94 protein-coding genes (1 of these 94 running past the window's edge) are annotated in these 115,343 nt (G+C 31.4%); 53 read left to right on the forward strand and 41 right to left on the reverse strand.

Going from position 1 to position 115,343, the window contains the following annotated elements:
* The first annotated feature begins 1,035 nt into the window (after window positions 1–1,035).
* On the forward strand, window positions 1,036–2,697 hold the full coding sequence (locus BLT88_RS10265; RefSeq protein ID WP_143741099.1) for a hypothetical protein: 1,662 nt from the start codon (window positions 1,036–1,038) through the stop codon (window positions 2,695–2,697).
* Between the two features lie 6 nt (window positions 2,698–2,703).
* Window positions 2,704–4,062, forward strand: coding sequence for a DUF5723 family protein (locus tag BLT88_RS10270; protein ID WP_157691205.1), 1,359 nt, complete (start codon window positions 2,704–2,706; stop codon window positions 4,060–4,062).
* Between the two features lie 55 nt (window positions 4,063–4,117).
* Here the strand turns inward: BLT88_RS10270 and BLT88_RS10275 are convergent, their stop codons facing one another.
* Window positions 4,118–4,837: a DUF4294 domain-containing protein gene (locus tag BLT88_RS10275; RefSeq protein ID WP_091954621.1), complete on the reverse strand. Its 720-nt coding sequence runs from the start codon at window positions 4,835–4,837 to the stop codon at window positions 4,118–4,120.
* Window positions 4,838–4,954: 117 nt separating this feature from the next.
* On the reverse strand, window positions 4,955–6,952 hold the full coding sequence (ligA, locus tag BLT88_RS10280; protein ID WP_091954622.1) for an NAD-dependent DNA ligase LigA: 1,998 nt from the start codon (window positions 6,950–6,952) through the stop codon (window positions 4,955–4,957).
* Between the two features lie 208 nt (window positions 6,953–7,160).
* On the opposite strand from ligA, the gene BLT88_RS10285 reads away from it, so the two are divergent.
* Genes BLT88_RS10285 through BLT88_RS10295 form a run of 3 tightly spaced genes read left to right on the forward strand, consistent with a single transcriptional unit; the run spans window position 7,161 to window position 9,222 of the window.
* Entirely contained in the window at window positions 7,161–8,396 is a 1,236-nt protein-coding gene (locus tag BLT88_RS10285; RefSeq protein ID WP_091954624.1) for an NAD(P)/FAD-dependent oxidoreductase, read from the forward strand.
* Between the two features lie 23 nt (window positions 8,397–8,419).
* Window positions 8,420–8,728: a TusE/DsrC/DsvC family sulfur relay protein gene (locus BLT88_RS10290; RefSeq protein WP_091954625.1), complete on the forward strand. Its 309-nt coding sequence runs from the start codon at window positions 8,420–8,422 to the stop codon at window positions 8,726–8,728.
* Between the two features lie 17 nt (window positions 8,729–8,745).
* Window positions 8,746–9,222 carry a DsrE/DsrF/DrsH-like family protein gene (locus BLT88_RS10295; protein ID WP_091954627.1) on the forward strand — a complete coding sequence of 159 codons (477 nt, stop codon included), beginning with the start codon at window positions 8,746–8,748 and terminating at the stop codon, window positions 9,220–9,222.
* Window positions 9,223–9,305: 83 nt separating this feature from the next.
* Here BLT88_RS10295 and BLT88_RS10300 read toward each other — a convergent pair whose 3' ends face one another.
* Together BLT88_RS10300 and BLT88_RS10305 are read right to left on the reverse strand one after the other, a co-directional pair.
* The gene (locus BLT88_RS10300; RefSeq protein WP_036782367.1) at window positions 9,306–10,748 is read right to left on the reverse strand and encodes a glyceraldehyde-3-phosphate dehydrogenase; all 1,443 of its coding nucleotides are present in this window, start codon (window positions 10,746–10,748) and stop codon (window positions 9,306–9,308) included.
* Between the two features lie 140 nt (window positions 10,749–10,888).
* Window positions 10,889–12,286 (reverse strand): S1C family serine protease, encoded by a 1,398-nt coding sequence (locus BLT88_RS10305; RefSeq protein WP_091954628.1) that lies wholly within the window; start codon window positions 12,284–12,286, stop codon window positions 10,889–10,891.
* A 130-nt stretch (window positions 12,287–12,416) separates the two neighbouring features.
* Between BLT88_RS10305 and dapF the strand changes: the two genes are divergently transcribed.
* From dapF to BLT88_RS10325, 4 genes are all read left to right on the forward strand, one after another.
* Complete coding sequence (gene dapF, locus BLT88_RS10310; protein ID WP_091954630.1) at window positions 12,417–13,187, forward strand: diaminopimelate epimerase; 771 nt, start codon at window positions 12,417–12,419, stop codon at window positions 13,185–13,187.
* Between the two features lie 98 nt (window positions 13,188–13,285).
* Window positions 13,286–13,807: a GNAT family N-acetyltransferase gene (locus BLT88_RS10315; protein WP_091954631.1), complete on the forward strand. Its 522-nt coding sequence runs from the start codon at window positions 13,286–13,288 to the stop codon at window positions 13,805–13,807.
* Between the two features lie 28 nt (window positions 13,808–13,835).
* A complete protein-coding gene (mltG, locus tag BLT88_RS10320) occupies window positions 13,836–14,864 on the forward strand; it encodes an endolytic transglycosylase MltG (protein WP_091954633.1) in 1,029 nt (342 codons plus the stop codon).
* A gap of 249 nt (window positions 14,865–15,113) precedes the next feature.
* Complete coding sequence (locus BLT88_RS10325; protein ID WP_231959975.1) at window positions 15,114–15,635, forward strand: peptidoglycan-binding protein LysM; 522 nt, start codon at window positions 15,114–15,116, stop codon at window positions 15,633–15,635.
* Here BLT88_RS10325 and BLT88_RS10330 read toward each other — a convergent pair whose 3' ends face one another.
* The 3 genes from BLT88_RS10330 to dnaA are packed head-to-tail and all read right to left on the reverse strand — an operon-like array spanning window position 15,636 to window position 18,247.
* Window positions 15,636–16,340, reverse strand: a complete 705-nt coding sequence (locus BLT88_RS10330) for an SAM-dependent methyltransferase (RefSeq protein ID WP_091954636.1) — start codon at window positions 16,338–16,340, stop codon at window positions 15,636–15,638.
* 11 nt (window positions 16,341–16,351) lie between these two features.
* Window positions 16,352–16,804 carry a low molecular weight protein-tyrosine-phosphatase gene (locus BLT88_RS10335; RefSeq protein WP_036782350.1) on the reverse strand — a complete coding sequence of 151 codons (453 nt, stop codon included), beginning with the start codon at window positions 16,802–16,804 and terminating at the stop codon, window positions 16,352–16,354.
* Window positions 16,805–16,819: 15 nt separating this feature from the next.
* Entirely contained in the window at window positions 16,820–18,247 is a 1,428-nt protein-coding gene (gene dnaA / locus BLT88_RS10340; protein WP_036782347.1) for a chromosomal replication initiator protein DnaA, read from the reverse strand.
* Between the two features lie 169 nt (window positions 18,248–18,416).
* On the opposite strand from dnaA, the gene BLT88_RS10345 reads away from it, so the two are divergent.
* Entirely contained in the window at window positions 18,417–18,815 is a 399-nt protein-coding gene (locus BLT88_RS10345; protein ID WP_091954637.1) for a thioesterase family protein, read from the forward strand.
* Between the two features lie 4 nt (window positions 18,816–18,819).
* On the opposite strand, the gene BLT88_RS10350 is transcribed toward BLT88_RS10345, so the two are convergent.
* The 6 genes from BLT88_RS10350 to BLT88_RS10375 form a co-directional block, all read right to left on the reverse strand.
* The gene (locus BLT88_RS10350; RefSeq protein ID WP_091954639.1) at window positions 18,820–20,622 is read right to left on the reverse strand and encodes a sulfatase-like hydrolase/transferase; all 1,803 of its coding nucleotides are present in this window, start codon (window positions 20,620–20,622) and stop codon (window positions 18,820–18,822) included.
* A gap of 67 nt (window positions 20,623–20,689) precedes the next feature.
* Window positions 20,690–21,298 (reverse strand): YigZ family protein, encoded by a 609-nt coding sequence (locus tag BLT88_RS10355; protein ID WP_036787904.1) that lies wholly within the window; start codon window positions 21,296–21,298, stop codon window positions 20,690–20,692.
* Window positions 21,298–22,161, reverse strand: coding sequence for an EamA family transporter (locus BLT88_RS10360; RefSeq protein WP_091954640.1), 864 nt, complete (start codon window positions 22,159–22,161; stop codon window positions 21,298–21,300). Before BLT88_RS10360 ends, BLT88_RS10355 begins: the two co-directional genes overlap by 1 nt.
* Window positions 22,158–22,766 carry an HAD family phosphatase gene (locus tag BLT88_RS10365; protein ID WP_091954642.1) on the reverse strand — a complete coding sequence of 203 codons (609 nt, stop codon included), beginning with the start codon at window positions 22,764–22,766 and terminating at the stop codon, window positions 22,158–22,160. The genes BLT88_RS10360 and BLT88_RS10365 overlap by 4 nt, the downstream gene beginning before the upstream one ends.
* A complete protein-coding gene (gene ribD / locus BLT88_RS10370; RefSeq protein WP_036787896.1) occupies window positions 22,759–23,808 on the reverse strand; it encodes a bifunctional diaminohydroxyphosphoribosylaminopyrimidine deaminase/5-amino-6-(5-phosphoribosylamino)uracil reductase RibD in 1,050 nt (349 codons plus the stop codon). The genes BLT88_RS10365 and ribD overlap by 8 nt, the downstream gene beginning before the upstream one ends.
* Before the next feature lie 35 nt (window positions 23,809–23,843).
* Window positions 23,844–24,308, reverse strand: coding sequence for an LEA type 2 family protein (locus BLT88_RS10375; protein WP_036787894.1), 465 nt, complete (start codon window positions 24,306–24,308; stop codon window positions 23,844–23,846).
* Between the two features lie 52 nt (window positions 24,309–24,360).
* Between BLT88_RS10375 and BLT88_RS10380 the strand changes: the two genes are divergently transcribed.
* From BLT88_RS10380 to BLT88_RS10405, 6 genes are all read left to right on the forward strand, one after another.
* On the forward strand, window positions 24,361–24,852 hold the full coding sequence (locus BLT88_RS10380) for a GNAT family N-acetyltransferase (protein WP_091954643.1): 492 nt from the start codon (window positions 24,361–24,363) through the stop codon (window positions 24,850–24,852).
* The gene (gene prmC, locus BLT88_RS10385; RefSeq protein ID WP_091955764.1) at window positions 24,849–25,715 is read left to right on the forward strand and encodes a peptide chain release factor N(5)-glutamine methyltransferase; all 867 of its coding nucleotides are present in this window, start codon (window positions 24,849–24,851) and stop codon (window positions 25,713–25,715) included. Before BLT88_RS10380 ends, prmC begins: the two co-directional genes overlap by 4 nt.
* Before the next feature lie 279 nt (window positions 25,716–25,994).
* The gene (locus BLT88_RS10390) at window positions 25,995–27,551 is read left to right on the forward strand and encodes an NAD(P)/FAD-dependent oxidoreductase (protein WP_091954645.1); all 1,557 of its coding nucleotides are present in this window, start codon (window positions 25,995–25,997) and stop codon (window positions 27,549–27,551) included.
* Window positions 27,552–27,621: 70 nt separating this feature from the next.
* Window positions 27,622–28,062, forward strand: a complete 441-nt coding sequence (locus tag BLT88_RS10395) for a RimK/LysX family protein (RefSeq protein ID WP_091954646.1) — start codon at window positions 27,622–27,624, stop codon at window positions 28,060–28,062.
* Window positions 28,059–28,934: a 30S ribosomal protein S6--L-glutamate ligase gene (gene rimK, locus BLT88_RS10400; protein WP_091954648.1), complete on the forward strand. Its 876-nt coding sequence runs from the start codon at window positions 28,059–28,061 to the stop codon at window positions 28,932–28,934. The genes BLT88_RS10395 and rimK overlap by 4 nt, the downstream gene beginning before the upstream one ends.
* Entirely contained in the window at window positions 28,924–29,874 is a 951-nt protein-coding gene (locus BLT88_RS10405) for a succinylglutamate desuccinylase/aspartoacylase family protein (RefSeq protein WP_091954649.1), read from the forward strand. Before rimK ends, BLT88_RS10405 begins: the two co-directional genes overlap by 11 nt.
* Before the next feature lie 624 nt (window positions 29,875–30,498).
* Here the strand turns inward: BLT88_RS10405 and BLT88_RS10410 are convergent.
* The gene (locus tag BLT88_RS10410; RefSeq protein ID WP_091954651.1) at window positions 30,499–32,340 is read right to left on the reverse strand and encodes a potassium channel family protein; all 1,842 of its coding nucleotides are present in this window, start codon (window positions 32,338–32,340) and stop codon (window positions 30,499–30,501) included.
* A gap of 245 nt (window positions 32,341–32,585) precedes the next feature.
* Here BLT88_RS10410 and BLT88_RS10415 point away from each other — a divergent pair, with 245 nt between their 5' ends.
* The 12 genes from BLT88_RS10415 to BLT88_RS10470 all read left to right on the forward strand — a co-directional run bounded on the left by BLT88_RS10415 (window position 32,586) and on the right by BLT88_RS10470 (window position 46,755).
* Window positions 32,586–32,852 (forward strand): DEAD/DEAH box helicase, encoded by a 267-nt coding sequence (locus BLT88_RS10415; RefSeq protein WP_036787854.1) that lies wholly within the window; start codon window positions 32,586–32,588, stop codon window positions 32,850–32,852.
* 96 nt (window positions 32,853–32,948) lie between these two features.
* Entirely contained in the window at window positions 32,949–34,154 is a 1,206-nt protein-coding gene (locus BLT88_RS10420; protein WP_091954652.1) for a hypothetical protein, read from the forward strand.
* Between the two features lie 129 nt (window positions 34,155–34,283).
* Complete coding sequence (trmD, locus tag BLT88_RS10425) at window positions 34,284–34,964, forward strand: tRNA (guanosine(37)-N1)-methyltransferase TrmD (protein ID WP_036787849.1); 681 nt, start codon at window positions 34,284–34,286, stop codon at window positions 34,962–34,964.
* Window positions 34,957–36,435, forward strand: coding sequence for a glycosyltransferase family 39 protein (locus BLT88_RS10430; RefSeq protein WP_091954654.1), 1,479 nt, complete (start codon window positions 34,957–34,959; stop codon window positions 36,433–36,435). Before trmD ends, BLT88_RS10430 begins: the two co-directional genes overlap by 8 nt.
* 110 nt (window positions 36,436–36,545) lie before the next feature.
* On the forward strand, window positions 36,546–36,896 hold the full coding sequence (rplS, locus tag BLT88_RS10435) for a 50S ribosomal protein L19 (RefSeq protein ID WP_036787845.1): 351 nt from the start codon (window positions 36,546–36,548) through the stop codon (window positions 36,894–36,896).
* Between the two features lie 738 nt (window positions 36,897–37,634).
* Window positions 37,635–39,854 carry an NADP-dependent isocitrate dehydrogenase gene (locus tag BLT88_RS10440; RefSeq protein ID WP_091954656.1) on the forward strand — a complete coding sequence of 740 codons (2,220 nt, stop codon included), beginning with the start codon at window positions 37,635–37,637 and terminating at the stop codon, window positions 39,852–39,854.
* A 138-nt stretch (window positions 39,855–39,992) separates the two neighbouring features.
* On the forward strand, window positions 39,993–42,371 hold the full coding sequence (locus BLT88_RS10445; RefSeq protein ID WP_091954657.1) for a TonB-dependent receptor: 2,379 nt from the start codon (window positions 39,993–39,995) through the stop codon (window positions 42,369–42,371).
* Between the two features lie 4 nt (window positions 42,372–42,375).
* On the forward strand, window positions 42,376–43,209 hold the full coding sequence (locus BLT88_RS10450; protein ID WP_231959977.1) for a DUF4249 family protein: 834 nt from the start codon (window positions 42,376–42,378) through the stop codon (window positions 43,207–43,209).
* Window positions 43,210–43,262: 53 nt separating this feature from the next.
* A complete protein-coding gene (murQ, locus tag BLT88_RS10455) occupies window positions 43,263–44,075 on the forward strand; it encodes an N-acetylmuramic acid 6-phosphate etherase (protein ID WP_091954659.1) in 813 nt (270 codons plus the stop codon).
* On the forward strand, window positions 44,072–44,317 hold the full coding sequence (locus BLT88_RS10460) for a DUF6095 family protein (RefSeq protein ID WP_036787832.1): 246 nt from the start codon (window positions 44,072–44,074) through the stop codon (window positions 44,315–44,317). The genes murQ and BLT88_RS10460 overlap by 4 nt, the downstream gene beginning before the upstream one ends.
* A 71-nt stretch (window positions 44,318–44,388) precedes the next feature.
* Window positions 44,389–45,381 carry a DUF6695 family protein gene (locus BLT88_RS10465; protein ID WP_157691207.1) on the forward strand — a complete coding sequence of 331 codons (993 nt, stop codon included), beginning with the start codon at window positions 44,389–44,391 and terminating at the stop codon, window positions 45,379–45,381.
* A gap of 522 nt (window positions 45,382–45,903) precedes the next feature.
* Window positions 45,904–46,755, forward strand: a complete 852-nt coding sequence (locus BLT88_RS10470; protein WP_091954662.1) for a hypothetical protein — start codon at window positions 45,904–45,906, stop codon at window positions 46,753–46,755.
* A 73-nt stretch (window positions 46,756–46,828) separates the two neighbouring features.
* Here BLT88_RS10470 and BLT88_RS10475 read toward each other — a convergent pair whose 3' ends face one another.
* The 11 genes from BLT88_RS10475 to BLT88_RS10525 all read right to left on the reverse strand — a co-directional run bounded on the left by BLT88_RS10475 (window position 46,829) and on the right by BLT88_RS10525 (window position 56,974).
* Entirely contained in the window at window positions 46,829–48,247 is a 1,419-nt protein-coding gene (locus BLT88_RS10475) for an OmpP1/FadL family transporter (RefSeq protein WP_091954663.1), read from the reverse strand.
* A 128-nt stretch (window positions 48,248–48,375) separates the two neighbouring features.
* Entirely contained in the window at window positions 48,376–50,067 is a 1,692-nt protein-coding gene (ettA, locus tag BLT88_RS10480) for an energy-dependent translational throttle protein EttA (protein ID WP_091954665.1), read from the reverse strand.
* A gap of 54 nt (window positions 50,068–50,121) precedes the next feature.
* A complete protein-coding gene (locus tag BLT88_RS10485) occupies window positions 50,122–50,298 on the reverse strand; it encodes a CAL67264 family membrane protein (RefSeq protein ID WP_223267264.1) in 177 nt (58 codons plus the stop codon).
* Between the two features lie 124 nt (window positions 50,299–50,422).
* Entirely contained in the window at window positions 50,423–51,415 is a 993-nt protein-coding gene (lpxD, locus tag BLT88_RS10490; RefSeq protein ID WP_091954666.1) for a UDP-3-O-(3-hydroxymyristoyl)glucosamine N-acyltransferase, read from the reverse strand.
* Window positions 51,416–51,498: 83 nt separating this feature from the next.
* Window positions 51,499–53,526, reverse strand: coding sequence for an FAD-dependent oxidoreductase (locus BLT88_RS10495; RefSeq protein ID WP_368086558.1), 2,028 nt, complete (start codon window positions 53,524–53,526; stop codon window positions 51,499–51,501).
* A 114-nt stretch (window positions 53,527–53,640) separates the two neighbouring features.
* The gene (locus BLT88_RS10500; protein ID WP_091954668.1) at window positions 53,641–54,348 is read right to left on the reverse strand and encodes a pirin family protein; all 708 of its coding nucleotides are present in this window, start codon (window positions 54,346–54,348) and stop codon (window positions 53,641–53,643) included.
* A 16-nt stretch (window positions 54,349–54,364) separates the two neighbouring features.
* Window positions 54,365–55,234, reverse strand: coding sequence for a pirin family protein (locus BLT88_RS10505; RefSeq protein ID WP_091954669.1), 870 nt, complete (start codon window positions 55,232–55,234; stop codon window positions 54,365–54,367).
* A 107-nt stretch (window positions 55,235–55,341) separates the two neighbouring features.
* Window positions 55,342–55,779, reverse strand: a complete 438-nt coding sequence (locus BLT88_RS10510) for a MarR family winged helix-turn-helix transcriptional regulator (protein WP_036787808.1) — start codon at window positions 55,777–55,779, stop codon at window positions 55,342–55,344.
* Window positions 55,780–55,781: 2 nt separating this feature from the next.
* On the reverse strand, window positions 55,782–56,030 hold the full coding sequence (locus BLT88_RS10515; RefSeq protein WP_036787805.1) for a glutaredoxin: 249 nt from the start codon (window positions 56,028–56,030) through the stop codon (window positions 55,782–55,784).
* Complete coding sequence (locus tag BLT88_RS10520; RefSeq protein ID WP_091954671.1) at window positions 56,027–56,566, reverse strand: NADPH-dependent FMN reductase; 540 nt, start codon at window positions 56,564–56,566, stop codon at window positions 56,027–56,029. Before BLT88_RS10520 ends, BLT88_RS10515 begins: the two co-directional genes overlap by 4 nt.
* Entirely contained in the window at window positions 56,567–56,974 is a 408-nt protein-coding gene (locus BLT88_RS10525; protein WP_091954672.1) for an OsmC family protein, read from the reverse strand.
* 394 nt (window positions 56,975–57,368) lie between these two features.
* On the opposite strand from BLT88_RS10525, the gene BLT88_RS10530 reads away from it, so the two are divergent.
* Window positions 57,369–57,665, forward strand: a complete 297-nt coding sequence (locus tag BLT88_RS10530; RefSeq protein ID WP_231959979.1) for a hypothetical protein — start codon at window positions 57,369–57,371, stop codon at window positions 57,663–57,665.
* A gap of 416 nt (window positions 57,666–58,081) precedes the next feature.
* On the opposite strand, the gene BLT88_RS10535 is transcribed toward BLT88_RS10530, so the two are convergent.
* The 3 genes from BLT88_RS10535 to aceB form a co-directional block, all read right to left on the reverse strand.
* Window positions 58,082–58,669 carry an NUDIX domain-containing protein gene (locus tag BLT88_RS10535; protein WP_052107584.1) on the reverse strand — a complete coding sequence of 196 codons (588 nt, stop codon included), beginning with the start codon at window positions 58,667–58,669 and terminating at the stop codon, window positions 58,082–58,084.
* A 730-nt stretch (window positions 58,670–59,399) separates the two neighbouring features.
* Window positions 59,400–61,031 (reverse strand): isocitrate lyase, encoded by a 1,632-nt coding sequence (locus BLT88_RS10540; protein ID WP_091954674.1) that lies wholly within the window; start codon window positions 61,029–61,031, stop codon window positions 59,400–59,402.
* 84 nt (window positions 61,032–61,115) lie between these two features.
* A complete protein-coding gene (gene aceB, locus BLT88_RS10545) occupies window positions 61,116–62,711 on the reverse strand; it encodes a malate synthase A (protein ID WP_091954675.1) in 1,596 nt (531 codons plus the stop codon).
* Between the two features lie 127 nt (window positions 62,712–62,838).
* On the opposite strand from aceB, the gene BLT88_RS10550 reads away from it, so the two are divergent.
* The 6 genes from BLT88_RS10550 (at window position 62,839) to BLT88_RS10575 (ending at window position 71,481) form a co-directional block, all read left to right on the forward strand.
* Window positions 62,839–64,323 carry a helix-turn-helix domain-containing protein gene (locus BLT88_RS10550; RefSeq protein WP_172824307.1) on the forward strand — a complete coding sequence of 495 codons (1,485 nt, stop codon included), beginning with the start codon at window positions 62,839–62,841 and terminating at the stop codon, window positions 64,321–64,323.
* A 38-nt stretch (window positions 64,324–64,361) separates the two neighbouring features.
* Entirely contained in the window at window positions 64,362–65,990 is a 1,629-nt protein-coding gene (locus BLT88_RS10555; RefSeq protein ID WP_091954678.1) for an acyl-CoA carboxylase subunit beta, read from the forward strand.
* A gap of 746 nt (window positions 65,991–66,736) precedes the next feature.
* Window positions 66,737–68,830, forward strand: a complete 2,094-nt coding sequence (gene pta / locus BLT88_RS10560) for a phosphate acetyltransferase (RefSeq protein ID WP_091954680.1) — start codon at window positions 66,737–66,739, stop codon at window positions 68,828–68,830.
* Window position 68,831: 1 nt separating this feature from the next.
* A complete protein-coding gene (locus BLT88_RS10565; RefSeq protein WP_091954681.1) occupies window positions 68,832–70,016 on the forward strand; it encodes an acetate/propionate family kinase in 1,185 nt (394 codons plus the stop codon).
* 217 nt (window positions 70,017–70,233) lie between these two features.
* On the forward strand, window positions 70,234–70,950 hold the full coding sequence (locus BLT88_RS10570) for a YebC/PmpR family DNA-binding transcriptional regulator (RefSeq protein ID WP_036788365.1): 717 nt from the start codon (window positions 70,234–70,236) through the stop codon (window positions 70,948–70,950).
* Between the two features lie 150 nt (window positions 70,951–71,100).
* Complete coding sequence (locus BLT88_RS10575; RefSeq protein ID WP_091955771.1) at window positions 71,101–71,481, forward strand: Hpt domain-containing protein; 381 nt, start codon at window positions 71,101–71,103, stop codon at window positions 71,479–71,481.
* A gap of 11 nt (window positions 71,482–71,492) precedes the next feature.
* On the opposite strand, the gene BLT88_RS10580 is transcribed toward BLT88_RS10575, so the two are convergent.
* On the reverse strand, window positions 71,493–71,945 hold the full coding sequence (locus BLT88_RS10580; RefSeq protein WP_091954683.1) for a DUF4442 domain-containing protein: 453 nt from the start codon (window positions 71,943–71,945) through the stop codon (window positions 71,493–71,495).
* Between the two features lie 153 nt (window positions 71,946–72,098).
* On the opposite strand from BLT88_RS10580, the gene BLT88_RS10585 reads away from it, so the two are divergent.
* The 4 genes from BLT88_RS10585 (at window position 72,099) to BLT88_RS10600 (ending at window position 75,436) form a co-directional block, all read left to right on the forward strand.
* On the forward strand, window positions 72,099–72,527 hold the full coding sequence (locus BLT88_RS10585) for a DUF4870 domain-containing protein (protein ID WP_091954684.1): 429 nt from the start codon (window positions 72,099–72,101) through the stop codon (window positions 72,525–72,527).
* 18 nt (window positions 72,528–72,545) lie between these two features.
* The gene (locus BLT88_RS10590; RefSeq protein WP_036787780.1) at window positions 72,546–72,890 is read left to right on the forward strand and encodes a PadR family transcriptional regulator; all 345 of its coding nucleotides are present in this window, start codon (window positions 72,546–72,548) and stop codon (window positions 72,888–72,890) included.
* Window positions 72,883–74,613 carry a PspC domain-containing protein gene (locus BLT88_RS10595; RefSeq protein WP_091954686.1) on the forward strand — a complete coding sequence of 577 codons (1,731 nt, stop codon included), beginning with the start codon at window positions 72,883–72,885 and terminating at the stop codon, window positions 74,611–74,613. Before BLT88_RS10590 ends, BLT88_RS10595 begins: the two co-directional genes overlap by 8 nt.
* 97 nt (window positions 74,614–74,710) lie before the next feature.
* Window positions 74,711–75,436, forward strand: a complete 726-nt coding sequence (locus tag BLT88_RS10600) for a head GIN domain-containing protein (RefSeq protein ID WP_091954687.1) — start codon at window positions 74,711–74,713, stop codon at window positions 75,434–75,436.
* Window positions 75,437–75,741: 305 nt separating this feature from the next.
* On the opposite strand, the gene BLT88_RS10605 is transcribed toward BLT88_RS10600, so the two are convergent.
* Window positions 75,742–76,149: a DUF2721 domain-containing protein gene (locus tag BLT88_RS10605; protein WP_036787775.1), complete on the reverse strand. Its 408-nt coding sequence runs from the start codon at window positions 76,147–76,149 to the stop codon at window positions 75,742–75,744.
* Window positions 76,150–76,217: 68 nt separating this feature from the next.
* Here BLT88_RS10605 and BLT88_RS10610 point away from each other — a divergent pair, with 68 nt between their 5' ends.
* From BLT88_RS10610 to BLT88_RS10630, 5 genes are all read left to right on the forward strand, one after another.
* Window positions 76,218–76,889: a M15 family metallopeptidase gene (locus BLT88_RS10610; RefSeq protein WP_091954689.1), complete on the forward strand. Its 672-nt coding sequence runs from the start codon at window positions 76,218–76,220 to the stop codon at window positions 76,887–76,889.
* Window positions 76,890–76,966: 77 nt separating this feature from the next.
* On the forward strand, window positions 76,967–77,623 hold the full coding sequence (locus BLT88_RS10615; RefSeq protein ID WP_091954690.1) for a hypothetical protein: 657 nt from the start codon (window positions 76,967–76,969) through the stop codon (window positions 77,621–77,623).
* 134 nt (window positions 77,624–77,757) lie between these two features.
* Window positions 77,758–78,747, forward strand: coding sequence for a pyruvate dehydrogenase (acetyl-transferring) E1 component subunit alpha (gene pdhA, locus BLT88_RS10620; RefSeq protein WP_036787771.1), 990 nt, complete (start codon window positions 77,758–77,760; stop codon window positions 78,745–78,747).
* A gap of 3 nt (window positions 78,748–78,750) precedes the next feature.
* Complete coding sequence (locus tag BLT88_RS10625; protein WP_091954692.1) at window positions 78,751–80,361, forward strand: dihydrolipoamide acetyltransferase family protein; 1,611 nt, start codon at window positions 78,751–78,753, stop codon at window positions 80,359–80,361.
* A 66-nt stretch (window positions 80,362–80,427) separates the two neighbouring features.
* Window positions 80,428–81,114 (forward strand): GNAT family N-acetyltransferase, encoded by a 687-nt coding sequence (locus BLT88_RS10630; protein WP_091954693.1) that lies wholly within the window; start codon window positions 80,428–80,430, stop codon window positions 81,112–81,114.
* Between the two features lie 86 nt (window positions 81,115–81,200).
* On the opposite strand, the gene BLT88_RS14165 is transcribed toward BLT88_RS10630, so the two are convergent.
* From BLT88_RS14165 to BLT88_RS10640, 3 genes are all read right to left on the reverse strand, one after another.
* A complete protein-coding gene (locus BLT88_RS14165; protein WP_157691209.1) occupies window positions 81,201–81,368 on the reverse strand; it encodes a hypothetical protein in 168 nt (55 codons plus the stop codon).
* A gap of 12 nt (window positions 81,369–81,380) precedes the next feature.
* Window positions 81,381–81,806 (reverse strand): hypothetical protein, encoded by a 426-nt coding sequence (locus BLT88_RS10635; RefSeq protein WP_091954695.1) that lies wholly within the window; start codon window positions 81,804–81,806, stop codon window positions 81,381–81,383.
* 240 nt (window positions 81,807–82,046) lie between these two features.
* On the reverse strand, window positions 82,047–83,366 hold the full coding sequence (locus BLT88_RS10640; protein WP_091954696.1) for a dihydrolipoamide acetyltransferase family protein: 1,320 nt from the start codon (window positions 83,364–83,366) through the stop codon (window positions 82,047–82,049).
* A 306-nt stretch (window positions 83,367–83,672) separates the two neighbouring features.
* Between BLT88_RS10640 and BLT88_RS10645 the strand changes: the two genes are divergently transcribed.
* Window positions 83,673–84,296, forward strand: coding sequence for a YceI family protein (locus BLT88_RS10645; RefSeq protein ID WP_091954698.1), 624 nt, complete (start codon window positions 83,673–83,675; stop codon window positions 84,294–84,296).
* A 23-nt stretch (window positions 84,297–84,319) separates the two neighbouring features.
* Window positions 84,320–85,657, forward strand: a complete 1,338-nt coding sequence (locus BLT88_RS10650) for a hypothetical protein (RefSeq protein WP_091954700.1) — start codon at window positions 84,320–84,322, stop codon at window positions 85,655–85,657.
* Window positions 85,658–85,717: 60 nt separating this feature from the next.
* Here BLT88_RS10650 and hemF read toward each other — a convergent pair whose 3' ends face one another.
* The 7 genes from hemF to hemA all read right to left on the reverse strand — a co-directional run bounded on the left by hemF (window position 85,718) and on the right by hemA (window position 93,918).
* Window positions 85,718–86,620, reverse strand: coding sequence for an oxygen-dependent coproporphyrinogen oxidase (gene hemF / locus BLT88_RS10655; RefSeq protein WP_091954701.1), 903 nt, complete (start codon window positions 86,618–86,620; stop codon window positions 85,718–85,720).
* Entirely contained in the window at window positions 86,601–87,356 is a 756-nt protein-coding gene (locus BLT88_RS10660; RefSeq protein ID WP_091954703.1) for an EI24 domain-containing protein, read from the reverse strand. Before BLT88_RS10660 ends, hemF begins: the two co-directional genes overlap by 20 nt.
* Before the next feature lie 111 nt (window positions 87,357–87,467).
* Window positions 87,468–88,496 carry a uroporphyrinogen decarboxylase gene (gene hemE / locus BLT88_RS10665; protein WP_091954704.1) on the reverse strand — a complete coding sequence of 343 codons (1,029 nt, stop codon included), beginning with the start codon at window positions 88,494–88,496 and terminating at the stop codon, window positions 87,468–87,470.
* A gap of 132 nt (window positions 88,497–88,628) precedes the next feature.
* Window positions 88,629–89,918, reverse strand: coding sequence for a glutamate-1-semialdehyde 2,1-aminomutase (gene hemL / locus BLT88_RS10670; protein WP_091954706.1), 1,290 nt, complete (start codon window positions 89,916–89,918; stop codon window positions 88,629–88,631).
* A gap of 88 nt (window positions 89,919–90,006) precedes the next feature.
* Window positions 90,007–90,972 carry a porphobilinogen synthase gene (gene hemB, locus BLT88_RS10675; protein ID WP_091954707.1) on the reverse strand — a complete coding sequence of 322 codons (966 nt, stop codon included), beginning with the start codon at window positions 90,970–90,972 and terminating at the stop codon, window positions 90,007–90,009.
* Window positions 90,973–91,073: 101 nt separating this feature from the next.
* Window positions 91,074–92,672, reverse strand: coding sequence for a hydroxymethylbilane synthase (gene hemC / locus BLT88_RS10680; RefSeq protein WP_091954709.1), 1,599 nt, complete (start codon window positions 92,670–92,672; stop codon window positions 91,074–91,076).
* 10 nt (window positions 92,673–92,682) lie between these two features.
* Window positions 92,683–93,918 carry a glutamyl-tRNA reductase gene (hemA, locus tag BLT88_RS10685; RefSeq protein WP_091954710.1) on the reverse strand — a complete coding sequence of 412 codons (1,236 nt, stop codon included), beginning with the start codon at window positions 93,916–93,918 and terminating at the stop codon, window positions 92,683–92,685.
* A gap of 204 nt (window positions 93,919–94,122) precedes the next feature.
* Between hemA and BLT88_RS10690 the strand changes: the two genes are divergently transcribed.
* The 4 genes from BLT88_RS10690 to BLT88_RS10705 all read left to right on the forward strand — a co-directional run bounded on the left by BLT88_RS10690 (window position 94,123) and on the right by BLT88_RS10705 (window position 97,306).
* Complete coding sequence (locus tag BLT88_RS10690) at window positions 94,123–95,007, forward strand: AraC family transcriptional regulator (RefSeq protein ID WP_036787739.1); 885 nt, start codon at window positions 94,123–94,125, stop codon at window positions 95,005–95,007.
* Window positions 95,008–95,069: 62 nt separating this feature from the next.
* Window positions 95,070–95,582 (forward strand): TrmH family RNA methyltransferase, encoded by a 513-nt coding sequence (locus BLT88_RS10695; RefSeq protein WP_091954712.1) that lies wholly within the window; start codon window positions 95,070–95,072, stop codon window positions 95,580–95,582.
* A gap of 59 nt (window positions 95,583–95,641) precedes the next feature.
* Window positions 95,642–96,661: a ferrochelatase gene (gene hemH / locus BLT88_RS10700; RefSeq protein ID WP_036787733.1), complete on the forward strand. Its 1,020-nt coding sequence runs from the start codon at window positions 95,642–95,644 to the stop codon at window positions 96,659–96,661.
* Window positions 96,662–96,730: 69 nt separating this feature from the next.
* Window positions 96,731–97,306 carry a CopD family protein gene (locus BLT88_RS10705; RefSeq protein ID WP_091954713.1) on the forward strand — a complete coding sequence of 192 codons (576 nt, stop codon included), beginning with the start codon at window positions 96,731–96,733 and terminating at the stop codon, window positions 97,304–97,306.
* Between the two features lies 1 nt (window position 97,307).
* Here BLT88_RS10705 and recR read toward each other — a convergent pair whose 3' ends face one another.
* Complete coding sequence (gene recR / locus BLT88_RS10710) at window positions 97,308–97,925, reverse strand: recombination mediator RecR (protein ID WP_036787726.1); 618 nt, start codon at window positions 97,923–97,925, stop codon at window positions 97,308–97,310.
* Window positions 97,926–98,021: 96 nt separating this feature from the next.
* Here recR and BLT88_RS10715 point away from each other — a divergent pair, with 96 nt between their 5' ends.
* The 3 genes from BLT88_RS10715 to BLT88_RS10725 form a co-directional block, all read left to right on the forward strand.
* Complete coding sequence (locus BLT88_RS10715) at window positions 98,022–99,452, forward strand: sodium:solute symporter (RefSeq protein WP_091954715.1); 1,431 nt, start codon at window positions 98,022–98,024, stop codon at window positions 99,450–99,452.
* Between the two features lie 122 nt (window positions 99,453–99,574).
* The gene (locus tag BLT88_RS10720; protein WP_091954716.1) at window positions 99,575–100,012 is read left to right on the forward strand and encodes a leucine-rich repeat domain-containing protein; all 438 of its coding nucleotides are present in this window, start codon (window positions 99,575–99,577) and stop codon (window positions 100,010–100,012) included.
* Window positions 100,013–100,389: 377 nt separating this feature from the next.
* Window positions 100,390–115,343 carry the 5' portion of an Ig-like domain-containing protein gene (locus tag BLT88_RS10725; RefSeq protein ID WP_091954718.1) on the forward strand. The gene runs 5,356 nt beyond the window's last position, so 14,954 of the gene's 20,310 nt are visible here — the first part of the coding sequence; it begins with the start codon at window positions 100,390–100,392; the stop codon falls past the right edge of the window.

Below are 115,343 nucleotides of genomic sequence, written 5' to 3' on the forward strand. Positions count from 1 at the left end.
TGTTTACGCTGTCAATTTCAATATTTTCAATGAACTTCTAGAATAATAATCTCATGCATTTAAAACAATCATTATAAATCCTATCTTGTAGAAATACTAGAATCGAACTAGTAGACTTTTTATCAAAATCCTTACCAAAATCTCTGTAATCTTTTTGCCGTATTTGTTAGCGGGTGCAAATATATAAACTATTTCTATTCCAACAAGAAAAAAAATACTTTTTTTTTAAACCCCTTTAAAACTAAAAAAACTGAACGAAGCTGCCGAAAATTTCGGACTGCAAACATACAACGTTTTTTAATCATAAACCAAATAAAAATAAACCTTATTTTTAATAAAATCTAAACAACCTTATCAAAATTAAAACCCAATCTAATCCTACAATACAACAACTCAATGAACATCACCAACAAAACAAAAATCCCCGTTAGCGGGTGCAAATATACACCCTCTTTCTAATCTCACAACTATTTATCAATACTTTATCCAAAAGTATCATAACAAAAAACGTAAAACACTTGTTTAAAGCTATTTACAATATCCAATTTTTTGTGGAATTTTATGAATATTTTTCAAAACAACTATTTTCAACCCAAACTACTATGAAATACCCTTATTTTCACATCAATAAAACATAAAAAATCAAATCCTTTTTGGCCCTTTAAAAAATTAAACCTTGTCACAGCTATTTGGGATATAACCAAATAAATCAACTACTAGAGATTCAAAAGACAATTCTTTATTATTCTAATTTAAGTCTTAAAAAAAACAGTCATAAATCAAAGCTATTTTTCACCTATTTAATCGATAAAATTGAAAAATAATCTAAAACTATATTAGAAATCTCGTTTAACCATCAAATGACTAAAAAACAATAAAATTTAAAAGTAATGACTATTATATTAGCGTTTAAGAAACAATCATACTAATACCGAAAGCCATCAATACTAAACATGAATACATTTATTCTGTGTATATCTTTATATATGCATATATTGCAAATCAAAACAAAAATTAATTATGAAATTGAAAAGTATGAATAAAGTAACTAAGTTGTGGCTTACATTGTTTTTTGTAGGGCTAACAATTTCTTGTGATGTCTCTTATTTAGATAAAGACATAGATGACATTTCCTGGAGTGGCAATGTAAAAATACCTGCCGGGTTTATAAACTACAATTTATCTGAAATATTTGACGATTTAGGTAGCAGTAATCTTGAACCAACCTCTACAGAAGAGTTTAGCTTCAGCTACACAGAAACCTTTTCAGGGGAAAACAATGATGCATTTAATGTGGACATTGATGATACTTCAATTGAAAGTTCAATAGAAAGCCCCATAACTGAAGACGATTTGACTGCTATCGGGGAAACTTTTCCTTATACAATAACTGCAGAAATAGCACCTGGAGTTGCAAATCCTTTGATTGGGACCTACAGCAGAGAAAATCAAAAAATACATGATTTAGAGTTAACTCAAGAAATTACTGGTGTTGAATTTAATGAAGGTAATATGAGTATTACTTTTAAGTCCGCAGTAGATACGAGTATAGAACTTACATTTACAATACCATCATTTACAAAAAAAAGTGATGGAAGTATTTATACAAAAACAATAAGTATAAATGGAAGAACAGACGAAACTATTTCAATTGACTTAAGTGAATTTAATGGAGACCTCACCAATGACGGAACAGGAACAGGTAAAACTAACAATAAAGTTGTAGTTGATCTTGATGCAACTTTTACCTTTGCCGCTGGCAATAATATAGATGCAAACGATGCAATTTCTTACGAAGCTAAAATAACCAACATTGCTTACGATGTTATATATGGAGACTTTAAGCAGGAATCCTTTAACGTTTCTTCAAATACTATAGATTTAGGAGACTTTTTTGATAACTTTAGTGAGGGAAATGTAGCATTTGACAATGCAGTAATGTCTATAAATGTAAGTAATGATTATGGTTTCCCTATTAGTATGGATTTATCTTCAGTTAAAGCTGTGAATGCTAATTCTTCTTTAAACCTAAGCTATACAAGTAATTCATCACTACCTAATACCATTATTATTGATGGAGTAGAAAATTTTGGAGATAATGCAAAGGCTACAAATCAAACATTAGATGACTCTAACTCTAACATAAGCGCTTTATTAGAGTCTAAGCCTGCGTTTTTAGAGTTTGATATTTCTGGAAAAGCCAACCCAATTGATGATGGTAATCCTAATGAAAATTTTTATGCTGCTATTAATGACGGTTTTAATGCAGACATATCTATAGATTTCGATAAAGTAAGTTTAGATAAAGAAATAGATTTTAGTGGAGGGGAAGATTTGAGTGACTTTGATTACATAAAATTATTAATAAATGTAGAAAACAAAACTCCTTTAACTGGAGATATCCTATTAGAATTCAAAAATAGTAGTGGCCAAGTTGTGCATACCGAATCTATAAATGCTTTTCAAGCTGCAAATGTAAATGATACTGGAGAATCTAATGGTGTTGCAATACTTTCAAACTTTGAAATTGAATTAAATCAAAATGAAATTAATGATATAATTGATGCTGACAAAATAAACGTTAGAGTAATATTACAACTGCCTACTGGACGTGATTCTGTTATGATAAAAGGTAGTGACGAATTAAATGTTGCAGTAGCTATTGAAGCCAATGCAAATATAATATCTGGAAATTAAGAAGCTATGAAAAAAACTATATACTCAACTATACTTTTGTTTTTTATTTTAATGAACAATGTTAAAGCACAAGACTATTTATCATTTTACAACTTAGGAGACTATGTTATACAAACTCAAAATATTTCACCTATATATTTACCAAAATATAAGGTAAACTTTGGTACGCCTCTTAATATTGGTTTTAATCTTAATTCAGGAATTAAATTAAATGATATTTTAGTAGAAAGTGGAAACAACATTAAAATTGATTTTAATAACTTGAATGCATCGGCAGCAGATGCCAATGTTGTAGCTACAGATATAGTTGCAAATATTTTTATGCTGGGTTTTAAAACTAAAAAGGGATCTTTAACACTTTTCGCAAATGCTAAAAGCAATTTGGCTTGGGAATTTTCAAAAGATTTTACAACAGTCGCTGCTAATGGATTTGGTGAAAGTTTTTCATTAACTGCAGAAAAATTGGGTTTTACTTCTTACAGTGAAATAGGAATTGGAGTTACAAGAACATTTTTAGATGACAAACTTTCTATAGGTTTAAGATTAAAATCTCTTAGTGGAATAGCGCATTCTTCTTTAGAAGATGGTGCACAATTTTCATTAGACATAAACCCTGCAAACTTTCTTTGGACACTAAATACCACCAATGCTACCGTAAATACTTCTGGTGTTTCTGATACAGCAGATATCATCGCTTTCTTTGGGAAAAATAGTGGTTTTGGGATGGACATAGGTTTGGGGTACGAAATAAATGAGAAATTTTCTTTTGAATTATCTATTAACGATCTTGGTTCTATAAACTGGAAAGACAATGTAACCAACTATAATTTGCAAGATGTAAGTAATGGTGTTTATAATGGATTTGATTTTCAGAATTCTGGAAATGTACAAGATGAAATTGAGAATGCTCTAAATAATGTTTTAGGCGCAACTGAAAGTCAAGAAAGTTTTAAGTCGAAAATAGGATCAAGAACTTTCTTTTCTGCAAAATATAAAATGTCAGAAAAAAATGTTTTTCGAGCTACTTATTTCTACAATAAGAATCCTTATATAAGCATTAAACCTAGTTATGCTTTAGGCTATAACAGAGAATTAAACAAAACTACTTATGGTTTAGTTGCAAGTACTGGTGGAAACAATGGCGGTTTTAGACTTGGAGCAAACCTTGCTGTACAATTAGGCTTTTTGCAATTATATACTGCTTTAGATGACCTTTCTAGTATTGGTGGCAAAGTTCAGGATTCAAATACTGCTAATTTTAGATTCGGTATGAATTTCCTTTTTAAACAACTAAATAAATCGAAAGTTAAAATAGATAACGAAGAGCAAAAAAAAGAAGAACTTTTAGAGGAAAACAATGAATAAATCCATTATAATAAAATAATATTTCAAAAAAAAAAAAGGTAGCAATTTTAGATTGCTACCTTTTTTTATTTCCTGTTTGCTTTCTTTTTTTCTTTTCCCGAATCTTGGCAAACATTTGTTTATAGACCTCAACATCTATTCTGGCTCTTTTTGATGCTATGATTTTAGTAAAATCGAAATTAAGTTTTGATTTTTGCTTTTTCAGCAAATCATCTTGAAATGCACGTTGTAATATATCCTCTATTAAAAAGTCTTCATTTGTAGTTTTTGGATGATATTCATCTTTTAAAGATAATCTAAAAACATTTGCTGTTGTATTATACCAAAATGCTTTCCAACCACTTCTTAATCCTTTTATATTGTTGAAAACAGTTTTTCCTGTTTGGCGATGAATTAACTTTATTAATATACGACCTTCTGTTTTGGTCATTTTTTTTATTTGATCTGTAAATTCACCTTCTATATATTTCTGTATTTGTTTTGTATATTTTTTGCGTTTACGTCTAGATTTTATCCTTGTTAATCTGAGGTTTAAACTATCTAGCTTTTCAGAGGCTAGTTTTGCAAAAGGATAAGCCCTGAATACTTTTCTACGAAACCATAAATAATAACGAACATCTACTTTAGAATTAAACTTTTGTTTTGGTAAGATTGAAAATTCATTTAAATTAATCGTTAATGTATCTCCTGGACTTACAAAAACATAATCTTCTATATTTTTTGGCAAAGAATCTTTTTCTCTTTTTTGGGACAAAGCCACAAAAGAGAATATCATTATATATATGTACAGAAGTTTTTTCAAATTTTATTTTTTATTTAACAAAACTAAGAACTCAGAAACCTTTTTTTTTGATCTTTCTGGAAAAATAGGTCGCATCGTTTCGTTATCACACTAACTAATTTTAGTTATAAAATCTTGTTCAGAAATTATTGCTATACCTAAATCTTTAGCTTTTGCCAATTTACTTGGCCCCATATTATCCCCAGCAACAATATAATTTGTTTTTTTAGAAATAGACGAACTCACTTTACCTCCATTATCTTCAATAGCTTTTTTAAGTTCATTTCTAGTCATTTGATAAAAAACACCAGAGACCACAAATATTTCTCCTTGTAATTTATCTGTTAAATTTTCTAAACTTTCTGCCGAAACTTCTAATTGAATTCCTGAAACTTTTAAACGATTTATTAGTTGAATATTTCCTAAATCTGAAGAAAAATCGATAATACTTTGGGCAATTCTGTCTCCTATTTCGTCAACCGAAATTAATGTTTCGAAATCTGCCGTCATTAATTTGTCTATAGATTTAAAATGTTTCGCTAATTTTTTAGCAACCGTTTCACCTACAAAACGAATTCCTAATGCAAATAAGACTTTTTCAAATGGAATTTCTTTTGATTTTAAAACTCCTTTAATAATATTTTGTGCAGATTTTTCTGCCATTCTTTCTAACGGAATGATTTGTTTAGCTTTTAAATCATATAAATCCGCATAGTTTGTTATTAAACCTTCTTTACGAAGTAAATCAACAGTTTCCCCTCCTAAACCTTCAATATCCATTGCTTTTCTGCTAATAAAATGCTGTATTCTACCCGTAATTTGTGGAGCACATCCAAACTCATTCGGACAATAATGCTTCGCATCTCCTTCTTTTCTAATCAGTGCTGTTTTACATTCCGGACAAATAGTTGCATACACTGTTGGTACTGAATTTTCTGGACGCTTTGTAAAATCTACCGCAATAATCTTCGGAATAATTTCTCCACCTTTTTCCACAAAAACAGTATCCCCTTCTCTAATATCTAACTTTTCAATTTGATCTGCATTATGTAACGAAGCTCGTTTTACAATGGTACCTGCCAATTGTACCGGTTCTAAATTCGCTACTGGCGTAATTGCACCCGTTCTTCCAACTTGGTATGTAATTCCGTGTAAAATCGTTGAGACTTGCTCTGCTTTAAACTTGTAAGCAATAGCCCATCTTGGAGATTTTGCAGTATAACCTAGTTCTTCTTGTTGTTGTAAATTATTAACTTTAACAACAACTCCGTCTGTTTCATAGGGTAAATCATGACGTTTAATATCCCAAAATTTAATAAACTTAAAAACATCCTCAATAGTTTTTGTTGCTTGTAAAGTTTCTGGGACTTTAAATCCAGCTTTTCTTGCATTTTTTAAACTTTCAAGATGTGTTTTATATTTTCTACTATCCGTTACTAAATGATACAATAAACAATCTAAAGGACGTTTTGCAACTTCTGCACTGTCTTGTAATTTGAGACTCCCACTGGCAGTATTTCTTGGGTTTCTATAAGGCTCCTCTCCAATATCTATTCTTTCTTCATTCATTTTATGAAACCCATCAAAAGGTAAAATAATTTCTCCACGAATTTCAAAATTACTTAAAAAATCATCTTTTAAAACTAAAGGAATAGACCGAATTGTTTTAATATTTGCAGTTACATCATCTCCTTGAAAACCATCTCCTCTTGTTACAGCTTTTACGAAATGGTTATTCTGGTAAGTAAGATTAATTGAAGCACCATCAAACTTTAATTCACAAGTATATTCAACTTTATCTGTTCCCAACATCTTTTTGATACGCTTTTCCCAATCTAACAAATCTTCTTTAGAATATGAATTATCTAAAGAATACATTCTATTTTTATGAGAAATGGTTTCAAAGTTTTTAGTAATTTCTCCTCCGACTCTTTGTGTTGGTGAATTTGAATCAAAAAAAATAGGATTTTCTGCCTCCAATTTTTCTAGTTCTTTTAGTTTTATATCGAACTCAAAATCAGAAATTGTGGCATTATCTAAAACGTAATAATTATAATTATGTTGACGCAACCCTTCTCGAAGTTCCTCTATTTTTTGTTGAATTGTCATTAAGCTAAATAATTTTTCTTTGTCAATCTAAAATGACTAAGATTAGTTTCAAAAATAATATAATAAATATAAAACGCATCATAATTATAATTCTATTTTATGACCTAAATAACAACTCTGTAACATAAGTTACATAAAAAAATTTCATGATTTATATCATACTTTAATCAACGATTACAAATTAAATTTGAATTGTAAATGATTAATTATGAAAAACTTAGTGATTTTAGGAGCAGGAACGGCAGGAACAATGATGGCAAATCATTTGGTATCTAAATTAAAAAAAGACTTTTGGAAAATTACCATTATTGATCAATATAAAACACACTATTATCAACCAGGATTTTTATTTCTACCGTTCGATATATACACATCAAAACAAGTTAAAAAAAATGGAAAGAAATTCATTCCAAAAGAGGTAAATTATATTCAAGAGAAAATTGAAAAAATTATTCCTGATAAAAATGAAATTCTACTTGAAAGCAATAAAAAGTTAGATTATGACCTACTAATAATCGCTACAGGAACAAAAATTGCACCTGAGGAAACCGAAGGAATGGCAGGACCGATGTGGCATAAAAACATTTTTGATTTTTATACATATGAAGGAGCGAAAGCCTTAAGAGATAAATTTAGAGAATGGGAAGGTGGAAAACTCGTTATACACATAACAGAAATGCCTATTAAATGCCCTGTTGCTCCTTTAGAGTTCGCTTTTCTGGCAGATTCTTATTTCAAAAACTCAGGAATAAGAGACAAAGTTGATATTACTTTTGTGACTCCTTTAGACGGAGCATTTACAAAACCAAAAGCGACACAAGCACTTCATTATTTATTAGAGGAAAAAGGAATAAAAGAAGTGACCGATTTTAATATTGAACGTGTAGATTATGAAAATAATAAAATTATTGATTATGCAGATACTGAAGTTGATTATGATTTATTAGTAACAGTTCCTACCAATATGGGAGATTCTTTAATAGAAAGGTCAGGCTTAGGAGATGATTTAAATTTTGTTCCCACAAACAAAGCAACACTTCAAACAACAGCAAATGAAAACATTTTTGCGCTTGGAGATTGTACTAATTTACCCGCATCTAAGGCTGGTTCTGTTGCACACTTTGAAGCAGAGATTCTAACCGAAAATATTTTAAGATATATAGATGGTAAAGAATTAAAAGAAAAATTTGATGGACATGCCAATTGTTTCATTGAAACTGGTAACGGGAAAGCTCTTTTAATAGATTTTAATTACACACAAGAACCAGTGGAAGGTACTTTCCCTTTTCCTGGAGTCGGCCCCTTAAGTTTACTGAAAGAAAGTAGAATAAATCACATGGGGAAAATGGCTTTTAAATGGATTTATTGGAATATGCTTATCAAGGGAATACACATTCCTTTTGTATCCGTAACAATGAGTAAAAAAGGAAAACAGCTTAATTAAAATAGAAACTAAAAAATAATATTATGCAAAAAACATTAGCACAAGTAAAAGTAAATGTAAACGAAGAAGGCTATTTAACCGATTTTAATCAATGGACAAAAGAAATTGGTGCTGAAATTGCCAAGGAACAAGAAGTTGAAATGACAGATAAAAACTGGAAAGTAATAGATTATATTCATGATAAATTTAGAAAGGAAGAAGCATTATCTATTAGAGGTATTAAAAAGAGTGGTGTAATAAACATTAAAGAATTTTATAAATTATTTCCTGGAGGGCCTCTTAAAAAAGCAACAATGATTGCAGGAATACCAAAACCAAAAAGCTGTATTTAATCCAAAAACAAATTATCATGGGAAAAACAAAAGTTAGAAAAATGCTTTTTATCTTATCTAAAGCTACAATAGAAAATGTCTATGCTGCTTTTATTATGGCAAATGGAGCAAGAATGGAAGGTATTGAATCAGAAATATTTTTTACTTTCTTTGGATTAGAAGCAATTCAAAAGAAAAAACTAGAGCATTTAAGAGTTGCAACAGTTGGGAATCCTGCAATGCATATCCCCACAATGCTAGGCGGTTTGCCGGGAATGGAAGCTTTAGCTACTAAAATGATGAAAAAAGAAATGGAAAAATTAGATATGCCGCCTGTTGGTGAGTTTTTAGAAATTCTTTCTGATTCTGGTTGCAGACTATGGGCTTGTAAATTAGCGGTAGATATGTTTCACTTAAAAAAAGATGATTTAATTGATGAAGTAGAAGACATTATTACTATTGGTGATTTTTATGCAAGAGCAGATCAAGAAAATACACACCTCTTATTTATATAAAACAATTAATTATTTCATAATAAAAAAACCCAAAACAATAATTTGTTTTGGGTTTTTAAATATGCATTTAACATACCTGTTTTTTAATAATAGGTATATCTTCTGACTTTTGCTATGTGTTTGGCCAAACGCATTACTTGATGAGAATAACCATATTCATTATCATACCAGACATAAATTACAATAGTTTCTTTATCCGTTATGGTTGATTTACTATCAAAAATTGAAGGTGCTGTTGTACCAATTATATCTGCTGAAACTAGTTCATTATCTAAAGAATATTTAATTTGCTCTACCAAATCACCTTCTAAAGCATATTTTTTCATAATTGCATTTATTGAATCTGTTGTGATTGGAACTCTTAATTGTAAATTTAAAATAGCTAAAGAACCGTTTGGAACAGGAACTCTAATTGCATTTGATGTAAGCTTACCTTCTAATGATGGTATTGCTTTTGAAACTGCTTTCCCTGCACCAGTTTCTGTAATGACCATATTTAAAGCTGCTGATCTTCCTCTTCTGTATTTATCATGCATGTTATCTACCAAATTTTGATCGTTTGTGTAGGCATGAATGGTTTCTAAATGTCCTTTTTTTATTCCGAAATTATCTTCTAAAACTTTTAAAACTGGCGTAATTGCATTGGTAGTACAAGATGCTGCTGAAAAAATATCTACTTTATCGGGATTGTATTGTTTGTGATTTACGCCATGCACAATATTTGGAATTCCTTTACCTGGAGCCGTTAATAAAACCTTACTTGCTCCTTTTGCTTTTAGGTGTCTGCTTAATTCTACATCATCCCTAAAAGCACCTGTGTTATCAATAATTAAAGCGTCATTAATATTGTAGGCTGTGTAATCTATCTCTTCTGGTTTATTGGCAGAAATCATAAAAACGGTTGTACCATTTATAATTAATGCTTTATTTTCTATGTCTGTTTGCACTGTCCCTAAAAAATCTCCATGAACAGAATCGATACTTAATAATGATGCTCTTTTTTCTAAAATAGATTGCGTAATTTCTCCACGAGTTACAATCGCTCTTAATCGTAATTGAGAACCTTTCCCCATTTTAGTCATTAATTCTCTTGCCAACAACCGACCAATTCTTCCAAAACCATATAAAACAACATCTTTAGGCTTAATATCTTTAAAATTAGTAACATTTCTTAGTTGCTTTTTTACAAAGGCTACTTTATCTAGACATCCACTAGGGTTTAAATGACATTCGTAAGCTAATTTACCAATATCTAACTTAGATGATGGTAAATCTATTTTCTGAATTGCCTTGGCAATGCTTAATGCATCTTGTATTGTAATTGCTTTATTTACAAACTCTTTAGCATAATCTATTAAATTCAGAACTTCACTAGCTCTTTTATCTACTAATGTATTTCTAAACAATACTAATTCTATAGATTTATCATACCATAAGTCGTTTACAATATTTATAAATTCTATTGTAGCTCTTCTGGTTTTTGCTTGCAATGCAACTTCTTTTTCGTAATCTAAATTTAAGGACATCTATATATAACTAATTTAAAATTTTTACAAAAGTATTTCTTTTTTTGAAAACACGAAATCGATTTCGTTAAAATCTTTAACCCACAAAAAAATCCTGATAAACTATCAGGATTCTTGCTTTTAAATTTTAAACGTATTATCTATCTGAAACGTAATCTTTCTTTTTCCCCGTCAGTATTTATCATTTCAATAACAATAGAATATCTACTTTGTGCTACATTTTCTAATATTTTTACAGCTTCATCAGCAGTTTCAATTTCTTGATCATTAATTTTTGTGATGATAAAATTCTTTAAACTGTCTTTAGACTCTCTTTCTCCAGTATTAATAATCTTTACACCATTATTAATATTATTCTTTTTTAATTCATTTTTTGATAAATCTTTCAATTCCCAATTAAACGTTTTCGAAATAAACCTTTTTACTTTCTTACTTAATTTCACATTTTTAGTAACAAGTTTACCTTCTCTTTCTACCGTAATATTTACAAAATCACCGGGTCTTTTTGCTGTTAGTTGCCCCCTTAATTCAGAGAATTTTGTAATTTTTACGTTATTTACTTTCACAATCACATCCTCTTTTTGTAATCCAGCATTCGCAGCACCTTGCCCTTCTTCAACACCTACAATTTTTACACCTACAATTTTGTCATTATCAACTGGTGAAAAACGGATACCTATTACCGCTTCTTGCACAGCACCATACTCTAATAAATCGTCTACAATTTTCTTTGCTATATTAGATGGCACTGCAAAAGAATACCCAACAAAAGAACCTGTTTTTGAAGAAATTGCAGTGTTAATTCCAACCAATTCTCCTCGTGTATTTACCAAGGCTCCTCCACTATTTCCTGGGTTTACAGCTGCATCTGTTTGAATAAAAGAATCAATTGCTGTGTTACCTTCTAAATCTCTTCCTTTGGCACTTACAATTCCTGCCGTCACCGTAGATGTTAAATTGTAAGGATTACCAACAGCTAAAACCCACTCACCGACCTTAATTGTATCAGAATCAGCAAAAGGAACATACGGCAAATCTATTTCTGTCTCAATTTTTAATAAAGCAATATCGTTCTCCTTATCAGTTCCTATTAACTCTGCTTTGTATTTTTTCTTGTTATTTAAAGTAATTTCAATTTCGTTAGCACTATCAATAACATGATTATTAGTAATAATGTAGCCATCAGAAGAGATAATAACTCCACTTCCTGTGCCTACTTGCTCAAACTTTCTTGTTCCACTTCCATTTCCGTAGAATAATTCTGCAAAAGGATTTTTCTGTGTTCTAATTGCGGTATTTTTTACATGGACAACAGCATTTAAAGATTTTTCTGCTGCCAAGGTAAAATCTATGGCTGCCGCCGCAATAGCCGTTGAATTGCGCGTAAATGTTGGATTATAATTTGTTTGCACTGTTTGCGTCTTTTCAGGCACAGTTCTTTCTATAATTACTGTGTCATTAAAGAACATTTTGTAACCACCCAATGTAAGTGCTCCGCCTAAAACTGCTATTCCTAATAAACCCAAAAGTTTCTTCATAATTATACTTTTTTAATATATCAAATATACAATTTTAACATTTTCAAAAAATCTGTTTAACTTGCTTTTAACGGACTTTAACCACTTTTTAACAAACTTTTTTTATTCTTGAAATACTTATCTTTGTCCTATGAATTTGACTTTTTACAAATATCAAGGTACAGGAAATGACTTTGTGATGATAGACAATAGAGCAAAAACCTTTCCCAAAGAAAAATCTGACTTTATTTCTCATTTAGCAGACAGACATTTTGGTGTTGGTGCAGATGGTATTATTTTAATTGAAAATGAAAGTAATTTTGATTTTAAAATGATTTATTTTAATCCTGATGGTAGCCAAACTTTTTGTGGAAATGGTGCTAGATGTGCTGTTGCATTTGCCAAACGATTAGAAATCATAAAAGATAAAACTACTTTTATAGCCGTTGATGGTGAACATTTTGCAGAAATTAAAAATGATATTATTTCTTTACAAATGATTAATGTTAATAATATACAAGTAAACGAAAATTCAGTTTTCATGCATACAGGAACCCAACATCATGTAGAATTGGTGGATGATTTAAATGAGTATCCTGTTTTTGAAAACGGAAAAGAAATAAGAAATAGTTATCAAGATCCAGGAAGTAATGTAAATTTTGTTCAGCAAATTGACGCTACCTCTTTTAGAGTTAGAACTTATGAAAAAGGCGTAGAAAACGAAACGCTTGCTTGCGGCACGGGTGTTACTGCAGTAGCAATTGCTATGCATAAAACGAATAGGACTAAAAGTAATGTAGTTTCTTTATCCACAGAAGGTGGTCATTTAGAAGTTTCATTTACAGAAGGAAAAGGAATTTATAAAAACGTGTTTTTAAAAGGACCAACAAAATTTGTTTTTAAAGGAACAATAACTATTTAACTTTAAATTATTGATTACATACAAACATAGAAAAATGTCTATCCAGTAAAATAATGTTAACTATAATTCTATGCAGTCAAAAAATAAAATAATAACAAATGTCATTATCTGGTGAAAAAATAATTTTACGTGCTTTAGAGCCAGAAGATTTAAACTTTCTATATCAAATAGAAAATAATGAATCTTTTTGGGAAGTTAGTCATACGCAAGCTCCATTTTCAAAATATATTTTAAAACGATATTTAGAAAATGCTCATTTAGATATTTATGAAAGCAAACAACTTCGCTTGCTCATTGAAGAAAAATCAACGAGAAAACAAATTGGTATGATTGATTTGTTTGATTATAACCCGCAACATAAAAGGGCAGGAATTGGAATTTTAGTTCATCCTGATTTTGAAAAAAAAGGATTTGCCTCTGAAGCTTTATCAATTATCATAAACTATTCTTTTTCTCATTTACAAATGCATCAATTATATGCAAATATTACATCGGATAACATAAAAAGTTTAGCCTTATTCAATAAATACAACTTTATCAAAACTGGTGTAAAAAAAGATTGGATTTTATCTGAAGGAAAATTTAAAGATGAAGTTTTATTTCAGTTGATAAAAGAGTAATTTTGCAGTTCTTTAAACATAAAAAAACTTGAGTAAAAAATTTATATATACCGTTACCGCTACCATTATTTTAATTGGTGGAATTTTGGCATACAACTATTATCAAAAAATATTCGGAAAAACAATTACTAAAGAAACTGTTCTTTTTGTATACACTGCAGATAGCTTAATCGATGTAAAAAATAAAATATCTGAATTTTCTAAAAATCCTAGCACTTTCCTCTTAGTTGCAGCAAAGAAAAACTTTTCTACACCCAAATCGGGAAGATATATTTTAAAAAAAGGTATGTCCAATAATGATATTGTTAATATGCTTAGAAGTGGGAATCAAACCCCTGCAAAAGTATCCTTTAATAATCAAGATACTTTAGAAAAATTAGCTGGTAGAATTGCAGAACAACTAGAAACTGATTCTATTTCCATCATTAAATCGTTTACTGATGAAAAATTTTTATCCGTAAATAAATTATCAAAAAAATCTATTTTACAAATTTGCATTCCTAATAGTTATGAGTTTTATTGGAATGTATCTGCCGAGAATTTTAGAGACAAAATGTTAGCTGAATACCATCGCTTTTGGAATTCTAAAAGATTAGAAAAAGCAAAAGCATTGAACATGTCTATTGATCAGGTAATTGCTTTAGCATCCATAGTGCAAAAAGAAACTGCGAAAACAGAAGAACGTCCAATTGTTGCAGGTTTGTATTTAAATAGATTAAAAAGGGGCTGGCCTTTGCAAGCTGATCCAACAATTATTTATTGTATCAAAGAAGTTAAAGGACAAGATTACATAGTAAAAAGAGTTTTAACGGCTGATTTGGAAATAAATTCACCTTACAATACATACAAAAAGAAAGGTTTACCTCCTACTTTGATTGCAATGCCCGACATTTCATCTATTGATGCTGTCTTAAATTCAACGAAACACAATTATATGTACATGTGCGTAAACGTTGACAAGTTAGGGTATCATGCCTTTGCAAAAACACTCGTTCAACACAATAGAAATGCTGCTAAATATCATATTTGGTTAAATAAGCAAGGTGTAAATAGATAAAAATCAATTCTGTAAAAAATTAAGGATTTAATTACTTAAATCACAAGAGTAAAGGGAATCGTTATCCAGAATCATCAATAAAACACCTTTAAAAGAGATTATTTATAATTTTTATAAAATTAACTCACTGATGGTCAATTACATTATAAATATGTTATAATTTTGCAACCGCAAAACAGAAAAATTATAAATATCAAAAAGGTTTTATTTTTTACGAGTTTGTTTTTACTATTTGTACACGCAATTTCAATGAATAGTAAATTAAAAGAAAACAACAATAAATCGTATCCAAAATTTTCAGATTACAACATTCCTTATTTACAAAATAATTTTGTTGCTTTTAAACAAGCACTCGCCTTTAAAGAATCTCAAGGAAAATATACTGTTGTAAATACCTTAGGCTATTTAGGAAAGTATCAATTTGGAAGAACTACTTTAGAACGTTTTGAAATTTACAACACCAAAGAATTTTTACAAAATCCAGAATTGCAGGAAAAAGCATTTACTGCTTTATGTAAAGTAAACAAATGGATTTTAAGAAAGGACATTAAAAATTCTGTTGGTAAAACCATTAACGGGATTGAAATTACAGAATCAGGAATTCTAGCTGCTGCACATTTAGGTGGTGCAGGAAATGTAAAAAAATACTTACGAAGTAATGGAGTAAAATGCTTTTCTGATGCTTATGGCTCTTCTATACAAATATATCTGAAAAAATTTGGAGGCTATGATGTTTCTAGTATTGTCGCAGACAGAAAAGCAAAAGTGTAATTACTTTTGAATAATAAAAATAGCTGGCTTTTTGTGCAAGTCTGGTTGTTGATGTTTCCAATCTTTTACCATCATTGTTTTTATATATTCGGTTGGCAGCGTAATATCTACAGCAATACACAAATAAGTTGTTGGCGCTAAAGTTGCTTTTAAATCTGCAAACATTTTTTCATTTCTATAAGGAGTTTCTATAAAAATTTGAGCTTGATTTTTATCCTTAGATAACTTTTCTAAATCTTTTAATGCTCGTTTTCTATCTCCTTTATCAATTGGCAAATAACCATTGAAAGCAAAATTTTGTCCATTCATTCCAGAACTCATCATTGCCATTAAAATAGATGATGGCCCTACTAAAGGAACAACTTGTATGTTTTTTTGATGCGCTAATTTCACTATAGTTGCTCCTGGATCTGCCACCGCAGGAACTCCAGCTTCAGATAACAAACCAATATTAATTCCTTGTTGGCAAACATCTAAATATTTATGAGTTTCTATTTCTTCTGCATATTTGTCTAGCAACATAATATGTAAAGAGGACTGTTGTTTTTTAGGTGATATTTTTTTGATAAACTTTCTAGCTGACTTCTCATTCTCAACAATATAATAATCTATTTGCTCTACCACCTTTTTTACAGATAAAGGCATTACTTCTAAAGGTTCTGTCTCGCCCAGAGTTGTCGGAATTAAATAGAGTTTACCTGTCATTTTTTTTAGATTTAAGACAATTTATTTGCTATGATTTCACAAGCTTCTTCTAACATTGTATACACATGTTCAAAACCCTGATTTCCTCCATAATATGGATCTGGAACACTTAAATTTTGAGTAGGATGTATTTCATTTAAAATCATTTGCACTTTACTCTCCTCTTTTTGATTTCTTGCCAACATCAAAATATCTTGATAATTACGATCATCCATCACAAAAATATAATTAAAAGTATCAAAATCTTTGATTGTAAATTTTCTTGCTTTTTGATCTGCAATATTAATTCCGTATTTTCTAGCAACTTCAATTGAGCGCTTATCAGGAGCATTACCTTTATGGTAAGCTGCAGTTCCTGCTGAGTCTATAAGAAAATTTTGAGGATTCATTTTAGATTTCAAAATACCTTCTGCTAAAGGTGAACGACAAATATTCCCTAAGCACACCATTAGTATTTTTATCATGATAAAATGAAATTTTTAGAAAGTTAACTTCTTCGTTAAATCGTCAACGTATTTTCTAAACTGTTTATCAGTCTCTGTTAGATTATCGACTGTTTTACAAGCATGTAAAACAGTTGCATGATCTCTTTGTCCAATTTGATTACCAATACTTGCTAAAGATGTTTTCGTTAATCTTTTCGCAAAATACATTGCTAATTGACGTGCTTGTACAATGTGTCTTTTACGAGTTTTAGATTGTAAAGTAGCAACATCCATATCAAAATATTTAGAAACCTCTTTTTGAATGTAATCTATAGAAACTTCTTTTTTGGTGTTTTTTACAAATTTATCTACAATCTGTTTTGCCAATTCAATAGAAAATTCTCTTCTATTAAAAGAAGCTTGAGCAATCATAGAAATAATTACACCTTCCAATTCTCTAACGTTAGATTTTATGTTTTTGGCAATATATTCGATAATTTCTTCAGGCATTTCTACACCATCTCGGTACAATTTATTTTGTAAAATAGAAATTCTTGTTTCGTAATCTGGTGCTTGTAATTCCGCAGATAATCCCCACTTAAAACGAGATAATAAACGTTGTTCAATATCTTGCATGTCTACAGGTGCTTTATCGGAAGTTAAAATTACCTGTTTTCCATTTTGATGTAAATGATTAAAGATATGAAAGAATACATCTTGTGTACCTACTTTACCAGATAAAAACTGAACATCATCAATTAGTAAAACATCAATCATTTGATAGAAATGAATAAAATCATTTCTTGTATTCGATTTTACAGAATCTATGAATTGTTGTGTAAATTTCTCTGAAGAGATATATAGCACTGTTTTATCTGGATATTTATCTTTTATATCCACACCAATGGCATGTGCTAAATGTGTTTTTCCTAAACCTACTCCACCATAAATTAATAATGGATTAAAAGATGTCCCTCCAGGTTTATTCGCAACCGCCATTCCAGCTGAACGAGCTAATCTATTAGAATCTCCTTCAACAAAATTTGCAAAACTATAATTAGCATTTAATTGAGATTCAATTTTCACTTTCTGTAAACCAGGAATTATAAAAGGATTTCTTAATTCTCTTTTACTCGACTCCAATGGTACAGTAACTCTTTGAGGTTTTAATGGATCTCTATTTGAGCTTGGTATTTTTACAATCTGTGGCCTATTACTGCTATAATTATTTTCCATCTTTACATCATAAATCAATTTGGCGTCATTACCTAATTGTCTTACTAATGCAACACGTAATAATTTAATGTAGTGCTCTTCTAACCATTCATAAAAAAATTTACTTGGTACTTGAATAGTTAATGCTTCTCCAGAGAGTTTTACGGGCTTTATTGGCTCAAACCATGTTTTATAGGCTTGAGGTTTAATATTATCCTTGATAAAAGATAGACAGTCCGTCCAAACGGATTCCGCAGTATAATTCATTTATTAACTTGGTAAAATTCGAGATTCTTATTTTAATAAAAACTTTATCTTATCTTCTTCTAAGGCTACACAAAAGTGTGAATAAAATTCAGTATAAAAAAATCAATTTGCTATTGATTACTAACTATTTTTTACGTATAATCGTTAAAATTATAAACGTTTAAACCTATTGAAAAAATCATCAACAAAAACTAGGGTTCGATATTCTGAAACGGATCAAATGGGGGTAGTATATCATGGTAATTATGCACAATTTTTTGAATTAGGCAGAACTGAATGGTTACGGAATTTGGGGGTTACATACAAATATATGGAAATAAGCGGTATAATGCTTCCTGTAATTTCATTAAAATGTAATTTCATTAAATCTGCGCGCTATGACGACGTTTTAACCATCGAAACTTTTTTAAAGAAAAAACCAATGGTGAAGATTGAGTTTGATTATAAAATTACAAATCAAGATGATGAGTTAATTTGTACAGGAAATTCTGTTTTAGCTTTTATGAATATGAAAACGGAAAAACCAACAAGATGCCCTGATTATTTATTGGAAGGTTTAGGGTTTTAATTATTTATTTTATAATTATTTTTTTCACTACTTGTTGATCTCCTAAGATAATTTTAATAAAATATACTCCTGAGCTCAGATTCTTAATATTCAAATTTTCTTCAAAAGTGTTGTTTTTATATATCAACCTTGCAGTAGAGTTATAAATTTTTACGTTAGAAATTTTTGAAACATCTAAGTTTTTAGAAATATCAATTTTAAAATACTTTTCAGCTGGATTAGGATAAATTTTTATGGATGTTTCGTTAAATAAACTTTCCATATTTAAAGCATCTTCATTTACATATGGATCTGTACCATTTATAAGCTCCTCTAGGTTTGTAAAACTATCATTATCCGGATCATCATTTGCATCAAAAGCATATGAAAGCAACTCTTTAAGTTCCCATTCATCATCTAAACCATCTCCATCTACATCTGATCCAGAACCAGAAAAACTTGAATGAGTTGGATCTAATTTTGGCATTGAAGCATTTACTTCTTTTAAATAATCTCTTAACTTTATTGTTAAAGTTCTTGCTAATGTAGACTGAGAACCCGACAAATCTATATTTTCACCAATATCTGAAGATAAATCATGTAAAAGAATCTCCCCTGTTTCATATTCAACCATTAATTTATAATTTCCACTAACTAGCGCTGAACGTGGTTTCTTATTTGGGTTATTATCATAATGAGGTGAATGAAAATAGATTGGATTTGTTCTTGAAAAAGAACTTCCAGTTAGTAAAGGCACAATACTCTGCCCATCTAAATTTTCAGGTAATGCAGTTGTGCTTCCTGTTAGTTCTGCTATTGTTGGAAACAAATCATACCCAACAATTACTTCAGAATTACGACTATCTTGAATTATATTTGGACCTTTAACAATAAATGGAACCCTAATTCCGCCTTCTTTTATAAATGTTTTTCCAAATGACAAAGGTGAATTATCGGTGAAATTCATTTGACCCCCATTGTCAGAAACAAAGATCACATAAGTATTACTATCCAACCCCAAATTAGTTATTTCGTCTAATAACAATCCTAAGCCATCATCTGTATCTTCTGTCATTGCTGCATACTCCACATTGTCATGACGTGTTCCTATAGGTCTTTGTGCCTCATCATTATAAAGATCTATAGTTTCTTGTCTAGCCTCAATATCACTATGAACCGCATAATGAGAAAGTTGTAAAGCAAATGGAACTCCATCATTCACTGCATTTTGAATAAATTCAATAGATTTTGTTGTCAATTCAAATATTTTTTTAGGATCTGCTTGTACAGTTCCTCCTTGACTTCCATCTCCATTACTTGTACTACCATCTGTAAAATCAAACCCATTATTTGCTGGACTTGAGTCAGATGTATTTCCTTGATGCCATTTACCAAAATGTGCAGTTCTATAGTTCATTCCAATAGATTTTAACCATTCTGCATACGTAACTTCATTGCCATCTAATACAGTAATTATAGTTGGCTCAATTAAAATTTTACCTGTAGCAATTACATTATCTGTGTTTGTAAAATTAGTACGAGCTGGAGTTTTACCAATTAATATGCTATTTCTAGATGGAGAACATTTTGGAGCAGGTGCATATCCTCGAGAAAAAGTCATTCCTTTAGAAGCTAAAGATTCTAATTCTGAAGTTATATAATAATCACTTTTAGAGTCTAATAATGATGCATCCATTTGAACAGAAGTTCCTGTCCAACCTTGATCATCTAAAACTACGATTACAAAATTTGATTGAGCTGTTACATTGAACCCAAAAAAAGTAAAGCAACAGAGAATGAAAAAAAAATTAATGTAATTATTATTCAATTTTATGAGTTTTAAATTAAAAGACCGTAATCAAATTTTAACTTTGACCCTAATTATTTGAAATAGTTTAATCGTGTTTAACAATATCAACCTTATACAGGTTTTTAAAAATTTCAAAAATTGATTGTGCATCTTTTTTCCTGATGCAAATCACATATTCACAATCTAATTCTAATTTCTGGCTAACAATTGTTAAATTTTTCTCCTTCACAATTCTCATTACTTTATTCATCATATCGTATTGAAAATTCAATTGAAAGAAAATATCTATTGTTTTTTTAATAATTTCAGATGCTTGTAAAGTAATTTGTGCAGATGTTTTGTAAGCATTTATCAAACCACCAACCCCTAATTTTGTTCCTCCAAAATACCGAACAGAAACTATTAAAACATTGGTAACTTCAAAAGATTGAATTTGGCCATAAATTGGCATTCCTGCCGAATTATTGGGCTCACCATCATCATTGGCTCTATACTCGAGTTGCTCAATCCCTATTTGATATGCATAACAAAAATGACGCGCAGAATGGTGCTTTTTCTTTAAGAGATCTATAGCATCTTTAACGTCACCATCATTTAAGACAGGAAATGCATATCCAAAAAATTTACTATTCCTATCCTTAAAGAGTGTTTCTTCTGACGGTTTTTCTATAGTTTTGTATGCATCATTTTCCATTATGCCATGGCTACAATTACAATTCCAATAATTGCCAAAACAACTCCAATTTTATTTTTAACACTAAATTGTTCTTTAAATAATAAAATTCCCACCAAAGTAGAAACGATTACGATACCTACATTATTAATGGTAAACAATGTTGAACTTTCAAAACCTTTAGTTTGTAATGCTTTAATTAAAAACACAATTGAATAATAGTTTGGGACTCCTAAAACAATACCTGCAATAATATTTTTAACACCAAAAGAGGTTCTTTTTTTAATGGATTTTACCAGTAAAATAATTAAACCAAAAAAGGCCGCAATACCAAACAAACTTCCGGAAAAGACAGAAACTTCTTCTTTTGGCACATGAGTAACCTCCACATATTTTAAAGTTGTATCAATCGCACCAGAACCTAAAAATAATAAAATAGGTAATAATAAACCTGCATTTTTATGCGTTGTTTTTTCCTCTTTCACCGACGCTAAATAAACCGCTATTAAGGCAATAATAATTCCTGCTATTTTTAAAATTGTAACAGATTCATTATACAGAAAAACACCGAAAAAAACAGGAATAACTACAGACATTTTTCCGGCAACAGAAGCCACAGAAACTCCATTCTCGTGAGCAGTTTTTGCCATCACAAAAAAGATGGAAACAAACAAAGCTCCTAAAAAAACAGCTCCTAAAAACCAAGGTTGTTTGGGTATTTCTGTAACAGAAAAACTTTTTTCTGCAAAAGCAAACCCCATCGAAAGGGCAACAATATAATTTACAAATATCGCTTTTAAAATATCGACTTTATAAATGCCGAAATATTTAAAAATCACAAATAAACCTGTAGAAAAAAGTATACTTAAAAGTAGATAAATCAATTAATTTTATTTTTAGTGAATAATTCTGTAACGTCTTCTTTTTTAGGAATTAAATTCCAAACATGAATCCCCAATTTATTTGCTGAATCTGTGTTTTCTTTTAAATCGTCAACAAATAAAGTTTCATCAGCAACTAAATTATTTGCGTTTAAAACAAATTCATAGATTTCTGAATCTGGTTTCCTAAAATTAATTTCATGCGATAAATAAAACTGCTCAAAAGATTTTTCAAACGTATTATAAAAAACTTCTCCTAATGAATCTTGCACCCATTTAATGTGTAAGTCATTTGTATTACTTAATAAGAACAACCTATACTTTTTACTTTCTGATAATTCTTTTAAAAAATCTAAACGCTTTTTAGGAAAATCTAACAAAATAGCATTCCAAGCGTAAACTAAATCAGCCTTCGGTATTTCAAACTTCTTATAAAAAAAATCAATAAACTCATCAGTAGTCATCAACCCTTTTTCGTATTGATGATACACGCCAATCATTTCATCAGAAATTTTTGTGACCCCCAATTTTGCCATTTCTACAAATGTAGCCTGTTTATCTAGATTGATAAAAATATCTCCAAAATCGAAGATGATGTTTTTAATCATTCGAATATCTTTTTAAAATGTCATTTTTAATTTTTATTTCTGAAGTAATTTTTGCACAAAAAACAGGAGCTTTAATTCCTTTTATAAAAGAAGTATCTCCTGTAAAAACTCTTGCTTCATCCCATAAATTGACATCAATAAAAGTTTGTAAAGTTTGTGTTCCTCCTTCAATAATTACAGATTGAATTTGGTGTTTCTGTAAAACTTCACAGATTTGCTTCGCTATATTTTTTGAAAAATTAATGATTTCAAAAAAGATGGCTTTATCTTCTTGGAAATGAAAATGCTCTTTCGTTTCTGTAATTACAATGGTTTTTATACTTCCATCAAAAACATTTTTGTCTTTTGGAATTCTTAAATTGCGATCCAATACAATTCTTACAGGGTTATTTCCAAACCAACTTCGTACATTTAATTTAGGGTTATCGGCAATAACAGTATTTGTACCCACTAAAATTGCATGCTCTTCGCTTCTATATTTATGAACTAATTGCTGTGAAATCTTATTAGAAATCCAAACAGGTTTTTGCATATTTTTTGTTGATGGAGCAATAAAACCATCTATTGTTTCTGCCCATTTTAAAATGACATAAGGTCTTTTTTTCTCTTGTACTGCAAAAAATCGTTTGTGGTGCAATCTACATTCATCTTCTAAAACACCAACAATTACGTTTATTCCAGCTTTTCTCAAACGGCCAACCCCTTTACCGGCAACTAAATCATTAGAATCTAAACAACCAATAACCACCATTTTAAACTGATGCTTTACCAATAAATCTGCACATGGTGGTGTTTTACCAAAATGAGCGCAAGGCTCTAGCGTTACATAGATTGTTGCTTCTTTTAAAAGTGTTTTATTTTTAACCGAATTTATTGCATTTACTTCAGCATGATTTTCTCCATAAGCAGATGTAAAACCTTCTCCGATAATCTTATTATCAAAAACAATTACTGCTCCAACACTAGGATTTGGACGTGCATTTCCAATACCGTTTTGGGCAATTTGTAAACAACGTTGTATGTATAATTCGTGATTAATAATTTAATTAATTATGATAGAAATTTAACTAACTTAAGCTAAAAATTTATTTTCATTTCTTGAGTTTTATCAACTAAAAACTCTTTTGTAAAACCAAAAACAGCATACTTTAAGTTTCCTTTAAACTGAACTTTTACTTTATTTTTAAGAATAGAAGCTATTAATCCGCCTAAAATGCCATTTTTATTGTTTTCAAAAATACGTTTTGTAGGAATCATAACTTTTAAAGGAATTGAAAAGTCATTTCTCGCCGGAACTTTAAATTCATCAGCATACACCTGCGCAACTTCTTCTCCATTTACAATTACTTTTATTTGATCAGTAAATATTTTACCTCCAACATCATTCGGGTTTTGAAAGTGTGCATTTGCTTGTAATTGAATTGTATCTGCCTGAAAGCTGATTACTTTTACATCATCTAACTTTATAAAAACGGGTGGTTTTTTTACAGAACAACTGTAAATTAATAAAAATAAACCTAAAAAATAGAATACTTTTTTCATCAAAAATCTTTAAAAAAATAGGTAACTTGCTCTTGCAAAAATACAGTAATAAATGACAAGTCAAGATTTTATCATTAGAGAAATTACACCTGCAGATAATGCAGAACTGGCAAATGTTGTTAGAAGTGTAATTTTAGAAATGGGTGCTCCAAAAATTGGCACCGCTTATGAAGATGCAGCCACGGATAACATGTTTGAAACCTATCAAAAAGAAAAAGCAATTTATTTTGTTGTAGAACAGCATAATAAAGTTGTTGGTGGTGCCGGAATTGCACAATTAGATAATTACGAAGGCAATTTTTGTGAACTTCAAAAAATGTACTTTTTGCCTTTGGTTCGCGGAAAAGGGATTGGCACAAAATTAATCTCTACGTGTTTAGAAAAAGCAAAAGAATTTGGTTTTGAAAGCTGCTATTTAGAAACCATGCCTTATATGACGGCAGCTCAAAAATTATATAAAAGAAATGGCTTTACCTCTTTAGACAAACCAGTTGGTAACACGGGTCATTATGCGTGTAATGTTTGGATGCTAAAAAAAATATGATCTTAAAAGAATTTAGAACCTTTTGTACTGAAGTACTTTCAGAAATTTATCCACAGACAGAAATAGATTCTTTTTTCTTTCTCATAATGGAAGAAAAACTAAAATTACAAAGAATTGATACGGTCTTAAAACCTAATTTTCAAATTTCTGATGCTATTTTTAAAGAATTAGAAACAATCGTAAACCAATTAAAAAAGGAAAAACCAATACAATACATTTTAGGGAAAACAGAATTTTATGGAATGCCTTTAAAAGTTGATGAAAACACTTTAATTCCAAGACCAGAAACAGAAGAATTGGTAGACTGGGTTCTTAATGAAGCTTCACATCTAGAAAATCATAAAACTAAAAACCTTTCAATTTTAGATATTGGAACAGGAACGGGTTGTATTCCTATTTCCCTGGCCAAGAACTTACCACAGGCCAACATTTCTGCTATAGATATTTCTGAGAATGCTTTAAAAATTGCAAAACAAAATGCTATTTTAAATGAAGTGGAAATTAATTTTTCTGAAATTGACATTTTAAAAACTACTACTTTATGGCAAAAATTTGACATTATAGTTTCCAATCCTCCATATGTCAGAGAATTAGAAAAAGTGGAAATACAAAATAACGTTTTACACAACGAACCGCATTTAGCATTGTTTGTTTCTGATGAAAATCCATTGATTTTTTATGATAAAATTGCTGATGTAGCAAAACAGCATTTAACTAAAAATGGCCTTCTTTTCTTTGAGATTAACCAATATTTAGGACAAGAAACTTTAAAACTACTAGCAGAAAAAGGTTTTACAAATATAAAATTACGCAAAGACCTATTTGGTAATGAAAGAATGGTAAAAGCATCATTCTTTATCTAGTGTTAGCTTTCAATGTCTATTATTTTTTTTATATTAGGTTTCAAAAAAAAAAATACAGCTCTGAAATATAGAAAAGGTTACCCAAACAGTAAATCAGTCCAAACAACTCCCAGAAAATAGTAGAAATTAAGAATAGACCTCTCTAAAATTATGAAAGGAAAACAATTTTAGAGGAATTCGAGGATTCTCTAAATAAATAAGACAGGCTAAGAAAAATCTTAGCCTGTTTTATTTTTTTATAAAATCAAATAAAAGACACTATTTAAGTACTTTTGCAACATGGTTAAAGAAGTTCAACTTAGAGTAAATTTAGTAGAAGAACGCAAAGAAAATATACTTTTACACAAAGCATCTAAACAATTAGGAGTTAGTAAAAGCGAAATCTCTGCTGTAAAAGTATTAAGAAAATCTATAGACGCTCGTAAAAAAGACATTATATTTAATTATAAAGTTGCTGTTTATATTAATGAACAAATTCCCGAAAAATCTGATTATATTTTTGAATATAAAGATGTTTCTAAAGCAAAAGAAATTCATATTGTTGGTTTTGGCCCTGCAGGAATGTATGCGGCTTTGCGCTGTATAGAACTAGGTTACAAACCAATTGTTTTAGAACGTGGTAAAAACGTACAAGATAGAAGAAGAGATCTAAAAGCCATAAATCAAGATCATATTGTAAATGAAGATTCTAATTATTGCTTTGGTGAAGGTGGCGCTGGAACTTACTCTGATGGCAAACTATACACTAGGAGTTTAAAACGTGGAGATGTTAGGCGAATTTTTGAAAACCTAGTTTTTCACGGTGCTACAGAACAAATTTTAATCGATGCCCATCCTCATATTGGAACTAATAAGCTTCCGAAAATCATTCAAAATATACGGGAGAATATTTTAAAATTTGGTGGTGAAATACATTTTGAAACCCGTGTTACAGATTTCAGAGTTACCAACAATAAGCTGTGCGCTATAAAATTACAGAACGGACAAGAAATGCCTGTAAATTCTGTCATTTTAGCTACTGGACATTCTGCGAGAGATATTTATGAACTATTACATAAAAAAGAAATTACTTTAAAAGCCAAATCATTTGCAATGGGGGTTCGGGTAGAACATCCTCAAGAAATTATAGATCAAATTCAATACCATTGTTCTGGCCAAAGAGATGAACTTTTACCTGCAGCCGCTTATAGCTTGGTGCATCAAGTAAATAACAGAGGTGTATACTCTTTTTGCATGTGCCCTGGTGGATTTATTGTACCCGCGGCCACCACTAATGGTGAAGTTGTTGTAAACGGAATGTCTCCTTCAAGAAGGAATAATAAGTTTGCTAATTCTGGAATTGTTGTAGAACTTGATATTGATAGAGATTTTGCTAAATATGAAAAATTTGGTGCTTTAAAAGGATTAGAATTTCAGAAAGATTTAGAGAAAATAGCCTTTCACGCTGGAGGAAGAACACAAACTGCGCCAGCACAAAGATTAGTAGATTTTGTTGATGGAAAAATATCTCCAGAATTAAATGATTGCTCTTATCAACCTGGCTTAAAATCTGCTCCTTTGCATTCTTTATTGCCAAAAATTATTGGAGGAAGATTGCGCAAAGGTTTTGCTGCCTTTGGTGAAAAGATGCATGGATACTATACAAATGAAGCAAATATTATTGGGGTAGAATCTAGAACTTCCTCTCCTGTAAATATACCAAGAAAAGAAAACTTAGAACACCCAGAAATTGAGGGCTTGTTTCCTTGTGGAGAAGGTGGTGGCTATGCTGGAGGAATTGTTTCTGCTGCTATGGACGGAGAGCGTTGCGCAGAGGCTGCGATTGCAGTATTATAAATTATTTTAAGTTATTTATTGAGTTAAATCAAATACAATAACTATTTTTATGGTTGTTTAATTTACACGCATGAAAATTACAGTTGGTAGAATTGATAAGGCTGATTTTCCAGAATTATCTCTGAAGGATATAGATTTAAAAATTGATTCTGGCGCTTACACATCTTCCATACATTGCTCAAATATTGAAGAAATCACCGATAATGGTTGTAATTTAATTAAATTTACATTGTTAGATCCAGAACATCCATTTTACAATAATAAAGAATTTACCTTTAAAAATTACTCTTCTAAAATAGTAAAAAGTTCTAATGGTATTTCTCAAGAACGCTTTATGATTCAAACAGAAATTATCATTTTCAACATTTCTTTTCCAATTTACTTGACATTAAGCGAACGGAAAGACATGAAATTCCCTATTTTACTGGGTAGAAAATTTTTAAATAAAAAATTTGTGATAGATTCAGCTAAAACAAATTTATCACACAAATTAAAATATAAAAACAAATGAGAATTGTAATTTTATCTAGAAACCCAAAATTATATTCTACCAAAAGGCTGCAAGAAGCTGCAGAAAAAAGAGGTCATGAAGTAATGGTTGTAGATCATTTAAAATGTAATATTGAAATTGAAAAAAAATCTCCAAAGATATATTACAAAGGTGAATACTTAGACAATATCGATGCTATTATACCTAGAATAGGTGCTTCGGTAACTTTTTACGGAACTGCAGTAATCCGTCAATTTGAGATGATGAAAGTTTTTTCAGCTGTTTCTTCTCAAGCTTTAGTAAAATCTAGAGATAAATTAAGTAGTTTACAAATTTTAGCAAGGGCTGGAGTTGGTTTACCAAAAACAGTTTTCACTAATTACACGAAAGATGTAGAACATGTTGTAGAATCTGTGGGTGGCGCACCACTAATTTTAAAATTATTAGAGGGCACACAAGGCTTAGGCGTTGTTTTAGCGGAAACTAAAAACGCAGCAACATCCGTTTTAGAAGCTTTTAATGGATTGGGAGCTAGGGTAATTGCGCAAGAGTTTATTAAAGAAGCTGGTGGTGCAGACATCAGAGCATTCGTTGTGGACGGGAAAGTGGTTGGCGCTATGAAACGTCAAGGAAAAGAAGGAGAATTCCGCTCTAATTTGCACAGAGGCGGAAATGCAACGATTATAGAACTAACCGATGAAGAAGAAAAAACAGCATTAAAAGCTACGAAAGCTTTAGGTTTAGGAGTTGCTGGTGTAGATATGTTACAATCATCTAAAGGACCATTAGTATTAGAAGTAAATTCCTCTCCAGGATTGGAAGGAATTGAGGTGGCTACGGGCAAAAATATTGCAAAAGAAATTATTCGTTATTTAGAAATTCATGTCGAATAAACCTTTTGTTCTCTTAGGAAAAGAAATACCTAAAGGAAAAAAAACTGTTTTAGATTTAGAAGTTGCAAAATTACACACAAGAACTACTGTAAAAGTTCCTGTAATTATTGAACGATCTAAAAATTCTGGCCCAGTAGTTTTATTATTAGCAGGTATACATGGTGATGAAACAAATGGCGTAGGGATTATTCGAGAAATTATTAACTTAGGAATCAATAAACCTAAAAAGGGAACAATCATCTGTATTCCTGTCTTTAATATTTTTGGTTATTTAATTCAGACAAGAGAATTCCCTGATGGTCGTGATTTAAACAGAATGTTTCCAGGAACTTTAAATGGTTCCTTGGCAAGCCAATTTGCATATCAATTTACCAAAGAAATAGCTCCTTTTGTAGATTATGTTATCGATTATCATACAGGAGGCGGTGAACGTGATAATATTGCACAAATAAGATGTAATAAAGATGATAAAAAAGGCTTTGAATTGGCAAAAATATTTAATCCCCCAATGATTGTTTTCTCTAATAATATTGGTAAATCTTTAAGAGATACTTTACATAAAATGGGTAAAACCATTTTACTTTTTGAAGGAGGGAAATCAAGAGAACTAAAACCTACTATTATCAATGAGGGTGTTAACGGGACTAAAAATATTTTAATTCACCTAGGGCTAATTGATGGTGAAATTAGTGTTCGAGAAACCCCAGTTCTTGTGCATAAAGCAAAATGGTTAAGAGCATCTCACTCCGGGATGTTTAAAGTAATCGTACAAAACGGAACGCTTGTAAAAAAGAAAGAAGTACTAGGAGTAATACAAGATCCTTTTGGTGAATTTAACAAGAAAATTTATGCTCCTTTTGACGGTCATATTTTTTGTATCAATAAAACTCCAATTGTGAACAAAGGAGATGCTTTATTTCATTTAAGTTTGGAAGAATAAATAAATTAAAAGATGAAGAATTTTATTACTATTTCAATGTTATTTTTCTCAAAAATTATATTTTCTCAAAAAAAATTAATGTTTAGATAACTTTAAAAAAGTCCGTTTAATCATTCTATAACTAAACACGCATAAGACAAAGGGTTGGCAAAAATCTATTTACCTGATTTACGTAAATACGGTTTAACCAAGTAAGCTCAAATAGATGATAAACAATTTGTTGGCGGAGATAGTCTGGATGTAATGATAGAACCTCCTGCTAATTGAATTAAATAGCTTATTTCACTATGTCTAAACAACAACTTTTTCACTTAATATAAATTGTTTATATTTGGATATACTTGGATAAAATCTAAATTTAAATTTTTTACTAAGTTCATAAATTAAACATCATAAAACTCTTAAAGAATGAAAATTAAAGAAGCACCTTCGAAACAAATTAAATCTTCAAGAAAATGTGCAAAATGCGGTAAACCAACTACATTATGTGTTTGTACAAGTAACTAACAACTATAATTTAAACATCTTGTTATTATCTTAGCAAGATATTTAAATTAAATTATTTGTATTCGGATGTTCAGTAAACCATTTAAATTCCAACTCACTTTTTTATACAATTAAGTTTTAACCGAGTAATTGTGAAATTAGCGATACACTGAAAATACTTAACATAAACCAGCCTATAAAACCTTCTATAATTGCTAAATAACGTGTAAGACCTTTTATAGGAATATCACCAAAACCAAGCGTTGTAAAGGTGTTTATTGACAACATTAAAGCATTTAATAATTTAATAGTAATGTCATATAGAACGCTGAGGACAAAAAGTGTTCCTACTTGAAAACCTTTCCATTTTTTTTCATTCGGACTAAGTTCAGACCAAGTTCCTTTTAATATGTCCGTTGATTTTAAAAATCGCGATATTAATTTGGTCCTTAACATAGAAATTTTATAAAGTAATTTAGCCGATTTTATAAAGAATATTGGAAGTTTTAAAGTACTGGATTCTAGGTTTTTTTTGAATAATTGAAAAGAATTAATTTCCATTTTATTTTCCTCTAGATATAATGTATGTATGCCATCTTTACGCTTTAAGTATTTTTGAAAAAATTCAAACCGATACATCAATCTATTTCTACCTAAAGTATCCCATGAGTTTGGAAAAAAAAAGTAAATTAAAGCAAATAAAATTATTACTTGAACAGAAAAAATAATTGCTTTGGCTGGTTCTGTCCCATAATCTGAAAAAATTGATAAAAATTGATTAATCTTCCAACTAAAATAATTTTTGAAGGTTGATTTTTTTTGATATTCAAAAGCAAGCCTTTCGGTTTCTAAATTTTTTAGACGGATATAGACTTTATTTGCGGATCGATTGTTGTGACGTGATTTATAATAATCATATAATCTACCTAGAAAAGATATTTCTAGTTCGAAAACTTTTTCTATTTCAAACACAGCATTATTTTTATATTTTTGCACAAAAAGTTTGTTAGTGTAGGCATTAAAATGATTTTTTATTGAATCCTTTATCTTTGAATAATATGAGGATTCAACAGCAGTTTGAAAAGCTTCTATTGATATAAAACCTTTTGTAAATTGCTTAATTGAAATAATATTTGTTTGGCTAAGTTCTGGAATCCCTAGAAAAATAGTTTTATTAAATTTATTTCCTGATATTTCAAACTTTCCATTTTCTGAGTTATTTTCATAACTCAAGGATACAATAGATTCCTTAAAATTATTATCAATTAGAATAATACCATTAGCATTATTATCAATATTTACAAAAGAAGCAATAGGAAAGGAGTTTTCATAAATATGATAAGACCCAAATTTTCTTCCAATTAAACCTAAACTTGTGCCGATATATTCGTCTTTGTTAGGATAGAAAATATTTTTTTCCAGAGAAATAACTGTGTTAGAATTATTATTTTGATAATTACAATTATAAAATATCTTTAAACCGTTGTTAAATACAGAGTTTTCAATTTTAATGTAATCATTTATGTTTTCATTCTGTTTAATAGTTTCTAGTTCATTACAAAAATCACCAGATCCTATAAAACTCAGTATATCGTCAAATTCACAGTTTATAATTGCAATAGAGGCACTATTCCTAATGCTTACCTTCTTCTTAAAATGTATATTACTTAAGTAACCAGCATCATTATCTTTTTTAGTTAAAACATGATTTTGAAAGTGAACATTTTCAAACTGAAGTTCCTTGTCTACAATCAATTTTTTTTCTCTTTGTAATATTTCAGTGTTACTTGCCATAAAAAGAGTGTCAATTGTTAAGTCATATTTAATAAAAGCATTTTTTAATTTAAAGACAGCATTTTTCTCAGTGTTTATCATATTAAACAACTCTGTGTAAGAGTATTCCTTATAAAAAAAATCTTTATTCTGAGATAAAATAGTTGAAGTTGTAAATAATAAAAATAAAATGATTGTGTTTCTCATATTTTGGGCTAAAAAATCTCAAAATACAAAAATATTAATTGGGTTAAATATATTGACCATTTTATAGATTATAAAATGATTACTGTTTTATTGATTTATTTCAGCTTGTAAATTGTAAAATTATTTTTTCATTCTAAATCTAGACTATTTCATGCATTTAAAAGAATTTAAATTCTATCTATCAAAAATCAGGGCAATTTTAGAGTAGTAAAAATAAACAAGCTAACTTTATCAAAATTTTTTACATGACTACTTTTAAAGATTTAGACCTTTCTAATCAACTTTTTAATAGTATTAAAGAGTTATGCTTTACACATCCAACCCCCATTCAAGAAGCTGTATATTACCCAATATATAAAGGAAAAAATGTGACGGAAATTACCCAGCCAAGTGCAGGAAAAACATTAGTCTATATGACATCAATTCTTAGAGATTTAAAATTCTCTAAACAAATTACTCTTAGAGTTTTAGCGGTAGTTCCAACACGTAAATTTTTAATACAACTTTATTAACTTTCGTGTAATATTAAAAAGATAATCATTAACTTCAAGTTTTGCTGAATCTAAAAGAAAAGTCAACAATAGTCAATTTTTAAAAGACTCCTAATAATGTCAAAAAAAACAAAAACAGACACAGAACTTCAAGGTCTTACCCATTTAATTATGGATGCCACTGTTGGGATAACAGACATCGTTGAGGCTGCGCACAAACAAGTTGTTCATCCTCCTTTTTTACCTTCTACAATTATTCAAAAACTGATTACGAATATTGCTAGCATCTCGTATCAAAATATCAAATGGAGCACTTTATTCATAGGCAAAAGTTTACATAAAATACTTGAGCAACTAAGTCCTGTTATTGGTAAAATAAGGGATTCCCATAAGAAAGAGGCAATACTTTCGGTTTTAAACGGTGTAATTGGTGATTATCTGGAAGAGAAAGAGAATCCCTTAAAAATTACAATGCAATTTCGACATAAGTCAAAATCTATAAAACTTGATTCTGAAAACATAAGAGCGGTTTATCCAAAAATTAATGGTAAAATTCTTTTGATGGTGCATGGTTCATGCATGAATGATATTCAATGGACTCGGCAAAATCATAACCACGGAAAAATAGTAGCAGAAGAATTAAATAAAACACTTATTTACTTGAATTATAATAGCGGTATCCATATTTCTAGTAATGGTCAAAATTTAAATAATTCGTTAGAAGAACTGGTGCAAAATTGGCCTGTACCTATTGAAGAGTTAGTTATTGTTGCTCATAGCATGGGTGGCTTAGTAACTAGAAGTGCATTATATTATGGAGAACAACATGAAAAAAATTGGACCAAACACCTTAAAAAGGTTGTTTTTTTAGGAACTCCTCACCATGGTTCATATATAGAAAGAACAGGTAATTATCTAGATCTTATTCTCGAATCTATTCCTTATGCAAAACCTTTTGCCAGGTTGGGAAAAATTAGAAGTGCTGGAGTAACTGATTTAAGATATGGAAACTTAATTGATGAAGACTGGAAAAATAATGACCGATTTGAAATGAAAAATGATCAAAGGAAAATTATTAAGCTATCTAAGCAAATAGAGTTTTATAGCATCGCTGCAGTTATTGGAAATAAAACCGCCCCTTTATCCACTCAAGTCTTAGGAGACACCTTAGTGCATGTAAAAAGTGCTCTAGGACAGCATAAAAATCCTAAAAAAAACCTAGACTTTAAGAAGGAAAATATTTGGATTTCTTATGATAGTAATCACTTAGACCTACTTAATAATCTTAAAATATTGGATAAATTAAAAGTTTGGTTGGTTTAACAAAGAGCCGTTGTAAAGATAAAAGCTGAAATAATTCATGCTCACACGCTAGTTGCGCACTAGTTTACTTTTAGCTAAAAACTACAAAAACCTTCTTCAAAAATTCGCTAAAAAACCTACATTTGCATCATGCGAATAGATATTATTTCAGTAGCACCCAAATTATTAGAAAGCCCTTTTAATCATTCTATTATTAAACGTGCTCAGAATAAAGGTTTGACAGAAATTGTAATTCATGATTTACGAGAATATGGTTTAGGTAATTACAAACAAATAGATGACACTCAATTTGGTGGAGGTGCAGGAATGGTCATGATGATTGAACCCATTTCAAATTGCATTAAAAAGTTAGAATCTGAGAGAAATTATGATGAAATAATTTATATGACTCCAGATGCACAAACCTTAAATCAAGGAACTGCAAACACCCTTTCTTTAAAAGAAAATATACTTATTTTAACCGGTCATTATAAAGGGGTAGATCAAAGAATTCGAGATAAATATATCACTAAAGAAATCTCCATTGGAGATTATGTTTTAACCGGTGGAGAATTAGCAGCTGCTGTTTTAGTAGATGCTATTGTTCGTTTGATACCTGGTGTTATTGGTGATGAACAATCTGCCTTAACCGATTCTTTTCAGGATAATTTATTATCACCTCCAGTATACACAAGACCTTCCGAGTTTGAGGGAATGAAAGTGCCTGAAGTACTATTATCTGGTAATTTTCCAAAAATTGATGACTGGAGAAATGAGCAAGCTTATAAAAGAACTGAAGAAATAAGACCAGATTTACTGAACGATGAATAAGTTTTTATCATTTATAAAAAAGAACAAAGCCATTTCTTGGGTTTTAGGATTTCAATTGTTTAGATTGATTTTACTTCCATTCATGGGATTAATGCCACAAGATGCTTATTATTATCTCTATGGTCAAAATCTGTCTTTATCTTATTTTGATCACCCCGGAATGATAGGCTACCTATTAAGAATCTTTACAGAAATATTTGGTCAATCAATTTTCACAATCAAATTTGCTGATTTTATCATTACAACGTTAACCATACTAAGCTTCTATAAATTAGCTTCTTACTTTTTGTCAAAACAGAAACTAGCAAGAGCGATTGTTCTATTAGCTTCAACCATTTTTGTATCCATTTTATCATTTAATTCTACTCCAGATGTTCCGTTATTGTTATTTTGGACTTTGAGTTTAATCTGCTTATATAAAGCTATTTTTGAAGAAAAAAAGTGGTTCTGGATATTAGGCGGAATTGCCATGGGTTTAGCTTTTAACAGTAAATACACTGCTTTATTATTACAAATAGGTCTTATTGCATTTCTTATTTTTTCAAACAAATACAGAAAATTATTTCTTTCTCCTTGGTTTTGGATTTCTTTACTACTGTCGGTTGCAGTAACATTTCCTGTTTGGTATTGGAACTACCAAAATGAGTTTGCGTCCTTTGCATTTCAATCATCCGAAAGAACGAGTTCTATTTCAGAATTTAAAATATCTCCGAAAAATTTCTTTGGCGCGATTGGGCATCAAATGTTTTTATTATTACCTATTTTATTTTTAATTTTCATCACATTTACATATAAATATGTAAAAAGAGCGTTGATAAAATTTAAAATACCACAGGCCAAAACATTATTTTTACTTGCATTTTTCATTCCAACCTTTGTAGGTTTCTTTAGCCTTACTCCTATTTATTGGGTAAAATTAAATTGGATGATGCCTTCTTACATTACAGGAATCATTTTAGCAGGAATGTTTATCAATAAGAAATTGTTAAAAACTCAAATTATCTTTTCAATAGTATTTCACATACTAGTTAGTGCACAAATTTTATTTTATTTAGTGCCAATTAAAAGTGATGACACTTGGGTTGGATGGAAAGAACTAGCATCCGAAATAGAGACTTTACCAGAAAAAAAAATAAATACTTTCGTTTTTTCTAATGACAATTATAAAACGTCTGCCTGCTTAAACTTTTTTATGGATGAGAAAGTATATGCTCAAAACATTATAGGTTTACCAGCCTTACATTTTGATTATTTAGGCGACAACTTAGCTACGTTAAATACCAAAAATGCTATTTTTATTGACTCTGATAAACGTTTTAAAAATGATAAATTAAAAGGAACTCAAAATCCTATTTTAAATAAATACTTTGATAAAGTAATAGAATTAGCACCAATTATTATTAAAATCAATAATAAAGAATCACGTAAGTTCTGGGTATTCTTTTGTACTAATTATCAATATAAAAAATAATTAAATTTAATTTTATCAATAAAAAATAATTAGTACTTTTGCAAACGCTAAATTAACCTCTGACGAAAAAATCGTGAATGTTACTTTACAAAATCAATAAATATTAAAACATGGAAGCTTTATTAAAGTTTGTTCAAGACGAATTTGTAACAAAAAAAGAATTTGCTGATTTCGCAGCTGGTGATACAATTACGGTTTATTACGAAATTAAAGAGGGTGAAAAAGTACGTACTCAGTTTTTTAGAGGTGTAGTTATTCAAAGAAGAGGTGCAGGAACTTCAGAAACATTTACAATCAGAAAAATGTCTGGTACTGTAGGTGTAGAAAGAATTTTCCCAGTAAACTTACCTTCTATTCAAAAAATTGAAATTAACAAAAAAGGAAGAGTTCGTAGAGCTCGTATTTTCTACTTTAGAGGTCTTACTGGTAAAAAAGCTAGAATTACTGAAAAAAGGAGATAAATTCTTTTTACTTAAAAAATATAAAAAAGCTTTGTGAATATTCACAAAGCTTTTTTCATGAACAAATGTTAATAACCGTAGTTGATATCTTGTTGATTTCTAATTTCTTAAAAATTATACGCATTTAAAATTTAATAGTACTTTTATAAAGAATTTGACAATTAATGCAATGGAGTTCTCTTCAGAAACTATTAAATTAATTCTAAATTCAGAAAGTAATGTTCTTAATAAAATTATTGTTCAGTAATAAACTTAATCGGGTAACAAGATTCAGATTAAAAAATAATCATTACCACTTTAAAGCAGTTCGTTTTAAAACAACAACCTGAAATAAAGGATTATATTTAAGCAGATAATAATTACAAATTAAAAAAAGCACTATGCTTATTTTAAATTAAGGAGGTTTCAAAAAATGAAAAAGTAAATTATAATTTCTTTAACAACGGAAGAAATATAGGATTTACATCTTATTTGAATTGTAGAAATACAAAACAGTTTAAGAAACTTTTTCAAAAAGCCACATCTTTACAAGCAATTGTAAGATGTGGCTTTTATTTTGATATCATTTCAACAAAATAAAGTTGATTTTATTATTAAAAACATATCAAAAGTCTTTAATTAATAGCAATTTAACAGTAAAAATCTCACCTATAATTCCTAAATTTGTGCCGCTTCAAACGAAAAGGATTTCGTACTTAGCATAGCATAGATATTTCTTTAAAAAAACAAAATACTTTTATGAGCAAAATAGCTAAAATCATATATACAAAAACAGACGAAGCTCCGGCATTAGCTACCCGTTCTTTTTTACCAATTGTAAAAGCTTTTACAAAATCATCTAATATAGAAATTGAAACAAAAGACATTTCTTTAGCTTCAAGAATTTTAGCGAATTTTTCAAATTATTTGCCTGATCATCAAAAAGTGGAAGATGCTTTAACTGTTTTAGGAACATTAGCAAAAAAACCAGAAGCAAACATTATAAAATTACCAAATATTAGTGCTTCAGTGCCGCAACTAAAAGCTGCTATCGCAGAATTACAAGCGCTGGGTTATGCTATACCAAATTATCCTGAAGAAATAAAAACGGATGAAGACAAAGCTATTTCTGCACTGTATAACAAAGTAAAAGGTTCTGCCGTAAATCCAGTTTTGCGTGAAGGAAATTCAGACAGAAGAGCACCAAAAGCGATAAAGAATTATGCCCGAAAAAATCCACATTCTATGGGTGCTTGGTCTGCAGATTCTAAAACCCATGTGGCTACAATGAAGGCAGGAGATTTTGCTCATAATGAAAAATCTATAACGACTGAGAACGCAACCTCAATAAGTATCCAACATATTGCAGAAAACGGTACTAAGATAGTTTTGAAAGATACATTAAACTTGTTACCAGGAGAAATTATTGACGCGACTGTAATGAGTAAAAAAGCATTAATTGCCTTTTTAGAAGAACAATATGAAGACGCTTTGGATAAAAATGTATTGTTTTCGTTACATATGAAAGCAACCATGATGAAAGTTAGTGATCCTATTATTTTTGGTCATGCAGTGCGTGTCTATTTTGATAATTTATTTAAAAAGCATGAAAACACTTTTAATAAAATCGGTGTTGATGTAAATAATGGTTTAGGAAATCTTTTAGGAAAACTAAATGAATTACCAAAAGATAAACGTGATGAAATTAGAGATGATATAAGACATGCCTTTGACCACGGACCAGCATTAGCGATGGTTAATTCAGATAAAGGGATAACCAATTTGCATATTCCTTCAGATATAATTATCGATGCTTCCATGCCAGCAATGATTAGAACCTCTGGTAGAATGTGGAACTCAGAAGGGAAGTTACAAGACACGAAAGCAATTATTCCAGATAGTTCTTATGCCGGAATTTATTCTGCAACTATTGATTTTTGTAAAAAAAATGGTGCTTTTGACCCTACAACAATGGGTACTGTGCCTAATGTTGGTTTAATGGCTCAAAAAGCTGAAGAATATGGTTCTCATGATAAAACTTTTGAAATTACTTCTAACGGTGCAGTGCAAGTTGTGGATGTAAACGGAACTGTTTTAATAGAGCACACGGTTGAAAAGGGAGATATATGGAGAATGTGTCAAACGAAAGACTTACCAATTCAAGATTGGGTAAAATTAGCAGTTACTAGAGCAAGAGCATCAGAAACACCTGCTGTTTTTTGGTTAGATAAAAACAGAGCACATGATGCAGAAATCATCAAAAAAGTAACTTTATATCTTAAAAATCATAATACTTCTAGTTTAGACATCAGAATTTTATCGCCTATAGAAGCTACAGAATTTACTTTAGAAAGAATCATAAAAGGAGAAGATACCATTTCTGTTTCTGGTAACGTTTTACGTGATTACTTAACAGATTTATTCCCAATTTTGGAAGTTGGAACATCCGCAAAAATGTTATCTATAGTGCCGTTAATGAATGGTGGAGGGCTTTTTGAAACTGGCGCAGGTGGTTCTGCTCCAAAACACGTACAACAATTTTTAGAAGAAAATCATTTACGTTGGGATTCTTTAGGAGAATTTTTAGCCTTAGCCGTTTCTTTAGAACACTTAGGAACAACAAATAACAATCCGAAAGCTTTAGTATTAGCTGAAACTTTAGATGATGCTACCGACAAATTTTTAGATAATGATAAATCTCCTTCAAGGAAAGTTGGTGAATTAGATAATAGAGGGTCACATTTTTATTTAGCACTATATTGGGCAGAGGCTTTGGCTCATCAAAATAAGAATGCATCGTTAAAAGCAGAGTTTAAAACCATGGCGGAAACTTTGAGAAAAAATGAAGAAAAAATCATCGCAGAGCTAAATGAGATTCAAAGAACAGCGGTAAATATTGGTGGTTATTACAAACCTAATGAAGCGCTAGCGACAAAATCTATGAGGCCAAATAGCCTTTTAAATAGTATTTTAGCTTAAAGCCAACAAGACTAAGTATTAAAAAACTGATGATATACTCATCAGTTTTTTTTGTACTACAATTTTAAATTTAACATTATTTTATAACTAGATAGTTGTAGTTTTGTTGAATAATATAATCAATACATTAAACAAAAAATGCTTCATTTGAAAAAGTTACTATTTTTAATTTCCATCATAACGTTATCATCTTTTAGCCAGGAAAAATTTACGATAAGTGGTACTGTTTACGACAACTCTAATAATGAAACTTTAATAGGAGTTTCTATTTATTTTCCAGAATTAAACTTAGGGGCAACTACCAATGAGTATGGTTTTTATTCCATAACAATTCCTAAAGGAATGCACAAAATTCAAATTAGCTACTTAGGTTTTTCTACTATCAATGAAAGTATTAACGTATTAGAAAAATTAACTAAAAATTTATATCTAAATGAGGAAACAGAAAGTTTAGATGAAATTATTTTTGAAGCTGACATTGAAAAAATAAATATCAGATCACCTCAAATGAGTGTGAATAAATTAACATCTGCAACTATAAAACAAATTCCTGTTGTTTTAGGTGAAGCAGATATCATAAAGTCTTTAATTCTTTTACCTGGCGTTACAAGCGCAGGGGAAGGCGCTTCAGGTTTTAATGTAAGAGGTGGAGCTGCAGATCAAAATTTAATTTTACTGGATGAAGCTATTGTTTTTAATTCTTCACATTTATTTGGTTTTTTCTCGGTTTTTAATCCTGATGTAATTAAAGATGTAAAATTATATAAAGGTGGAATCCCTGCACGTTTTGGAGGTAGGTTATCTTCAGTTTTAGATATTTATCAAAAAGAAGGAAATAGTAAAGACTTTAATATAACCGGAGGAATTGGTTTGGTTTCCTCAAGATTATTAGTGGAAGGTCCAATAGAAAAAGAAAAAAGTTCTTTCGTTGTAGCGGGTAGAGCTTCTTACGCTCATTTATTTTTACCGCTTTTTGACAATGACAATAAAGCATATTTTTATGATCTAAATGGTAAATTTAATTATAGAATGAATGATAGAAACAACGTATTCTTATCAACTTATTTTGGAAAAGACGTTTTCGGAATTAGCGACAACTTTGTAAATAAATATGGAAATACAGTGCTTAATTTACGCTGGAATCATCTATTTTCTGATAAAATATTCTCTAATTTATCTTTAATTTATTCTGACTATTTCTACGGGTTGATTCTCGACTTTGTTGGTTTTGAATGGGATTCTGGAATCACAAACTTCAATCTAAAATATGATTTTAAACATTATTTAAATAGCAAGTTTAAACTAAGCTATGGTGTTAACAATATTTACATCAAATTTAATCCTGGAGAAATCATACCTAATAGAGAAGACTCTGGGATTCAGCCAGAAAAATTAATAGACAAATACGCCAACGAATTTGCCGCTTATTTAGAAGCTGAACAAAAAATAAATGATAAACTAACGTTACAATACGGAGTCCGTTTTAGTAATTTCACACGCTTAGGACAAGATGAAATTAATGTTTACGCTAATAACGAACCCGTTATATATAATTCGCAATTTAAAAAATACGAATCTGCTGAAGCTATTGGCACAGAATCTTACAAAAGAAAAGATCAATTAGCAACTTTTAGTAATTTTGAACCTAGAGTTTCCTTATCGTATATTTTGAGTGATGCTGCATCATTTAAAATGAGCTATAATAGAATGGCACAATATTTACATTTACTTTCTAATACTGCCTCGCCTACCCCATTGGATGTTTGGGCACCAAGTGGACGTTTTATAAAACCTCAATTATTAGATCAATTTGCCCTTGGATATTTTAAATCTATAAAAAATGGAGATTATTCCTTAGAAACAGAAGTTTTCTATAAAGACATTCAAAATAGAATTGATTATATAAATGGTGCAAACTTAGTTGCTAATAACGAAATTGAGACTGTTATTTTAAATGGTCAAGCAAGAGCTTATGGTTTAGAAGTTTTATTCAAAAAAAATGAAGGAAAATTTAAAGGTTGGTTGGCCTACACATTGTCTAGATCAGAGCAACAAACTACAGGCAGAACTGCAAATGAACCTGGTATTAATCAAGGGGAATGGTACAGTTCACCATATGATAAAACGCATGATATTTCTATAAATGCAAGTTATGAATTATCTAAAAAATGGACATTCAACGCAAATTTTTTATTTCAAACTGGGCAACCGACAAACTATCCTGTGGGGCAATATGAAGTACAAGGTTTAAATGTTCCTGTTTTTGACGATAACAGAAGAAATGCTGATAGATTGCCAGCCTATCATAGATTAGATATTTCTGCAACTTTAACTCCAGACAAGAACAAAAAAAGAAAATTGCAAGGAGAATGGGTTTTTGGAATTTATAATTTATATGGAAGACAAAATGCGGCATCTATCAACTTTAGACAGAATAGAGAAACTTTTAGAAACGAAGCAGTTCAGACTTCAATATTTGGTTTGGTACCCTCTGTTACTTATAATTTTAAATTTTAATCAGATGATGAGAAAGATATATATACTCCCTGTTTTATTCATATTGTTTTTTACTAATTGTGAAAAAGTTGTTACTATTGATGTTCCTTCTATTGAACCAAAATTAATTATTGATGCCGCTTTTGAAGTTTATTTTGACGAAAGCCCGGTTAGCGCAAATACAGTTGTAAAATTAAAATTATCAGCTGACTATTTTGAAGACGTAATCCCTGTAGTTGCGGATGCTACTGTATTTCTTACAGACTTATCAAACCTTAGTATTATAAATTTTTCTGACCTAGATGCAGATGGAAGTTATGAACCTGAAACTGCTTTTATTCCTGCTAATAATGTTGCCTATGAATTAACAGTAATTCACAACAATGAAACGTATAAAGGAAAGGCTAGTAAAATAAAATCTGCGCCATTATTAAGTGCTGTTCAAGGTGATGAGACTTTATTCTCTGGAGAAGAAACAGAGGTAAGAATCGATTTTACAGATTCGGATTTTGAAGATAACTATTACTTATTTGATTTTACCAATAATTTATTTACTTCTATAGAGGATCGCTTTTTTAATGGGGCTGATTATAATTTTTCTTTCTTTTACAGTGAAGAAGATATCGAATTGCCAACAACGGTAAATATAAAAATGTCTGGAGTTTCAAAAGAGTATTTCACTTATTTTAGAGTTTTGGTAAATCAAAGTGGACAAAATTCAGGAGGTCCTTTTCAAACTGTTCCTTCTTCTTTATTAGGGAATATGATCAATATGACTGCTGAAGAAAATTTCCCTTTAGGATATTTTCATATTTCAGAAACAGACTCTTTTTCATTAGATTTGGTAGAAAAAGATTAAATAACTTTTGCGATAAGTAATCAATAATAACATAAAACATGTATTTTTGATTGATGACTTTTACAAAAACTACAGAACAAGATTCTAAATACAATCATCTAGAAAAAATGACTGTGTCTCAATTATTAACCAATATTAATAACGAAGACAAGACAGTTCCTTTAGCGGTAGAACAAGCACTGCCTCAAATAGAAAAATTAACCCAACAAATTGTTGAAAAATTAAAAACAGGGGGAAGACTTTTTTATATTGGTGCAGGAACTTCTGGAAGATTAGGTATTTTAGATGCCTCGGAATGCCCACCAACTTTTGGGGTTCCTCATGAATTGGTTGTAGGTTTAATAGCAGGTGGAGATTATGCGATTAGAAAAGCCGTTGAATTTGCTGAGGATGCTACAAATCAAGGCTGGTTAGATTTACAAGAACATGCTATTTCTCATAAAGATATTGTTGTTGGCATTGCTGCTTCAGGAACAACACCCTATGTTATTTCAACTTTAGAAAAATGTAACGAAAACAACATTATTACAGGTAGCATTTCTTGTAATAAAAATAGTCCTTTATCTAGCACAGCTCAATTTCCTATTGAAGTAGTTGTAGGACCAGAATTTGTAACAGGAAGCTCTAGAATGAAAGCAGGAACAGCACAAAAACTAGTTTTAAACATGCTTTCTACTGCAACCATGATTCAACTTGGAAAAGTAAAAGGAAACAAAATGGTTGACATGCAACTATCTAATAATAAATTAGTAGATAGAGGTGAAAAAATGTTGGTTGCCGCATTAAACATAGACCAAACAACAGCAAGTACCTTATTACAAAAATTTGGAAGTGTAAGAAATGCTATTCAAAATTATAAACCATGAGTACAGACACAAATTTACTAGGCAAAGGATTAATAAGATTAGGAATTTTAGTATTTCTTTTTATTGCGTCTCCTATACTTTTAACGATGGGCTTTAAAGCTTTTGATAGATTTACAGAATCTCCAAAAATTTATATTGCATACCTATTAATTTTAGTAGGATTTGCTGCTTTAATTTTCACGATTTACTTTGCATTTAAAACTTTTAAAATAATCAGTAATTCTCTTTTTAACAATAAATAAACCAATAAAAATAGAAAATAAAATACATTGTAAAACGGGGAAAAGAATCGCTAAGGATGAAAATAAATAAAATGGAAAATGCCATTATCGTTATATTATCCTTTCCTGATACTATTGTTAGGCCCGCCTATAGGGAATATTCAAGTAGAATTTGGCCAAAAATTGGCATAGGCAACAAGCATGCAATTCAAGCAGGGCATTCTGCACTATTATTGATCAAAAAAAATGAATCTGAAATTAAATATTTTGATTTTGGCCGATATATAACTTCTTATGGAAATGGCCGAGTAAGATCTTTTGAAACAGATCCCGAAATTTATATTCCTTTAAAAGCTTCCTTTAAAAATAACGCACTAACGAATCTAGATGACATTTTGTTGTGGTTGGAAAAACATCCTGAAAAAACACATGGAACAGGAAGGTTAATTGCAAGTGTTAATCATAAAATTAATTATGACAAAGCATTTAACTTTATTTATAATTTAATTGATAAAAAAGAATTTCCTTATGGTGCTTTTATTAAAAATGGCAGCAATTGTGCTAGGTTTGTAACCGATACAATCATAAATTCTTGCACAAAAAAAAGCATCCAACTAAAGTTAAAAAGTTCTCACTTATTAACTCCTAGTCCTATTGGAAACACATTAAAAGGAAGAACAAGTAGAACAGTCTATAAGGTAAAAAACCAAAAGATTAAAGAATATAAAAACCGGTCTATTTTAAAAGAATACAATGCTACTTTCTTTAAAAAATTTGATTCTGAGCTTAATTTAATTGGTTCTGAAATACCCGATATAAAAACATTTAATTTAATAAATGGCACCTGGTTATCTGGAGTTGGCAGTGGAGCTTGGTTTAAGGTTGAAGAAAAAATAGATGCTCTAAAGTACAGAATTTCTAGATATACAAGATGCGGTGAAAAAGACTTTGAGGGTATTTTTTTAACTGATAACCCTTCTTTCAATTTAAGACAAAATCATAGATTTGAGCACCCAACCAATTGCAAAGAAATGTATATAAAACAAAATAATCAGGAATTTATTTTTCAGCAGGTAAAACTATAACTTCTGAATCTTAGAATCCTTCTTAATTTTTATTTGATACTGCACTAAACTCAAAAGTACTATTTCGTCATTCAATTACTAATACAATACTAGCCGTAAGGTTCTTGTTTACCTAATTTATTACGTTCATAGATCCTTTTTATTTATTTTCTTTTTAAGATTCATTTTAAACAGAGAAACACCTCTAAAGTAGGAAGTATATAATAGAACAAAGAAAACTAATATTGTATTCATCAGAAATATTATTTAGCAATTCTAGTACTTTTTACAAATTTTTCTTACTCGCTTCTAACACCTAATAATTATTTATTTCTAAGTTATATTGGCTTAGAAGTAGCCGTAAAATTATATTATTATTTTCTTAAGATACCATTAAAGTACTATATATCAATACAATACATTAAAAAATTTCAAACTAGAGAACTTAGTTTACATCTTTTGGCACGTTCTTTGAAATTATGATAATCAAATGCGGAAGCTGAAAAGCGTTTAGAGTAGGCAAAACCATTAAAATCATATATTATGAAAAAAACGGCACTTATATTATTTGGAATTTTGATCATGGTTTTTACCATTGAAGCCAAAACGGGAAACGAAAAACCAAACAGAATTAGGGTAAATTACACTTATGACAATGCTGTAAGCTTCATAGAACGTGGAATCGAATTCTACATTTTTACAAATGGTGATTTTGATTTTAACACGCATCTTGAAAACTCTTATAATGATTATAATAGAAGAATAAATAACAGAAGTGTTCGCGTAAATAGAGATTATAGAGGCAGGATTACAAGAATTGGAAATGCTTTTATCAATTATGATTATAGAGGAAATGTTACTAGAATAGGTAGTATTTCGATGAGATACAGATTTGGAAAACTAACAAAGGTTGGAGATTTAAGAGTGCATTACGATAGATGGGGAAATCCTAATTTTCATGGAAATGTAAGAGATTTTTATTATGATAATGGCATAAGGTTCAACATAAGTTTTGGTGATATTTGTAACTATAATGACAGTTATTTTTATAGAAATGACTTTAAAAGAAATTATAACCAATTTAGAGAGGATCAAAATTTTTATTACTATAAAGCTAGACCTAATGCCAAAATAGGAAAAAGAAGTACAATTTTAAAAAGGAGAAAACCTACAGCCGAGATTAATCCAAGAAAAAAGAGAAAAAGAAATGCTAATAATTCTTATCGAAAACCTAATAGAAACAAAAAAGTTGAGGTTGTAAAAAATACTAAAAAAAGAACCTCTTCTATAATTAAAAGAGAAAACAGCACACAAAGAGCAGATAAAAATAATAACTCTATAAAGACCGATAAAAATTCTAAAAAAAGAAAAATTAACAGAAAGAAAAGAAGTTAAGAATATAAAAATCAAAAGCCCTATTTTAAAATAGGGCTTTTCTTATTTTCTGCGTAAGTAAAAAAAGAACCTTCTATTCTTTAAATGTATAACTAACGCCAAACATCACCATACCCGTTGTCATTTCGTAACCAACTTTACTATTGGGAACTTTTCCTAATGGGTTTGTGGCAACATTCCAAGGTCCGTCCGGTTGCCCATCTTGATTAAAATCTTGATCTGGAGTAGGGTTTAGTAAATTTCCTTCTGTTTTTCCATCACTAGTACCATAATGATACACACCATTCAACATTAAATTATCAGTTATTGGGTAACTAAAACCTAATTGAAAAGCATTCGCAATAACTGCAGTTGCAGGAATTGAGAAAAATGCCAATTCATCATCAATAGGATTGCTACTATATGTATAACCAACTCTTAAAGGTAATTTTTCGATTCCTTTGTATTGAAGTCCAACGGAAAGTATATTTATATTTTTCCATCCAAAACCTTTTACAGCTCCTGTAGGAAAACCAGCAGTTGGACCTTCTTCAGCAATAACCCAACCTTTTTCAGCAAAACCGTCGGTGTTCTCATAATCAACCATTCTATAATCCAATGCAAAATCAATATCTCCTTTTGAATATCCTAAACCAAATGATAATATTGTTGGGTAATCCATATTAAAAGCTGTTTCAGGTGCTGCTGAACCATCTAAATAAGTGTTTTTAAATTCTAAATCCCCAAATGATTGTCCTGTTTTGTATGACGCTCCTAATTTAATTCCACTTGGTGAGTTGTAAAACACCCCAAACTGTGCCCCAAAACCAAGAGCAGATGCTTTATCACTATTTGGGTACATTTGATCACCTGGAGCACCTGAAGGTGGTGTGAAATCTGGAGAAGATAATGGACTTGGCGCTAACTCTAATGCTCCATAATTAATTGTTGGCTGAATACCTATTGAAAATGTTTCACTTATTTCATATGCCCAAGCCAAACCAACTTGCAATAACATATAATCAGATTCTACACGACCAAAACCAAAAGGTTGCATGTTATTAATTGGATTAAAATTAAACTCTTGCTGTGGAAAAGTAACTCCAAAACCACTAATACCAAAAGCCGATAAACCAAAGGTGTGTTTGCTATCCTCTTTTCCCCAAACCATTGCTAGAGCTGGCATAGGAGAGACACCTCTATCATCCTCAGTAAGACCAGTAATCATATTTCCTGTTTGTTCGCCAGTTGATCCATTAAACTCAAATCCAGTAGAACTTAATTCTGGAGATGAATAGAATAAACCAAAATTAAAATCTAATATTTTACTATCAAAAGTTGATATTGCCGCAGGATTCCACTGTAGAGCTCCGGAAATATCTAATGGTTGTGCAGTGGCTGCGCCACCCATAGACATGTTAACGGCACCAACACCTTGCATAACATGGCCCGCTTGCCCGTAAACTAATGCTGACAGCATTAGAAACGCAAGTTTTAAAAAAATTTTATTCATAATATTAAGATTAAATTAGTACTCTCTAAATTGTAAATGAAACAATTGATTAAAAGTATATATACCCTTTAATTTCAACTATGACAATTGTCATAAAGAGCGTACTAATTCAATAAAAACATCAAAAATTATCTAATTAACTTTCTATATTTAATTCGTTTCGGCATTAAATCTCCACCTAAACGTTTCTTTTTATTTTCTTCGTATTCAGAAAAACCACCTTCAAAGAAATATACTTCACTATTTCCTTCAAAAGCTAAAATATGTGTACAAACTCTATCTAAAAACCATCTATCGTGAGAAATAACCACTGCACAACCAGCAAAATTCTCTAAACCTTCCTCTAAAGCCCTTAAAGTATTTACATCTAAATCGTTTGTTGGTTCATCTAAAAGTAAAACATTACCTTCTTCTTTTAGGGTCATGGCTAAATGTAAACGGTTACGTTCCCCACCAGAAAGAGCAGAGACCTTCTTATTTTGTTCACTTCCAGAAAAATTAAAACGACTTAAATAAGCGCGAGAATTTACTTGCTTTCCTCCCATCATGACTAAATCTTGACCATCCGAAAAATTTTCCCATATTGTTTTTTCTGGATCAATATTGGAATGTGCTTGGTCTACATATGCAATTTTAGCAGTTTCACCTACCTTAAAAGTTCCCTTATCAGGAGCTTCTTCTCCCATGATCATTTTAAAAATCGTTGTTTTTCCTGCTCCGTTCGGACCAATAATCCCAACAATACCTGCTTGTGGTAAATTAAATTCTAAATTATCGTATAATAATTTATCTCCATAAGCTTTAGATACACCAATTGCTTCAATCACATTTGTTCCTAATCTAGGGCCATTAGGAATGTAGATTTCTAATTTTTCATCAACTTGTTTTTGGTCTTGACTCATTAATTTGTCATAATTTTTCAAACGAGCTTTTTGCTTTGTTTGACGACCTTTTGCTCCTTGACGAACCCAATCTAACTCACGTTCTAATGTTTTTTGACGTTTAGAAGCTGTTTTACTTTCTTGCGCCATTCTCTGAGATTTTTGATCTAACCAAGAAGAGTAATTTCCTTTCCAAGGAATTCCTTCTCCTCTATCCAGTTCAAGAATCCAACCAGCTACATTATCTAAGAAATATCTATCATGTGTTACTGCAATTACGGTTCCCTTATATTGTGCTAAATGATGCTCTAACCAATGCACCGATTCTGCATCCAAGTGATTTGTTGGCTCATCTAATAATAAAATTTCTGGCTCTTGCAGTAATAATCTACATAATGCAACACGTCTTTTTTCCCCTCCAGACAATACTCCAATTTTTTTATCAGAATCTGGAGTTCTTAAAGCATCCATTGCTATTTCTAATTTAGTGTCTAATTCCCAAGCATTGGCAGCATCAATCTTATCTTGCAATTCTGCTTGCTGATTCATTAGTTTTTCCATCTTATCTGCATCAGAATAAACTTCTTCTAAACCAAACATATCATTAATTTTGTTGTATTCGTCAAGAATTGCAACAGTCTCTGCAACCCCTTCTTTTACAACTTCTAAAACAGTTTTCTCAGGATCTAGTTGAGGCTCTTGTTCCAAATACCCAACATTATAACCAGGGGAAAAAGTTACATCGCCTTGAAAATTCTTTTCTACACCCGCTATAATTTTTAATAATGTTGATTTTCCAGATCCGTTTAAACCTAAAATTCCAATTTTAGCTCCATAAAAGAAGCTTAAATATATATCTTTTAATACTTGTTTACCAGTTGATTGATAGGTTTTAGAAACCTTATTCATCGAAAAGATAACCTTCTTATCGTCGCTCATTATACTATTTTTTAAATTTAATTTGAAAACTGCTACTGAAAATTGTAGACTTTTTTATACTCTACCCTTTAAGGCATTAAAAACCCAAGCAATAGCAAAAAAACCAACACCAACCGCTGCAAATCCCCAACCTGCAACTTCATTATATCTAAAAGCGCCTAAAGCAATTAATCCTAATCCTACAAGTATCATTATCAATGTTGCCCAAGCAAGCACTGTATTTTTATTCATTCCCATATTATGTAATTCGTTAATTTGTTCGACAAATATCGGTATTTATTTGATACTGTCAAATTATAGATTTGATAAAAAGTCTTATAAATTAGGGGGTTAGAAAGTGTTATAGATTACATACTTAATTTCTTGCAAGTTTACGCAAAGCTACCCACTGTTTCATTTTTTCTCTTGAATCGCATGCTGGATAACCAACTACCGTTTTACCCGCTTCTACGTCACTGATAACGCCAGAACCAGCGCCAACTTTAGCACCAGAATGTATAGTAACATGATCTTTTATAGAAGCACTACCTCCAATAATAACTCCATCACCTAACGTTACAGAACCTGCTAAACCACTGTTTCCAGCCATTATACAACATCTTCCTAGCACAGAATTATGACCTATTTGCACTAAATTATCAATCTTACAGCCATCGCCTAAGACAGTAGAACTAAATTTTCCACGATCAATGCATGAATTAGCACCTACTTCTACAGCATTTCCAATAACAACATTACCAATATGCTTTATTTTAACTAAGCCTCTACCATCATTACTTGGTCTATATCCAAAACCATCTGCTCCAATACTAACGTTTGAATGAAAAATACAATGACTTCCAATTTTACTTCTTTCTCTAATCACTGTTCCGGACCAAATAACTGTCTCATTTCCAATGATAGTATCATCAAAAACAGAAACGTTAGGGTAGATGATTACATTTTCCCCTATTATTACATTTTTACCGATATAAGAATTTGCACCAATTTTGCATCCATTTCCCAATTTTACAGTTTTATCTATAACCGCTGTTGGATGAATATCTGCTTCAAAATAGGGATGTTCCGGTTCAAAAGCATCCAATATCAGTGCCATTGCTAAGTCAGCATTTTTTACTTTAATAAATGCTTTTCCTTCTCCTGGAAGCACATTAATTCCATCATATACAATTGCTATACTCGCCTTTGATTTTTCCCAGAAACGAGCATATTTAGAATTTCCTATAAAGGTAACATTCCCCTTTACTGCATTTTCAATTTGCTCTGGAGCGAATATTAAATCTTTGCAATTTCCAATAAGTTCACCGTTAACAATTGCTATTATTTCTTCAAGGGAGAATGATTTCATAATTATGATTTTTAAATGTATTCGTTTTTGCGAATACTATACATTTTTTTGATAAGAGTTCCCCATAGCAATTAAAGAAAAAACTAAATTTTGGCCGCCAATATTGCACCTTGTTTGATCGCTCTTTTTGCATCTAACTCTGATGCAAAATCTGCTCCACCAATTACATGTACTTTTTTACCTACATCCAATAAAGGTTGGTATAATTCTTTAAAAGGTATTTGACCTGCACAAATAACAATATGATCTACTTCTAAAATTTTAGCTTCCTCATTTTGTGTATAATGCAACCCTTGATCGTCAATTTTAGTATAAGAAACATCTCCTATAAACTGAACTTTTTTCTTTTTTAAACTAGAACGGTGAATCCAACCTGTAGTTTTCCCAAGATTTCCACCAAATTTTCCTTTACTCCTTTTAAACATAAAAATTTCTCTAGATGCTGCATGAATTAATGGTTTTTCTCCTTCAATTCCTGCTCTGGCTTCTAGCGTTTTGTCTATTCCCCATTCTTTTAACCAAGTATCAATATTTAGCGAGGTAGATTCTCCTTCATGTGTTAAATATTCTGAAACGTCAAAACCAATTCCTCCTGCTCCAATTACAGCTACTCTTTTGCCTACTGGCTTTTTAAACTTTAAGACATCAATGTAACTCAATACTTTTTGATGATTAATTCCTTCAATTTTTAATTCTCTCGGCTTAATTCCTGTTGCAACTATAATTTCGTCAAAATCTGAATCTTTTAAATCATCCTCAGAAACTCTAGTATTTAGTTTTAAGCTTACTTGATGAAGTTCAATTTGTTTCTTAAAATAACGTAAGGTTTCATAAAACTCTTCTTTTCCTGGAATTTGTTTTGCAAGATTAAACTGACCACCAATTTCTTTATCCGCATCAAATAAAGTAACCAAATGGCCCCTTTGTGCTGCAATTGTTGATGCTGCTAAACCTGCTGGACCTGCTCCAATTACTGCTATTTTCTTTTGACTTTCTGTAGGATAATAATTCAGTTCTGTTTCATGACAAGCCCGAGGGTTTACTAAACAACTTGCAACTTCTTGTTCGAAAACATGATCTAAGCAAGCTTGATTACAACCAATACATGTATTTATTTCGTCTACTCTATCTTGTGCTGCTTTATTTACCCATTCTGAATCTGCTAAAAAAGGACGCGCCATAGAAATCATATCTGCATCTCCTTCTGATAATATTTTTTCAGCTGTTTCTGGCATATTTATTCTGTTAGAAGTAATCAAAGGAATTGATAATTCTTCTTTCATTTTTTTTGTAACCCAAGTAAATGCACCTCTTGGAACTGAAGTTGCAATTGTAGGGATTCTAGCCTCATGCCAACCAATCCCTGTATTTATAATAGTGGCTCCAGCTTTTTCTATTTCTTTACCCAGTTGTACCACCTCTTCCCAAGAACTACCATTTTCAACCAAATCTAACATTGATAGTCGGTAAATTATAATGAATTCTTTACCAACAGCTTCACGAGTTTGTTTTACCAACTCAATAGGTAAACGCATTCTGTTTTCATATGCACCACCATAATTATCAGTTCTTTTATTGGTTCTTTTTGCAATAAATTGATTGATTAAATAGCCTTCCGAGCCCATAATTTCAACACCATCATAACCTGCCATTTTAGATAATTCAGCACAGTTTACAAAATCTCTAATTGTTCTTTTGATTCCTGATTGTGTTAACTTAAATGGTTTAAAAGGTGTTATTGGCGACTTTATTTTAGAGGGAGCAACATTAAAAGGATGATATCCATAACGCCCTGAATGCAAAATTTGCATACAAATTTTCCCTCCTTCTTTATGAACTGCATTCGTTATTTTTTGGTGCTGTATAGCATGTTTTGTTGAAGACATTCTTGCAGCAAAAGGCCCTGTCCAACCTTGAATATTTGGTGAAATTCCTCCTGTAACAATAAGACCAACTCCTCCCTTGGCTCTTTCTGCGTAATAGGTTGAAATTTTATCAATAGCATTTTTTTCTTCTTCTAAACCTGTATGCATAGAACCCATTAAAATTCTATTTTTTAAAGTTGTAAAACCTAAATCTAATGGTTCAAAAATGTGCTTATATTTCATAATCTTGGAGTTAAATTTATTATGCATGCATAATAGTTTGCAAGATATGTTTATTTTCTGAAAATAAAAAACCAAAAAAATTGATTCTTTGGCTTTAAAAAATTTATAATTTAATTCCTATTTCATAGGAACATCAATCACTAACAATTTACTTAACACATTTGCCTTGATATTGATTTTTTCTTTTTCCGTAATTCCAATGGCATCTCTTTTTTCAAGAGTTTCATCCTCTATTAATACTTCTCCTTCAATTAAGAAAAAATAAGCTCCATTTCTTAAATTGTAAGTTGTTTCGAAGCCTTTATCTAAATCAATCATCGAAATATATCCTTGCTGGTTTATTGGCAAAGAACCTGCAACCAATTTATCTTTTGGGGAAACTAAAACTTGAAATTTGTTTTTTCTTTTTATCGCTTTAAATATTTTTTGATTGTAATAAGGCATTATATTTTCTAACTCAGGAATAATCCAAAGTTGTAAAAAATTTACAGCCTTTGTTTCACTGTCATTAAATTCTGAATGTGTTAAACCAGTTCCTGCACTCATAACCTGTACTTCCCCAACTTCTATAGAACGTTTATTACTCATACTATCTTTGTGAGATAAGGCTCCAGAAATAGGGATAGAAATAATTTCCATATTTTTATGCGGATGTGTTCCAAACCCCCTTTTTGGTTCCACAACGTCATCATTTAAAACGCGTAACATCCCAAAATTCATTCTTTCTAAATTTTGATAACTTGCAAAACTAAATGTATGATGTGACCGCAACCATCCATGATTTGCATGACCTCTAGATGCTGCTTTGTGTATTATTTTATTCATGATTTAACTTTCTTGATTAATACAAATACCCCATTTTACCCTTCTGATAATCGCGCATTGCTTCCAAAATTTCTGTTTGAGTATTCATTACGTAAGGTCCATATTGAGTGATTTTTTCTCCAATTGGTTCTCCTGATAAAACCAATAGTGTACTTTCTTTTTTTGCTTCAAATTGAATGGTATTTCCATCTTGATTAAAAGTAATCATTTGGTTTTCTCCTTTCCTGAGTAGTTCTGAAGTATTCACTAAAATTTCACCAACTAACAAATAAATTAAAGATTGATGCTTTTCTGGAATATTAATTTCTAATTGTCCCCCTTTATTTGCTTTTAAGGTAAAAACGTTAACAGCCGTCTGAGTTTGTATCAAACCAGATTCATTATTTTGATTACCTGCAATAATATTTAATTGCACTTTTTTATCCTCAGAAAAAATTTTTGGTATTTGTTTTTCTTCTAAGTGCTGATAATTCGGTGTCATCATTTTATCTTTTGCTGGCAAGTTTAACCACAACTGAATTCCCTCTAAATCTCCCCCTTCTTTCACAAATTCTTTAGTTGGCCCCTCAGCATGGATAATTCCACGACCTGCTGTTGTCCATTGAACATCTCCAGCTTTCACCACCATTTCATTTCCTAATGAATCTCTGTGTAATTGCTCACCTTTAAACAACAATGTTATTGGTTCAAAACCTCTGTGCGGATGCGGCCCTAAATCAAACGGATTGTTAAATTCTGATATCGCATAAGGTCCATAATGATGCAACAATAAAAACGGATCTACATTCTCTATTTCTTCCGTTGGCAATGGTTGACGCAATTTTATTGGTCCCATATTTACCATAGGACTTGTAACTTTATGCTGTATTGTTTTATATTTTTTCATAATTAAATAAGCTATTAGCTCTCGATACAATTCTGATAAAAAATACTAGTCACTCAAACTAACATTCTATAGATACTTCCCAAGGAAAATATTTTTATAAATTTTTTCTATCTAATTTTATCTAAAAGATTGCTTAAAGTAATGGCTTCTTCATCTGTTAATTTTTCTAAAAAAGACACCTTTTCATTGTCATCTATAGTAGATAATAAATCCAACCCAGATAGCGTTATTTTTACAAACACTACTCTTCTATCATGCTCACAGCGCTCTCTTTCAATTAAGTTTTTATCACACAACTTATCCATTAAACGAGTTGCATTTGGAGCTCTTTCTACCATTCTGTCTTTCACAATCTGAACCTTAATTTTATCTTTAGCACCCCTTAAAATTCTTAAAATATTGTATTGTTGTGGAGAAATTCCATAAGGTTTAAAAAACTCATTCTCCCTGCTATTTAACCAATTAAAAGTATATTTTATATTGATTAATGCCTTTACCTTACTGTTTATAAACTTAGAGTTGATATCTTTAGAAATGTCTCCCATAATTATGCTCTTAATCTTAAATCTTGCATTATTTTATTAAATTCTTCTGTTGTTGGCGTTAAATAGATGGTATCATCTACAAATAAAGTTGGAAATTTAACAACTCCATCATATAGTTCTTTGCTGTGTTCTCTTGCTTCAGCATCCTTAGAAACATCTTTATATACATAAGGAACATCGGTTGAATTTAAAAAATTTTTAAAAGCAACTGTATAGGCATGTCCTTGTTTCCCGTATAAAACTATTTTCATATGGATTGATTTACAGCATTCTCAAATTTATTTACTTGTTCTTTTAATGATATTAATAAATTTTCATGTATGATTTTACCATCTTTAAAATTATCGTAGAAACTTGGAAAAGAAAAAGAAATTAGTTCTTTAGCACCCATTCTAGAGAATGATTGAACTCCTGTTTCTAAAACTGTTTGCCCTCCCCTACCTCCTGGTGAAGTTGCCATTAATAATAATGGTTTATCTCTAAAAAAATTCTTTTCTATTCTTGTACTCCAATCAAAAACATTCTTAAAAGCTGCAGCATAAGATCCATTATGTTCTGCTAATGAGAGGATAAATCCGTCATAATTATCCAACAAAGAAGTAAACTTTTTTGCATCTCCTGGAAATCCATTTTGTTCTTCATCAATGCTATAAATCGGTAAAGTGAAATCTTTTAAGTCTATCACATCAAAAGAGGTGTTTTCTAACTTCTCTGCAGCAAAAATTGCTAATTTTTTATTGATAGATGTTGAGCTCGTGCTTCCTGCAAACGCTAATACTTTTTTCATTTATATAATTTTTGATTCCATTTTTGTTTCTCCTTTTATCATTTTTGCCACTGGACATTTCCCTGCAATAACCAACAACCTCTTTTTTTGATCTTCAGTGATTTCTTTTTCAAAGGAAATATCTTCAACCAACCATTTTTTAATTCCTTCACAAGTTGACTCTTCTTTTTGAGAAACATTGACAGTTATTTTACCTACATCCCATCCTTTTCTTTCTGCATACATTCTTAAGGTTATTGAAACACAACCGCCTATTGCAGTTAATAAGTATTCAACTGGTGTTGGGCCGTTATCGTCACCGCCAGAGCTGACAGGTTCATCAATTACTAAAAAGTGATTTCTTGTTTTAACTTCAGCCAGATAGTTTTTATTTGTTAAAACTACTTCAGCATTTTTATCTCTAAGCATTTTAAATTTTTTTATCAGTTTTGTAAGAGGTAATTAAAAGAATTATTGCGAATGCTGCTTCCTTCTGTTCTCCGTCTCCAATCATAAAATGTACAAAAAAAGCATTAATAAGGTTAATAACCCTATAGAAATATAGTAAATAATCTTAGTAATTTTCATCTTGAACCTTTATAAATTCAAGACAAAATTACAAAATAAAAATTTATTTACCAAGGAAAATAAATCCAAGGAAATATTTAAAATTGATTTTACTTAAAATGGATATTTTTATGGTTGATATTCTATGATAAAAAAACTAACCTAACTTACTTTAAATATTGGTTATTAAAAACATTGTATATTCACTAAGAGGTTTTAGTCAATTTAGACTCTAAATTAAATCTAATCAAAAGTTATGAATCAAATGACATCAATTAATGACCAAAAAACTGAAAACCAAAAACAATCAATAAAAGCAAAACAAAATGAATCAAATGGAATAGGAAGCGCAGGATTCGTTTTTGCATTAATTTCCATATTTATTGCATGGATTACATTTTTGGGTTGGATAATATGGCTTCTTGGATTTAGTTTATCTTGGGCAGGAATTTATAAAAAACGGAATAAACTTGCAATAGCTGGACTTGTTATCTCAATTCTAGTACTTATTTTTTATCTTATATGTTTTTCTTTTATATTATTCATTTTTTAATCTTTAATAAACTGTTTAAAACAACAACAATAATTCATTGGAGCGGATTTTCCTACTCGAAAATTCTTTTCTTACAACAATAATTTAATGTTCTAGAATGTCTAAGAGGACAAACCCATAACTAAACTTATAAACGAAATATGCCTAAAAAATGAAAACAGAAAACTTTACTTATCCATTTTTATTGAATCGATTTTTTTCTGAAGACGTTGTATTTCTTGAATCTTATTTTGCTGTTTAGATAACAATTGAATGGAATCTATTATTTGTTCATTTTTTTTCTAAAAAAACTTCCCGAATCCAGCCAATTTCATCAACAAAAAACAACATGAAATTAGTTACTATAAAACCTATTTTTACTAAATATTTAGTATAAAGTTCCACTAATTTTTCATAAAACAGGAACTAGCTAACTCCTATATAAATTGATTTATTTCCAAATACTGTAATAATAAAATGGTTCTTGCATCCATAATTTCTTGTGTTTTAATCATTTTTAAAGCATCTATGAATGATATTTCTATTACTTCTATTTCTTCATTTTCAATTGCAAGACCTCCTCCATTTTCTGTTTTGTCTTCATCTTTATATTCACCCACAAAAAGATGTACTTTTTCTTTCACAATGCCTGGTGATAAAAAAACAGTGCATACTTTTTTTACTTCTGATATTCGATAACCAACTTCCTCCTCCGTTTCACGAATCACACAAGTCTCTGGAGACTCATTTTTATCAATTCCACCGCCAACAACTTCGATAGAAAATCCTTTTGAAATACCTGCCACAAAAACGGGCATTCTAAATTGTTTCGATAAAATTACTTTTTCTGTTTTAGTATTATAAAGCAAAATTGCAACTCCATCACTTTTTCCATAAACTTCATGAAATACATTTCTTGTTTTTCCGTTTTTAAACGTAAAATCAAAATTAAATTGCTCTAAAGTACCCCAAATACTGGAAATAACTTTAGAGGTAACGTTACTAATTTTATCTTTAACTTCCATCTTCAAAACTTCTTTTTACTTTTAAACCCATATTTAAATACTTTTTAGTATCATCCGTTTTTCTCTATAATTTATATCTGTTGTTATGATAACAAAATCTCTTTAAACCATTATATCTTACCCTTTAATTTTAAGAAAAACGAATCCTTTCATCTTCATATCATCAATTTTTACAGCAGCATAAATGGTGATATACAAAATACACTAGCATAAACATTTTTACAAATAAAAAACTTCTAAACAGAAAAAAATTGAGCAATTTTTAGATAACAAATTTCGTTATTTTTTTTAATTAAAAGAAGTACTACTTTAAATATGTACAGCTATAAAACCCTTTTTTTTACGCCAATTCTAAGTACTAATTTTATGATTTGAGATCACAACTAATTTTACACAGTTTTTTAAATAAATAGATTAATATGTAAAAAAAATAGCTTTATTTTATTCTTAACAAATCCATTAACTTTTCAAGATATTAAACCTCAATTAAGGGAATAACATTTTATACCTCCATTTAACGCGCACTTAGATATTGACAACTAAGGCTAGCTAGGAAAATACATCAAAAGACTTCTCCTTCACTTGATTACTAGCTAAACGTCAGCTTAATTTCTTCAGATAAAACAAAACTAACTATCAAATAAAAGAACATTTTTCTTTGATTAAAAATAAGAAAATCCTCTTTGAGCAGCTCAAAGAGGATTTTTTAATTATGAATTCCGTAAATTTATTAAGCTACTTTTGAAATTTTATTTCGTGTTTTTTTAACCTCTTCAGAAGCTTCAAACTGATTTGAAGTATTGTTCTCTCCTCCTGCCTTTAAAGCTTTATCACCAGCAAAAAAAGTTTTATGATCATCACCTAAATCAGAACCTGCCATTCTTTGATGTTTTACACATGAAACTCCTTTTCTAATTTCTTGTCTTTGAACACCCTTTACATAGGCTAACATTCCTTCTTCACCAAAATAACCTTCCGTAAGATCATTCATATGCAAAGCTGTTGTATGATACGTTGGCAAAGTAATTAAATGATGGAAAATCCCTGCTTCTTTTGCCCCATCAATTTGAAAAGTTTTAATTTTTTGATCTGCACGATAACTTAATTCAGAAGTATCATATTTGACATCCATTAAATTATTTCTATCATAAGCTGTCATATTTTCTCCCTCAGAAAGCATTTCTTCAAATACTTGATTTCGGAAATTAAGTGTCCAGTTAAATGAAGGCGAATTATTATACACCAACTTAGCGTTTGGCACAACCTCTTTTACTCTATTTACCATATTTGCAATTTGCTTTACATTTGGTGTTGGTGTTTCTATCCATAATAAATCTGCCCCATTTTGTAAACTGGTAATACAATCTAACACAACTCTATCTATATTAGAACCTTCTTTAAATTTATACAAACCATTTGCCAATCTAATTGGACGTACTAATTTACCATCTCTTTTCAATAGAACATCATCTTCTTTAGCATCCTTAATTACTATTTCTTCTGCCTCAACAAAAGCTAAATATTTAGAAGCTAAATCTCCTGGCTCTTGACTTACTGGTAGTTTCTGAGTTAGACCTGCCCCTTCAGAATCTGTTCGTGCTACAATAATTCCATCATCCACACCCAACTCTAAAAATGCATATCTAATGGCATTTAATTTAGCAATAAAATCTTCATGCGGCACCGTTACTTTTCCATCTTGATGGCCACATTGTTTTGCATCTGAAACTTGATTTTCAATTTGAATCGCACATGCTCCTGCTTCAATCATCTTTTTAGTCAATAAATAGGTAGCTTCTTCATTTCCAAAACCTGCATCAATATCTGCAATAATTGGAACAATATGAGTTTCGAAATTATCTATTTGATCTTGCACATCTTCTCCATTCTCTAATCGTTTAAATAAATCATTCAATTCAATAGCATCTGCTTGACGAAGAAAATCATAAATTTCGCTTATTAATTTTGGCACAGCCGTTTTTTCGTGCATAGATTGATCTGGTAACGGCCCAAATTCTGAACGCAATGCAGCAACCATCCATCCAGACAAATACAAGTATCTTTTATTGGTTGTTTTATGATGTTTTTTTACAGCAATCATTTTTTGTTGCGCAACAAAACCATGCCAGCAACCTAAAGATTGTGTATAGTTAGATGAATCTTCGTCATATTCTGCCATATCCTTTCGCATGATAGCTGCAGTATATTTAGCAATATCTAAACCTGTTTTAAAACGATTTTGAGTAACCATTCTTGCTGCACTTTCAGAACTTATTGCATTCCAAGAATTACCATATTTTTCTTTAAGATTTCTTACAGTTTCTAATGCTGAACTATAATTAGTTTGTGATAATTTTTTCATAATTTTGTCTTTTGATTATTAAGGTTTCTAGATTTTGATAATTTCGTCTCGCACACTATTGCCGTAGTTGCGAGACATTTTTTTTTAAATATATTTATATGCTGATAGTGTTAAAAACTCTTTGTACTCCTTTGATAAAACTAACTGATCAAAGAGGTTAATTGCTAATTCAAATTTTCCGTTTAAAAAATTAGTTTCACCAACTAATTCTTTAATTTTCTCTAATTCTTCTTTTTTTAATTGCTGATACATTTCTTCTCCAAAAAAGCGCCCATCTTCTAATTGAATATTATGGTTTAACCAATGCCAAACCTGAGTCCTAGAGATTTCCGCCGTGGCAGCATCTTCCATTAAATTATATATTGCAGCCGCTCCGTTTCCACGTAACCAACTTTCTATATATAAAATACCTACATTAATGTTTTTTCTAACGCCATCTTCAGTAATGGTTCCTTTTGGCATTTCAACTAAATCTTTAACACCAACATTTACATCAAATCTTTTTACATGTATTTGATTTTTTGTCATCATGTTTTCATTAAATACGTTCATTGCTAAAGAAACTAATCCTGGATGCGCAACCCAAGTTCCATCATGTCCATTTTTTACCTCTTGCTCTTTATCTGCATGCACTTTTGCAAATGCATTATTATTCGCTAATTCATCATTTTTAATCGGAATTTGTGCCGCCATTCCTCCCATCGCATGCACTCCTCTTTTATGGCATTTTTGAATAACCCTCAAAGAATAAGCTTTCATAAAAGGTGTTTTCATTGTTACTTGATCTCTATTCGGTACCATAAAATTTTGATGATTTCTAAACTTTTTGATGTAAGAAAAAATATAATCCCAACGACCACAATTTAATCCAGCCATATGATTTCTTAACTCATAAATAATTTCATCTAACTGAAAACTTGCCGTGATCGTCTCTATTAAAACAGTCGCTTTAATTGTGTTTTGAGGAATCTTTAGATATTCTTGGGCAAACACAAAAATATCATTCCATAACCTTGCTTCTAAATAGTGCTCTAATTTTGGTAAATAAAAATAGGTAGCAGAATTTTGCGCTTGTAATGCTTTAATGTTATTAAAAAAATACAACCCAAAGTCTACAAAAGAACCAGACATTTCCTCACCATCAACAGTAAAATGTTTTTCATTTAAATGTAAACCTCTGGGTCTCACAAGTAACGTTGCCGTTTCTTTATTTAATTGATAGGTTTTATCCTTTTTCTCATCATAGAATGAAATTGTTTTATTGATAGCATCTTTTAAATTAATTTGACCCTGCAAATTATTATGAATATTTGGAGAATTACTATCTTCAAAATCTGCCATAAAAGTTTTGGAACCAGAATTTAAAGCATTAATTACCATTTTACGCTCTACAGGACCTGTAATTTCTACCCTTCTATCTAATAAATCTTCCGGCAAAGGAGCACAAACCCAATCAGATTCCCTTATTTCTTTTGTCTCTTTTGGAAAAGAAGGATAATTTCCGGCATCAAAATAAGCTTGTTCAGCTTCTCTATCTTCCAATAATTTTAATCTTCTTTGATTAAATTTTTCATGTAATTCTAATAAAAACAATTGAGCCTTGTTAGTTAAAACATCTTGATACGCATCAAACTTAAATTCTTTAAAACTGATTTCTTTAATACTACTATTTTCTTCCATAATTAGAATATTTTAATTTCTACACTACAATGATATAAAATATATTTGAACTCAACAAGCGAACGTTCGCTAAATAATATAAAAATATTAATTAAATTAATTCGCTATTTATTCTTATCTTTGATTTATGATGATAGAAGACGAATACATACGATTAATATTTGGCTTAAAACTGAAGCAAATAAGAACAGAGAAGAACCTTTCTCTTTTTGGTCTAGCAAAGTTATCCGGACTTTCAAAATCGTATTTAAATGAAATTGAAAAAGGAAAAAAATATCCAAAAACAGATAAAATATTATTACTTTCTGAAAATTTAGAAGTTCCTTATGACCATTTTGTATCTTTAAAACTAGATAAAAACCTTGCACCTATTGGCGAAATTTTACAATCTAAAATTTTGAAAGAAATACCACTAGAGCTATTTGGTATCAAAGAGAATAATCTAATAGACATCATTGCAAACGCTCCTGCAAAAGTTAATGCGTTTATAAGTACAATTATAAAAATTGCACAAAACTACAACCTAACAAGAGAAAGCTTTTTTTTAGCATCTTTACGTTCTTACCAAGAAGCGCACAATAATTATTTTGAAGATATTGAAAATGATGCAGAGAAATTTGCCAAATTATATCATATAAACTTATCAAAAAGAATAAATTCCAAGGATTTAGAAGAAATTTTAATCGAAGAATTTGGATACAAAATTGATGACAAAGAACTTTCTAAACACGACAATTTAGGTGTTTTGAGAAACATTTATATCCCAAAAAAGAAAATACTTTTAATTGATAAAAACATTTCTGAAGCACAAAAAACATTTATTTACGCAAAAGAATTGGCGTACAATCATTTAAAGATTAAAGATAGGCTTTACACTTTCCCTTGGATTAAATTTGAAAATTTTGATCAAGTTTTGAATAATTTTATTGCATCTTATTTTGCTGGCGCTTTAATTATCCCAAGAAAAAATTTAACAGAGAAACTAACAAACTTCTTTGAACTTGAAAACTGGAGACCTTTAAAACTGCATCAAATAATTAAGAGTTTTAATTGCTCTCAAGAAACTTTTTACCAACGTTTAACAAATATTTTGCCCAAATTTTTCAAAATCAAAAATTTATTTTTCTTACGCTTTACACACAAAGAGAATTCACCAGAATTTAAACTAAGTAAAGAATTACACATAACACAACAACAAGCACCTCATGCAAACAGAAAAAATGAGCATTATTGCAGACGTTGGATATCTATAAAAACAATTCAAGACTTAGAAAATTCATCCAAAGAAAGAGCAACTTTTGGCATTCAAATTTCTTCTTACGAAAATCAAAAAAACGAATATTTAGTACTTTCTTCGGCAACTCCAGATCCTTTTAAAAAAGCCATTAACAGAAGTGTAAGTATTGGAATGTTACTTTCTCCTCACTTAAAAAAGAAACTTACTTTTCTTAAAGAAAACACTTTTCATAAAAATATTGTTGGCGTTACCTGTGAAACCTGCGCCGTAAAAAATTGTACAGAAAGAATTGCAGAACCAACTCGCTTAGAAAAGGAAAATCAACATAAGGAAATAGCTAAAACAGTTGACAATATTATCAATTCTTACAGTTAAAATTTTCTTATTTTAGCATCTTATAACAACTATTTTTTATGGATATCAACTTCAATAAAAACGAAGATTACAATAAACTTTTAGTCTCAGATTTACGCAAACGTTTTGTGAAAGTAAAATTAGGTGGTGGTCAAAAGAGAATTGACAAACATCACGCAAATGGCAAAATGACTGCAAGAGAAAGAATTGATTATTTGTTAGATAACAATTCTAAATCTATCGAAATTGGCGCTTTTGCTGGTGAAGAAATGTATGCAGAACATGGAGGCTGCCCTTCTGGCGGAGTTGTTGTGAAAATTGGCTACATCAGCGAAAAACAATGTATCGTGGTTGCCAATGATGCTACCGTAAAAGCTGGAGCTTGGTTTCCTATTACTGGAAAAAAGAATTTACGTGCTCAAGAAATATCCATAGAAAACAACTTACCTATTATTTACTTAGTAGATTCTGCAGGAGTTTACCTTCCAATGCAGGATGAAATTTTCCCCGATAAAGAACATTTTGGACGAATTTTTAGAAACAATGCGGTAATGAGTAGTATGGGAATTACTCAAATTTCTGCCGTTATGGGCAGTTGCGTTGCCGGTGGTGCCTATTTACCAATTATGAGTGATGAGGCATTGATCGTAGATAAAACCGCAAGTATTTTTTTAGCTGGAAGCTATCTGGTAAAAGCTGCAATTGGTGAGAGTATTGACAATGAAACTTTAGGCGGAGCAACTACACATTGTGAGATATCAGGGGTTACAGATTACAAAGCAAAAGATGATAAAAATGCTTTAAATAAAATAAGATTTATAATTGATAAAATTGGTGATTACGACAAAGCTGGCTTTAGTAAAAAAGAAGCATTTCCGCCAAAAGAAAAAGAAGACGATATTTTCGGAATTCTTCCAAAAGAAAGAAACGCGCAGTATGATATGTTAGAGATCATAAAACGTTTGGTGGATAATTCTGAGTTTGAACAATACAAAGAAAGTTATGGAAAAACCATTTTAACTGGTTATGCAAGAATCGATGGCTGGTCCGTTGGTATTGTTGCTAATCAGCGAAAATTGGTAAAAACAAAGAAAGGGGAAATGCAATTCGGTGGCGTTATCTACAATGACTCAGCGGATAAATCAACTCGTTTTATTGCGAATTGCAATCAAAAGAAAATACCTTTAGTTTTCCTTCAAGATGTAACCGGTTTTATGGTTGGCTCTAAGTCTGAACATGGAGGAATTATAAAAGATGGTGCAAAAATGGTAAATGCCGTTAGCAATTCTGTAGTTCCAAAATTCACAATAATTATTGGAAATTCTTACGGAGCAGGAAATTACGCTATGTGCGGAAAAGCATACGACCCAAGATTAATTGTTGCTTGGCCAAGTGCAGAACTAGCAGTTATGAGTGGTAATTCTGCTGCAAAAGTTCTACTACAAATAGAAACAGCCTCACTTAAAAAACGAGGTGAAAAAATTACCCCTGAAAAAGAAGCTGAGCTATTTGACAAAATAAAATCTCGATATGACAAGCAAATTTCTCCTTATTATGCAGCCGCAAGAATATGGACAGACGCCGTTATAAACCCATTAGACACGAGAACTTGGATCTCTATGGGAATAGAAGCTGCCAATCATGCTCCTATTAAAAAGCAATTTAATATGGGAGTTTTACAAGTTTAAAAGAATCTATGCCAGCACGCAGAAGACTATTTTATTACTTTTTTACTTAAAATCTTATGCTCAGTATTTTGAAGCTGAATTGCATTTTATGAATGAAACAACTAAAAATGGAATTGCTCGAATTAATACTTTAAATGATAAAACAATTTACAAGGATCATAAAAATTCAAAAAAAGAAAAATACAATCATAAAAATAGTAGTAATTTAATATTAAAAAAAGATTCTATTTCTCATTCCTTTCGTTACAAAAAAAAGTGAGGCAAAAGAGCTCCAAAATTACTCCAAGTAATTATAGAGAACGATAATTTATCATTGTGTGCTATTGCTATTGAATCTAACTATTTACATACTTTTGGTTTGATAGGCGCTCTAGCAACAAAAATTGTAGACGCTAATAAAATTAATTACGAGTATTAAATGATAAAAAACAATGAGGCAAAGCTTTCTTTTTTGGGAACACTGAAATGACTTCAAAAAGAAGGTTTGGAGAAATTATAAAAAAACGTCTCAAGCCGTGTTCTTTAATTATGAAACATTTAGAAAACAAGGAGTGTAAAGTTAAAGAAATTCCAAAAATTGTAGCTCTATATAATACAAAGTGTGTTTCCAAATAAATTAACTTTATCTTTTTGGGAATTGCTATACTTTTATAAAAAAAGATATTTTTTATTTAAAAAATAATGACCTTTATCATAATTAGTAGTGACTTTATGCTATATTTTTGACAAATAATTTTTCATAAACAATGAGTAAAGCAATTTATATTGCCGCAACAGAATCTGACAGCGGTAAATCTTTGGTATCATTAGGTCTTTTAAGAATGATGTTAACCAAATCTTCGAAAGTAGGCTATTTTAGACCTATTATCAACGAAGTTAAACCAAGTTCATTTGATGATCATACAAATACAGCAATTAATTTTTTCAACTTAGATATTGCCTACAATGATTGTTATGCCTATAAACAAGGTGAAGTTGTAGAATTGTTAAGTGAAGGTAAAGCAGATGATGTTATTCATAATGTTATCAAAAAATACAAAAAATTAGAAGCCAAATATGACTATGTTTTGGTAGAGGGAACAGATTTTTCAGGTGAGGGTGGCTTTACAGAATTAGATGTAAATCTTATGATAGCCAAAAATCTTGGAATTCCTGCATTAATAGTGGGTTCTGGAAATGGAAAAAAGAAGAAAGATTTCATAAATACAATGCAACTTACTCATCAATCTTTTATTAATAAAGAAGTTGATGTTATTGGTATTATTGCCAACAAAATTGAAGTTGACGAAATTGATTACATTCAAAAAGAATTACAAAAAAGCTTTCCTAAAAACCTACAAATAGACATTATTCCCAAAATTGATTTTTTGTCATATCCTACGGTTAGAGAAGTGGTAAAAGCTTTAAATGGTAGCGTTTTATTTGGAAAACAATTTTTAAATAATGCAATAGAAAGTTATAGTACTGGCGCTATGCAATTGCGTAATTATTTGACTAGAATTAAAGAAAATGCTTTAATTATAACTCCAGGAGATAGAGCCGATATTATTTTAGGAGCTTTGCAAGCCAATGCTTCTAGCAACTACCCAAAAATTGCAGGAATTATTTTAACAGGAACTTTAATTCCTGAAGAATCTATTCTCAAGTTAATTGAAGGTGTGCAATCTACCGTTCCGATTATTTCTGTCGACGGAGGAACCTTTGGTGTATCTAACAAAATTGGTTCAGTAAAATCTAAGATATACTCCACTCACAACAAAAAGATCTTATTATCATTAGATACTTTTGATAAATATGTAAATGCAGAAAAATTAACAAACATATTAACATCCTATAAGTCAAATAAACTAACACCAAGTATGTTTCAGTATAATTTGCTGCAAAAAGCAAGAGCTTTTAAAAAACATATTGTGTTACCAGAGGGCGAAGATGAAAGAATTATTAAAGCTGCTGCTCGTTTGCAGCTGCTAGATATTGTTGATTTAACCTTGTTAGGAGATAAAAATGCAATTCAATTAAAATGTGATCAAATTGGATTACAAATAGATTTGGATAAAATAAATATCCTAAATCCTGAAAACTCTATTCATAATGTTGATTTTGCAAATACGTTATTTGAAGCACGCAAGCACAAAGGAATGACAGAAACTACTGCAAAAGATTTAGTACATGACGTTTCTTACTACGGTACTATAATGATTTTAAATGGTTTAGCAGACGGAATGGTTTCTGGCGCTATTCATACAACAATGCATACCATAAAACCCTCACTTCAATTAATTAAGACTAAACCTGGAGTTTCAGTAGTTTCCTCTGTATTTTTTATGTGTTTATCAGATAGAGTTTCTGTAATGGGTGATTGTGCGGTAAATCCAAACCCAAATGCAGAACAATTAGCAGAAATTGCAATTTCTTCTGCTCAATCTGCAGAAGCTTTTGGTATTGAAGCGAGAATTGCTATGTTGTCTTATTCTTCTGGAAGTTCTGGAAAAGGTGAAGAAGTTGAAAAAGTAAGAAAAGCAACAGAAATCGTTAAATCCTTGCACCCAGAATTAAAAATTGAAGGTCCTATCCAATATGATGCTGCTGTAGACATGACTGTTGCTAAAACAAAAATGCCAAACTCTAAAGTAGCTGGCCAAGCATCTGTTTTAATCTTCCCTGACTTAAACACAGGAAACAATACCTATAAAGCCATACAGAGAGAAACAGGAGCTTTGGCAATTGGTCCAATGCTGCAAGGATTAAACAAACCTGTAAATGATTTAAGCAGAGGTTGCACGGTAGATGACATTTTTAATACCGTTTTATTAACCGCCATTCAAGCACACCAAGGATAATATGAATATTTTAGTTTTAAATGCAGGCTCTTCATCTTTAAAATATCAATTGATAGAAATGCCTCTACAAATAGTAAAATGTATTGGCATTATTGAACGGATTGGTATGGATGATGCCATTTTTACGCACGAAAAAGATACGGATACATATTCTGAGGTTTTACCTGTTTTAAACCACGAAGTGGGTTTAAAAAAAATTGCTAAAACTTTAATGGATGCAAAACTTGGTGTAATAAAGTCTGTAGATGAAATTGAAGCTGTTGGACATAGAATTGTTCATGGAGGAAGAAAATTCAGCAGCACGGTAATTGTTAATCAAGAGGTTAAAGACAATATTCGAGATTTATTTGATTTAGCACCACTTCATAATCCCGCAAATCTAACTGGGATAGAGATTGCTGAAACGATATTTAGTTCAGCAAAACAGATTGCAATTTTTGATACCGCTTTTCATCAGACAATGCCAAAAGAAGCATATCAATATGCCATTCCAAATTACTATCTAGAAGAACATAAAATTAGAGCTTACGGTTTTCATGGCACAAGTCATAAATATGTTTCAGAAAAAGCCATTGAATATTTAGGAGCAAAATCTAAAAACATTCTTACAATTCATTTGGGTAATGGTTGCAGTATGTCTGCAATAAAAAGTGGAAAAAGCATAGACAATTCATTGGGTTTTGGACCCATGAATGGCTTGGTAATGGGAACTCGTTGCGGAGACATAGATCAATCCGTACTTTTATTTTTGATGAAAAAGCTCAATAAATCGGTTAAAGAGGTCACCACTTTATTACAAAAAGAATCAGGAATGAAAGGTTTAACTGGCTTTTCTGATTTAAGAGAAATTTCTGAAAAAGCTGATAACGGAGATGAAAAATGTCAAAATGCATTAAACATAGCTGCCTATAGAATCAAAAAATATATTGGCTCTTATGCCGCAATATTAAACGGATTAGATGCCATTATTTTTACAGCCGGAATTGGAGAAAATTCTAGCTTAATGAGACGAATGGCTTGTGAAAATTTAGACTTTTTAGGAATTGTTTTAGATGAACAAAAAAACGAAATTCGTTCCAAAGAAATAAGAGAAATTCAATCAACAGCATCGAAAGTGAAAATTTTGGTGATTCCAACGAATGAAGAAATTGAGATTGCAAAACAGTCCTATGACCTTTTAAAATAATATTTTTCTAAAAAATTTCCTTAAAATACATTTTAGTTCGTTGGCTCTTTTTTTTTAATCTAATATTAAGCAAGATGAAGAGACAAAACAAATCTAAACCACACCTTCCATTCAATATTTAATTAAAAAAAATCCTTGTCTAAAAAAATTGTGAAAGAACTTAGTATTTTTTTACATTTGCTTGCAGTTATATAATATTGAAAAACAATCATTACAAATGGGTAGAGCATTCGAACTTAGAAAAGGACGTAAAATGAAACGATGGTCAGCAATGGCTAAAACCTTTACCAGAATTGGTAAGGATATTGTTATGGCTATTAAAGATGGAGGTCCAAATCCTGAGTCAAATTCTAGGTTAAGAGCAGTTATGCAGAATGCAAAAGCTGCAAACATGCCTAAAGATAATGTTGAGCGTGCAATAAAAAAAGCAACAGACAAAGATACAGCCAACTATAAAGAAGTACTTTTTGAAGGTTATGCACCTCATGGAATAGCAATTGTTTTAGAAACTGCAACTGACAACAACAATAGAACCGTTGCCAATGTTAGGTCTGCTTTTAATAAATGCGATGGGAATTTAGGCACTTCTGGATCTGTTATTTTTATGTTTGATCATGTTTGTACTTTCACTATTAAAAAAGAAGACATTACCATTGACTTGGAAGAACTGGAGTTAGAATTAATTGATTTTGAAGTTGAAGAAGTTTTTGACGATGAAGAAGGAATTATAATTTATGCTCCTTTTGACCAATTTGGAGCTATTCAATCTTTCTTTGAAGAAAACAACGCAGAAATTTTATCTTCTGGCTTTGAAAGAATTCCTGCAACAACCAAAAAATTAAATGAGGAACAACAAGCAGATGTAGAAAAATTATTAGAAAAACTAGAAGAAGATGATGATGTTCAAAATGTATATCACTCTATGGAAATGTAAAAAATCTTTTTTTTTCCAAAAAGAAATAAAAAATAAAATATTTATAAACTCAACTTTTTTAAAACCTATGGTAAAAAAGACTCTAAAATTTTAGCACATTCTTACCGTAAAGAATAAAATATAAGCTACAAAAAAATAATGCAGAAAAAAATGGAATTTAAAACCAAAATTAAAAGTGATATTGTAGATTTAAGTTCTATAACAAAATTTTTCCTAAAAGATAAAGGTTTTTTAATCAAATTAATAAGCGTATACCTAAAAGATACGGTTCCAAGAATAGAAATTTTAGAAAAAAGTTTAACTAAAATTGATTATTCAGCAATAAAAGACATTTCTCATTTTTTAAAATCTTCCTTTGCCTTAATGGGTATTAGATGTTTAAATGAAATTATAGAACTTGAAAACCTAGCTAAAATAGAAGCTAGTGAAAGCAGCATAAAAGAAAAACTGAATTATATAATACCTATCTCTAAAGAAAGTACTGTGGAATATGAGCGCATTCTGGGAGATCTAAAAAAACTTGAACCATAAAAAAAAAACTGCTACTTGACTTTTAAACTCCATTGAAATTGAAAATTAGAAACCACTACTCCATCTTCATTTACACCTTCAGATTTTAAAATAATCACCTGTCCTTCACCTGTTTCTATAGATGCCTCAATTGCTTCTCTAATTTTATTTCCACCGTTACAAGTAAATAAAATTTTACCTGTCGCTTTTTTAAAAAAATCACTTTCTTGATGCACAACCAACATAGAAACTTTACGATTAGATTTTTCTATTTCTTGCATTACTAAAACCCCTGTACTCATTTCTGCCGCCATGCCTTGAGCCGCCCAAAACATACTTTTAAACGGATTTTGATTTATCCATTTATGTTTTATTTTAACCACAGCAGCATCATGTGTAATCGTTTTTACACGCACACCTCCAAAATATGCGAGTGGCAATTTAAAAAGTATAAAGGTATTTATTTTACCAGGAGTAATCTTCATAAACTTATATTTCGCTGACAATTTACTACTTTTTTACAAAATAAAAAGAGAAAGTTAAATGTTAAATATATGTTAATTATAGTACCTTGTATTACATAATACCTTTTTAAAGATATATATTTGCATAGACAAGTATTATACACTTTATATAAAATGAAAAAAAATAACGAAAACACCAATGCTTTTTTAATCCATATTTCTGCATTTGCAGGATTTATATTTCCTTTTGGAAATATTATTACACCACTTATTGCATGGCAAACTTTAAAAGACAGAAGCACCTTTTTAGATGAACAAGGCAAAGAAGCTGTCAACTTTAATATCAGTTATAGCTTGTATGTTTTTATTTTGACACTCACTTTCATACCTATTGCAATTAGTTCTATTTTTAAAAACCAAAATAATTTTATTAGAAATAATCATTTTAATTTTGACATTGATAATATCTTTGGATTTATAGGATTAGGTTCCATTACAGGAATTGTATACTTAATCGGAATTGCACTTGTGATTATAGCATCCATAAAAGCAAAAGAAGGAGAGAATTACAAGTATCCTTTTACAATAAAATTTATAAAATAAAAATTTAAACCACAGTACATGAAGATTGAAAACACAAAAGCACAAATGCGAAAAGGTGTTTTAGAATTTTGCATTTTATCTATCCTAAATAATGGTGATGCATATACTTCTGAAATCCTTTCAACGCTAAAAAGTGCGGAAATGATTGTGGTTGAAGGAACCATTTATCCGTTATTAACTCGGCTAAAAAACACCGGATTATTAACATATAGATGGGAAGAATCAACTTCAGGGCCGCCAAGAAAATATTATGTTTTAACTGAAAACGGAGGCATGTTTCTAAAAGAATTAGACAAAACATGGAACAATTTATTAAAAGCAGTACACCAAGTAACTAGTAAAAAATCGACTACAAATGAATAAGACTATTAATATAAATTTAGGCGGATTTTTCTTTCATATCGATGAAGTAGCCTATCAAAAATTAAGAAGATATTTAGAATCAATTTCTAGATCTTTAAGCGACGACCCTCAAGGAAAAAACGAAATTATTGCAGATATCGAGGCTAGAATTAGTGAGCTTCTGTCAGAAAAAATCACAGATGCCAGGCAAGTTGTAAATGAAAGTGATATCGATGATATTATTGTAATTATGGGTCAACCTGAAGATTATGCTGAAGCGGAACAAGAATATAGTGATGCCAATTACTCTTACAACAGAAACAGTGCTTCTGGAAAAAAATTATTTAGAGATGGTGATGATAAATTTTTAGGAGGAGTTGCCTCCGGAATTGCTCATTATTTTGATTTAGATACAATTTGGGTACGTTTAGGACTACTGGCATTATTCATTTTTGGAGGATTTGGAGTTTTACTCTACATCATCCTTTGGGTTTTATTACCTGAAGCAAAAACAACTGCAGAAAAATTACAGATGGAAGGTGAACCTGTAAATATTGATAATATTGAGAAAAAAATTCGTGAAGAATTTAACAATGTTTCAGAAAATGTTAGCGTCTTGGCAAATAAAGCATCTGAAAAAATTAAAGAAGGAGCTAGTGAATTTTCTGAAAAAATGAATAATACTTTCTCGGGAAATACGAAAAAAAATAACGGTTTACAAGATTTATTTGATATCATAGGTAAAATTATTCTTGCTATTTTTAAAGTAGTTGGTAAATTTATTGGTATTATTATCATATTTGTTTCTGCAGCAGTTATTTTATCTCTATTAATTGGAGGGTTTTCTGTAGGAAGTTTAGAATGGTTAAATGTAGATGGAGAATTTTTACACTATCCACCATTTTTCTATGATTCTGTATTGCCAATTTGGTTGCTTACTTTATGTGCTTTTTTATTGATTGGAATTCCGTTTTTGATTTTATTTATTTTAGGATTAAGAATCTTATCAAGCGATGTAAGAAAACTAAGCAAACCCACCTCGTTAACTCTTCTAGGAATTTGGATTGTTGCACTATTAGCAATGATTTTCACAGGTTTAGAATTTGGAGTATCACATTCAACTCATGGTAAATCATTAGAAAAAAACAATATCAATATCGTAGAGAATGATACCCTAAAATTAAAAATGATAAATAATGATGCTATTTATTACCGTCATAATTTAAGGAGAAGCTCGCGCAAAGAAGAAGTTGAAATTGATGGAACCAAAATGGTCTACAGTAATAATATTAGACTCGATGTTAAAAAGAGTAATTCTGATGAAAGTTACTTAGTTATTCAAAAAGAATCTAAAGGTAAAAACAAAAGTAGTGCGAATACTAATAGTAAGAAAATTAACTATAAATATGAAGTCATAGACAATGTGATCATATTAGATGCTTATTTTTTATCAGACTTTAAAAATATGTGGAAAGATGAAGAAATTAACATCACGCTTTTCATCCCAAAAGATATGACTATATATTTTGATAATTCTACTAAAAACTTTTTATCAAATGTTGCAAATGAAACTGACATATATGACAAAGACATGCCTAACCATCACTATATGATGACAGAAAGCACTTTGAAATGTACGGATTGCATTGAAGAAATTAAGGAAGAAAAAGAAATCATTAAAGAAAAGGCACTCCGTAAAACTAATAAAAAACTAGATAGAGAAATTAAGGAAGAAACGATTTAAAATACAATTCAACCTTAAAAAACAACAATTCAGTACTTAAACTTTCTTTTGAACCGCCTATTAAAAGATATTTGAATCGTACAAATAATAAAACATTATGAAAAGAGCTAACTACAAAATTCTAACACTACTATTTATCACAACACTCTTTAGTTCATGCGCTGTAGATATGTTCAATAGAGTTAATGGCAACAGAAATGTTGTTACTGAAGACAGAAGCACAAAAGAGGAATTCACAAAAATTAAAGTAAGTGCAGGTTTAGAGTTATATATTTCTCAAGGATCTAAGAACCAAATTACAGTTGAAGCTGATGAAAATTTACAAGAAATTATTATCACAGAAGTGAATAATGGAGTGTTAAAAATTTATTCAGAAAAAAATATTTGGAAAGCAAAAGCAAGAAAAATATTTGTTACAATTAAAAATTTAGAAGCTATATCAGCCACGAGTGGTGCAGCTATTTATACAGAAGAATCTTTAATACTAAACAATCTAAATATTAGTGCTACGAGCGGTGCTGAAATTAATATTTCTATTGAAGTAAATACTGTTGAAACTAGTGCAACAAGCGGTGCTAATATAAAAGTTTCTGGTGTTTCAATCAATCATATTTCTAAAGCAACAAGTGGTGCCTCCATATATACGTATGAATTACGCAGTAAAAATGTTACTGTAAAAGCTACAAGCGGTGCAAATATTGATGTATTTGCTTACGAAAGTATTGACGCAAAGGCAACCAGCGGTGGAGATATAGACTTTAAAGGAGATCCAAAAAAAGTAAATAAAAAGACGTCTTCCGGGGGAAGTGTTTCTGCTCAATAAAATTAAATTCAACCAAAAATTAACAAAATAAAAAGGGTTGGAATCGCTAATTTTACCCATATCAGGAATTTATAAAATAACAATTGGAAATTAAAAAGAGTTTTGAGTTATAATCACCAGCTCTATAGAGAATAAAAATTTATTAGAAAGCTAACTTCTAATATCATACCATTTCTATTTTTTAAATGGTATCAATACTAATACTTGGTTTTATTAGTTTACTTGGTAAGACGTCGTTTTTTTATAGAAAACGACGCTTACTTTTTTATGTTGAACATATTCTCTGTTATTCTTTAAAATCAGTCTCATTTCTTATTCAAATACTCCTCAATATCCGCAATGTGATGTTGTAAAGCCTGTGCAGAAATCTGTATTTCCTTTATTAAAAGAGCCAATGAAATTATCAATAAAATAAGTGCAAAACCAAAAACATATACAGCAATTGTATGATAATTAATATAGATCAAAAACATGGTCAGTACACAAAAAAGCAAGCTTGTAATTCCAAATATTTGCATCCATCTTGTCAAATTTAAACGCAATTTCAAATTCTGAATCTGTCTTAACAAAGACTCCTCTTGTCTTTCTAAAAACTTCGCATGTAAATTTCTGATAACAGCTGCATAGGCTAAAAAACGATTGGTATACGCCAGCATTATTAATGAAATTGCAGAAAACAATAAGGCTGGTGTTGTTAAAGTGAGCTCTTCCATAAGATGTCAAAATTAAATAATATTTTCTAATTAAAAACTGATAAAATCATTTTCTGTACTTTTGAAATATGAAAAATCAATTTTTCTTTTTTACTTTCATTTTTAGCTTAACACTTTGTGCACAAAAAATTCCATATGGTTTTGTGTATCTCTCTAATATTGATAGCACTATAACAGCTGAATTAAGGTATTTAGGCAATCATAATTTTATTGGAAAAACAATTGACGGCTATTATGATAATTGTGTAATAGTTACCAAAGAGACTGCTAATGCTTTACATAAAGTGCAAACAATTTTAGAAAAAAAAGGATTAAGTCTTAAAATTTTTGATGCATACAGACCGCAACAATCCGTAAATCATTTTGGGAAATGGGCAAGAGTTTTGAGTGACACTTTAATGAAAACTGAATACTATCCAAAAGTACCAAAATCAGAATTATTTAAGAGAGGATATATTGCATCAAAATCGGGTCATTCAAGAGGTAGCACAATAGATTTAACAATTGTTAATCTAACTACAGGAAAAGAATTAGATATGGGAAGCCCTTATGATTTCTTTGGAATTGAATCACATCCTTTCCATAAAAACATAAATGAGCATCAACAAAAGAACAGATTGTATTTACGTAAAATAATGTTAGAAAATAACTTTAAACCTTATGAGAATGAATGGTGGCATTTTACATTAAAAAATGAACCTTTTCCGAAAACGTATTTTAATTTTCCTATCAAAAAATAAGTTTCGTTAATTTCTTAACGAGTTCATTAAAAATCGGCATTATATTTGCGCTCTAACTGCTAACATTCTATATATCAATGAAATCAATTTTTAAATTTTTTTTTACTATTGTTTGTCTGCTCTTATCGACTGCTCTATTTGCACAATTAGACAAAAATAACGGTAATACCGAAAAAGGAAGCCTAAAAGCAACTGTTTTAAAGAATTCAAAAGAACTTAAGAGGCCTAAATCTTTAGAATTAGATGGTACACTGGGTTTTAAAAAAGCGTTTGGTAAAGAAAAAGAAAAACTAAAAAAACAAAAAGAAGAAAAAGCGTTAAACAATAAAGGTATTTTGACGAGAGCTCAACTTAATGATTTAAGAATCAAAGAAATGTATGGCAAGCGTAAAATTAAAAAAGTTGACAGTCATCAAGGAAATTTTTTAACACTTTCAAAAACCGTTACGCTCTCCTTCAGGGACTTTGGTGCTATCGATGGTGATATTATTGGAATATATCATAATGATATTTTAATTGTAAAGAGAGCGACCCTCAATCAACATTATCAATCGTTTCCAATACATTTACAAAAAGGGAATAATAAAATTGAAATATTAGCTATAAACCAAGGATCACTTGGCGCTAATACTGCTCAATATAAGTTAGTTAACAGTTCTGGTTTCAAAATAGCATCACAATATTGGTTTTTAGCAACTGGAGCTAAAGCTATTTTTAATGTTACAAAAAACTAACTAAAACAGCTTACGAAATGCTTTTCGCTAATTTTAAAAAATCAAACTTTTTTATTCTTTATAAAACAACTATTTTTGTAATTCATTATTGAGAATAAACATATCGTTTACAAAATAAACAAGAATCATTAAGAATGAAAAAAATCACTAAACAGACTTATTTAGATTGGTACAAAGACATGCTCTTTTGGCGTAAATTCGAAGACAAATTAGCTTCTGTTTACATTCAACAAAAAGTAAGAGGATTCTTACACTTGTACAATGGTCAAGAAGCTATTTTAGCTGGAGCAATACATGCTATGGACTTATCAAAAGATAAAATGATAACTGCTTACAGAAATCACGTTCAGCCAATCGGTATGGGAGAAGATCCTAAACGTGTGATGGCAGAGTTGTATGGTAAAGCTACTGGAACCTCAAAAGGAATGGGAGGCTCTATGCATATTTTCTCTAAAGAATTTGGTTTTTATGGAGGTCATGGAATCGTTGGTGGACAAATACCATTAGGAGCAGGTATTGCTTTTGGTGACAAATACAAAGGAAGTGATGCGGTTACCTTAACTTGTTTTGGTGATGGGGCCTCTAGACAAGGTTCTTTACATGAAGCTTTTAATATGGCGATGTTATGGAAATTACCTGTAGTTTTTATCGTTGAAAATAATGGATATGCAATGGGTACTTCTGTAGAAAGAACTGCTAATCATTCGGATATTTGGAAATTAGGCTTAGGCTATGAAATGCCTTGTGGACCTGTCGACGCCATGAATCCTATTAAAGTGGCCGAAGCTGTGGATGAAGCGATACAAAGAGCAAGACGTGGAGATGGACCTACTTTCTTAGAAATGAAAACATATAGATATAGAGGTCATTCAATGTCTGATGCTCAGCACTATAGAACTAAGGACGAAGTTGAGGAGTACAAAAAAATAGATCCTATTACACAAGTTTTAGATATCATTAAAGAAAATAACTACGCAACAGAAGAAGAAATCGCTGCAATTGATAAAGATGTAAAAGATAGGGTGAAGGAATGTGAAAAGTTTGCAGAGGATTCTCCATATCCAGAAGTACAGCAATTATATGACATGGTATACGAACAAGAAGATTATCCTTTTATAAGTTAAAATATGGCTACAATTATAAACATGCCAAGATTAAGTGACACCATGGAAGAGGGTGTTGTGGCAAAATGGTTAAAAAATGTTGGAGATAAAATTGAAGAAGGTGATATTTTAGCTGAAATAGAGACTGATAAAGCAACTATGGAATTTGAATCTTTCTATGAAGGAACGCTATTGCACATAGGAATTCAAGAAGGAGAAACTTCTCCGGTTGATGTTTTATTGGCAATAATTGGTGAAGAAGGTGAAGATATTTCTGCAATTTTAAATGCAAGCTCAGAACCAGTAATAAAAGAAGAAGAGAAAGAAGAAATTAGTACAGAAACTTCAAACACAAGTGCCACTGCAATTCCTGAAGATGTGCACGTAATAACAATGCCTCGTTTAAGTGATACTATGACTGATGGTACCGTGGCGACATGGTTAAAAAAAGTTGGAGACGCCGTTGAAGAAGGTGATATGCTTGCTGAAATTGAAACGGATAAAGCCACCATGGAATTTGAATGTTTTTATGAAGGAACTATTTTATACATTGGTGTTCAAGAAGGAGAAACTGCTGCTGTTGATAGCTTATTAACAATTATTGGTCCTGCAGGAACAGATGTTTCTGCTATTGTTGCAAATGGGGGTTCAATGAGAGCTGCTAGTAAACCAGCTGCTGCATCAGAAAAGAAAGAAGAAAAAATTATTGAGGAAAAATCATCAATAACTACAAAGAAAACAAATGCTGCTGGCGGCAGAATTTTTGCGTCACCACTGGCAAAGAAAATTGCATCTGATAAAGGAATTAATTTAGCCGATATAAGTGGTTCTGGTGAAAATGGACGAATCATCAAAAAAGATGTAGAAAACTATACTCCTGCAGTTAAAGCTGTTGAAGTTGTTAAAACAGAAACGACTACTACCGGAGCAAAGACTTATGTTGCAGTTGGTGAAGAAAGTTCTGAAGAAGTGAAGAACTCTCAAATGCGTAAAGCAATTGCAAAATCTCTAGGAAACTCTAAGTTTTCTGCTCCTGATTTCAGTTTAAATATTGAAGTGAACATGGATAATTCCATGGCTTCAAGAAAAATTATCAATGCAATTCCAGAAACAAAAGTATCTTTTAATGATATGGTTGTAAAAGCTTGTGCAATGGCTTTACAGAAACATCCTCAAGTAAATACTTCTTGGACAGACAATACTACTATTTATCATAAGCATATTCACGTTGGTGTTGCCGTTGCCGTGGATGATGGTTTATTAGTCCCTGTTGTTAAGCATACAAATCAATTGAGTTTGACTCAAATTGGAGCATCTGTCAGAGACTTAGCAGGGAAAGCGAGACATAAGAAAATTTCTCCAGCAGAAATGCAAGGAAGCACATTTACGGTTTCTAATTTAGGAATGTTTGGAATTGAAAACTTTACTTCAATTATCAATCAACCTAATTCAGCTATTTTATCCGTAGGCGCCATTGTTGAAAAACCAGTGGTTAAAAACGGACAAATTGTTGTTGGAAATACCATGAAATTAACGTTAACTTGTGATCACAGAACGGTTGATGGTGCTGTTGGTGCTCAATTTTTACAAACATTAAAAACGTTTATAGAAAATCCCGTTACAATGTTAGCATAAGACTTTTAAATTTTATAAAACTAAAAAGCTCGCAGGTTGCGAGCTTTTTTTTTATATTTATATCAAATGAAAGATATTGAAAATAAACTAAAAAACCCTGTTTGGTATTCCCTAAAAGAAACTCATAAAAAATTTACTATTGAATATGATGGCGTTCATTTTTACCAACCAGACATATGCATATTTGGCGCTTTTTTTGATCCTAATAAAACAGCCAATGCGCTAAATGAATATGCTAAAATAGTAGATAAATTCTTTTTAGTTTCAGAAAACAAAACACCAATTATTGATACTAATTATGTGCTTCTAGAAAAGAAAATTGATGGTTGTCAAATGGTTTTAGAAAACTTAGTAGACCTTGAAATTACTGAAAATATAGTTTTATTAACAGAAGATTATATTGATGAAATTTATGATTTAATTTGGCTGGTGATGCCCGGATTTTATCGAAAAAGAGGTTTTGAAATGGGTAAATACTTTGGGATTTTTAAAGACAATAAACTCGTTTCAATTACTGGACAAAGAATGCAAACAGATGATTTAATAGAAGTTAGCGGAGTTGTTACACATCCAAATTACACAAAAAGAGGTTATGCCAAACAGCTAGTTGCTTTTACAACTAAAGAAATCTTAAAAGAAAACAAGTTACCAATTCTGCATACAAACAAAGGTAATACTGCAATTCCTCTTTATGAAAAATTAGGCTATAAATTAACTAGAGACATGAATTGGTGGTTATTTAGTAGAAAGTAAAAGACCATAGATAATCTTTTTAAAATAATCTATGAAAAAAGCCTTGAGAAAACCTCAAGGCTTTTTTGTTCTATAAATTTTAACATTTAATTCTTGCTCATTGTCATCGTCATTTTTGACAGTAATTTTTGCCCACTAGCTGAAAGAGTCATGTCTATTAAAGTATTTGTTGGAATTCCCGTTTTTCTATCAATATCTACATGGCCAGTAATATCTCCAGAAGCCATTCCTGAAACTTTACCAGATAAATCCAATTCAACTTTATCTTATAATATTGATTTTACTTTGTAAAAAAAATCCATTACCATTCCTTTTTCATTTTTAGAAGATGTCCAAGTAGTTCCTATTTTTACAGCACCTTTAGGATAAATAATAGTACTTGTTTGTTTTCCCATTTCACTAACTCCAGGAATATTTGGTTCAACTTTGGTTTCAAGAACTTCACCTAAATCATTTCCTTTGGCAAAGATTACAGCCTCTAACATTGGTTCCATTTGAGCTTTCATCATTTTACCAGTATCATCTAATTCGGCGTCAGATTTAGAAGAATCATAACTCATTATATTTCCTCCTTGTAACATGTCCATAGATATTTTAGAAAACTTCATTTCGCTTTCATAAATGCCATCTTTTACCTCTAAAATTTTCACACTCATATCTAATGTCATTCCCATGGACATAACAGTTCCCATTTCCTATAATGATTTCATGGAAATGTCATAAATTACTCCTTTTTCGCAGTTTAAACGAAGTAATACGGCTTCTTGCGCATTAACATTTATGCATAACATTAAGAAACACAAGAATAATAATTTTTTTCATTTTATTTTTTTTTATGAATCTTTATTAATTTATTGGAAACAAATATAATTCTAAAAAATAAAAAGCCCGAGAAATTTCTCGAGCTTTAAAATTTTAACAAATTATTTAAATTAAAAATCCTGATTTAAATCCCAAGCTTCTAAAGTATCTTTTAAACTTTTAATAAACATACCACCTAACGCACCATTTACAACTCTGTGATCATAAGAATGAGAAACGAACATTTTTTGTCTAATTCCTATGAAATCACCTTCTGAAGTTTCGATTACGGCAGCAACCTTTCTTATTGCCCCTAGAGCTAAAATTGCTACTTGCGGTTGATTAATAATTGGAGTTCCCATTACAGAACCAAAACCACCAACATTTGTAACCGTATAAGTTCCTCCTTGAATATCATCAGGTTTTAACCCGTTATTTCTTGCTCTATTAGCTAAATCATTTACAGATTTCGTCATACCAACTAAATTTAATTGATCCGCATTTTTTATGACAGGAACAATTAGATTTCCATCTGGTAAAGCAGCAGCCATTCCTAAATTAATGTTTTTCTTTTTAATGATATGATCACCGTCTATGGCAATATTAATTAATGGAAATTTCTTAATTGTAGTTGCAATCGCTTGCATAAAAATAGGGGTAAATGTTAGCTTCTCTCCTTCTCTCCTTAAGAAAGCATCTTTTACTTTATCTCTCCATTTTACAATATTTGTAACATCAATTTCTATAAACGATTGCACATGTGCTGAAGTTTGAACAGAATCTACCATATGCTTAGCAATCAGTTTCCCCATTCTACTCATTTCAATAATTTCGTCTTCTCCATTTACAGAAATTGGTGCAACTTTAGCAACCGTTTTCTCAATTTGTTTTGGAGCTTCAGCTTTTACTGGAATTGAAGTTGATATCGCTTGAGGAGATTTACTTCTATTCTCTATATAAGATAAAATATCATCTTTCGTAACTCTTCCATCTTTTCCAATACCAGAAATAGATTCTAATTCTTCCATAGAAACCCCTTCTTTCTGAGCAATATTTCTTACTAATGGTGAATAAAATTTACCTGAATCTGAGGTCTTAGTAATAGGCATAGATACCTCTTCAACCGCTTTTGCAATTGTTTTTTCTACCTCTATAACTTCCTTAGAAATCTTATTTTTAGTCTCTGTAACTCCATTAGAATTTTCATCACTTTCAGTTTCTATTATTGCAATAGTTTCTCCTACAGCCACAATAGCATCTTGTTGGAACAAAACTTCTACAAGTGTTCCTTCAACTTCACTTGGCACTTCAGAATCTACTTTATCTGTCGCTATTTCTACAACAGCTTCATCTAACTCAATAGTATCACCTACTTCTTTTAACCAAGATGTAATGGTCGCCTCTGCAACACTTTCTCCCATTTTTGGTAACTTCAATTCAAATCTTGCCATTTCTATTTGATTTTACAGAATGCAAAAATACTAAAAAACAATGTTCTTCTAGTAAAAAAGATTAAAAATAAAGTTTTCTAGAAATTAATATTTTACATTATTTATAATATTAAACAAGAAAATATCTATTTATTTTTATTATTAAACACTTAATACACATAATATTAATTTATTCGCAATAAAACACCAACTCTTCCTTTACTATAAATATTTATTCATTTTTTGAAAAAAAATAAATATTGATGATTTATATCATATAATTAAGATTTAATCTAATATAAATTTGCCTCATAAAACAAATAGATTATGAAAAAAATTATCTGTCTATTTATACTGTTATTCATAATAGCAACTCCATTATTCTGCCAAAAAGCTGCGGTTAATTTAATTCCAGATATCAAATTACCTATAAATTTATCTGTTACAGAAACTTCTACATCTCTCAAAATTAAGTTACCAAGTAATGTATTAGTTAAAGGAACTTCCACCTTACACGACTGGGAGAGTATTGTAGAAAAAACGAATGCAACTATTACCTTTAATAATTTTGATAATGTGACTATTGAAACTTTAGAAGTAAAAATAGAAGCTACGAGTATAAAAAGTGGTAAAAAAATAATGGATAAGCTTACCTATAAAGCTCTCAAGGCAAAAGAATACCCATTAATTACTTTCATTTTTAAAAAAGGAGAAATTATCTCGGAAAATACAGACTTCATAAATATAAAACTCCGTGGAGATTTAACAATTGCTGGTGTTACCAAAAATGTAACTGTTTTGAGTAAAATTAATAAAAATGGCGACCATATTACTTTAACAGGATCTCATGAATTAAAAATGACCTCTTTTGGCATAGATCCCCCGAAAGCTTTACTTGGAACCATAAAAACAGCTGATGAAATAACAATTGAATTCAATCTGAAATTTTAAAATAAAAATTAAATTAACCAATTATGAAAAAAAATACACATTTAGTATTAATTGCAATGCTAGCTGTTTTTACGCTAGGCGCCAACGCTCAAAACGTTCAATATCTGAGACAAGCAGGATATGATGGATTAAATATTTTTGAAACGAAAAAAACAAATGATGTAGAATTTGAAAAACTATCTATTAAAGTAGGTGGTGATTTCGCAATTCAATTTCAGTCGCTAGATCACTCCAATGACATGAATAATCTCACTGCAATTGGAGGAAATGTAAACTTACCTACTGCAAACTTAAATTTTGATGTACAACTAGCAGACGGTATAAGAATGCATTTAAGAACTTTTCTTTCCTCTAAACACCACGAGGAAACTTGGGTAAAAGGTGGTTATATTCAAATGGATAAGTTAGACTTTATAAAAAAAGATTTCTTAAAAAATATTATGGATGTAACAACCCTAAGAATTGGTGTTGATCAATTAAACTTCGGTGATGCGCATTTTAGAAGATCTGATAATGCAATGGCCATTTACAATCCTTTTGTTGGTAATTACCTAATGGATGCCTATACAGTAGAACCTTTTGTTGAAATAACATTACAACCGAGAGACTATGTAATTGTTGCTGGTATATCTAATGGTTTACTAAATCCTACAGTAGATAAAACAATCTCTCCTTGGGGATCTTCAACAATTACTGGCGAAAAAGATCTTAAAGTTACTTTTTATGGTAAATTAGGAATGGATCGTCAAATAAATGAAGCTTTAAGAGTGCGTTTAACTGGTTCTTTTATTAGTGAAAGTGGTTACAATAATGGAGACCATTTATACAGTGGAGATAGAGCTGGTGGAAGATATTATAACATATTTAACGCAAATATTGGTGGTGAATTAAAAACTGGAGGTGATTTTGCAGGACGATTTACTCCTGGATTTAAAAACAACACTTCATACCAAATTAACCCATTTATACAATATAAAGGTTTAGAATTTTTTGGAATTTATGAAACTAGTAAAGGAAGCAAAGCAGAAGGAAATGAAAAAGGATCTTTTACTCAAGTAGGTACTGAATTATTATATAGATTTGGAGAACAAGGGCAATTCTATATTGCAGGAAGATATAATTCTGTAATTGGTAATGCAGACTTTGCCCCTGGTAGCGCAAAACCAAATGAGCAAAAAATTACGAGAACTAATATTGGTGCAGGTTGGTTTATGACAAAAAATATTCTAATGAAAGTAGAATATGTAAAGCAATCTTATAATTCTGATGCTGCGGCATGGTCTCCTAACGCATGGACACCAGAAATATTATCGGGTGCAGAAATGAATGGTGTTGTACTTGAAGCAGTAATCTCTTTCTAACAATTTATTTGAATTAACTAAAAAGCAGGAATTTTGTTCCTGCTTTTTTTGTTTTATTACTTAAATCCAATCTTTTGGACGTGCTAAAACCTGCAACAATCGTTCTTCTTCAGAATTTTCTTCTGGATGATGATTGTATTTCCATTGAACTATTGGCGGCAAACTCATTAAAATACTTTCTATTCTTCCGTTTGTTCTTAGTCCAAATAAAGTGCCTCTATCGTGAACTAAATTAAACTCAACATATCTTCCTCTTCTTACTTCTTGCCAATCTTTATGTGCTTTTGTAAAATCGATCTCTTTTCTCTTTTCTACAATTGGCACGTAACTTTCTAAAAAGCTGTTACCAACTTCTGTTACAAAATTATATCTATCTGCAATCGAAAGCTTATCAGTTTCTTTTAAGTAATCAAAAAACAAACCTCCAATTCCACGGGCTTCATTTCTGTGTGAATTCCAAAAATACTCGTCACAAGTTTTCTTAAACTTAGGATAAAACGATAAATCATGCTCATCACAGGCATTTTTACAGACGGTATGAAAATGAATGGCGTCTTCATCAAATAAATAATAGGGTGTTAAATCTTGGCCTCCACCAAACCATTGGGTAACAATATTTCCTGCTTCGTCGTACATTTCAAAATAACGCCAATTAGCATGCACGGTTGGCACAAAAGGGTTTATTGGATGCAACACTAGACTCAATCCACAAGCAAAAAATTTTCCTTCTTTAACTTTAAACTGATTTCTTAAAACTTCTGGTAATTCTCCATGAACAGCAGATATATTTACACCTCCTTTTTCAAAAACAGCTCCGTTTTCAATTACACGTGTTCTTCCTCCTCCACCTTCTTCTCGTTCCCAAATGTCCTCTTCAAACTTTGCAAGTCCGTCAACCTCTTCTATTTTAGAAGTTATTTGATCTTGCAAGTTTTCTATGTATTTATAAAATTGGTCTTTCATTTTCGATATTTAGTAGCTCAACTGTTTTTACTGATGCAGCAGTTACAGATAATGGTAAAACGATTATAATTCCTATAACAGGAATTAACAAACATACCATAAAAACGATTCCATTACCTATAGAAACCCCTTTGTTTTTTCCAACAAAGTTGATACTTTCTTCATAATTTAAATGCCTTTCTAAAGTGTAATCCATATTTCCAAAACCTGCATAATAAGCTTGCAACAAAAACAATAGAATAGTTGAAAATATATTCACTAAAGGAATAAATTTCAATAATAAAATAGGAATTGTAATCAATAATTCTTTTACTAAATTTCTGCTATTTATTCGAATTCCTCTCCATAATTGTTGTTGAAAAGTAGTTTTTCTATGATTTACTTTTAAACTTCCATTGACATGAATTTCTATTTTTTCTGAGACGGCACTCATAAATGGTGCTGATAATGCTAAAATAATATGCTTGTAAACAATCAGACCAATTACTAAAACAAAAATTGCACTTACAAAACTAGCAATTGTAGTAACTGTTTCTTTACCCCAATCCCAAATCCAAATTTTTGCTAAAAACTGACCAATAGTATCTGACAAACCATATGCTGTAAAACCAATAATTGTTGCCGTTAATACACTAATTACAATCGGAATTACAAAATATTTACCAAGCTTTAGTCTAGAAATTAAACGAAAGGCACCTGCGTAAGCACTGATTCCTGAAAGTATATTTTTAATCATTAGCTTCGGTTTGCGTTAGCGATTGAAATGACATCCTTTTATGAATTAACGAATAAAAGATAAAATGGAAAGCGCGACCTTTAGGTAACGCCCAAAAAAGTCTTATTTTTTTTATGAAACTTTATACTCTTTTACTGCATCTACAAATGCCTTTGCGTTTTCTAATGGAATGTTGGGTAAAATACCATGACCTAAATTTACAATATAGCGGTCTTTGCCAAATTCGTTAATCATTTGGTGCACCATTTTCTTTATTTCCGCTGGTGGCGACAATAATCTCGATGGATCAAAATTACCTTGTAAAGTAATATTTCCTCCTGATAAATAACGCGCATTTCTTGGGGAACACGTCCAATCGACACCCAAAGCAGAAGCCCCTGATTTTGCCATATCATTTAAGGCAAACCAACAACCCTTTCCAAAAGCGATCACGGGAGTTTCATCTTTTAAGGCATCTATAATTTGCTGAATGTATTGCCAAGAAAATTCTTGATAATCTACCGGAGATAACATTCCTCCCCAAGAATCAAAAATTTGAACTGCATTTACACCTGCTGCAACTTTTGCTTTTAAATAAGCAATCGTTGTATCTGTAATTTTTTGCAACAAACTGTGCGCTACAATCGGATTTGTAAAACATAATTCTTTAGCCTTATCAAAGTTCTTAGAACCCTGACCTTGCACGCAATAACATAAAATTGTCCAAGGAGAACCTGCGAAACCAATCAAAGGAACATCATCATTTAGCTTTTCTTTGGTTGCTTTTATTGCTTCCATCACATACCCTAAAGATTCATAAACATCCGGAACAATTACACGATCTAAATCTTTTTGATTGCGAATTGGATGCGGTAAATACGGTCCAAAATCGGGTTTCATTTCTACCTCAATATTCATAGCTTGCGGAATCACTAGAATATCAGAAAATAAAATAGCTGCATCCATTCCATACCTTCTAATTGGCTGCACCGTAATTTCGGATGCCAGTTCTGGAGTTTGACAACGAGTAAAAAAATCGTATTTCTTTTTGATTTCTTGAAATTCTGGTAAATATCTTCCTGCCTGACGCATCATCCAAACTGGAGGTCTATCTAAAGTTTCTCCTTTTAATGCTCTTAAAAATAAATCGTTTTTTATCATTGTTTAGCTTTTGACAATTAGCTCTTGATTATTACATTACATATTTATAAAACTTCATTCCAGATTAATTGAAGTGAGCCTAATATTAATTCTTAAATTACTTTCTCACACTAACTCAGGATAATGATTTATTTACATTTTAGACACCGCTAACATTGCTTTATCGGTTGCTTCTGCTATTTTTTTAATATCCTTATTTGTTATAGCTGAAGACAAAAACCAGGCTTCAAATTGACTTGGCGGTAAAAAGACACCGTTTTCTATCATTTCCCAAAAGAAGATCGCAAACTTATTGGTATCGGACGACTGTGCTTCATCAAAATTGGTGACTTTTCCTTTTGTAAAGAAAGGGTTCATCATAGAACCAAAACGATTTACAACTAAATCCACCTTATATTTTTTAGCAGTTTCTAATAAGATTACTTCTAAGATTGCAGCGGTCTCATTAAACTGCTTATATGGATTTTGTTGCTTCAATTCTGTTAATGTAGAAATTCCTCCAGCCATTGCAATCGGATTTCCACTTAAGGTTCCTGCTTGATACATACCACCCAAAGGCGCAACCTCCCGCATAATTTCATTTCTTGCTCCATAGGCTCCCACTGGGAAACCTCCACCAATTACTTTGCCTAAACATGTAATATCTGCTTCAACTCCTAATAATTCTTGAGCTCCACCGAATTTAGAACGGAAACCTGTCATTACTTCATCAGCAATTAATAAAGCTCCTTTAGTTTCTAAATATTCTTTTAAATCTTTTAAGAAGTTATTCTGCGGAATTACAACACCCATATTACCACAAATTGGCTCAATAATTACAGCCGCAATATCAGTATGTTCTTCAAAGTGTTTTTTTACACTTTCTAAGTCGTTATACTTTGCGATTAAAGTATTTTTAACTGCTCCTTCAGGAACTCCTTTAGAACCTGGTAAACTTAAAGTTGCCAAGCCAGAGCCGGCTGCCACCAACAATGAATCTTGATGTCCATGGTAACAACCCGAAAATTTTATAATTTTATCTTTTCCTGTAAATGCTCTTGCCAAACGAACACCACTGATAACAGCCTCCGTTCCAGAGTTTACAAAACGAACTTTATCCATTCCTGGAAAAGCATCGCAAACTATTTTCGCTAAAATGATTTCATTTTCTGTGGATGCCCCAAACGAATACCCATTTTTCAATGCTTTTTCAACTCCTTTTTGCACTTTTTTGTGACGATGACCTAAAATCATTGGTCCATAAGAAAGTACTAAATCTATATATTCATTTCCATCAACATCTGTAATTTTACTTCCTTTGGCCTTTTTAATAAACAACGGATTTCCACCCACCGATGAAAATGCTCTAACGGGAGAATTTACAGCACCTACAAGGTGCACCAATCCTTGTTCGTATAATTTTTGAGATTTTTTAAATTTCATTTTTTTAACTTTTCTATCATTCCGAATCTAGTGAAGTTATCTACTTAATAATCATTAGATTACTCCGTTATCTTTCCTTGTAATGACGTTATTTTTTCAATAATACTTTTGCAGCCTCTTTAGCAAAATAGGTAATAATAATATCTGCTCCCGCCCTTTTCATAGACAGTAAACTTTCCATCATTACTTTTTCTCCATCAATCCAACCTTTCTCTGCAGCTGCCTTTACCATTGCATATTCTCCGCTTACATTGTAACATGCTATTGGTCTGTCGAAATTATTTTTTAAATCTCTAATAATATCTAAATAAGACAATGCTGGTTTTACCATTAAAATATCTGCGCCTTCTTGATCATCAAAAGTAGCTTCACGCATTCCTTCATCTCTGTTTGAAGGATCCATTTGATATGTTCTTCTATCACCAAAGGTCGGTGCCGAATCTGCAGCATCTCTAAAAGGACCATAAAAAGCAGATGCATATTTTACAGAATATGCCATAATTGGCAAGTTTGAAAAACCTGTATTATCTAAAGATTCGCGAACCATAGCAATAGTTCCATCCATCATTCCAGAAGGTGCAACCATATCTACCCCTGCTTTTGCATGCGAAATAACTTGCCTTGCAATATTTACTAAAGTAGCATCATTCTCAACATCATTATCATGTATAATTCCGCAATGACCATGAGATGTATATTCGCAAAAACAAACATCTGTAATTACATATAAGTTGGGATAGTTCTTTTTGATAAAACGAATTGCTTGTTGCATAATTCCGTTATCATTCCATGTCTCTGTGCCTTCTTCATCTTTGTTTGATGGAATTCCGAATAACAAAACTGCAGGAATGTTTAAAGAAACCACTTCATCTAATTCTTTAGAAATACGATCTAAAGAAAAACGTTTAATTCCTGGCATAGAAACAATTTCTGTTTCTATATTTTCTCCTTCTTCTATAAAAAGTGGATATACAAAATCATCAATAGAAAGTCTAGTTTCTTTTACTAACCTTCTAATTCCTTCTGACTTTCTTAGTCTTCTTGTTCTATGCATAAGCTCAAAAGTTTTCACTAAACTGTCATTCCCGCGCAAGCAGTAACCACAGAATTTCGATTTAATTTGTTCTAACTAAAAACAGATTTTCATTCATTATCTTAAGAAAAGTTAGGGTTGGAATAATACATATTCACCAACTCTAGAACGCTATCTACATCTGGTAGATTCGCAACTTCTACTTTATCAAAATGTTTCCTAGCTTCAACTGCTGTAGTTTCTCCAATACAAAAAGCAACCTTTTCCGTTGAATTTTCTTCCAAATAACTCTCAATTCCCGATGGACTATAAAACAAAACACCAGAAACATCATCATCAATTTTTACTGAGCTCAACATGGTTTTGTAGGCTTCAACTTCGTTTACGTGGACATCACTTGCTTTTAAATAGGCAGGAAGAACGTCTAATCTTAGATTACTACAGAAATAAGAAACTTCTTTAATATCTGTTTCTTTTGCTACATATTCTGCTAATTTTAAAGCATTTTTAGCTACGTACGTAACTTTACCAATTCTGTTTTCAATCAGCTTTTTGGTTCTTCTGCCAACACAAAAAATATTCTTAAATTTTATTTCATCTTTTGTAAAAGAATTTAGAATTGCTTCCACTCCATTCTGACTTGTAATTAGCACATTTTCATGCTGATTTTTCATCACTTTAGCAGGAATTCGATTAAAACGAATTTTAATAAAATCACTATCTTTTACACCTATTGAATGCGATAATGTTTCTTTTTGAAGTTCAGAAAGCTTTTTAGTGGAGTAAATATTACAAATATTATCTGCAACATCATCTTCTAACATTAGCTCTTTTCCTCCTCTATTAATTACATAATCTGCACAGTCTTTAGCCAGATACTCATGACTGCCAACTTTTGCTATTTTATTAACTGTAATTTTTTTAGAACCATCTTTGTTTAATAAAATTCCTTTAAAATTTATTTCTTCTGTTTTTCCATCTATATAAGCCAAAGCTCCTATTGGCGCTGTACATCCACCCTCTAATAAATGTAAAAACTCGCGTTCAATAGTGGTACAAATTTCTGTTTCTCTATGATTTAATTGTTCACATGCATCTAAAACATAATCATCCTCTTGCAAACATGTTACCATAATAGCGCCTTGTCCTGGTGCAGGAATCATCCAAGAAAGCTTAATAGCTTCTGATGGTATTTTTCCCAATCGGTATAATCCAGCTGTGGCAAAAACAGCCCCATTCCAAGTTTCACTTTGTTCTAGTTTTTCTAAACGTGTATTTACATTTCCTCTTAAACCAACAACAGTGTGTGTTGGATACCGATTTAACCACATCGCTTTTCTTCGCAAGCTTCCGGTAGCAATAATAGCGTTTGGTTGTCCAAAAAACTCTTCTGTCCCTTTAAACACTAAAACATCAGAATAATCATCACGCCTTAGCACGGCGGCTTGTGTAATTCCCTCAGGCAAAACAGTAGGAACATCTTTTAAAGAATGAACTGCAATGTCAATTTCTTTATTCAACATTGCAATGTCTAAACTCTTTGTAAAAACACCTGTTACACCAAGTTCATATAGCGGTTTATCTAAAACAATATCTCCCAAAGACTTAATAGGAACCAAAACTGATTCGTAACCCAATTCCTTTAATTCTGCACGTACTTTATTAGCTTGCCAAAGCGCTAATTCGCTATCGCGAGTTCCTATTCTTATTATTTTCTGCATTGAGTTTTGATTAAGACTGAAAAACCTTATTAATTACTTGAAGGCTTTGCGAAACAGATGTTTCTTCATCTTTTAAATGTTTCACAAACTGTGTGGTTATCTTTTGAATAAAACGTGAAGTTAAGATTTCTGCTTGACTTTCATCAAAATCAGCAATTTTTTTCTTCTGAAAACTAATTTCGTCGTTTTTAATATTTTCTAATGATTTTTTTAAGGCTGCAATCGCAGGTGTAAATCTTCTGTGATTTAACCATTCTTTAAATTCTGCTTTGTGTGTTTCTATAATCGCTTCTGCAAACGGAACTTCTTTTAGACGAACAGCTAGTGTTTCATCTGTAATTTTAGAAAGTTCATCAATATTTACGATTGAAACACCCTTAAAATCGGTAACATCTTTTGCCACATTCTCAGGCATTGACAAATCTAAAATCAATAAGTTTTTATGATGCCCAATATGCTCTTTAGTAATTGTTGGTTTATCTGCACCTGTAGAAACGATTAAAACATCTGTTTTTTTAATCTCTTCAGATAAATTCTCAATCACAGATTTTCTAATAGAAGCATGTTCTTTTACAAATGCTGTTGTTTTTTCTTCAGTTCTATTAATTAAACATACTGTTTTATTCTGAGTATATTCTGCTAAATTTTTACAGGTATGCTTCCCCATTTTACCCAATCCAAAAACTAAAATATTCTTAGAATTATAATCCGGCAAATTTTTGATGATATATTGAACAGCTGCATAAGAAACAGAGGTTGTTCCTGAGCTTAATTTTGTTTCATTCTTCACTCTTTTACTTGCTTGAAGTACAGAATTCATCAATCTTTCTGAATATGCATTTACCGTCTTCAGAGATTTTGCCAATCTAAAAGACTGTCTTAATTGACCAACAATTTCGTAATCTCCTAAGATTTGACTTTCTAGGCCTGTACCAATTCTAAACAACTGATGAATTGCTTCTTGATCTTTATAAACATTCGAGAATTTTGCAAATTCCTCAATGGTACCCTCTGTAAAAGTACATAGCAATTCTATTAATTGACAAGGACGCTCTGCAAAGCCAGTAATCTCTGTTCTATTACAGGTAGAAATAATAAAAACTCCCTTAAAACCTTTCTCTTTAGAAAGTTTTAACAACGCAATTTGATTTTCTTTTGTTAAAGAAAATTTTCCACGCGTGTTCGCATCCGCTTTTTTGTAACTAACTCCAATATTATAAAAGTACTCTTGCCTGTCCTCTTGCATCTATTCGTAAAAGTTGCTCAAAAGTAAAAACTTCAATTAAAAAAAAATGTCGCTCAAAGTACTTTTTATAACGTTAAATGTTTTTTAAAGAATTTTTAACTAAAAAAATGACGAAAAGCACTACTTTTGCTAGTGATAAAGGTTTATTATTATTATTATATAGAATGATTATAAATAAAAAGAATTCCAATTAAAAGATTGTTTATGTTTAAAAATGTCGGAGAAAGTACTTTTGAAGAAATTATCTTAGATAAAGGTTTTTATTTACTTCATTTTCAAAACGAAAGTAAAACTATTCAAAACTTTGAAAGAGAGATTAATAGCACTTTTATTCAAATACATTTTTGCTTAAGAGGAAAATCTAAATTTTTATTTAACCATGGTTCTTATTCTTTTGATGTTTTAGACGACAGATCAATTCTTTTATACAACCCGCAAAGAATTTTACCCATTAATTTAGAAATTCAACCAAAAACAACATTGGTTTCTTTATTAATTTCTATAGAAAAATTTCATTCTTTATTTTCGAAAGAATCTGGTTACATTCCTTTTTTAAGTGATGAAAATAGTAATAAAAAATACTATGATGATTCTGAAATAAAGCCAACAGTTTCAATTGTTTTACAACAAATTATCAACTCTAGTGTTAACAGTTCTATTAAAGATTTATATGTAAAAGGAAAAGTATACGAATTGTTGAGTCTCCATTTTCAACAAGAAGAAAATACGGAAGGCGAATATTGTCCTTTTTTAGTAGATGAACAAAATGTTTTAAAAATTAGAAAAGCGAAAGAAATTATTATTTCTAGAATGGCAGAGCCTCCAAGCTTGCAAGAATTAGCGAATGAAATTGGGTTAAACATTAAGAAACTAAAGGAAGGCTTTAAACAAATTTACGGAGATACCGTATTTAGTTTTTTGTTTGATTACAAAATGGAGCACGCAAGAAGATTATTAGAGAGTAATCAATTTAATGTAAACGAAGTGGGTGTAAAAATTGGCTACAGTACTTCTAGTCATTTTATTGCCGCCTTTAAAAAGAAATTTGGAACAACTCCCAAGAAATACGTAATGAGCTTTAATCAATAATGCGTTGACAAAAACAGAAACCCTACACGATTAAAACTTTGAACTTTTGAAACTAAAATAATTTGGAACAACTAACACATGAAAACATAGAAAACAATCAGAAACAGTTTCCAATAACCATTGTTTGTGATGCTATTAGAACTCCAGAAAATATTGGAATGTGTTTCAGAATCTGTGAAAGCTTTGGGGTACAGAAAATTTATTTTCACAAGAGTTCTCCAACAATTGAAAATAGGATTGTAAAGAAAACTGCAAGAAATACGATCAATCAAATTAAGTATGATACCTACACAGATTTTAACGAAATTATATACCAATTAAAGGAAGAAGGCAATGCAATTGTTGGTATAGAAATTACTGATAAAAGTATCAATATTCAAGATTTTAATTTTACGAATCATGAAAAAATCGTATTACTTTTGGGTAGTGAAAGAAATGGAATTGAAAACATAAAATTAATAGACGATACAATCGCGATACCAATGTTTGGAAGAAATTCTTCTATGAATGTAATACATAGCTTAGCCATTACTTTATACGAAGTTACGAATCAGATTGCAGGAAGCAAAATATAAATATTATAGTTTCAAGTTAAAAAAACATTGAAACGATTAAACTTTGAAACTCATTTTAAATGAAAGGAATTTTACTAAACAATTTAGGATCACCAGATTCTACAGAAACAAAAGATGTAAAAAAGTATTTGGGTGAATTTTTAATGGACGAGCGTGTTATAGATATTCCATATTGGAAGCGCTGGATACTAATTAAAGGGATTATCTTGAAGATTAGACCAAAAAAATCGGGTGCTGCTTACAAAAAAATTTGGTGGAAAGAAGGCTCGCCTTTAGTGGTGATCTCTGAAAGATTCACAACAAAATTGATTAAAAAAATAGACATTCCAATCACTTTAGCTATGCGTTATGGATCTATGTCTATGGAAAAAGGGATTCAAGAATTAATTGACAAAGGTGTTACAGAAATCTTTTTAGCACCCTTATATCCTCATTACGCAATGTCTTCTTTTGAAACGGTGGTTGTGAAAGCAGAAGAGATTCTAGCAGAGAAATATCCGGAAGTTAAACTAGATGTCTTACCCCCTTTTTACAACAAACCAGATTATATAAAAGCGATGAGTAATAATATTGCAAATCATTTAAAAGGCTTTGATTACGATCATGTTTTGTTTTCTTATCACGGAATTCCGGAACGTCATATTAAAAAATCTGACCCTACAAAAAGTCACTGTAAATTAGATGGTTCTTGCTGTGAGCGCAATTCTGTTGCACATTACACATGTTACAGGCATCAATGTTTTGAAACCACAAAAGGTATTGTAAAAGAGCTTGGGCTAAAAGAAGGTACGTATAGTAATTCTTTTCAATCTCGTTTATTAAAAGACCCTTGGTTAAAACCCTATACCGATTTCGAATTAGAGAAATTTCCAGGATTAGGAAAGAAAAAATTAGCAGTGATTACACCTGCTTTTGTTTCTGATTGTTTAGAGACTTTAGAGGAGATTGCAATGGAAGGAAAAGAAGACTTTATAGAAGCTGGCGGAACTGATTACAAACACATACCTTGTATGAATGATAATGATGATTGGGTAGCTGTAATGGCTTCTTGGATAAATGATTGGAAGCAAAAAAGTTAACGATAAATTAAAAGACTTTTACGGTTTCTATATAAAATCCGTGGAAAGTTTAAAACCTAAAACAAAACTATGGACTTCTTATATGTAAAAGCATTACACATCATTTTTGTAGTTACTTGGTTTGCTGGTTTATTTTATATTCCAAGATTATTTATTTATCATGTAGAAGCAGAAAAAAAAGAAGATCCCGCAAAAGGGATTTTACAAACTCAATATAAATTAATGAGTAAACGCTTATGGTACATAATTACTTGGCCATCTGCAATCTTAGCAAGTTTCTTTGCTTTTTGGTTACTTTATCAAAATCCAGATTACTTAGAAATGCCATGGATGCATGTAAAATTGGTATTTGTTTTGGCGCTCTATTTTTATCATTATTCTTGTCAAAAAATTTATGCTCAATTACAAAAAGACATTATAAAATACTCTGCATTTAAACTAAGGATTTGGAATGAAGTTGCGACTATAATCCTTTTCGCAGTTGTATTTTTAGTAACTTTAAAAAGTGCTATTAATTGGATTTGGGGTGTTGTAGGAATTATTCTTTTTGGAGTGCTACTAATGTTAGGAATAAGACTCTACAAAAGAATAAGAGAAAAGAAAAGTTGGGAAAAAGCAGAAAAAAAAGTTTTGAAAGAAAAATAAACTAACCTCTAATACTCTGCTCAAAAGGAATTCTATTTATAATACTTCTTCCTAAAGTAACTTCATCCGCATATTCTAACTCATCTCCCACAGCAATTCCGCGAGCAATTGTGGAGGTTTTAATCTGAAATTTTTCTATCTGCTTGTAAATATAAAAGTTGGTTGTATCTCCTTCCATGGTAGAACTTAAAGCGAATATAAGTTCTTTAACTTCACCTTCTTCAACCTTGGTCACCAAAGATTCTATTTGCAAATTTTGAGGACCAATTCCTTCAATCGGAGAAATTTTACCCCCTAAAACATGGTACAATCCATTAAACTGAGAGGTACTCTCTATTGCCATTACATCTCTTATATCTTCTACAACACATATAATATCTGGACTTCTTTTTGGATTGTTACAAATATCGCATAAAATAGTATCAGAAATATTAAAGCATTTTTCGCAATTTTTTACATCATTTCTTAAATGCAACAGCGCTTCAGACAAATAGCTTGTATTCTCTTTCGGCTGCTTCAACAAGTGTAAAACCAAACGCAAAGCCGTTCGTTTTCCAATTCCTGGTAAACGAGAAACTTCATTTACTGCATTTTCTAATATTTTTGATGAAAACTCCATAGATTGCAAAATTACGAATTATGAAGTATGAAACCCTAAAAGAAGCCTAGAAAAACATATATTCGTAATTCATAATCGATCATTTGTAATCAACTCATGCAACCAGTACATATTATCCTATTAATCGTCGCATATTTTTCTGTTTTACTTTTTATTTCTTACCTCACAGGAAAATCTGCAAACAACAAAACTTTTTTTAAAGCAAATAACTCTTCTCCTTGGTATTTAGTGGCTTTTGGTATGATTGGAGCTTCACTTTCTGGAGTTACTTTTATCTCTGTTCCAGGCTGGGTAGAATCTCAAAGCATGAGTTATATGCAAATGGTTTTGGGATACATTTTGGGGTATGCCGTTATTGGCTTAGTGCTACTTCCACTCTATTACAGATTAAATTTAACATCTATTTACACTTATTTACAAGACCGATTTGGAAATTACTCTTACAAAACGGGAGCAAGTTTTTTCTTACTTTCTAGAACCATTGGTGCCGCTTTTAGACTTTTTTTAGTGGCAAATGTGTTGCAATTATTGTTGTTTGATGCCTACGGAATTCCTTTTTGGGTAACCGTTTCTATCACTATTTTATTAATTTGGTTATACACATTTAAAGGCGGAATTAAAACCATTGTTTGGACAGATACTTTGCAAACATTATTTATGTTAATTGCAGTTGGCGTTTGTATTTACACAATTTCTACGGAAATGCAAATCACCAATATTTTTTCTTATGTTGCTGAAAGCGAACTTTCTAAAACCTTCTTTTTTGACGATGTAAAAACTGGCGATTATTTCTGGAAACGCTTTTTAGCTGGAGCGTTCGTTGCAATAGTAATGACAGGTTTAGATCAAGATATGATGCAAAAAAACTTGACATGTAAAAACCTAAAAGATGCGCAAAAAAACATGTTTTGGTTTACCATTGTTTTGGTAATTGTTAATTTTTTCTTTTTGGCTTTAGGAGTTTTATTAACAGATTATGCTCAGAAAAACGGAATTGACGCTCACAAAGATCAATTATTTCCCATAATTGCCACAAAAGGAAGCTTAGGTTTAGCTACTGCAATTTTCTTTTTATTAGGTTTAATCGCGGCGGCATATTCGAGTGCAGATTCTGCTTTAACTTCTTTAACAACCTCTTTTAGTATTGATATTCTAGAAATTGACAAAAAGAAAAATCCGGAAGAGCAAGAAAAAACAAGAAAGAAGATTCATATCCTTTTTTCATTTGTACTCATCGCGACTATTTTGGTTTTTAAATATTTTATTGCAGATCAAAGTGTAATCGCTAAAATATTTACGTTTGCTGGTTATACATATGGTCCTCTATTAGGTCTTTATGCATTCGGTTTATTTACCAAACTGCAAGTAAAAGACAAAGCAGTTCCTTTTATTTGTATTATCGCGCCAGTGTTAACTTTTTTAACCAATTATAGTACAATCCAATATTTCAATTTTGACTTTGAATTTTTTGTATTGGTCATTAATGGTGTATACTCCTTTCTTGGCTTATTTCTCTTTAAAAAATAAAATAATAAACACCAGAACATTATTATTTCAGGTAATATCATTAAAAAGAGATTTTTTGAATAAATACAAGAGATTTTCATAAAAATAGTAGAATCGAGAAAATTCCGAATACTATATGCTCCTTGAATAAATTAAATACCTTAAACTTTTTAAATATAACAGGAGCAATTCATTTTCCAGTTTGTTTTGCAAACCTAAATCAACCACTATATATAAACCTTATAAACTGCCACCTAAAAGAAATTCCAAAAGCAATTATAGGTTTAAAAAATCTTAGAGACTTAAATATTCAAGGAAATAATATTACAGAAGTTCCTGCAGAAATTGGAGAAATTAAATCTTTAGAAATACTTAGGATCGATTTCAATTCTAATTTAATACTACCACAAAACATTATTAATAAAAACAAACTGAGAGTAGATTTCATTACTTATAATAAAATTGATACAGAGAAAGCTAAAAAGCTATTAATTAAATTTGGCAAAAGCAGAAAGCAATATAGAAATGATGATGAAATCTATTTCTGGGTTGTTGACGAACAACTAAATAAAGATAACTAGTAAAACAAATAATATATTAAACGTATTGCAGGACATATTAATGTCAGACATCATGTTTCAGAAACTTTTCTGCTTCTTAGATGCATTAAATCAGGGAATTAGTAAAAAAAAATCAGTTTTAAAAATAAAGACTGTTTTTGCACTTAAGCGACAAAAATAGTCGTTTCAACGAATAAAATTACCAACAAGCTATATTTTTTGCTTAATATTATTGATTTATGTAGATTTGTCAAAATTTGTATAAACGTAAATTAAGAAAAAAACAATAGAAATAGACCAAAAAGCAACACTTGTAAATCACAAATTCCTTTTGCACAGTGATTTATGTTTGTTTTTTTTTCTATGTTTGCAAACAGTTAAAAATAAAAAAAATCTATATGAAGAAGAGATTATTTATATTTTCAGTAGCGCTATTATCAATTATTCAGTTTAATTATGGATCTAACGTAATTAATACCAATGAAATTGCAAATGCTATCTCAGAAAAAGATGTTAAGAATTCTTTTACAGAAAACTTTTTCAGTAATTATGAAGCTAACTGGAAAAATCTAGAAAATTTTAATACTGAATTCAATCAGAGTGCTTTTGCAAGTAAGCAGTTTACAGCGATAAGTGCACCTGCACCTGAAGCAGATGATTGTACAAGCGCTTTACCTGCAGTAGATGCTATCAATTTTTCTGAAAGTATGCTAGAAATTGCCATGGATAAAACTTATCAACCTGATAACAATCAAGGCTGTTGTTATAAGGAACAGCCTCAAGGTCACATGCATCCAAAGAGATTAAAACTAGAATATATAGGAAGTGGAAACCCCTGGATCGTTTTTAGATTTAAAAATTCTGGCGGAGCAGTTCATTTTCAGGGCAATGTTTCAAATGGTCAGTCCTTAATAGTTGATGGTTCGGGTATGGTAAATAAACACGGTCAAGAAGGACTCGAAACTAATACTTGGTATTCTATAGCGGGCTCTGCCGTCTCATATCACACCTCTTGTTCTACAAATTTAGATGTTGGTCATACTATTAACGGACATTTCAAAGTTTTGGCGATAGAAATGCCTTTAGTAAGTGGTATGGGTGGCGTTTCATGTACTGAAGGAGATTTTACACCTTGTGATGATCTTACTAACGCAGGTCATACATTTGAATGGCATAATTTATGCACCCAAGATGCCAGTCAAAACCTAAATATACCGCTTATGGATTGGGTAGATGCTTCCGGTGGGCAAGGAGGCACTATAGAATACCAGTGGCAGATAAGATGGGCCCCAAACGTATGGTATAATATTCCTGGAGCTACAAATAAAAATTATAATCCACCAAATTCTCCTTATAATGCTTCAACAAATCCTTATGGTTGGAAAGTTGGTGAAAATTATTGGCGTAGAAAAGCAAAAAGAACCTGTTCAACTACTTGGATAGAAAGTGAAGGTAAATATTATTGGATATCTGAAAACGTTCAAAATCCTGGCTCAATCTCAGGAGACGAATCTGAATGCAGCAGTTATAATCCAGGGAATATTTCAAATAACACTTCAGCTTCAGGTGGTGGAGGTTCTTGGATATCATATCAATGGCAATATAAAACAACTGGTAATTGGATTGCTATTAATGGTGCAACTGATGCAGGGTATAATCCGGGTTCTATTTCTCAAACCACTACATACAGAAGAGGAGCAATAAGAACTAGTTCAGGCTGCACAGTTGGGTATAAATACTCTAATGAGGTTATCAAAACAGTAACTAACAATAGCTTAAGTTTGCAGTGTGAGTATAAAGTTGATAATGGCGGTTGGATTACAAATAATTGTTCGATTACTCTAACACAAGGACAAAAACTTCAACTTTCTACAAATCCAAATTATTTGTCGTCATATTCTTGGACAGGTCCAAATAATTTTTCAGGTAGCGGAAATAATGGTGGAGATATTCTACTTTCAAATTCTGTTACTACAGCTATGTCAGGAACATACACGGTTATAGCAACAGATAGCAATGGATGCACTGGCTCAAAAAATATTACAGTTAATGTAGTATGTCCAAACCCTGCAAATAATACAACAGCAACTGCATCAATTAATGAAAATCAAACCAAAACATTAACGGGTTCTCCTTCTGGAGGTTCTTGGAGTATTGTATCAGGTGGCGGAACTATTAATGGTTCAACGTATACACCTGCTAATATAAATACAAATACTAATGTTAAAATTAGATATACAATTGCAGCAAACGGAAGTTGTGCAGCGACTTCAGATGATGTTACTTTTACTGTAACACCAGTTTGTACAACAGCAAATAATACAACAGCAACTGCATCAATTAATGAAAATCAAACCAAAACATTAACGGGCTCTCCTTCTGGAGGTTCTTGGAGTATTGTATCAGGTGGCGGAACAATCAATGGTTCAACGTATACACCTGCTAATATAAATACAAATACTAATGTTAAAATTAGATATACAATTGCAGCAAACGGAAGTTGTGCAGCGACTTCAGATGATGTTACTTTTACTGTAACACCAGTTTGTACAACAGCAAATAATACAACAGCAACTGCATCAATTAATGAAAATCAAACCAAAACATTAACGGGCTCTCCTTCTGGAGGTTCTTGGAGTATTGTATCAGGTGGCGGAACAATCAATGGTTCAACGTATACACCTGCTAATATCAATACCAATACTACTGTTAAGATTCGATATAGAATTGCAGCAAACGGAAGTTGTGCAGCGACTTCAGATGATGTTACGTTTACAGTAACTCCTGTTTGTAGTATAACGGCAAATAATACAACAGCAACTGCATCAATTAATGAAAATCAAACCAAAACATTAACGGGCTCTCCTTCTGGAGGTTCTTGGAGTATTGTATCAGGTGGCGGAACGATCAATGGTTCAACATATACTCCTGCTAATATCAATACAAATACTACTGTTAAGATTCGATATAGAATTGCAGCAAACGGAAGTTGTGCAGCGACTTCAGATGATGTTACTTTTACTGTAACACCAGTTTGTAGTATAACGGCAAATAATACAACTTCAACTGCATCAATTAATGAAAATCAAACCAAAACATTAACGGGCTCTCCTTCTGGAGGTTCTTGGAGTATTGTATCAGGTGGCGGAACGATCAATGGTTCAACATATACTCCTGCTAATATCAATACCAATACTACTGTTAAAATTCGATATACAATTGCAGCAAACGGAAGTTGTGCAGCGACTTCGGATGATGTTACGTTTACGGTAACTCCTGTTTGTAGTATAACGGCAAATAATACAACAGCAACTGCATCAATTAATGAAAATCAAACCAAAACATTAACGGGCTCTCCTTCTGGAGGTTCTTGGAGTATTGTATCAGGTGGCGGAACTATTAATGGTTCAACGTATACACCTGCTAATATAAATACAAATACTAATGTTAAAATTAGATATACAATTGCAGCAAACGGAAGTTGTGCAGCGACTTCAGATGATGTTACTTTTACTGTAACACCAGTTTGTACAACAGCAAATAATACAACAGCAACTGCATCAATTAATGAAAATCAAACCAAAACATTAACGGGCTCTCCTTCTGGAGGTTCTTGGAGTATTGTATCAGGTGGCGGAACGATTAATGGTTCAACGTATACACCTGCTAATATAAATACAAATACTAATGTTAAAATTAGATATACAATTGCAGCAAACGGAAGTTGTGCAGCGACTTCAGATGATGTTACGTTTACTGTAACTACAATAGATGATCTCCCATTAGCAGTTGATGATTCAGAAACTACAGATGAAGATATTCCAATAAATATTTCAGTTCTCAATAATGATGACTTTGGAACAGACGGTCCAAATACAGGTGCAATTACAATACCATCGGCAACATCTTCACAAGGAGGTTCTATTGTGGTTAATAAAGCAGGTACTCCAAATAACCCCACAGATGATACTATAGATTATACACCGCCACTAAACTATAGTGGTTCAGATAACTTTAATTATACAATCACAGATGGAAATGGAGACACATCAACTGCAACAGTTACCATTACAATTAGTCCAATCAATGACTTACCATTAGCTACAGATGATTCAGATACAGTTGATGAAGATAGTGGTGTAAATATTATCGTTGTTTTAGATAATGATACTTTTGGAGGAGATGGCCCAAATGTAGGTTCAATTTCTCTACAATCTGCAACATCAACTGAAGGGGCTTCGATTCAAGTGAATAAAGGAGGCACACCTAACGATCCAACAGATGATAAAATTGATTATTCCACAAAGCTTAACTTCAATGGAACAGATACTTTTGATTATACAATTACAGATAGTAACGGAGATACATCTACTGCTACAGTAACTATTACAGTTAATGGAGTAAATGATTTACCAGAAGCATTTGATGATGTTGCTATTACCGATGAAGATACATTGGTAAATATAGATGTTTTAGATAATGATACCTTTGGAGGAGATGGTCCTTCTAATGGTCCTATAACAATACCATCAACAACATCTGCTCAGGCTGGAATTATTGCAGTTAATAATGCGGGAACAATCACCGATCCAACAGACGATACTATTGATTATATTCCGGCTCCAAATTTTTATGGAGTAGATACTTTTAATTATACAATAATAGATAGTAATGGAGATACTTCTACAGCAACAGTAACAGTTACTGTTAGCGCAGTAAATGATTTGCCCGTTGCCACAAATGACTCAAAATCTACAAATGAAGATACACCAGTAAATATTAGCGCTGTTTCAAATGATAGTTTTGGAGGTGATGGTCCAAGTTCAAGCTCAATAACAATTCCTTCTGCAATTTCAGCAAACGGGGGTACAGTCGAGGTAAACGACTCAGGAACTCCTACTGACCCTACCGATGATTCAATAGATTATACACCAAAAGCTAACTTTAATGGTACAGATACATTTGATTATACCATTGCAGATAGTAATGGAGATACCTCTACAGCAACGGTTACAATAACAATATCACCTGTTAATGATTTACCTACAGCGGTTGATGATATTGCTACTACTTCAGAAAATATTCCAGTAGATATTTTAGTCCTTAATAATGATGATTTTGGAGGAGATGGTCCTAACACAGGAACAATCTTATTACCTTCATCTAACTCTAATGAAGGAGGGAACTTAGTGGTAGACGATAGAGGTACACCAACTGATCCTACTGATGATAGAGTAAATTATACACCAGCTTTAAATTTTAATGGTGATGATACTTTTGATTACACGATAACAGATAGTAACGGAGACACATCTACCGCTACAGTTACAGTTACTGTTGAGGTGAATACCGATCCATGTACTATAGGAGCTATAGTAGGTACTCCAACAGCGAATGACCCAGACGGAGATGGGATAAATAATTCATGTGATTTAGATGATGATAATGACGGTATTTTAGATACAGTAGAAGACACTTGTACTACAAACAATGGTTCTCAAGTTAGTTTTAATGGCTCTGGTACATATAATGTTGCAGCTTCAACTGATTCAGGTTTAATAATCGATATTAAAGGTTTAGATAATAGTTTTAACTTAAACATAAATGGTATTGATTTAGTACCAGTTCAACTTCAATTCGATCAAGGGTCTTATTCTTCTCCTTCAAATCAGTCTTTAGTAAAATTCAAATCTGATAATTTTTCTTATGGACAAAATGGTATACCAACAGTCTGGGGTATCAATGGAAATACAGGAAACCCTACTTTACGACTAGAAGTAAATGCTTTAGGGAAAGTATCATTATTTGGTAAAAGATCAGATAACGGAGAGTTAGAGGAAATGTATATTCAAAATAATGATCCTCAATTTGCTGATTTCTCTTTAAATACTTCAGGGAATAATACAATTATTATTTCTCAACTTAACTTTGGTCCAACAAACATAAACGGAGAATATTATTCTTATATGATAAATTGTTCAGGCACAGATGTAGATAATGATGGCCTATTAAATAGTTTAGACTTAGACAGTGATGGCGATGGTTGTAAGGATGTTACAGAATCGAAAGGAATAGATGCAAATAATGACGGTATACTAGATGGTTCAGGGTATGACAATAAAGGTAGAGTAGTAGGAGGAATAAATGGTTATGATGGTTTAACAGGAAATGAATATATTGCAAATCAAGTCACAGTTTTATCACCACCAACAGATGCAGTATCCAACACTACTGCAAGTTTTGAAATAGAAGTTAGTGCAGATGAAGCCACTTCATACAGTTCAGGAAGTCCAACATATGGCACGCCAGGTAATGCAAATACAGGATTAGGATATAGCTGGTATTTAGGAGATCCAGATAATGGAGGTAGTTTACTTTCAGATACAGCAATTTATTCAGGTACAGAAACAACTACTTTAAGCATAAGCGATGTTACAGGTTTATATAATAACGAATATTATGTAATCGTATCGCATGAGAATAATACTTGTATACGTGAGATTCGTTCAGCAACATTAATTGTAGATGATCCATGTAGTTATGGAGCAACAGTAGGTACACCAACAGCGAATGACCCAGATGGAGATGGTATAAACAATGCATGTGATTTAGATGATGATAATGATGGTATTTTAGATACAAAAGAAGATTCATGTACTTTAACACCAGCAGATTTAACTTGGCATGGATCAGCAGCAAGTAATATGACTACTGCAAATGGTAAAGATTTAGCAGTTACAGGAGGAATATGGAGTAACGCTTACTCAGATCAAACCTGGTCTTTACCATTAGAGATGACAGGTACAATAACCAGTGTAAGCAATGGTATGATAGGATTTTTACCAGTATCAAAAACAGAGACTACTGGAGGGACTTGGAATGATGGTGGCTACAAAGTACAAATAAGAAATAACGGTAATGGAATTTATACACGCCATGGTAATACAAATGTTGACTGGAAGTCTCCGAATTCTTTAAATTCAACTTTCCGATTTGTAATAGATGAGTCGGGTAATATGGAGTATTACTTTAATGGAAGTTTATTCTATTCAAATACAGTTCCTGTAGAGGATTATAAAATCACTATTTCTAGAGGAAGCTTTACAGTTGATGATTTCCAAATAATTTATCAATGTGATAGTGATATTGACAATGACGGAGTAGATAACAGTTTAGACTTAGACAGTGATGGCGATGGATGTAAAGATGTAGTTGAATCAGGAGGAATAGATGCTAATAACGATGGGATATTAGATGGTTCAGGTTTTGATGCAGACGGATTAGTAGCCGGAGGTAGCGGAGGTTATGATGGAAGTACAGGAAACGAATACATAGCATCACAACTCACAGTAACTTCAGGACCAAGCGATGTAACCGGATTTAATGGATCACCAGCTTCATTCACAGCAGTAGTAAGTTCAGAAGAAGCTACATCGTACAGTTCAGGAAGTCCAACATACGGTACACCAGGCAATGGAAATGATAGAATAACGTATCAGTGGTATTTAGGAGACCCAGATAGCGGAGGTAGTTCATTATCCGATACAGCAGTATATTCAGGAACAGAAACAAGCACATTAGAGATAAGTGAAGTATCAGGCTTAGACGGGAATGAGTACTATGTAGTAATAGGTCAAGAGAATAATAGCTGTATACGCGAGGTTCGTTCAGCAACTTTAACAGCGAATGATCCATGTACCTATGGAGCAACATTGGGTACTCCAACAGCGAATGACCCAGACGGTGATGGTATAAACAATGTCTGTGATTTAGATGATGATAATGATGGTATTTTAGATACAGAGGAAGATTTTTCTATATCTTCATTATCGCCAGAAGTGTGGTTAGATGCTTCAGATAGTTCAACGATAACAGAAAGTGGAGGAAAAGTAAGTCAATGGAATGATAAATCAGGTAATGGGCATCATGCAGTTCAATCAAACAATAGTTACAAGCCTAGCTATGTACAAAATGATTTAGCTGGTAAAGACGGAGTAGATTTTTACTTAAACAAATCTTTGAGAAAAAATACGGGTACGCAAACAGTAGGCTATGTGATCGCTGTATTAAAAGCCGAAAATGCAACCTGGAATAACTTTCATACTATTTTTGGTCATCGAGCAAACTCACGATTTGGTGGGATCATGCAATCTGGTAACACTGGTTTTCATAATAATGCCTATCCTGGATCTGTATGGGTAGACGGAATTTCTAAAACTGTTTCTAATACAGGCTTTAGTACTATAGATTCACCACATATATGGAGTTATACTCCAAATGGAAATACGGTCAAGACGCTAACCAATGGCTACAATATGGGTAGCTATGATAACAATTATGGACAGGGCTCTGCTACCCATTACGAGGTAGTAGTTTTACCAAGAATTCCAACAGATGAAGAACGTGAAAAATTAGAAGGTTACCTAGCACATAAATGGGGCTTAGCGAGTAGTTTACCAGTTAACCATCCATACAAATCTGCTTCTCCATCAAGTGATTTAGATGGAGATGGTTTAATCAATAGTTTAGATTTAGACAGTGACGGCGATGGATGTAAAGATGTAACCGAGTCAGGAGGCATCGATGCTAATAACGATGGTATATTAGATGGTTCAACTTTTGATACAGACGGATTAGTAACTGGAGGTACTGGAGGTTATGATGGGGCAAATGGCTCAGAATATGTTGCTTCTCAGTTGTCTATTACATCACCACCAACAAATGCAGTATCCAACACAACTGCAAGTTTTGAGATAGAGGCTAGCGCAGATGAAGCAACCTCATATAGTTCAGGAAGCCCAACATATGGCACACCAGGTAATGCAAATACAGGATTAACGTATAGCTGGTATTTAGGAGACCCAGATAATGGAGGTAGTTTACTTTCAGATACACCTGTTTATTCAGGTACAGACACAACTACTTTAAGTATAAGCGATGTTACAGGTTTACATAATAACGAATACTATGTAATCGTATCGCACGAAAACAATACTTGTATACGTGAGATTCGTTCAGCAACGTTAATTGTAGATGATCCATGTAGTTATGGAGCAACAGTAGGCACACCAACAGCGAATGACCCAGATGGAGATGGTATAAACAATGCTTGTGATTTAGACGACGATAATGATGGTATTTTAGATACTATAGAAGATAACCTTGTTTCTTCTTTAACTGCGGTAGCAGGTGCCTCAGCAATTACTATAGACTCTAATAATTTTACAGTAAACAACATCTCAGGCGGATGGGGTGCAGGAAGCGTTCATTCCAATGATTTAGGGATTGCACCAAATGAAGATTTTACACTTAGTTTAGAAGTTGAACTATTTTCTCAAAGGCACATCATGATTGGTTTAAATGCCTCAGGTAACAATAGTACTAATAGTCATGATGATATTGATTATGCACTATATTTTGCTGGAAATTCTGTATATATTTTTGAAAACGGTAGCAATAAAGGAACTCATTCTTCAGTAACTGCAGATTCAGATGTATTTTCCATAGCGCGTGTAGGAACCACAATTACCTATTCAAAGAATGGAACTGTATTTTACACAAGTTTAACAGCAAGCAGTGCTGCAGATTATTACATAGATAGTTCTATGCATGATAATGGTAACAATGGATACACCATCAGCAATATTTTGGTAACAAGATCTTCTTCAGACTTAGACGGAGACGGTATTCCAAACAGTTTAGACACAGACTCAGACGGAGATGGGTGTTTTGATGTAACCGAATCAGGAGGAATCGATGCTAATAACGATGGTATATTAGATGGTTCAGGTTTTGATGCAGACGGATTAGTAACCGGAGGTACTGGAGGTTATAATGGAGCAAATGGCTCAGAATATGTTGCTTCTCAGTTGTCTATTACATCACCACCAACAAATGCAGTATCCAACACAACTGCAAGTTTTGAGATAGAGGCTAGCGCAGATGAAGCCACTTCATACAGTTCAGGAAGCCCAACATATGGCACACCAGGTAATGCAAATACAGGATTAACGTATAGCTGGTATTTAGGAGACCCAGATAATGGAGGTAGTTTACTTTCAGATACACCTGTTTATTCAGGTACAGACACAACTACTTTAAGTATAAGTGATGTTACAGGTTTACATAATAACGAATATTATGTAATCGTATCGCACGAAAACAATACTTGTATACGTGAGATTCGTTCAGCAACGTTAATTGTAGATGATCCATGTACTTATGGAGCAACAGTAGGCACCCCAACAGCGAATGACCCAGATGGAGATGGTATAAATAATATCTGTGATTTAGATGATGATAATGATGGTATTTTAGATACACAAGAATCTAACTTAGTAAAAACTCTATCTCTTGTAGTGGGTAATGGTGTTACTATAGATAATAATAATATCACAGTAACTTCAGCTTTAACAGGAGACTGGGGCAGTAACAGTGTTCATTCCAATGATTTAGGTGTTGCGACAGGTGTAGACTTTTCAATGAGCATGCAAGCAGATTTGATAACTACCAGACACATTATGATTGGTTTAAATGCCTCTGGTAATAATAGTACAGCAAGCTATTCAGATATAGACTATGCCATTTACTTTAATAACACAAATAATCGAGTTGAAGTATATGAAAATGGTGGTCACAAAGGAAACTATGTCTCCATAACATCACCAGACGATGTTTTTTCAATAAAGAGAACAGGCACTACAATAACCTATTCAAAAAATGGTGTTGTATTCTATACTAGTGCAGCAGCTTCAACAGCATCAGATTATTACATAGATAGCTCTATTCATGATAACAGCAATAACGGTTATAGCATAACAAACATTATTGTAACCACAGAAACTTCTTATGATATTGACAATGACGGAGTAGATAACAGTTTAGACTTAGACAGTGACGGCGATGGATGTAAAGATGTAGTTGAATCAGGAGGAATAGACGCTAATAACGATGGTATATTTGATGGTTCAGGGTATGATGCAGACGGACTAGTAACTGGAGGTAGTGGAGGCTATGATGGAGTTTCAGGAAACGAATACATAGCATCACAACTCACAGTAACTTCAGGACCAAGCGATGTAACCGGATTTAATGGATCACCAGCTTCATTCACAGCAGTAGTAAGTTCAGAAGAAGCTACATCGTACAGTTCAGGAAGTCCAACATACGGTACACCAGGCAATGGAAATGATAGAATAACGTATCAGTGGTATTTAGGAGACCCAGATAGTGGAGGTAGTTCATTATCCGATACAGCAGTATATTCAGGAACAGAAACAAGCACATTAGAGATAAGTGAAGTATCAGGCTTAGACGGAAACGAATACTATGTAGTAATAGGTCAAGAGAATAATAGCTGTATACGCGAGGTTCGTTCAGCAACTTTAACAGCGAATGATCCATGTACCTATGGTGCAACAGTAGGCACTCCAACAGCGAATGACCCAGACGGTGATGGTATAAACAATGTCTGTGATTTAGATGATGATAACGATGGTATTTTAGATGTTAATGAATGTGCTGTCTATGGCTCATTAAATTATGAATTTTACGATAGTGTTCCTGCGGGTAGTACAACAGATAATATTCCAACTTCTGGTGCATTATCAGTTGGTACGGTAGATTATTGGAATGCTAATACTCTTCAAAATAATGTAGATCCTGGAGATGCAAGTAATATGTCAATACGTTACAAAGGTTTAATTGATATAGAAACAACAGGTAATTATACTTTTTATACCATATCGGATGATGGGTCAAAATTATTTATTGATGGTATTGAAGTAGTAAATAATGATGGTTCCCATGGAGCTCAAACTAGACAAGGTAATATTAATTTAACTGATGGATACCACACAATTGAAGTACTTTTCTTCCAAGGAGGCGGTCCATTTAGTTTAAATGTACAATATCAAGGTCCTGGAATTAATAAACAAAATTTACCATTTTCAATATTATTATCTAGTTTACCAACTTGTGATACAGACGGTGATGGTATTATCAATAGTTTAGATTTAGACAGTGATGGTGATGGATGTAAAGATGTAGTTGAATCAGGAGGGATCGATGCTAATAACGATGGTATATTAGATGGTTCAACTTTTGATACAGACGGATTAGTAACTGGAGGTACTGGAGGCTATGATGGAGCAAATGGCTCAGAATATGTTGCTTCTCAGTTGTCAGTAATTTTACCACCTTTCGATGCAACAATTGATAATGGATCTCCAGCTTCATTTACAATTACAACTTCTTCGGATGAGGCAACTTATTACAATTCAGGAAGTCCAATATATGGTACACCAGGAAATGGAAACGATAGAACTACCTACAGCTGGTATTTAGGCGACCCAGATAATGGAGGTAGTTTACTTACAGATACACTGGTTTACTCAGGTACAGACACAAATACTTTAAGTATAAGTGATGTAACTGGTCTAGATGGAAATGAATATTATATAGTTGTAAATCAAAGTAATAACTCTTGTGAAAGAGAAATACAATCAGCAACATTAACAGCGATAGATCCATGTACATATGGAGCAACAGTAGGTACACCAACAGCAAATGACCCAGATGGCGATGGTATAAACAATGCTTGTGATTTAGATGATGATAACGATGGTATTTTAGATACAGAAGAAGGATGTGAAGCTATTTCCTATGATGTTACCAACCTAACTTGGACAGGCGATAGTCAGATGAGTGTTGAGGCATTGGATAGTAATACCTTGAAAGGTACAAGTACTAGTAGTTGGAAATCTGTATTATCAGACCAAACTTTTTCACTACCTCTAGAGTTAAGCTTTACTTTTTCGGTTACCTCAAATTATACTATGATTGGACTTGCATATGAGAATAGTTCTTCAAATGGTAATTGGACAGTTCCAAATAGTTATGGTTTTTATTTGAATTCAAAAATTTCTTATACAAAAGATGTCAATTCACTTACAAATAATGTAAATAATATGAATGGCATCGAACATCGTATCGTTATCGATGAATTAGGTAACTTAACTTTATATAGAAATAATAGTATTGTAAAGACAAAAAGTGGTTTATCCACAGGAAACTACAGGGTATATATATCTAGTAATGGGAATTCAAACAAGCCTTTCGAAAATATTTCATTCTTAACTAATGATGGGTTGTTTACATGTTCACAAGACACGGATAATGATGGATTGACAGACAATATAGACTTAGACAGTGATGGCGATGGATGTAAAGATGTAGTTGAATCAGGAGGAATAGATGCTAATAACGATGGGATATTAGATGGTTCAGGTTTTGATGCAGACGGTAAAGTTATCGGAAGTTCGGGAGGCTATAATGGAGTTTCGGGAAATGAATATGCTGCACACCAAGCTAATTTTACTTCTAATCTTTCTAATCAAAATATTGACGAAGGTCAACCAGTTACATTTAGTGTTTCAGCATCTGCCGAACAAGCAACTTCTTACAATAATGGAGCACCTATTTATGGAACACCTGGAAATGCAAATAATGGAATAAACTATCAATGGTATTTGGGAGACCCAGACAATAGTGGCATTACCCTAACTGATATTGGAATATATACAGGTACAAATACAGCAGATTTAAATATTAGCAATAGTACTGGTTTAAATGGTAAACAATATTTTGTAAAATTGACACATGCTAATAATAGCTGTTTAATAGAAATTAAAAATGCAATATTAACTGTATGCTCAAGTGCAGATAACACAACATCAAACGCTTCAATCACTGAAAGTGAAACCAAAACTTTATCAGGAAATCCATCGGGAGGAACTTGGTCAATCGTTTCTGGAGGCGGATCTATTACAGGAACAACATATACGCCTGCAGATATCAATACTGATACAACAATCGTAATTCGTTATACAATTGCTGTTGATGGAGATTGTGCTGCAACAACAGATGATGTTACTTTTGATGTAACACCTGTCTGTGATGTAGTTGCTAACAATACGACTTCAATTGCTGCTATTACTGAAGGACAAACGAAAACATTAACGGGTACTCCTGCTGGAGGAACTTGGTCAATCGTTTCTGGAGGCGGATCTATTACAGGAACAACATATACGCCTGCAGATATCAATACTGATACAACAATCGTAATTCGTTATACAATTGCTGTTGATGGAGATTGTGCTGCAACAACAGATGATGTTACTTTTGATGTAACACCTGTCTGTGATGTAGTTGCTAACAATACGACTTCAACTGCTGATATTACTGAAGGACAAACGAAAACATTAACGGGTACTCCTGCTGGAGGAACTTGGTCAATCGTTTCTGGAGGCGGATTTATTACTGGAACAACATATACTCCTGCTGATATCAATACAGATACAACGGTGACTATTAGATATACGATTGCTGCTGATGGTGATTGTGCTGCAACAACTGATGATGTTACTTTTGATGTAACTCCTGTCTGTGATGTAGTTGCAAACAATACGACTTCAACTGCTGATATTACTGAAGGACAAACGAAAACATTGATAGCAACTCCTGCTGGAGGAACTTGGTCAATCGTTTCTGGAGGCGGATCTATTACTGGATCAACGTATACGCCTGATGATATCAATACTGATACAACAATCGTAATTAGATATACAATTGCTGCTGATGGTGATTGTGCTGCAACAACTGATGATGTTACTTTTGATGTAACTCCTGTCTGTGATGTAGTTGCAAACAATACGACTTCAACTGCTGCTATTACTGAAGGAGAAACGAAAACATTAACGGGTACTCCTGCTGGAGGAACTTGGTCAATCGTTTCTGGAGGCGGATCTATTACTGGATCAACGTATACGCCTGATGATATCAATACTGATACAACAATCGTAATTAGATATACAATTGCTGCTGATGGTGATTGTGCTGCAACAACTGATGATGTTACTTTTGATGTAACTCCTGTCTGTGATGTAGTTGCTAACAATACTACTTCAACTGCTGATATTACTGAAGGACAAACGAAAACATTAACTGGTACTCCTGCTGGAGGAACTTGGTCAATCGTTTCTGGAGGCGGATCTATTACAGGAACTACCTACACTCCTGCAGATATCAATACTGATACAACAATCGTAATTAGATATACAATTGCTGCTGATGGAGACTGTGCTGCAACAACTTCAGATGTTACTTTTGATGTAACTCCTGTCTGTGATGTAGTTGCAAACAATACGACTTCAACTGCTGATATTACTGAAGGACAAACGAAAACATTAACTGGTACTCCTGCTGGAGGAACTTGGTCAATCGTTTCTGGAGGCGGATTTATTACTGGAACAACATATACTCCTGCTGATATCAATACAGATACAACGGTGAC

This window comes from Polaribacter sp. Hel1_33_78 (assembly GCF_900106075.1).
Taxonomy (GTDB): domain Bacteria; phylum Bacteroidota; class Bacteroidia; order Flavobacteriales; family Flavobacteriaceae; genus Polaribacter.

Coding starts and splice junctions, on each gene's coding strand:
- BLT88_RS10475 (WP_091954663.1), bottom strand. CDS start 48,247: ATGAATAAAATTTTTTTAAAACTTGCGTTTCTAATGCTGTCAGCATTA.
- BLT88_RS10380 (WP_091954643.1), top strand. CDS start 24,361: ATGACAAGTCAAGATTTTATCATTAGAGAAATTACACCTGCAGATAAT.
- BLT88_RS10500 (WP_091954668.1), bottom strand. CDS start 54,348: ATGAATAAAATAATACACAAAGCAGCATCTAGAGGTCATGCAAATCAT.
- BLT88_RS10365 (WP_091954642.1), bottom strand. CDS start 22,766: ATGATTAAAAACATCATCTTCGATTTTGGAGATATTTTTATCAATCTA.
- trmD (WP_036787849.1), top strand. CDS start 34,284: ATGCGAATAGATATTATTTCAGTAGCACCCAAATTATTAGAAAGCCCT.
- BLT88_RS10470 (WP_091954662.1), top strand. CDS start 45,904: ATGAAAAAAACGGCACTTATATTATTTGGAATTTTGATCATGGTTTTT.
- BLT88_RS10410 (WP_091954651.1), bottom strand. CDS start 32,340: ATGAGAAACACAATCATTTTATTTTTATTATTTACAACTTCAACTATT.
- rplS (WP_036787845.1), top strand. CDS start 36,546: ATGGAAGCTTTATTAAAGTTTGTTCAAGACGAATTTGTAACAAAAAAA.
- BLT88_RS10525 (WP_091954672.1), bottom strand. CDS start 56,974: ATGCTTAGAGATAAAAATGCTGAAGTAGTTTTAACAAATAAAAACTAT.
- BLT88_RS10295 (WP_091954627.1), top strand. CDS start 8,746: ATGGGAAAAACAAAAGTTAGAAAAATGCTTTTTATCTTATCTAAAGCT.
- BLT88_RS10465 (WP_157691207.1), top strand. CDS start 44,389: ATGGAAAATGCCATTATCGTTATATTATCCTTTCCTGATACTATTGTT.
- BLT88_RS10405 (WP_091954649.1), top strand. CDS start 28,924: ATGTCGAATAAACCTTTTGTTCTCTTAGGAAAAGAAATACCTAAAGGA.
- BLT88_RS10485 (WP_223267264.1), bottom strand. CDS start 50,298: ATGAATAAAAATACAGTGCTTGCTTGGGCAACATTGATAATGATACTT.
- BLT88_RS10715 (WP_091954715.1), top strand. CDS start 98,022: ATGCAACCAGTACATATTATCCTATTAATCGTCGCATATTTTTCTGTT.
- pdhA (WP_036787771.1), top strand. CDS start 77,758: ATGAAAAAAATCACTAAACAGACTTATTTAGATTGGTACAAAGACATG.
- BLT88_RS10450 (WP_231959977.1), top strand. CDS start 42,376: ATGATGAGAAAGATATATATACTCCCTGTTTTATTCATATTGTTTTTT.
- BLT88_RS10605 (WP_036787775.1), bottom strand. CDS start 76,149: ATGGAAGAGCTCACTTTAACAACACCAGCCTTATTGTTTTCTGCAATT.
- BLT88_RS10330 (WP_091954636.1), bottom strand. CDS start 16,340: ATGACAGGTAAACTCTATTTAATTCCGACAACTCTGGGCGAGACAGAA.
- BLT88_RS10615 (WP_091954690.1), top strand. CDS start 76,967: ATGAAATCAATTTTTAAATTTTTTTTTACTATTGTTTGTCTGCTCTTA.
- BLT88_RS10590 (WP_036787780.1), top strand. CDS start 72,546: ATGAAGATTGAAAACACAAAAGCACAAATGCGAAAAGGTGTTTTAGAA.
- BLT88_RS10420 (WP_091954652.1), top strand. CDS start 32,949: ATGTCAAAAAAAACAAAAACAGACACAGAACTTCAAGGTCTTACCCAT.
- lpxD (WP_091954666.1), bottom strand. CDS start 51,415: ATGAAATCATTCTCCCTTGAAGAAATAATAGCAATTGTTAACGGTGAA.
- BLT88_RS10275 (WP_091954621.1), bottom strand. CDS start 4,837: ATGATATTCTCTTTTGTGGCTTTGTCCCAAAAAAGAGAAAAAGATTCT.
- BLT88_RS10325 (WP_231959975.1), top strand. CDS start 15,114: ATGAATAGTAAATTAAAAGAAAACAACAATAAATCGTATCCAAAATTT.
- BLT88_RS10705 (WP_091954713.1), top strand. CDS start 96,731: ATGGACTTCTTATATGTAAAAGCATTACACATCATTTTTGTAGTTACT.
- ettA (WP_091954665.1), bottom strand. CDS start 50,067: ATGAGCGACGATAAGAAGGTTATCTTTTCGATGAATAAGGTTTCTAAA.
- BLT88_RS10415 (WP_036787854.1), top strand. CDS start 32,586: ATGACTACTTTTAAAGATTTAGACCTTTCTAATCAACTTTTTAATAGT.
- BLT88_RS10395 (WP_091954646.1), top strand. CDS start 27,622: ATGAAAATTACAGTTGGTAGAATTGATAAGGCTGATTTTCCAGAATTA.
- BLT88_RS10445 (WP_091954657.1), top strand. CDS start 39,993: ATGCTTCATTTGAAAAAGTTACTATTTTTAATTTCCATCATAACGTTA.
- hemL (WP_091954706.1), bottom strand. CDS start 89,918: ATGAAATTTAAAAAATCTCAAAAATTATACGAACAAGGATTGGTGCAC.
- BLT88_RS10630 (WP_091954693.1), top strand. CDS start 80,428: ATGAAAGATATTGAAAATAAACTAAAAAACCCTGTTTGGTATTCCCTA.
- BLT88_RS10305 (WP_091954628.1), bottom strand. CDS start 12,286: ATGAAGAAACTTTTGGGTTTATTAGGAATAGCAGTTTTAGGCGGAGCA.
- hemC (WP_091954709.1), bottom strand. CDS start 92,672: ATGCAGAAAATAATAAGAATAGGAACTCGCGATAGCGAATTAGCGCTT.
- BLT88_RS10650 (WP_091954700.1), top strand. CDS start 84,320: ATGAAAAAAAATACACATTTAGTATTAATTGCAATGCTAGCTGTTTTT.
- BLT88_RS10550 (WP_172824307.1), top strand. CDS start 62,839: ATGATGATAGAAGACGAATACATACGATTAATATTTGGCTTAAAACTG.
- BLT88_RS10265 (WP_143741099.1), top strand. CDS start 1,036: ATGAATAAAGTAACTAAGTTGTGGCTTACATTGTTTTTTGTAGGGCTA.
- BLT88_RS10540 (WP_091954674.1), bottom strand. CDS start 61,031: ATGAAAAAATTATCACAAACTAATTATAGTTCAGCATTAGAAACTGTA.
- BLT88_RS10660 (WP_091954703.1), bottom strand. CDS start 87,356: ATGATTAAAAATATACTTTCAGGAATCAGTGCTTACGCAGGTGCCTTT.
- hemA (WP_091954710.1), bottom strand. CDS start 93,918: ATGCAAGAGGACAGGCAAGAGTACTTTTATAATATTGGAGTTAGTTAC.
- BLT88_RS10640 (WP_091954696.1), bottom strand. CDS start 83,366: ATGGCAAGATTTGAATTGAAGTTACCAAAAATGGGAGAAAGTGTTGCA.
- BLT88_RS10555 (WP_091954678.1), top strand. CDS start 64,362: ATGGATATCAACTTCAATAAAAACGAAGATTACAATAAACTTTTAGTC.
- BLT88_RS10535 (WP_052107584.1), bottom strand. CDS start 58,669: ATGGAAGTTAAAGATAAAATTAGTAACGTTACCTCTAAAGTTATTTCC.
- BLT88_RS10635 (WP_091954695.1), bottom strand. CDS start 81,806: ATGGGAACTGTTATGTCCATGGGAATGACATTAGATATGAGTGTGAAA.
- BLT88_RS10625 (WP_091954692.1), top strand. CDS start 78,751: ATGGCTACAATTATAAACATGCCAAGATTAAGTGACACCATGGAAGAG.
- BLT88_RS10600 (WP_091954687.1), top strand. CDS start 74,711: ATGAAAAGAGCTAACTACAAAATTCTAACACTACTATTTATCACAACA.
- BLT88_RS10355 (WP_036787904.1), bottom strand. CDS start 21,298: ATGGAAAATGATGCATACAAAACTATAGAAAAACCGTCAGAAGAAACA.
- BLT88_RS10505 (WP_091954669.1), bottom strand. CDS start 55,234: ATGAAAAAATATAAAACAATACAGCATAAAGTTACAAGTCCTATGGTA.
- BLT88_RS10335 (WP_036782350.1), bottom strand. CDS start 16,804: ATGATAAAAATACTAATGGTGTGCTTAGGGAATATTTGTCGTTCACCT.
- dapF (WP_091954630.1), top strand. CDS start 12,417: ATGAATTTGACTTTTTACAAATATCAAGGTACAGGAAATGACTTTGTG.
- BLT88_RS10520 (WP_091954671.1), bottom strand. CDS start 56,566: ATGAAAAAAGTATTAGCGTTTGCAGGAAGCACGAGCTCAACATCTATC.
- BLT88_RS10390 (WP_091954645.1), top strand. CDS start 25,995: ATGGTTAAAGAAGTTCAACTTAGAGTAAATTTAGTAGAAGAACGCAAA.
- murQ (WP_091954659.1), top strand. CDS start 43,263: ATGACTTTTACAAAAACTACAGAACAAGATTCTAAATACAATCATCTA.
- BLT88_RS10440 (WP_091954656.1), top strand. CDS start 37,635: ATGAGCAAAATAGCTAAAATCATATATACAAAAACAGACGAAGCTCCG.
- BLT88_RS10645 (WP_091954698.1), top strand. CDS start 83,673: ATGAAAAAAATTATCTGTCTATTTATACTGTTATTCATAATAGCAACT.
- BLT88_RS10575 (WP_091955771.1), top strand. CDS start 71,101: ATGGAATTTAAAACCAAAATTAAAAGTGATATTGTAGATTTAAGTTCT.
- hemH (WP_036787733.1), top strand. CDS start 95,642: ATGAAAGGAATTTTACTAAACAATTTAGGATCACCAGATTCTACAGAA.
- BLT88_RS10300 (WP_036782367.1), bottom strand. CDS start 10,748: ATGTCCTTAAATTTAGATTACGAAAAAGAAGTTGCATTGCAAGCAAAA.
- BLT88_RS10270 (WP_157691205.1), top strand. CDS start 2,704: ATGAAAAAAACTATATACTCAACTATACTTTTGTTTTTTATTTTAATG.
- recR (WP_036787726.1), bottom strand. CDS start 97,925: ATGGAGTTTTCATCAAAAATATTAGAAAATGCAGTAAATGAAGTTTCT.
- BLT88_RS10595 (WP_091954686.1), top strand. CDS start 72,883: ATGAATAAGACTATTAATATAAATTTAGGCGGATTTTTCTTTCATATC.
- BLT88_RS10690 (WP_036787739.1), top strand. CDS start 94,123: ATGTTTAAAAATGTCGGAGAAAGTACTTTTGAAGAAATTATCTTAGAT.
- BLT88_RS10375 (WP_036787894.1), bottom strand. CDS start 24,308: ATGAAAAAAGTATTCTATTTTTTAGGTTTATTTTTATTAATTTACAGT.
- BLT88_RS10285 (WP_091954624.1), top strand. CDS start 7,161: ATGAAAAACTTAGTGATTTTAGGAGCAGGAACGGCAGGAACAATGATG.
- BLT88_RS10610 (WP_091954689.1), top strand. CDS start 76,218: ATGAAAAATCAATTTTTCTTTTTTACTTTCATTTTTAGCTTAACACTT.
- BLT88_RS10565 (WP_091954681.1), top strand. CDS start 68,832: ATGAATATTTTAGTTTTAAATGCAGGCTCTTCATCTTTAAAATATCAA.
- hemE (WP_091954704.1), bottom strand. CDS start 88,496: ATGATAAAAAACGATTTATTTTTAAGAGCATTAAAAGGAGAAACTTTA.
- ligA (WP_091954622.1), bottom strand. CDS start 6,952: ATGACAATTCAACAAAAAATAGAGGAACTTCGAGAAGGGTTGCGTCAA.
- BLT88_RS10430 (WP_091954654.1), top strand. CDS start 34,957: ATGAATAAGTTTTTATCATTTATAAAAAAGAACAAAGCCATTTCTTGG.
- BLT88_RS10510 (WP_036787808.1), bottom strand. CDS start 55,779: ATGGGAGACATTTCTAAAGATATCAACTCTAAGTTTATAAACAGTAAG.
- BLT88_RS10530 (WP_231959979.1), top strand. CDS start 57,369: ATGAATCAAATGACATCAATTAATGACCAAAAAACTGAAAACCAAAAA.
- BLT88_RS10570 (WP_036788365.1), top strand. CDS start 70,234: ATGGGTAGAGCATTCGAACTTAGAAAAGGACGTAAAATGAAACGATGG.
- BLT88_RS10290 (WP_091954625.1), top strand. CDS start 8,420: ATGCAAAAAACATTAGCACAAGTAAAAGTAAATGTAAACGAAGAAGGC.
- BLT88_RS10460 (WP_036787832.1), top strand. CDS start 44,072: ATGAGTACAGACACAAATTTACTAGGCAAAGGATTAATAAGATTAGGA.
- dnaA (WP_036782347.1), bottom strand. CDS start 18,247: ATGAATTATACTGCGGAATCCGTTTGGACGGACTGTCTATCTTTTATC.
- rimK (WP_091954648.1), top strand. CDS start 28,059: ATGAGAATTGTAATTTTATCTAGAAACCCAAAATTATATTCTACCAAA.
- BLT88_RS10585 (WP_091954684.1), top strand. CDS start 72,099: ATGAAAAAAAATAACGAAAACACCAATGCTTTTTTAATCCATATTTCT.
- BLT88_RS10315 (WP_091954631.1), top strand. CDS start 13,286: ATGTCATTATCTGGTGAAAAAATAATTTTACGTGCTTTAGAGCCAGAA.
- BLT88_RS10515 (WP_036787805.1), bottom strand. CDS start 56,030: ATGAAAATAGTTTTATACGGGAAACAAGGACATGCCTATACAGTTGCT.
- hemB (WP_091954707.1), bottom strand. CDS start 90,972: ATGCATAGAACAAGAAGACTAAGAAAGTCAGAAGGAATTAGAAGGTTA.
- hemF (WP_091954701.1), bottom strand. CDS start 86,620: ATGAAAGACCAATTTTATAAATACATAGAAAACTTGCAAGATCAAATA.
- prmC (WP_091955764.1), top strand. CDS start 24,849: ATGATCTTAAAAGAATTTAGAACCTTTTGTACTGAAGTACTTTCAGAA.
- aceB (WP_091954675.1), bottom strand. CDS start 62,711: ATGGAAGAAAATAGTAGTATTAAAGAAATCAGTTTTAAAGAATTTAAG.
- pta (WP_091954680.1), top strand. CDS start 66,737: ATGAGTAAAGCAATTTATATTGCCGCAACAGAATCTGACAGCGGTAAA.
- BLT88_RS10580 (WP_091954683.1), bottom strand. CDS start 71,945: ATGAAGATTACTCCTGGTAAAATAAATACCTTTATACTTTTTAAATTG.